94 protein-coding genes (1 of these 94 only partly in view) are annotated in these 115,343 nt (G+C 61.1%); 53 read left to right on the forward strand and 41 right to left on the reverse strand.

The genetic code is table 11. The annotated features are described in order from the left end of the window. Window positions 1-208: 208 nt before the first annotated feature. Genes BSY240_RS16375 through BSY240_RS16390 form a run of 4 tightly spaced genes read left to right on the forward strand, consistent with a single transcriptional unit; the run spans window position 209 to window position 5,767 of the window. Window positions 209-2,407, forward strand: coding sequence for a TonB-dependent hemoglobin/transferrin/lactoferrin family receptor (locus BSY240_RS16375; RefSeq protein WP_069042993.1), 2,199 nt, complete (start codon window positions 209-211; stop codon window positions 2,405-2,407). Between the two features lie 53 nt (window positions 2,408-2,460). Beyond that, window positions 2,461-4,167, forward strand: coding sequence for an ABC transporter ATP-binding protein/permease (locus tag BSY240_RS16380; protein WP_069042994.1), 1,707 nt, complete (start codon window positions 2,461-2,463; stop codon window positions 4,165-4,167). 35 nt (window positions 4,168-4,202) lie between these two features. Beyond that, window positions 4,203-4,925: a hypothetical protein gene (locus BSY240_RS16385; protein ID WP_069042995.1), complete on the forward strand. Its 723-nt coding sequence runs from the start codon at window positions 4,203-4,205 to the stop codon at window positions 4,923-4,925. Window positions 4,926-4,939: 14 nt separating this feature from the next. Beyond that, a complete protein-coding gene (locus BSY240_RS16390; RefSeq protein ID WP_069042996.1) occupies window positions 4,940-5,767 on the forward strand; it encodes a ChaN family lipoprotein in 828 nt (275 codons plus the stop codon). Window positions 5,768-6,228: 461 nt separating this feature from the next. Here the strand turns inward: BSY240_RS16390 and BSY240_RS16395 are convergent, their stop codons facing one another. The 4 genes from BSY240_RS16395 to BSY240_RS16410 form a co-directional block, all read right to left on the reverse strand. Beyond that, window positions 6,229-7,533: an HlyD family type I secretion periplasmic adaptor subunit gene (locus BSY240_RS16395; RefSeq protein WP_069042997.1), complete on the reverse strand. Its 1,305-nt coding sequence runs from the start codon at window positions 7,531-7,533 to the stop codon at window positions 6,229-6,231. Between the two features lie 62 nt (window positions 7,534-7,595). After that, complete coding sequence (locus BSY240_RS24525; RefSeq protein ID WP_069042998.1) at window positions 7,596-9,689, reverse strand: calcium-binding protein; 2,094 nt, start codon at window positions 9,687-9,689, stop codon at window positions 7,596-7,598. A 6-nt stretch (window positions 9,690-9,695) separates the two neighbouring features. Then, the gene (locus tag BSY240_RS16405; RefSeq protein WP_069042999.1) at window positions 9,696-11,414 is read right to left on the reverse strand and encodes a type I secretion system permease/ATPase; all 1,719 of its coding nucleotides are present in this window, start codon (window positions 11,412-11,414) and stop codon (window positions 9,696-9,698) included. Window positions 11,415-11,481: 67 nt separating this feature from the next. Continuing rightward, complete coding sequence (locus BSY240_RS16410; RefSeq protein WP_069043000.1) at window positions 11,482-20,775, reverse strand: peroxidase family protein; 9,294 nt, start codon at window positions 20,773-20,775, stop codon at window positions 11,482-11,484. A 317-nt stretch (window positions 20,776-21,092) separates the two neighbouring features. On the opposite strand from BSY240_RS16410, the gene BSY240_RS16415 reads away from it, so the two are divergent. Continuing rightward, complete coding sequence (locus tag BSY240_RS16415; protein ID WP_069043001.1) at window positions 21,093-22,529, forward strand: sensor histidine kinase; 1,437 nt, start codon at window positions 21,093-21,095, stop codon at window positions 22,527-22,529. Window positions 22,530-22,592: 63 nt separating this feature from the next. Here BSY240_RS16415 and BSY240_RS16420 read toward each other — a convergent pair whose 3' ends face one another. The 4 genes from BSY240_RS16420 to BSY240_RS16435 all read right to left on the reverse strand — a co-directional run bounded on the left by BSY240_RS16420 (window position 22,593) and on the right by BSY240_RS16435 (window position 25,729). After that, window positions 22,593-23,249, reverse strand: coding sequence for a response regulator (locus BSY240_RS16420; protein ID WP_069043002.1), 657 nt, complete (start codon window positions 23,247-23,249; stop codon window positions 22,593-22,595). A gap of 365 nt (window positions 23,250-23,614) precedes the next feature. Then, window positions 23,615-24,403 carry an ATP-binding cassette domain-containing protein gene (locus tag BSY240_RS16425; protein WP_069043003.1) on the reverse strand — a complete coding sequence of 263 codons (789 nt, stop codon included), beginning with the start codon at window positions 24,401-24,403 and terminating at the stop codon, window positions 23,615-23,617. A gap of 67 nt (window positions 24,404-24,470) precedes the next feature. Beyond that, window positions 24,471-25,079: a siderophore-iron reductase FhuF gene (fhuF, locus tag BSY240_RS16430; RefSeq protein ID WP_069043004.1), complete on the reverse strand. Its 609-nt coding sequence runs from the start codon at window positions 25,077-25,079 to the stop codon at window positions 24,471-24,473. After that, window positions 25,076-25,729 carry an iron chelate uptake ABC transporter family permease subunit gene (locus BSY240_RS16435; protein ID WP_236759267.1) on the reverse strand — a complete coding sequence of 218 codons (654 nt, stop codon included), beginning with the start codon at window positions 25,727-25,729 and terminating at the stop codon, window positions 25,076-25,078. The genes fhuF and BSY240_RS16435 overlap by 4 nt, the downstream gene beginning before the upstream one ends. A 306-nt stretch (window positions 25,730-26,035) precedes the next feature. On the opposite strand from BSY240_RS16435, the gene paoA reads away from it, so the two are divergent. From paoA to BSY240_RS16510, 15 genes are all read left to right on the forward strand, one after another. Next, window positions 26,036-26,554, forward strand: a complete 519-nt coding sequence (gene paoA, locus BSY240_RS16440; RefSeq protein WP_083229645.1) for an aldehyde dehydrogenase iron-sulfur subunit PaoA — start codon at window positions 26,036-26,038, stop codon at window positions 26,552-26,554. Continuing rightward, window positions 26,551-27,501, forward strand: a complete 951-nt coding sequence (locus tag BSY240_RS16445; RefSeq protein ID WP_069043006.1) for an FAD binding domain-containing protein — start codon at window positions 26,551-26,553, stop codon at window positions 27,499-27,501. Before paoA ends, BSY240_RS16445 begins: the two co-directional genes overlap by 4 nt. A 5-nt stretch (window positions 27,502-27,506) precedes the next feature. Beyond that, complete coding sequence (paoC, locus tag BSY240_RS16450; protein WP_069043007.1) at window positions 27,507-29,705, forward strand: aldehyde oxidoreductase molybdenum-binding subunit PaoC; 2,199 nt, start codon at window positions 27,507-27,509, stop codon at window positions 29,703-29,705. A gap of 309 nt (window positions 29,706-30,014) precedes the next feature. Then, window positions 30,015-31,295, forward strand: a complete 1,281-nt coding sequence (locus BSY240_RS16455; RefSeq protein ID WP_069043008.1) for a glycerate kinase type-2 family protein — start codon at window positions 30,015-30,017, stop codon at window positions 31,293-31,295. Window positions 31,296-31,470: 175 nt separating this feature from the next. Then, window positions 31,471-33,036, forward strand: coding sequence for an ABC transporter substrate-binding protein (locus BSY240_RS16460; RefSeq protein WP_069043009.1), 1,566 nt, complete (start codon window positions 31,471-31,473; stop codon window positions 33,034-33,036). A gap of 70 nt (window positions 33,037-33,106) precedes the next feature. Beyond that, window positions 33,107-34,054 (forward strand): ABC transporter permease, encoded by a 948-nt coding sequence (locus tag BSY240_RS16465; protein WP_069043010.1) that lies wholly within the window; start codon window positions 33,107-33,109, stop codon window positions 34,052-34,054. Next, window positions 34,051-35,850 (forward strand): dipeptide/oligopeptide/nickel ABC transporter permease/ATP-binding protein, encoded by a 1,800-nt coding sequence (locus BSY240_RS16470; protein WP_069043011.1) that lies wholly within the window; start codon window positions 34,051-34,053, stop codon window positions 35,848-35,850. The genes BSY240_RS16465 and BSY240_RS16470 overlap by 4 nt, the downstream gene beginning before the upstream one ends. Beyond that, on the forward strand, window positions 35,847-36,644 hold the full coding sequence (locus tag BSY240_RS16475; RefSeq protein WP_069043012.1) for an ATP-binding cassette domain-containing protein: 798 nt from the start codon (window positions 35,847-35,849) through the stop codon (window positions 36,642-36,644). Before BSY240_RS16470 ends, BSY240_RS16475 begins: the two co-directional genes overlap by 4 nt. Before the next feature lie 6 nt (window positions 36,645-36,650). Continuing rightward, window positions 36,651-37,433, forward strand: a complete 783-nt coding sequence (locus tag BSY240_RS16480) for a FadR/GntR family transcriptional regulator (RefSeq protein WP_069043013.1) — start codon at window positions 36,651-36,653, stop codon at window positions 37,431-37,433. A 155-nt stretch (window positions 37,434-37,588) separates the two neighbouring features. Continuing rightward, window positions 37,589-39,370, forward strand: coding sequence for an SLC13 family permease (locus tag BSY240_RS16485; RefSeq protein WP_069043014.1), 1,782 nt, complete (start codon window positions 37,589-37,591; stop codon window positions 39,368-39,370). An 11-nt stretch (window positions 39,371-39,381) separates the two neighbouring features. Then, complete coding sequence (locus tag BSY240_RS16490; protein WP_054149533.1) at window positions 39,382-40,845, forward strand: alanine/glycine:cation symporter family protein; 1,464 nt, start codon at window positions 39,382-39,384, stop codon at window positions 40,843-40,845. Window positions 40,846-41,054: 209 nt separating this feature from the next. Continuing rightward, a complete protein-coding gene (locus BSY240_RS16495) occupies window positions 41,055-41,879 on the forward strand; it encodes a class I fructose-bisphosphate aldolase (protein WP_069043015.1) in 825 nt (274 codons plus the stop codon). Window positions 41,880-41,904: 25 nt separating this feature from the next. After that, the gene (locus BSY240_RS16500; RefSeq protein WP_069043016.1) at window positions 41,905-43,044 is read left to right on the forward strand and encodes a Gfo/Idh/MocA family protein; all 1,140 of its coding nucleotides are present in this window, start codon (window positions 41,905-41,907) and stop codon (window positions 43,042-43,044) included. A 9-nt stretch (window positions 43,045-43,053) separates the two neighbouring features. Next, complete coding sequence (locus BSY240_RS16505; protein ID WP_069043017.1) at window positions 43,054-43,725, forward strand: D-lyxose/D-mannose family sugar isomerase; 672 nt, start codon at window positions 43,054-43,056, stop codon at window positions 43,723-43,725. Next, window positions 43,725-44,762, forward strand: coding sequence for a carbohydrate kinase family protein (locus tag BSY240_RS16510; RefSeq protein ID WP_069043018.1), 1,038 nt, complete (start codon window positions 43,725-43,727; stop codon window positions 44,760-44,762). The genes BSY240_RS16505 and BSY240_RS16510 overlap by 1 nt, the downstream gene beginning before the upstream one ends. Before the next feature lie 10 nt (window positions 44,763-44,772). Here BSY240_RS16510 and BSY240_RS16515 read toward each other — a convergent pair whose 3' ends face one another. Continuing rightward, window positions 44,773-45,798 (reverse strand): LacI family DNA-binding transcriptional regulator, encoded by a 1,026-nt coding sequence (locus BSY240_RS16515; RefSeq protein ID WP_069043019.1) that lies wholly within the window; start codon window positions 45,796-45,798, stop codon window positions 44,773-44,775. A gap of 323 nt (window positions 45,799-46,121) precedes the next feature. Between BSY240_RS16515 and BSY240_RS16520 the strand changes: the two genes are divergently transcribed. The 12 genes from BSY240_RS16520 to BSY240_RS16575 all read left to right on the forward strand — a co-directional run bounded on the left by BSY240_RS16520 (window position 46,122) and on the right by BSY240_RS16575 (window position 59,926). Further along, a complete protein-coding gene (locus BSY240_RS16520) occupies window positions 46,122-47,297 on the forward strand; it encodes a GNAT family N-acetyltransferase (protein WP_069043020.1) in 1,176 nt (391 codons plus the stop codon). Next, window positions 47,294-48,181, forward strand: coding sequence for a hypothetical protein (locus BSY240_RS16525; RefSeq protein WP_069043021.1), 888 nt, complete (start codon window positions 47,294-47,296; stop codon window positions 48,179-48,181). The genes BSY240_RS16520 and BSY240_RS16525 overlap by 4 nt, the downstream gene beginning before the upstream one ends. A gap of 80 nt (window positions 48,182-48,261) precedes the next feature. Continuing rightward, window positions 48,262-49,830, forward strand: coding sequence for an AMP-binding protein (locus BSY240_RS16530; RefSeq protein ID WP_069043022.1), 1,569 nt, complete (start codon window positions 48,262-48,264; stop codon window positions 49,828-49,830). Beyond that, window positions 49,827-51,311: a hypothetical protein gene (locus BSY240_RS16535; RefSeq protein ID WP_069043023.1), complete on the forward strand. Its 1,485-nt coding sequence runs from the start codon at window positions 49,827-49,829 to the stop codon at window positions 51,309-51,311. Before BSY240_RS16530 ends, BSY240_RS16535 begins: the two co-directional genes overlap by 4 nt. Window positions 51,312-51,317: 6 nt before the next feature. After that, entirely contained in the window at window positions 51,318-51,569 is a 252-nt protein-coding gene (locus BSY240_RS16540) for an acyl carrier protein (protein ID WP_054149523.1), read from the forward strand. Between the two features lie 183 nt (window positions 51,570-51,752). Further along, window positions 51,753-52,823 (forward strand): LacI family DNA-binding transcriptional regulator, encoded by a 1,071-nt coding sequence (locus BSY240_RS16545; protein ID WP_054149585.1) that lies wholly within the window; start codon window positions 51,753-51,755, stop codon window positions 52,821-52,823. A gap of 153 nt (window positions 52,824-52,976) precedes the next feature. Next, complete coding sequence (locus BSY240_RS16550; RefSeq protein ID WP_069044016.1) at window positions 52,977-54,245, forward strand: ABC transporter substrate-binding protein; 1,269 nt, start codon at window positions 52,977-52,979, stop codon at window positions 54,243-54,245. A gap of 131 nt (window positions 54,246-54,376) precedes the next feature. Beyond that, a complete protein-coding gene (locus BSY240_RS16555; protein ID WP_069043024.1) occupies window positions 54,377-55,273 on the forward strand; it encodes a carbohydrate ABC transporter permease in 897 nt (298 codons plus the stop codon). Then, window positions 55,270-56,091, forward strand: coding sequence for a carbohydrate ABC transporter permease (locus BSY240_RS16560; protein ID WP_082347585.1), 822 nt, complete (start codon window positions 55,270-55,272; stop codon window positions 56,089-56,091). The genes BSY240_RS16555 and BSY240_RS16560 overlap by 4 nt, the downstream gene beginning before the upstream one ends. A 9-nt stretch (window positions 56,092-56,100) precedes the next feature. Next, entirely contained in the window at window positions 56,101-58,344 is a 2,244-nt protein-coding gene (locus BSY240_RS16565; RefSeq protein WP_069043025.1) for a glycoside hydrolase family 2 protein, read from the forward strand. An 11-nt stretch (window positions 58,345-58,355) separates the two neighbouring features. Then, window positions 58,356-59,447 (forward strand): ABC transporter ATP-binding protein, encoded by a 1,092-nt coding sequence (locus tag BSY240_RS16570; RefSeq protein ID WP_069043026.1) that lies wholly within the window; start codon window positions 58,356-58,358, stop codon window positions 59,445-59,447. An 89-nt stretch (window positions 59,448-59,536) separates the two neighbouring features. After that, on the forward strand, window positions 59,537-59,926 hold the full coding sequence (locus BSY240_RS16575; RefSeq protein WP_069043027.1) for a RidA family protein: 390 nt from the start codon (window positions 59,537-59,539) through the stop codon (window positions 59,924-59,926). A 15-nt stretch (window positions 59,927-59,941) separates the two neighbouring features. Here BSY240_RS16575 and BSY240_RS16580 read toward each other — a convergent pair whose 3' ends face one another. The 6 genes from BSY240_RS16580 to BSY240_RS16605 form a co-directional block, all read right to left on the reverse strand. Next, on the reverse strand, window positions 59,942-60,523 hold the full coding sequence (locus tag BSY240_RS16580; protein WP_069043028.1) for an NAD(P)H-dependent oxidoreductase: 582 nt from the start codon (window positions 60,521-60,523) through the stop codon (window positions 59,942-59,944). A 237-nt stretch (window positions 60,524-60,760) separates the two neighbouring features. Next, window positions 60,761-62,170: an FAD-binding oxidoreductase gene (locus BSY240_RS16585; protein ID WP_069043029.1), complete on the reverse strand. Its 1,410-nt coding sequence runs from the start codon at window positions 62,168-62,170 to the stop codon at window positions 60,761-60,763. A gap of 2 nt (window positions 62,171-62,172) precedes the next feature. After that, window positions 62,173-63,486 (reverse strand): cytosine deaminase, encoded by a 1,314-nt coding sequence (locus BSY240_RS16590; RefSeq protein ID WP_069043030.1) that lies wholly within the window; start codon window positions 63,484-63,486, stop codon window positions 62,173-62,175. Next, window positions 63,486-64,280 carry an ABC transporter permease gene (locus BSY240_RS16595; RefSeq protein WP_069043031.1) on the reverse strand — a complete coding sequence of 265 codons (795 nt, stop codon included), beginning with the start codon at window positions 64,278-64,280 and terminating at the stop codon, window positions 63,486-63,488. Before BSY240_RS16595 ends, BSY240_RS16590 begins: the two co-directional genes overlap by 1 nt. Next, the gene (locus BSY240_RS16600; RefSeq protein WP_069043032.1) at window positions 64,280-65,110 is read right to left on the reverse strand and encodes an ABC transporter ATP-binding protein; all 831 of its coding nucleotides are present in this window, start codon (window positions 65,108-65,110) and stop codon (window positions 64,280-64,282) included. Before BSY240_RS16600 ends, BSY240_RS16595 begins: the two co-directional genes overlap by 1 nt. A 253-nt stretch (window positions 65,111-65,363) precedes the next feature. Then, entirely contained in the window at window positions 65,364-66,380 is a 1,017-nt protein-coding gene (locus BSY240_RS16605) for an ABC transporter substrate-binding protein (protein ID WP_069043033.1), read from the reverse strand. 178 nt (window positions 66,381-66,558) lie between these two features. On the opposite strand from BSY240_RS16605, the gene BSY240_RS16610 reads away from it, so the two are divergent. Continuing rightward, the gene (locus tag BSY240_RS16610; RefSeq protein ID WP_069043034.1) at window positions 66,559-67,512 is read left to right on the forward strand and encodes a LysR family transcriptional regulator; all 954 of its coding nucleotides are present in this window, start codon (window positions 66,559-66,561) and stop codon (window positions 67,510-67,512) included. 15 nt (window positions 67,513-67,527) lie between these two features. Here the strand turns inward: BSY240_RS16610 and BSY240_RS16615 are convergent, their stop codons facing one another. Further along, window positions 67,528-68,328: a creatininase family protein gene (locus BSY240_RS16615; RefSeq protein ID WP_069043035.1), complete on the reverse strand. Its 801-nt coding sequence runs from the start codon at window positions 68,326-68,328 to the stop codon at window positions 67,528-67,530. A 238-nt stretch (window positions 68,329-68,566) separates the two neighbouring features. On the opposite strand from BSY240_RS16615, the gene BSY240_RS16620 reads away from it, so the two are divergent. From BSY240_RS16620 to BSY240_RS24200, 10 genes are all read left to right on the forward strand, one after another. Next, entirely contained in the window at window positions 68,567-68,929 is a 363-nt protein-coding gene (locus BSY240_RS16620; RefSeq protein ID WP_069043036.1) for a thiol-disulfide oxidoreductase DCC family protein, read from the forward strand. Window positions 68,930-69,236: 307 nt separating this feature from the next. Then, entirely contained in the window at window positions 69,237-69,497 is a 261-nt protein-coding gene (locus tag BSY240_RS16625; RefSeq protein ID WP_054148556.1) for a DUF4212 domain-containing protein, read from the forward strand. Window positions 69,498-69,509: 12 nt separating this feature from the next. Beyond that, the gene (locus BSY240_RS16630; protein ID WP_054148557.1) at window positions 69,510-71,276 is read left to right on the forward strand and encodes a sodium:solute symporter family protein; all 1,767 of its coding nucleotides are present in this window, start codon (window positions 69,510-69,512) and stop codon (window positions 71,274-71,276) included. A gap of 90 nt (window positions 71,277-71,366) precedes the next feature. Continuing rightward, window positions 71,367-73,193, forward strand: a complete 1,827-nt coding sequence (locus BSY240_RS16635; RefSeq protein ID WP_069043037.1) for a DUF294 nucleotidyltransferase-like domain-containing protein — start codon at window positions 71,367-71,369, stop codon at window positions 73,191-73,193. Between the two features lie 11 nt (window positions 73,194-73,204). After that, entirely contained in the window at window positions 73,205-73,726 is a 522-nt protein-coding gene (locus BSY240_RS16640) for a hypothetical protein (protein WP_054148559.1), read from the forward strand. Window positions 73,727-73,733: 7 nt separating this feature from the next. Then, on the forward strand, window positions 73,734-75,806 hold the full coding sequence (locus BSY240_RS16645) for a 3'-5' exonuclease (protein ID WP_069043038.1): 2,073 nt from the start codon (window positions 73,734-73,736) through the stop codon (window positions 75,804-75,806). A 245-nt stretch (window positions 75,807-76,051) separates the two neighbouring features. Next, window positions 76,052-76,996 carry a Bug family tripartite tricarboxylate transporter substrate binding protein gene (locus BSY240_RS16650; RefSeq protein ID WP_054148561.1) on the forward strand — a complete coding sequence of 315 codons (945 nt, stop codon included), beginning with the start codon at window positions 76,052-76,054 and terminating at the stop codon, window positions 76,994-76,996. Next, the gene (locus BSY240_RS16655) at window positions 76,993-77,487 is read left to right on the forward strand and encodes a tripartite tricarboxylate transporter TctB family protein (RefSeq protein ID WP_054148562.1); all 495 of its coding nucleotides are present in this window, start codon (window positions 76,993-76,995) and stop codon (window positions 77,485-77,487) included. Before BSY240_RS16650 ends, BSY240_RS16655 begins: the two co-directional genes overlap by 4 nt. A gap of 10 nt (window positions 77,488-77,497) precedes the next feature. After that, the gene (locus BSY240_RS16660; RefSeq protein ID WP_054148563.1) at window positions 77,498-79,015 is read left to right on the forward strand and encodes a tripartite tricarboxylate transporter permease; all 1,518 of its coding nucleotides are present in this window, start codon (window positions 77,498-77,500) and stop codon (window positions 79,013-79,015) included. A 141-nt stretch (window positions 79,016-79,156) separates the two neighbouring features. Next, window positions 79,157-79,321 (forward strand): hypothetical protein, encoded by a 165-nt coding sequence (locus BSY240_RS24200; protein WP_166601365.1) that lies wholly within the window; start codon window positions 79,157-79,159, stop codon window positions 79,319-79,321. Window positions 79,322-79,438: 117 nt separating this feature from the next. On the opposite strand, the gene BSY240_RS16665 is transcribed toward BSY240_RS24200, so the two are convergent. The 5 genes from BSY240_RS16665 to denD all read right to left on the reverse strand — a co-directional run bounded on the left by BSY240_RS16665 (window position 79,439) and on the right by denD (window position 85,395). Further along, on the reverse strand, window positions 79,439-80,827 hold the full coding sequence (locus BSY240_RS16665; protein WP_236759269.1) for a sensor histidine kinase: 1,389 nt from the start codon (window positions 80,825-80,827) through the stop codon (window positions 79,439-79,441). A gap of 104 nt (window positions 80,828-80,931) precedes the next feature. After that, window positions 80,932-81,609 (reverse strand): BA14K family protein, encoded by a 678-nt coding sequence (locus BSY240_RS16670; protein ID WP_171901585.1) that lies wholly within the window; start codon window positions 81,607-81,609, stop codon window positions 80,932-80,934. A gap of 126 nt (window positions 81,610-81,735) precedes the next feature. Then, window positions 81,736-83,520, reverse strand: a complete 1,785-nt coding sequence (locus BSY240_RS16675; RefSeq protein ID WP_069043040.1) for an IlvD/Edd family dehydratase — start codon at window positions 83,518-83,520, stop codon at window positions 81,736-81,738. Beyond that, a complete protein-coding gene (locus tag BSY240_RS16680) occupies window positions 83,507-84,367 on the reverse strand; it encodes an NAD(P)-dependent oxidoreductase (protein WP_069043041.1) in 861 nt (286 codons plus the stop codon). The genes BSY240_RS16675 and BSY240_RS16680 overlap by 14 nt, the downstream gene beginning before the upstream one ends. A gap of 44 nt (window positions 84,368-84,411) precedes the next feature. After that, on the reverse strand, window positions 84,412-85,395 hold the full coding sequence (gene denD, locus BSY240_RS16685) for a D-erythronate dehydrogenase (protein ID WP_069043042.1): 984 nt from the start codon (window positions 85,393-85,395) through the stop codon (window positions 84,412-84,414). Window positions 85,396-85,642: 247 nt separating this feature from the next. Here denD and BSY240_RS16690 point away from each other — a divergent pair, with 247 nt between their 5' ends. The 6 genes from BSY240_RS16690 to BSY240_RS16715 all read left to right on the forward strand — a co-directional run bounded on the left by BSY240_RS16690 (window position 85,643) and on the right by BSY240_RS16715 (window position 91,973). Then, a complete protein-coding gene (locus BSY240_RS16690; protein ID WP_442856015.1) occupies window positions 85,643-87,016 on the forward strand; it encodes an FAD-binding oxidoreductase in 1,374 nt (457 codons plus the stop codon). A gap of 34 nt (window positions 87,017-87,050) precedes the next feature. Beyond that, the gene (locus BSY240_RS16695) at window positions 87,051-87,779 is read left to right on the forward strand and encodes a FadR/GntR family transcriptional regulator (protein WP_054148568.1); all 729 of its coding nucleotides are present in this window, start codon (window positions 87,051-87,053) and stop codon (window positions 87,777-87,779) included. A 156-nt stretch (window positions 87,780-87,935) separates the two neighbouring features. Further along, complete coding sequence (locus BSY240_RS16700) at window positions 87,936-89,105, forward strand: fumarylacetoacetate hydrolase family protein (protein WP_069043044.1); 1,170 nt, start codon at window positions 87,936-87,938, stop codon at window positions 89,103-89,105. Between the two features lie 6 nt (window positions 89,106-89,111). After that, entirely contained in the window at window positions 89,112-89,645 is a 534-nt protein-coding gene (locus BSY240_RS16705; RefSeq protein WP_054148570.1) for a TRAP transporter small permease, read from the forward strand. Then, on the forward strand, window positions 89,645-90,922 hold the full coding sequence (locus BSY240_RS16710; RefSeq protein ID WP_069043045.1) for a TRAP transporter large permease: 1,278 nt from the start codon (window positions 89,645-89,647) through the stop codon (window positions 90,920-90,922). The genes BSY240_RS16705 and BSY240_RS16710 overlap by 1 nt, the downstream gene beginning before the upstream one ends. Window positions 90,923-90,968: 46 nt before the next feature. Beyond that, a complete protein-coding gene (locus tag BSY240_RS16715) occupies window positions 90,969-91,973 on the forward strand; it encodes a TRAP transporter substrate-binding protein (RefSeq protein ID WP_054148572.1) in 1,005 nt (334 codons plus the stop codon). A 344-nt stretch (window positions 91,974-92,317) separates the two neighbouring features. Here the strand turns inward: BSY240_RS16715 and BSY240_RS16720 are convergent, their stop codons facing one another. From BSY240_RS16720 to BSY240_RS16755, 8 genes are all read right to left on the reverse strand, one after another. Next, complete coding sequence (locus BSY240_RS16720) at window positions 92,318-93,247, reverse strand: DMT family transporter (RefSeq protein ID WP_371418365.1); 930 nt, start codon at window positions 93,245-93,247, stop codon at window positions 92,318-92,320. Window positions 93,248-93,748: 501 nt separating this feature from the next. Beyond that, entirely contained in the window at window positions 93,749-95,122 is a 1,374-nt protein-coding gene (locus tag BSY240_RS16725) for an FGGY-family carbohydrate kinase (protein ID WP_069043046.1), read from the reverse strand. Then, complete coding sequence (locus BSY240_RS16730; protein ID WP_069043047.1) at window positions 95,119-95,442, reverse strand: L-rhamnose mutarotase; 324 nt, start codon at window positions 95,440-95,442, stop codon at window positions 95,119-95,121. The genes BSY240_RS16725 and BSY240_RS16730 overlap by 4 nt, the downstream gene beginning before the upstream one ends. Continuing rightward, a complete protein-coding gene (locus BSY240_RS16735; RefSeq protein WP_069043048.1) occupies window positions 95,439-96,449 on the reverse strand; it encodes an ABC transporter permease in 1,011 nt (336 codons plus the stop codon). Before BSY240_RS16735 ends, BSY240_RS16730 begins: the two co-directional genes overlap by 4 nt. Then, window positions 96,446-97,438 (reverse strand): ABC transporter permease, encoded by a 993-nt coding sequence (locus BSY240_RS16740; RefSeq protein ID WP_069043049.1) that lies wholly within the window; start codon window positions 97,436-97,438, stop codon window positions 96,446-96,448. Before BSY240_RS16740 ends, BSY240_RS16735 begins: the two co-directional genes overlap by 4 nt. Window positions 97,439-97,447: 9 nt before the next feature. Next, window positions 97,448-98,983, reverse strand: a complete 1,536-nt coding sequence (locus BSY240_RS16745; RefSeq protein WP_069043050.1) for a sugar ABC transporter ATP-binding protein — start codon at window positions 98,981-98,983, stop codon at window positions 97,448-97,450. Between the two features lie 59 nt (window positions 98,984-99,042). After that, window positions 99,043-100,038, reverse strand: a complete 996-nt coding sequence (rhaS, locus tag BSY240_RS16750) for a rhamnose ABC transporter substrate-binding protein (RefSeq protein WP_054148578.1) — start codon at window positions 100,036-100,038, stop codon at window positions 99,043-99,045. Window positions 100,039-100,090: 52 nt separating this feature from the next. Further along, entirely contained in the window at window positions 100,091-100,903 is an 813-nt protein-coding gene (locus BSY240_RS16755; protein ID WP_054148579.1) for a DeoR/GlpR family DNA-binding transcription regulator, read from the reverse strand. A gap of 200 nt (window positions 100,904-101,103) precedes the next feature. On the opposite strand from BSY240_RS16755, the gene BSY240_RS16760 reads away from it, so the two are divergent. Continuing rightward, window positions 101,104-103,200, forward strand: a complete 2,097-nt coding sequence (locus tag BSY240_RS16760) for a bifunctional rhamnulose-1-phosphate aldolase/short-chain dehydrogenase (protein WP_069043051.1) — start codon at window positions 101,104-101,106, stop codon at window positions 103,198-103,200. A gap of 39 nt (window positions 103,201-103,239) precedes the next feature. On the opposite strand, the gene BSY240_RS16765 is transcribed toward BSY240_RS16760, so the two are convergent. Then, window positions 103,240-103,398, reverse strand: a complete 159-nt coding sequence (locus BSY240_RS16765; RefSeq protein ID WP_069043052.1) for a YqaE/Pmp3 family membrane protein — start codon at window positions 103,396-103,398, stop codon at window positions 103,240-103,242. Window positions 103,399-103,474: 76 nt separating this feature from the next. Here BSY240_RS16765 and rhaI point away from each other — a divergent pair, with 76 nt between their 5' ends. Continuing rightward, entirely contained in the window at window positions 103,475-104,767 is a 1,293-nt protein-coding gene (gene rhaI, locus BSY240_RS16770) for an L-rhamnose catabolism isomerase (protein WP_069043053.1), read from the forward strand. 86 nt (window positions 104,768-104,853) lie between these two features. Here rhaI and BSY240_RS16775 read toward each other — a convergent pair whose 3' ends face one another. The 6 genes from BSY240_RS16775 to BSY240_RS24205 form a co-directional block, all read right to left on the reverse strand. Next, on the reverse strand, window positions 104,854-105,573 hold the full coding sequence (locus tag BSY240_RS16775) for a Bax inhibitor-1/YccA family protein (RefSeq protein ID WP_054148582.1): 720 nt from the start codon (window positions 105,571-105,573) through the stop codon (window positions 104,854-104,856). A 23-nt stretch (window positions 105,574-105,596) separates the two neighbouring features. Further along, a complete protein-coding gene (locus BSY240_RS16780; RefSeq protein WP_054148583.1) occupies window positions 105,597-106,370 on the reverse strand; it encodes an anti-sigma factor family protein in 774 nt (257 codons plus the stop codon). Beyond that, complete coding sequence (locus BSY240_RS16785) at window positions 106,357-106,902, reverse strand: sigma-70 family RNA polymerase sigma factor (RefSeq protein WP_054148584.1); 546 nt, start codon at window positions 106,900-106,902, stop codon at window positions 106,357-106,359. Before BSY240_RS16785 ends, BSY240_RS16780 begins: the two co-directional genes overlap by 14 nt. A 54-nt stretch (window positions 106,903-106,956) precedes the next feature. After that, complete coding sequence (locus tag BSY240_RS16790) at window positions 106,957-107,595, reverse strand: exopolysaccharide biosynthesis protein (RefSeq protein ID WP_069043054.1); 639 nt, start codon at window positions 107,593-107,595, stop codon at window positions 106,957-106,959. 78 nt (window positions 107,596-107,673) lie between these two features. Further along, window positions 107,674-107,943: a hypothetical protein gene (locus BSY240_RS16795; protein ID WP_069043055.1), complete on the reverse strand. Its 270-nt coding sequence runs from the start codon at window positions 107,941-107,943 to the stop codon at window positions 107,674-107,676. Between the two features lie 11 nt (window positions 107,944-107,954). Continuing rightward, on the reverse strand, window positions 107,955-108,122 hold the full coding sequence (locus tag BSY240_RS24205; RefSeq protein WP_171901586.1) for a hypothetical protein: 168 nt from the start codon (window positions 108,120-108,122) through the stop codon (window positions 107,955-107,957). A gap of 131 nt (window positions 108,123-108,253) precedes the next feature. Between BSY240_RS24205 and BSY240_RS16800 the strand changes: the two genes are divergently transcribed. Continuing rightward, window positions 108,254-108,433: a hypothetical protein gene (locus tag BSY240_RS16800; RefSeq protein ID WP_069043056.1), complete on the forward strand. Its 180-nt coding sequence runs from the start codon at window positions 108,254-108,256 to the stop codon at window positions 108,431-108,433. A 72-nt stretch (window positions 108,434-108,505) separates the two neighbouring features. Here the strand turns inward: BSY240_RS16800 and BSY240_RS16805 are convergent, their stop codons facing one another. After that, on the reverse strand, window positions 108,506-109,609 hold the full coding sequence (locus BSY240_RS16805; protein WP_069043057.1) for a DUF475 domain-containing protein: 1,104 nt from the start codon (window positions 109,607-109,609) through the stop codon (window positions 108,506-108,508). A 337-nt stretch (window positions 109,610-109,946) separates the two neighbouring features. Between BSY240_RS16805 and BSY240_RS16810 the strand changes: the two genes are divergently transcribed. After that, the gene (locus BSY240_RS16810; protein WP_069043058.1) at window positions 109,947-110,387 is read left to right on the forward strand and encodes a DUF1810 domain-containing protein; all 441 of its coding nucleotides are present in this window, start codon (window positions 109,947-109,949) and stop codon (window positions 110,385-110,387) included. Here the strand turns inward: BSY240_RS16810 and BSY240_RS16815 are convergent. From BSY240_RS16815 to BSY240_RS16830, 4 genes are all read right to left on the reverse strand, one after another. Continuing rightward, window positions 110,384-110,800 (reverse strand): OsmC family protein, encoded by a 417-nt coding sequence (locus tag BSY240_RS16815; protein WP_083229648.1) that lies wholly within the window; start codon window positions 110,798-110,800, stop codon window positions 110,384-110,386. The two genes, BSY240_RS16810 and BSY240_RS16815, sit on opposite strands and share 4 nt — an antisense overlap. A 62-nt stretch (window positions 110,801-110,862) precedes the next feature. Then, on the reverse strand, window positions 110,863-111,264 hold the full coding sequence (locus BSY240_RS16820) for a hypothetical protein (RefSeq protein ID WP_083229649.1): 402 nt from the start codon (window positions 111,262-111,264) through the stop codon (window positions 110,863-110,865). 87 nt (window positions 111,265-111,351) lie between these two features. Continuing rightward, on the reverse strand, window positions 111,352-113,439 hold the full coding sequence (pbpC, locus tag BSY240_RS16825; RefSeq protein ID WP_069043060.1) for a penicillin-binding protein 1C: 2,088 nt from the start codon (window positions 113,437-113,439) through the stop codon (window positions 111,352-111,354). Continuing rightward, window positions 113,439-115,343 carry the final stretch of an alpha-2-macroglobulin family protein gene (locus BSY240_RS16830; protein WP_069043061.1) on the reverse strand. 3,540 nt of this gene lie beyond the right edge of the window, so the window shows 1,905 of its 5,445 coding nt (coding positions 3,541-5,445); the start codon falls outside the window, past its right edge; it ends in the stop codon at window positions 113,439-113,441. Before BSY240_RS16830 ends, pbpC begins: the two co-directional genes overlap by 1 nt.

Below are 115,343 nucleotides of genomic sequence, written 5' to 3' on the forward strand. Positions count from 1 at the left end.
TAGCTCGTCATGGAATTTCATCGGCAAAAACATGATAATTGAACTCATGTTTAAACTTGACTCCTTTGGTATCCTTTAATACGACCCGCTCTGTCCACTAGTTCTGAGGGGTTGAACCATGAAATTCCAGGCCATAGCGACGCCTTGCGCGTCCACGCGTCACCGTGTCCAATTTCTTGCTGCAAGTGTTGCAGTGATAGGCATTTGCTTGCCGAGTGCCGGTCAGGCCGACGATACGATCCTTGATCAGATCGTGGTTTCGTCGCGATCGGACAAGAAGCTCCACGATGTGCCGCAAAACATCACGGTCGTGACCCAGGAGCAGTTGGACGATTACAACATCCGAGACATTCAGGATCTCGTGCGGCGGGAGCCCGGCGTGTCGGTCTCAAGACAGACTTCAAGCGTCAATCCCTGGGGGCAGCTGACTGGCTTTACGATCCGCGGCATGGGCGGTAACCGCGTGCTGACCATGGTCGACGGTTCGCGCGTTCAGGAACTCATCACCGACGGCAGCCGCGACTTCTTCGACATGAGCAATTTCAAGGCGGTCGAGATCGTCCGTGGGCCCAATTCGGTCCTGTGGGGTGCCGACGCACTCGGTGGGTCCGTCATGTTCCGCACGCTCGATCCCTCGGATCTCCTTGCAGATAGCGACAAGCCCTGGGCGTTGGAGATGAAGACCAGCTATGACAGCTTCGACGATAGCTGGAACAAGCAGGTGACCGGCGCCTATGATTTCGGAGACCTGCATATCCTCGGCAGCTACGGCCAGACATCTTCGCATGAGGCCGAGTTCAGCAATGCGCGTGCCGACGGCGGGATCTGGGGCTGCAGCCGGCTCTATCTGGGATGCAACGAGCTCTTCCCCGCGGACACAGATGTCGAAAACGCACTTCTCAAGATGGTCTGGACGCCGGATGCCCAGAACACGGTGAAGCTGACGGGAGAGCTCTTCGGTCGCGCGACGGAAGTTCTCCAGCTCTACGACATGAGCGCATCGGGCACGGGTATCCCGTCCACCAGCGCCTATAACAACGACCCCTATGTCCGCGATCTCGACATGAGCCGCAAGCGGTTCGCGCTTGAACACGAGTGGCTGGCGGATCTGCCCTGGCTCGACAGCCTGAATTGGCGTCTGTCTTATTCGCCCCAGGAGCGCGTAACCGACAGCGATCAGCGCCGCGTCTATTCGAACCGCGTCGAACTGCGCAATCAGTATCGTGACTACAGCGAAACTTTCCTGGAAGGCGACATTCAGCTGAAGTCGAGCTTTGATCTCGGGCCAACCCGTCACAGCCTTACCTACGGCTTCGATGGCGATCATACCAAGGGTGATTACGCGGGTATCAACACCACCTACAACTCCCTGACCGGGACGACGACGGTGGCCACCAACCAGGGTTTCAGCTTCCCCCGCGTCGAGACACAGCGCGCCGACTTCTACATCCAGGACGAAATCGCGCTTCTTGATGATCGCCTGACCCTGACGCCGGGCCTCAGGCTCGCCACCTATTCGATCGACCCGACAGGGGATGCGACATATCCCGGGCTGCCCGGCTATGCGCCCGCGAAAAAGGAAAGCACCGAGCTGTTGAAGGCCTTCAGCGCAACCTACAAGCTCGACGAGACCTACTCTGTCTATGCGTCCTACGGAGAGGGCTTCAAGATGCCGACCTCGGCGCAGCTCTTCCAGTCGAGCACGGACATCTTCAGCGGCTCCTCCATCATCCCCAATCCCGACCTGCGACCAGAATCGGTTCAAAGCTACGAGATTGGACTTCGTGGTGAGTATGAGCGTGGCTTCTTCAGCGTGAACGGCTTCTATGCCGACTACAAGGACTTCATCCGCAGCCTCCAGGCAACAACGATCCTCAATGGCAGCGGCACGCCCGTCACGGCCTATACCTCGAACAATGTCGAGGATGTCAGGCTCTGGGGCATCGAGTTCGGTGGCGAATACGAAGTTCTGGATTACACCACGCTCTCGGCCAATCTGAGCTGGAGCAAGGGGCGCCAGAAAGTCAGCGCATCCTCTGCCGAAACGGCCTTCGATGGTGCGGCACCGTTTACCGCGGTTCTCGGGGTGAAGCACGAACTGCCGGATTACCACCTGCAATTCGAGCTGTTCGGCACCTTCGCCGCCGGCCGAACCGAGGCAAGCAACACTGCCTATTACCTGCCCTCCGGCTACGCGGTCTTCGATGCCTATGCCAAGTGGACCCCGCGAGAAAACCTGGAAGTGACCTTCGGGATCGAGAACATCTTCGACCGCCGATACTTCCCGAACACGCTGACCGGCTACAACACCGTCGCCGGTTCGGCGGCGGTTGCCAATGTCAATCCGCTGGAACTGCAAACGGGGGCCGGTCGCACATTCAAGGTCGGCGCGACGGTCAAATTTTGAGCCATACCGGTGCCGGGCAAGCAACCGGCACCACCCTTTTCAGAGGGAGCATCATGTCGACCCTGTTTCAACAGTTCAAACGTCTGATCGTCATTTGCATCTCGGCTCCGGGAGGCAAGTTCAGCGTTGCGCTTTATGCCCTGGCCATCGCTCTCAACCTCGGCAGCGTCTACGCTGCAGTTCGTCTGGTCGAGTGGACGGGTCAATTCTATTCTGCCATCGAAAAGGTTGACGGACCCGAAGTGCTCCGGCAGATCGGTATCTTTGCCCTGATCATCGCTTTGAATTCCGTGCGCGGCTTGTCTTACGAATACCTGCGCAAGGTGCTGGAGATCCGCTGGCGGAAGGCACTGACAGACCATGCGATCGCATTGTGGACCCGCAACAAGGCCTTCTGGCACATGGCGGCTGACCCGGTCGATCGCATCGACAATCCGGACCAGCGAATTGCGGAAGACTGCCGGCTGTTTGCGCGCGGCCTGCTCGGCGAGACACTGGATTTGATCGGCGAGATCGTCGGCCTGTTTTCCTATCTGACAGTGCTCTGGGGACTGTCCAACTTTGCCCTGTCGCTGGCTCCCCTCGGGCTGGACCTCGAGATCCCGCGCTACATGGTCTGGGCGGCCTTCCTCTATGTGGCGATCAGCAGCCTGATTACCCATCAGCTGGGTAAGCCGCTTAAAGGTCTGCTTGCCGAGCAACAGCACAAGGAGGCGAGCTTTCGGTTCGGCCTCGCTCGCTGGCGGACGGCTTTCGACGAGGTCGCACTTTCAAATGGCGAGGCGGCCGAACGGCGAAGCTTTTCTGCCCGCTTCGACGCGCTGGCTGCCAACTGGCGGCGACTGATCCGCGCCGAGCTCGTTCTGGGCAGCTTTACCTTCCCGTTTCGGCATTCCGTGCTGCGGATCCCGCTCTTCGTGGCGCTGCCGGGCTATCTGGCCGGTCATGTTGCCTTCGGTGGTTTGATGCAGCTCAGCATGGCCTTCTCCCAGGTAGTCACCACACTGTCCTGGTTCATCTTCTCCTATCGGGATCTCGCCGAACTTGTGGCCACGGCATCGCGCCTCGACGGCTTCCTTCAAGCCGCCGAGCGCCACGGATCGCATCCTTCGCCACTATCCAGGATAAGCCAATCACAGTCTCTCACGCTGCAGGACATTAGGGTTTGCTCGGCCCAAGGTGAGCTTCTCCTGAAACTGCCTGATATCTCGCTTGATCCCGGCTCTACCTTGCTTCTTCGTGGGCGATCTGGAATCGGCAAGACGACGATGGTCAAGCTTCTCGCCGGTTTCTGGCAGCATGGCTCCGGTTCAATCACGCTTCCTTCGGACAAGGTGCTTTTCCTGCCGCAGAAGGCCTATATGCCGCTCGGCTCACTGGCCGATGCCGCCGCCTATCCCCGCGCAATCGGTGATTTTGGACAGGAGACTGTGGCATCGGCCCTGCACGCCGTTGGTCTCGAACGAATGCCGGAACGTGCCGCGATCGAAGCCGAACGCGACCTTGCCTCACTGTCGGGCGGTGAAATGCAGAGGCTCGCACTGGCCCGTATTCTGTTGCAACGACCGGATATTGCAATCCTCGACGAGGCAACCAGCGCGCTCGACCAGGCGGCCGAAACCGAGCTTCTGGCACGGATCCGCGAGCATTTGCCCGACATGATCCTGATCCTGATCTCGCATCGCGTCCCCCAGACGCCATCAGACATGCAGATCCACGATATCGACAACCATCCGAAAGTGCTGGCTGTCGCCAGCTGACGCCATCCTCCATCGAACCCATGACGGAAACAGACATGACCATCAACGAACCCGTAACCCGGCACCACCTGCAGGCAAAGGCAGAAGATATCATCCGGCGGCTCCCCGAAATGGGCAAGTTGATGATTATCGGAAAGGGCAAGGGCGCCACCCACGAACGCATCGGCAAGGTCGAGATGGTAGGGGAAGTCTCTGGCCGCTTCGTCTGCGGTGGCGCCCATCACAAGTCCCGTATCGATCCGACCCTGGTCTGCGAGATCGTCTTCGATATCTCCAGCATCATGCAGAACCAGGTTTATCCGCGTCTGGAATTCAACAAGGCTGACGGCGGCACGCTTTTCGCAGTGGTCGGCTTCGAAGGGCTCGAACCTTTCGCAAATGTCTTGTCGGATCTGCAGAGGACTGTCGATCCGAAGAAGCGGGACCTCACCCGGCCTGACAGACCGGATCTGGACCCTGCCGATCCGGGACGTCTGCCACTGGATCTAGCCTTGGCCGAGGGCTCTGCGATCACCATTCGTTATGACGAGCCCGGCTTCAGCCAGAGCTGGACGGGACCGGTTACCAAAGTCAGCCCCGGCATGGGCTTCATCAACATCATGACCGAGGATTTTCATCTGCATCTGCTCGGCGGCACTGTCGCACGCTGGGAAGAGACAGAGGTGGCCGAGGGACGGATGCAGCTTGCCGCCATAAACCACGAAGGGCAGCTGGTCGGCTTGACCCTACTGGTTCCAGCATTTGAAGATGCAGTTTGACGGTGGAGAAGGGCATGGTGGAACATCAGCCGGGCAGTTGGCGGGACGGTCATACGTGCGAGATCCTGCAGCATCAGGCGCTAATGCAGACGCTTGCTGAAAAGCAGGCGGTCTTGCTGGGCGAGACCCATGACCGATATGATATACATCGTTGGCAGTTGCATGTCCTTGCCGCGCTGCATGCTTACAAGGCTGATATCGTCGTCGGTTTCGAGATGTTTCCGAGACGCGTTCAGCCGGCGCTGGACCGCTGGGTTGCTGGTGCGCTCACCGTTGAGCAGTTTCTCGAGGAAGCGGAATGGGCAACGGTCTGGGGCTTCCAGGCCGAACTTTACCTGCCGATCTTCCACTATTGCCGGCAGTTCCGTCTGCCGATGAAAGCGCTCAATTGCCACCGACAACTGGTGACGGAGGTTGGCAAGCTCGGGTGGGAGGCGATCCCGGAGGCGGAGCGGGACGGGTTGACGCCGGCACGGCCGGCGACGGCAGCCTATCGTCGCTTTCTCTTCGAGTATACGGGAGGTTCAAGGCCGGAACGTGCGGCTCAACATGCGGACGATCCTCAGTTCGATCGATTTGTTCGGGCCCAGCAGACCTGGGACCGTGCGTTTGCCTGCAATATCGCAACTGCGCTTGAGGCAGACCCGTCGGCTCTGGTCGTCGGCATCATCGGACGTGGGCATCTGGAATATGGTCACGGCACTCCAGCGCAGCTTGCCGATCTGGGGATTGAGCACGTTGCGGTTCTGTTGCCCGAGGACAGCTTGGAATTCGAGATTGAAAGAAAGCCCGGCATGGCCGATGCCCTCTTCATGCTTGCTCGACTCGACGCACCTGAATGAATCGCCAGATTCCACGGTGCTTCTTTGCGCAGCACTCGTCTCTTGGCGATGCTCATCTCAACTGGCGCTCATCCTTTGGCTCTCTAGACAGAGATGGTCCGTAGAGGCGAGAGGTCGTTGTGGGGCCGAGCCGGCGACGTCTTATGTTGCTCAATCCTCAGTTGGACGACATGTCCCTGGGAACTGTCGATGGTGTCGACATGTTTCCGTCGGTGCCACTTGGCACTCCCACCCAAGCGAGGGGACGGCCCCAATTTTCCAAGCGCATCCTGCCCTTCGATCTAGCTACTTCTCAATTCCAATCCGAACTGATGGTTTGCTCGGGTATTTTGGAATGCTATTGGCACTGCTTGTGGCGATACTGCAGGCACCGCGACGGCAAACAGCCTCACAATCGCAAACCGCAACATAAGCCCTTTCGAGGCTGTTGCGCTGAAGGTGATCAATTCCTTGTCCGCATGTTACTCTTCTCTAAACGCCCTGGTGATCTGGTCGGTAAAGGGCTTCGCGAGGAACGAGATGACAGTCCTTTCCTCGGTCTCGATATAAACCTCGACGGGCATGCCGGGTGTGAGCTTGGCCGCGAGGTCGCCGAGGTCATTTGGGGAGAAGGTCACGCTGGTCTTGTAGAAGGGCAGGTTTGTTGCCTTGTCGACGATGGTTGCGCCTGGGATCATGTCGACGGCACCAACGATTTCCGGCGTGGTCTGCCGATTGAAGGCCGTGAAGCGCATGCGCGCGGTCTGGCCCACGAAGACACGATCGATGTCGGTGGGGGCGACCTTGACATGGACGTTGAGGGCACTGTCCCTCGGTACGATGGCCATGATCACCTGGCCCGGTGCCACAACGCCGCCGACGGTATGCGCCTGCAGGTCGTAGATCGTGCCGCTTTCCGGCGCCTTGACCACCGTGCGGTCGAGCCGGTGGGTGAGCTGAAGAGCACGTTGCTCCAGTTCTGAAAGCCGGGCTTCGACCGAGACGATCTCCTTTTGCAGTTCCGTCCGGCTGGTCTGGTCGACCGACATCAGTCGGACCTTGAGTTCGCTGATCTGGCCTTCGGCCTCGGCAACACGGGCGAGAAGATCGCCGATCGTGCCCTCGATGCGAACCATCTGGCGGCGCAACCCGCGCAGTTCAGCCGCCTTGGCGAGGCCCTTCTGCACAAGACCTTCCTGCATGGCGAGTTCTTCGGCGAGCAGTTCGCTCTCGGAGTGGTTCGCCTTTTCCTGTTCTCTCAAGCCGTCGATCTGGTTGCCCAGCTGCGAGATCTGCATTTCGATCTGCTGCTTCTGGTTTGCCCGCATGTCCCGGTTCTCGGCAAACAGCTTGCTCTCCTCCCGCGTGATGTCCGGGGAAAGATCGAGACCGTCAAAGGACAGGAGGTTTTTACCGTCGCGCTCGGCAACGAGGCGCGCGCGCATCGCCTTCAGCTGGGCGACCTGCGATGTGACTATACCGAGCTCGATGCGCAGCTGCGTGTCGTCGAGGCGCAAGACGACGTCGCCCTTGTCGACCAGAGAGCCTATCTTCACAGGGATCTCGACGATTGTACCACCATCGACATGCTGGACCTGTTTGGTCTCGCCGATGACGACGAGTTCGCCCTGCGAGATGACGGCGCCCGCGAGCTTCGCCTGGGCGGCCCAGCCGCCAATCCCGACCGTCAGGGCAAGACCGAGTACGGTCGCTGCGAGCATGCGTCCCTTCAGCCCCTTGCCGGAGAGCGAGACTTGCGTGTTCTTGTCATCAAGGCGCTGTGTCATGGTGTGTCCCCTTACGCAGTTTACAGTTTCGGCCCGAAGCGGTGCCGATGATGAGGTTCGGATCAGGCCACGAGGCCCTCGACCTGGCCCGGCAGATGGAATGCCGTTAGGATCAGGTCGTCTTCATCGAGGTCGTGCGCACTGATGATGACGATCTCGTAGTCCTGATCACCGTCGATGTCCGTCACGAGCTGCAGCACCTGATGGCCCGCATCGTCGTCGTCGATCATCTTCTTGTAGAGTTTGACCAGGGTCTTGTGGTCGTGGCGGTCGAGTTCCAGCGAGTTCTCGCCATCGTCGAAGTAGAGCCGGCCCAACTCCCGTTCGAGCTTCGACAGGTCGACCTTGTCGCCGACGTCGAAGTCGCGGATCTCGTCATGCCCTGCACCGTAATTGCTGATTGAGGCGACGGAGCCGAAGACGAAACTGTCCTGACCGCCCCTGCCATAGAGAATGTTGACGGCAGAACTCGCTGTGATCGTGTCATTTCCGGCCCCACCGACGGCATTCTCGATCGAGGCCAGGCGATCGCTGCCGATCTCCGCCCCCGCTGCGACGCCCGCCTCGAGATCGATCCCGACCGCCATGGTCGCGGAAGATGCATCATAGGTGTCCGCACCTTCACCACCATGGATGACGTCGTCGCCGTCATCGATGCCCGGTGTCGGCGCATCCAGCGGCATCTGGGCCGAAGTGCGCGCTTCAAGAACGGTCTGGACACCTGCGACGAACGCATCGTCGCCCTCATCACCGACCATGACGTCATCGCCAGCACCGCCGGCAAGCGTGTCGTGGCCCGTGCCGCCGTCCAGCACGTCATTCCCTGCGTCTCCCGTCAGGACATCATCTCCAGCCTCGCCGAACAGCCGGTCGTCGCCGTCACCACCGGACAGAATATCCTGCCCGTCGCCCCCCATCAGTGTGTCGCGTCCGGCCTCGCCGAACAGCATGTCGTTGCCGGCGTCGCCGAACAGGACATCGTCGCCCTCGCCGCCGAAGATGCGGTCATCGCCATCACCACCATGAATGACATCGCGGCCTTCGCCACCGATCAATACGTCGTCACCCAGGCCGCCGAGGATCAGGTCGTCGCCCTCGCGCCCATAGACCGTATCGTTGCCGGCTCCGGCGTCAATCAGATCCTTGCCCGGTGTGGCGAGGAGAATGTCGTCTCCATCGGTTCCGGTGATCTCGGTTTCGGCATGCGCACGCAGATCGAGAAAGCCCTGGCCCTGGACCGAGGCCTTGCCGTCGCTCAGCGTAAAGGTAAGGTTTACCAAGCCTTGGCTGTCGCGTTCGGGGACATAGATCCAGGCATCGTCGCCATAAGCGCGGATCTCGCCCGATGTCGCGCGGATGGCGGAGATCGTCAGCGGATCGCCGTCCGGATCTACGGCTGCGCGCGCAAGGTCGGCCCACATCAGGAGCATCGACAGGTTGACGAGGCCCGTTCCCAGATAGATCGGCCCACGGGACAAGGGGGCACGATTGGTCGGCGCCGGCGGGTTCCCGGAAGTGCCTCCACTCGAGGAGCCCCCGCCAGACGAGATATCGACCGGCAGACCGCCGTCATCAGGCGCATCGATGTTGCCGTCTCCCGCCTGACCAGCGGCCGGGGCATCGTTTGCAGCACGCGGAAGGCCGAAGGCTGCAAGCTTCGGCTTGGCCACGCTTGGCGTGACGAAGCGGAAGTCGTTGGCCGCGACATCAATCGATACCCCCTGGAACGGGCGTCCGGCATAGCCGCCTTCGAGCGTAAAATCCTGAGCGTTGAAGCGGATTGAGGAGTAGAGCCGGCGCGGTGGCTCGATCTGCTCGACCACGTCCTCATAAGCCCGCTGGATCTCCTGCCAGAAGGCGGCGATGTCCAGCCCGGCCTCGGGCGCATCCAAAACCGGTGCTGTCGTACCGTCGTCGAGAGCCACGGGCTTCTGTTCGTCCGGGGCTTGTGCATTGGGCGACGGATTGACGATCTCGCGCAGCCGCCCGAGATAGGCGCCGAGCCCCATGGAAAGCACGGCGAAGATGCCCGGCGACCAAAGCGTGCGATCAGGCGTATCGGGCAGAGCAAACCTGCGCGCCGGCGCCTTGGCCGATTGGGCATCGCCATGGCCGAGCTTCAGGGCCTCGTCATGATCGGTAATGGAGCTTGCCATGACCCCTTACTCCGCCGCGATCGGCATCAAGCGGGTCGGCCGCAGCGGCTTCTCCTGCGTGTTGGCCGGGACCTTGATGATCTCCTCCTTCGGACCGAAGGAGACGAGCTTGCCGCCCTGGACCACGCCGACCATGTCGACAGCCTGCAGCACGCTCGGGCGATGCGCAACGATGACGACGATGCCGCCGCGTTCGCGCACCTTGACGATCGCCTTCATTAGCGCCTCTTCGCCCTCGGCATCGAGATTGGAGTTCGGCTCGTCGAGCACCACCAGGAAGGGATCGCCATAAAGCGCGCGGGCAAGCGCCACGCGCTGCCGCTGGCCGGCCGAGAGCGACTGGCCACTCGGGCCGATCTGGGTCTGGTAGCCGTTCGGCAACCGCACGATCAGATCATGAATGCCGGCGGCGCGTGCGGCCCGGAAGATCATCTTGGAATCGGCATCCGGATCGAAACGGGCGATGTTGTCGGCGACCGTCCCGTCGAGAAGGGCCACTTCCTGGGGGAGATAGCCGACATTCTCGGCGAAGAAGCTGGTCGGCCACTGCTTGAGATCGGCGCCATCGACGCGAACCGAGCCGCGCAAAAGCGGCCAGATACCGAGGAGCGAGCGCGCGAGCGTGGTCTTGCCGCCGCCGGACGGACCGATCAGCGCCAAGGCCTGACCGGCCGAAAGCCTGAAGGAGACGTCGCTCAGAAGCACGGTGCCGGTCGTAGGGGCGACCGTCGTCATGCCTTCGACGACAAGGTCCTCGCTCGGCGCCGGCAGGTCGAACTGTGTCGGCGGACGGTCGAGCACGGCGAGGGTGTCCTTGATCCGCGACCAGGAGCGGCGTGCCGAGATCACGCCCTTCCACTGGGCGATCGCCTGGTCGACCGGGGCAAGGGCACGGCCCGTGACGATCGACGAGGCGATAATGGCGCCGGCTGACATCTCGCCCTGGATGGTGAGATAGGCGCCAAGGCCAAGTGTTGCCGACTGCAGCATCATGCGCAGGACCTTGGAAATGCCGGCAAAGGTGCCGGCGATGTCGGAGGTCGCCGTCTGGGTATCGAGGTGACGGCGGTTGGCGCTTTCAAAGCGGTCGATCGCGCGGTCCGTCATGCCCATCGAATGGAGGATGTCACCGTTGCGGACATGATTGTCCGAGACGTTGTTGCGCTGGATCGCGGCCCGCGTCATCTCCTTGGCGTGGCGGCGCGAGAGAAGCTCTGCCGCGATTGTCAGGCATGCGAGGAAGAGCGCGCCGCCGAGTGTCATCATTCCGAGCACCGGATGCAGCATCCAAACGAAGACCAGGTAGACCGGGATCCAGGGCAGGTCGAACAGAGCGACCGGGCCTGCACCCGACAGGAAGGAGCGGACCGTATCGACGTCGCGGCCGCGCTCAGACGCTTCCGCCGAGGAATAGCCGAAGCGCGGCATGTCGATCACCACCCGGTGGACGAGCGGCGCGATCTGGCGATCGACATTCGAGCCGAAACGCACCAGCATCTGCGATCGCAGGATGTCGAACATACCCTGGAACAGGTAAAGGCCGACGGCGATCACCGAGAGCCAGATCAGGGTCGGCACGCTGCCGCTGGTCAGCGCCCGGTCGTAGATTTGCAGCATGTAGAAGGCGCCGGTCAGCGCCAGAATGTTGATAATGCCCGAAAGGCCGAAGACGAAGCCCGTCACGAGGCCGATACCGGACAGTTTGTAGCTTGACTGCTTGTTCATGGCTTCCCCCACTCAACGTCTGTCTGTCTGCCGGCCCGGGCGGGCCGGCAGTGCTGCCATGTCGTCCTCAGGATACGCCGAGGAAGTCGTTGATCGTCAGGTTGTGGCGGCCTTGCAGCGAGAGTTCGAAGTCCGCCGCATTGTCCCCTTGCGTATTGCCCCTGATCACCGTGAACTCTTCGCCGTCGCGCATCTCATGCGTGATGGTCACGTCGCCGATCGCATCGATGGTCTGGCCTGCCTCGAGCTTCATCGCACCCATGCCGGAGAAGTCGATCCGGTCGCCGGTCTGGAAGCCGTAGATCGTGTCGCCATTCGCATTGGCTGCCGAGGTGAACTTGAAGATATCGTCGCCAAGCCCAGCATCGATGACGTTGACCGCCGAAGAGGCTGTGATCGTGTCGTGGCCGGAACCGCCGATGAAATTCTCGAAGCCGTAGAAGGTATCCGAGCCCGTTGTCCCGCCGCTCACCGAGCCACGCTGGTTGAAGCCATTGCCGAGATCAACCGTCAGGTTGGCGCTGGTCGCTGCATAGTCCAGCGTGTCGGTGCCGTCTTCGCCATAGTAGACGTCATTGCCGTCATTCAGCGTCGCAATCACCGTGTCGTCGCCGGCACCCGCCCAGACACGGTCGTCGCCTGCTCCACCCTCGATCACGTCATTGCCGGCATCGCCGAAGATGAGGTCTGCACCGGCCCCGCCGAAGACGATGTCGTTGCCACCGCCGGCATGCACCTCGTCATCGCCGAGCCCGGCATTGATGACGTCATTGCCGTCACCGCCCGACACCACGTCGTCGCCGTCCTCGCCACGCAGAATGTCCGAGCCGCCCTGACCGACCAGAACATCCGTCCCAGCACCACCCAGGATCGTGTCGTCACCACCGGCGCCAACAAGTGCATCCGCCGAGGCTGTGCCGATCAGCGTCAGTGCTGCAATCGGAACCGGCGTTGGCGTCGTTCCACCACCCGTGCCTGTGCCGCCGCCTGTGCTGCCACCAGAGCCACCACCTGTGCCAGAGCCGGCGCCATCGCCGTCCCCTTCGCCTTCCGAGGCGCCGTCGTCCTCATCTTCACCATCGTCGATGCCATCGTCGTCTTCATCGTCGTTGTCGGTCTGGCCGTCATCGCCGCCGTCATCGCCGCCATCACCGTTGTCTTCCCCGCCATCGGTGGGGCCATCCTCGAGATCCGACGAGAAGATGTCTTCCGGCAGGCCGGTGAGACCGGTGTTGCGGGTGACGATGTCAGAGAAGCCCTGGCCATCAATGAAGTTCTCATAGAGGTCGAAATTGTCGAAGCGCTCCAGATAGTAGAGGCGATCCGCTTCCTGCAGGCGATCGAACTGCTCATGCAGGACGACCCAGAAGGTGTCGCCGGCCATGCCGCCGTTGAAGTGCCTCTCGGCAAGACCACCGACCCAGAGATCGACGCGATCAATGCCCTTGACCAGACCGGTGCCATCGGGCTGGACCGCGACGACATTGCCGTTGATTGCCTTGAAGGCTGCGATCTGGTCGGCCTGCAACACGAGATCCGGATAAGCTGCGATGAACTGCGCAAGTACGACATCGCTGAGCCCGTTGCGCTGCTGGAAGTCCTGCCAGCTGGAGTAGGGGTTCATCGAACCGCCATTGGCTTCGAGGAACTCGACAGCGAACTTGATGTAGGGATCGGTCGAGGCCTGCAGATCGGCCTTGACCTGATTGAGCGTGCCGAGACCGACGTCGCGTCCACGCGCCACGTTGAAGGCGAAGAGATCGGCGCGGATACGCACGAGGTCGTTTCGAACCGCATCGACGATGTTGAAGTCTACGTCTTCCGCCGGTTGCTCGACGATGCCAGCAAGGATCGCACCGGTGCCGAGCTGCTCGTAGCCGGGCTTCGGATCGTAACCCATGGCCTGCAGCTGCGCGACCTGTTGCGGTGTGAACACATCGTTGGTCGGGTTCAAGAAGGCATCGAACAGATTGACCGAGACGTTTTGCCCATCCGGCCCCTTGACCGTGATCGTGTCGCCGATCAGCGAGTGGCCGATACGGTAGACCGCAGCCGCAAACTCGTGGCTGATGCCGGCGTTTGCCGTGTCGTTGTACCCTTCGAAGCCATGGCTGCCGTCGCCCTGGATGCCGCCGATGAGCGCATCGGCGAATTCCGTGAAGACGACGCGCTGATACTCGGCTTCATTGACCATCTTGGCCGCCTGGAAGAGTTCTTCCGGGGTGCCCTCAAAACCCGCAGCCTGCAGCTTCTCGACGTGGAAGTTGTGGTTGCGGGCCCAGATGGTGTGCATCGAGGTCAGCGTGAAGTTTTCGTTCGCACGACCGTCACCGCCGATATAGTGATCAAGCGGGCTGATCATCGGGTTGGCGTCGAGCAACAGGGCGTGGCTCGAGCCCATGAAGTCACCGGCGAGCTGCCGGACGACGGTCATGTTGTAGCCGTCCGCCTGCGTCCACAGGGTCGGATAGTACTCGAGCAGGGTCTTGCCAGTGCCGAGGCCCGGCCCTTCGAAGATGGTTCCGGCTGCCCGGTGATGATCGAGCAATTCGCGCAGCGTCGACATCAGGTGGAAGCCCTCCGCCGAGGGATCTTCCGGACCCATCAGGATCCGCGAACCGACACCGCCGGCGCCGTCGCTTTCCCGCAGGAACTGACCTACGATCACATTCGAACCATAGACCTGGTTCTGGTCGACGTAAGGCGAGGTCTTGTTGATATGCTGGGGCGTATCACTCGCCGATTGCAGCGGGCTCGCCAGCGAGCCACGGGTGAGATCGGTGAAGTTGGCCGCCGTCGGTCCGGGGATGTCGGCACCGTCGATGATCACCTTGCCGGCCCCACCCTTTGGCAGGAAGTCGAGACCGTGGTCGAAATACTGACCGAAGGCCATGAAGAAGATGTTGGCCTCGTTCGGCGCCTTCGGCAGGTTTGCCTCCTGCGCACCGATGGCATTGGAGATCGCCCGTGGATCGAGCCCGTCGAAGATCGGGTTGAGGGCCCGGTTGATGATGTTGCCCTGGGCATCCAGCTCGACACCGGCTCCATAGCGGGCTTCGGTCAGGCGGAGGAAGGGCTCGTCGGCGGACCCGAACGTCGGATTGTCGATGTTGTTGCCGTTGCCCGAGAGATCACGGACGCCGCCAGCACCTGCCGTATCATCATCTCCCTCGAAGGCGGGCAAGCCCTTGAGGAGGTTGGTGATGCCCTGGATATCGCGCGCTGTGTATTCGAAGGCGCCCGCCGGGCCGGGAACATCGTCGGGACTGTTTCCTTCACCCTCCGAATGCTCACCCGGCACGGCCAGTTGAGGGGTCTCGCCGGAGAAGGTTATCGAATGCGACCCATTCGAAAGGGTCTTGGTTCCATTGGCGTTGACCGTCAGGGTGTAGCTTGCCGGATCTGCTCCTTCTGGGATTTCGACCACGTCCTGGTCACGTAGTGTTCCGACGATTGTGTCTTCTCCGCCGCCCGACCGGAATAGAATACGATGAACCGAAGTAAGACCGGAGATGTCAACCGTATCATCACCTTCAGAGCCATTGATCGTGATTGTGTTGACGTTCAGGCTGGTCTGATTGAAGTTGCCGATCGGAATGACCTGATCGGCACCGGCACCCGTGTTGATGACGATCTCCTCGATGTTGTCGAGCTCGGCAATGATGTTGGCATTCGTCGTGCCACCGCGGGTGATGACGATTTCGGTCGCCCCGTTCAGTCCGGTGATGCCGGCGGCAAGCGCTGCGACACGGGAGTAGACGCGGAAGACTTCATTTGTACCGTCGCCGTTGACGATGATCGTATCGTTGCCGGTGCCGCCGTTGACGAAGTCACGGCCGTCGCCGACGTTCCAGACGATGATATCATTGCCCGTTCCGGCATCGACCGTGTCGTTGCCTGCGCCGGTGAAGATAATGTCGTTTCCGCCTTGAGCAGCAATCGTTGATCCGGTGGCGTCGCCGACGATGATGTTCCCGGCATTCGTCCCGTTGATGGTGCCGGCGTCAAAGGAGATGTTCACGGATGCCGTATCGGAGGCCACCCCGTCGCTGACGGTATAGGTTGCGGTCCGGTTCGCCTGGGTCGTGTAGGTAAAGGTGGTTGAAGCGCCCGTTCGCTGAACCCCAAACTGAGTCTGGTTTTCCGTCATGCCGGTAATCGACAGGACCCCGTCCGGATCGGTGTCGTTCTGCAGCAATACCCAATCGGGCAGTGTGAAGCTGCCCTGGACATTGGTGATGACACCGTCATTCCCAGCATTCGGCACGTCATTGACCGCGACCACGTTGATCGTCGTTGTCGCGGTGTTGCTGTTGAAGACACCGTCACTGACCGTAACTTCGATGATGCGGTCGACGATGCTGGGATTCTCAGAGTTGTTGCGGAACTCAATCGCCTGGATCGCGGCTTGCCAGAAGCCGATCTGCGGCTCGTTGCCGGTGAGGGTAACCGTGATGCGGCCGGCAACACTCGTGTCGACCGAGCTGTTGATGTTGCCCGGCAGGTTATTCGGGATGTCGAAACTATCTCCCTGCTGTGCATTCGTCAGAACGATGCGCGCCGAGACGATCCGATCATTTTCGATGATGACCGGACTTGCGGCCACGTTCTGGTCTGCACCGTCTTCCGTGAAGGTCGTCTCGTAATCGACCACGGGGGCGGTGGTGTAGGTAATCGCCAGGTTGTCGATGCGGACCTGGTCATTGTTGCCGAGTGACGTGGTTACGAACCGAACGCTCGCATTTTCAGTGAAAGGTCCGGTCAGCGTAATGCTGCGATTGGCATTGTTTGTGTTGCTGTTGATGACATCGACCTGAACGAAGTTTGCCTCGCTGCCGTCTCTGGAGAACCAAACACGGACGGACTCGTTGTCGTTTGCATCGAGGCCATCTTCCTGAATTGAATAGGCAAGTGTCGCGGTTGTCGCTCCGGCAAGGTTCACTGCTCTCTGGATCTGCGCACCATCACCGCCCACGAAGCGAAGCTGGTTCGTGCCATTGTCGAGCTGAATCTGGCCGCCGGTGACAACATTACCCGTGACGGTGTCGTTTGTTTCGCCCCAGGATGAAGCCCAGGCTGCGGTTCCGTTGGAATTGTTGTGCGCAGGCGTGTCGAAGTTGTCGCGATACTGGCTCGAGGGCGTCTGCAGATAGAGCTTCGGCGGTGTCAGCGAAACATCGCCATCGGCAAACCGCAGCACCTCGATGTTTTTCAAGCGGTCGACGCCGTCTGAATCGATCAACCCGAGCGCACCGGTCGGATCAACCTGCACATGGGTGACCGTAAAGCTGCCATCTGCATTCTGCTCGATCGAATAATTCGCCCGAACGTCGGAATAGACTGCGACATCGACATCGCCCGCTTTGCCGCCGTTTACGATTTCGCGAACGATCTCCATCTGGCCCGGTGTGATGGTCCGCGCCAGCAGGAGATCAGACAGCGCCTTGCCACCGAAAGACGGCGCTGCGTTGGCCGGGATTTCGCCATTGACCAGCTGCGACTGCAGATAGACAGGACCCGCCAGACTGTCGGCCGTATAGATAGTGTCGCCATCCTTGATGCGGATGCGCACGTTAAGCCAGGCATCGCCATCGATGACGTCGTCGCCACCGCGACCTTCGATGAGGTCGCTGCCGCCGCCGCCGAGCAGGATATTGCCGTCGTCGAAGGCGATTTCAGCCTCGCGGGCGGCTTCGCCTACAGTTGTGGAGTTCTGGACGAGGTTGCCCAGCAGTTCCCGCAGGCCGGCGATGCGATCGATGCCTGCCTGGCTGAGGTGGTGCTTGACCATGGTGTTTTCGGCGCCGGCAAGATTGGCGTCGGGCTCGGCTTCCGGATCAGGCTCTGCCGGGAAGGCTGTCGAGCGGTTGTCACCCTTCAGGACGTCGTTCAGGCGGTAGCCAGATAGTCCTTCCACGGCATCGAAACGATTGCGCAGGATATCCTGTTGATCGGTCGTGAAGATCGGCCGCAAAAGATCGGCATCAGCCGACTTGGTGCTGCCCTTGTGGATCGCCCAGTCATAGCCCCACATGCCTTCATTGCGCATGACGCTTTCGCCCTGCACCATGATGTCGTCGCCGGACTCGGCGTCAAAGTCATGTTCGTTCTCGCCGGCGAACATGACGTCGTGGCCGAGGATAGTCGAGTTGAAGAACAGTTCGGAATTGTCGCCGGCTGTCGTGTCGAAGCCGTTGCCGCCTTCGATCCAGTCGTCGCCTTCGTTGCCGAGCAGGAAGTCGCCGCCTTCGCCGCCGAGCATGAAGTCGTCGCCTTCGCCGCCGAACATCTCCTTGCCATCAGGGCCGGCGATCAACACGTCAGAGCCCTGGTTGCCAAAGACAAGCGCCAGGCCGGAGCCGCCATGGATGACGTCGTCTCCTTCCTCACCCATGAGGAAGTCGGTTTCGCCGATGTCGGTGCCGGAATTGGTGATGATATCGTCGCCTTCACCCCCGTGGATCTTGTCGACACCATAGCCGGCTTCGATCCGGTCATTGCCGCCACGGCCCCAGACGGTGTCGTCGCCGCCACCAGAAATGATGATGTCGTCACCGTCAGTGCCCTGGATCAAGGCGTGATCGAGACTGTTGAACTGGAGGAAATTGGTGCTCGCATCCCGCTTCACCATGGGCGACAGCGCGTTCTGGAAGAGATCGGTACCCGTCGGATCGTCGTACCCCCACTTCTCCTGCTCTTCGAGGTCGACGTAGAGCACATGATCCGGGACGGAGAAGATGTCGCCCGGCACGGCATATCCGGTCTCGCCGATATCGGTGTTGCGGATGACCATTTCGGCGAAGGAATTGGCTTCCAGTTCGTTGAGAAGGTTCAGACCCTGGGTGCGCGACAGATAGTAGAAACGGTCGCCGTTCTGCAGGTTTTCAAGCTGGAGTTCGAAGACGAAGGAGAAGGTCGAGCCCAGCATGCCGCCGAAGGCCATCTTCTTCTCGGCCAGACCGCCAATCCAGAGATCGACGTCGTTGAGGCCGCCAAGGCTCTGCGCATATTGCCCTGTGCCATTGAGGAAGGCCTGGCGATCCGTCTCAGTCAGCGTGCTGTCACCGAAGACGAGCTTCATCGCTGCATCACGTTTGGCCTCAGCAGTCGTGGCACCGGTAATCGTCGCATGCGTTCCATAGGCAGCGATAAAGTTAACGATCGAGGCCGGGTTCTTGAGGTTCATGCCGAAGTCGACCCAGTTCTTGTAGGGGTCGAGCTGTGTGTCGCCGTTGGCGATTTCCTTGAACTGGGCGCGCGCAGCATTGAGGCCCGGAAGACCGGTCTCGCGGCCGCGAGCGATGTTCAGCGCCGCAAGGTCGAGCGGAATGCCAACCAGATGGTTGCGCAGAACGTCCGTGACGAATTCGTCGATCTCGTTGCCGACCTGACCGGTCATGCCGCGAATGACGGCGCCGGCGCCCTGGTCGGCGGTGATCTGACCCGGTGCGTAAGCTGTCGGGTTCAGGAAGGCGGTGAACAGGTCCATCGACGACTTGGCACCTGAGGCGCTCACGCTGTCTACCGTCTCATTCAGCATCGAATGGCCGAAGCGATAGACGACATGGGCGAACTCGGCGAAGATCGCCGGATTGATATCCATCGACGGATTGAAGACGAAGGCGTCGACATCCGGCTGGACCTTGCGGGCGAACTCTTCGAAGACCAGATGCTGGTACTGCATTTCGGTGGTGAAGCGGGCTGCCTGGAACAGACGCTCGCCATCCCAGTTCAGCGTGGCAAGGTTGCCGGGCAGAGCCGTCACGTCCGTCGCGAGCCATTCGTTCAGGAAGGCCAAGTTGCCGCTTTGGGCCGCAGCGATCGCCTGTGCCTTCACCTGCTCGACAATGCGGTTGTGCTCGGAGTGGAAAATGTGGTGGACGGCGGTCAGGCCGATGTTTTCGTTGCCGCGACCGTCGCCCGTGACGAAATGCGCGTCGAGCAGTTCGTTGTCATAGGTGGTGGCCTGACCGAACTCATTGAGCGGGATGGCATTGTTTGCGACAGCATCGGTATCCGCCGTCTTCATGATGGCGGGGGTGGCCGGGTTGCGGTCGTTGTCGACCAGGCCGGGCACAGCATTATGCGCGATGTCGTCGAGGAAGGCATGGCTGGTCAGGACGGCATTTGCGAGATTGATCGGCGTGGTGAGATTACCTTCGACCCATACGATATTGTTGGGAGTACCGGTGGCGACCATCGGAAGGCCGCTCGGCCCGCGAACGAATTCGCCGTAGGCATCCATCTTGAACAACGGCACCGCCCCGACAAATTCGTCGGTCAGATTGATGCCGAGCATCTCACGCGCCTGTGCCTTGACTTCGCCCCAAGTGGCGATGCCCTTGGCCCCTTCGAGCAGGTGACCGGTCGATACGGGCTTGCCGTCGACCATCTTGTACTCGCGCAGAAAAAGCTGCTTTGACGCGACAGACGAATAGGTCTGGTTCTGATCGACGAACGGCGTGGTCAGGTTGAGCGGCTGTTGTGGCGCGCGTGTCAGCACCATGTAGTTGGTGAAACTGCCGGGCACGTATAGCGGGTCATCCTGTGCCAGCGGAATGTAGATCTTGTCGTTGCCGCCCTTCTGGACCAGATCGAGGCCGTGATCGAAGAACTGGCCGAACAGCGTGAACCAAGAATTGTAGGGCGCCGATAGGCCTTCGTCCGGCGCCACGTTCTCGATCAGTATGGAAGGGCCATCGAAGGTGATGCCGTAGGTCGTCTCAAGCGCAGGCGCCACCGTCTTCGTGACGTCAGCAATGAGCACTGCAACAGTCTTCTGTTCGGCTGCCGGAAGCAGACCGTTGGCCGTCTTGGCCGAAGCCAGAAGCCCATCGAACTGCGTCTTGATTGCCGTCACAGCGTTGAGGACATTGCCTGTGAAGCCGGCCTGCAGGAGGGCCGTGTAGATCGCAGCGGGGTTGGACAGCGTCTGATCGACGATGAGGTTAGAGATCAGTCGGGGATCCGCATCGGCCACGGCGCCGGTCGGGTTGTAGGCGCCGCCGATCGTTGTGAAACTGTTCTGCCCGGTCCGGATCTGAAACGTGTCCCCGTCGCTGACGCGCCACTCGTCGCCAAGCAGGTCGAGGAACGGCTGATCGACGGCGCCCCAATTCTCGCGACCGGCGCCCAGATTGTTGTAGCTGCCGTCGACGGTGCGCAGACCGTAGGGTACGTGCTCGGCGCTGATCGCGAGTGTTGCGCCGGCAGTGCCCGCCGGCACCAAGTTGCCGAGCTCATCGACCCAGATGTTCATCAGGGCCTTCGCATCGGCCCCAGAATGAGCGACCGAGTTCGCCTCGGCGATCTTGATCTGCCGCAGGATGAATTCGAGATCGTGCTGGTTGACCTGGACCATGCTTTTATCGGGGAAGCCCCCGCCTCCGATGTTCGCCCCTGTACGTCCTGTCAGGGTTTTGTCAGGAGAGCAGGGTCTCACAGCCACGCGGAATGGTAAGGGTACTTGGTCTCGCGAAATCATGGATCAAAGTCCAAACTTAGTTCAGACCTTGGTCTGAACTTCTGCAGAACGCAGTCGACAAGAAGACTTAAGCGTGCATCAATTCGAGCCCAAGTGTAGGCAGGGAAACTGCATCACTATACTGGGTGCCTCTGGAAGGCGCGGGGGAAGGGAAAACCGATGCTTATGCCCTGGGCAGAACTCGGCCCGGTGTGATGAACACCAAGTCGAAGAAGATTGCACATGAAATTGCGCCGCTATCCTTGGTCCAGAGCGCCTGGACAAGGCTGAAATGCCTGTCGCTGTCGGCACAGTTCCTGATTGCGGCATCCCTGATCGTCTTTGGCCTGATGACCGGCGTGAGCCTGTTTGTCGCCGCACAGGTCGAAAAGGCGGCCCGGAATGCGGCGGGCTCCGCAGGAGGCGTCAGACTGCAGACCCTCGTCGCCCCCCTGTTGGAGCGCGCCGAAGACGGGGAGTTTCGCTTCGATGAGAAATTTCAAACCAATGTTTCCAGCCTGATCGGGACCGGGCCTCCGGGACAGCGGATCATCAACATCAAGATCTGGTCTGCCGATGGCCGACAGGTCTATCCACCTGATGCCTCCGGAGAGCCCCTGCTGTTTGACGAGCTCGAACAAGCCCTCGCCGGAAGGACGATCGTCTCCCGTACCACGGTTGCCAAACACGCCTATACGGACGAAGAGGAAGCCCAGTCTCTTCTCGAGGTTTATAGTCCTCTCGTCAGGTCGTCCGAAGGTGTGGTTTTGCTGGCGGGTGAGATCTACGAAGAATCCGAAGTGCTCGAACGGCAGATTGCAGAGACCCGGCAAACGTCGATGGCTGGCGTCTTTCTTCTGTCTGTGCCGATGCTGTCAATGCTCTATCTTGTGGTCAGGCGAGGCGCGCAGCTTATCGAACAACAGCGCCGAACTCTGAAGGAAAGCCTCCGCAACGCCATCGAGCTGTCGGTTGAGAACAATCGCCTCCGCCTCCTCGCCGACAATGCGCGGACAGAAGCCGGCAAGCTGAATGAGCGCATCCTGGATCAGATCGGTGCGGACCTGCATGATGGTTCGGTTCAGCTTCTCACGCTCCTGAAGCTGCGTTTGAGCGATCTGGTCACGCCGCGGCCGGATGTCTCCCCAGAGATGCGGGATGCCCTCACCAAGATCCTGGATCTCGTGGGCAGTGTTCTCGATGAGGTACGTAACCTGTCGGCCGGGTTGGTGCTTCCCGAGCTTGAGCATGCCACCATTGACGAGGCTCTCCAGTTGGCAACCAAGCGTTACCTTGAGATCACGGGACGTGAAACGGTCTTGACTGGGGGCGCGGGCACGGATCTGCGCATTCCTGATCTGTCAATCTGCCTCTACCGGTTCGTTCTCGAAGGGCTGATGAACAGCTACCGTCACGCCCACGGTAATTCTCACATGGTGCGCTGCAGCTTCAAACGCGGACGTCTGTTCGTCGCGGTGGTGGATATTGGCCAACGCCCGGTCTTGTCGTCGAAACGTGAGGTGCAGAGGGCGCGATTGGGCAAGGTCAGCCAGAAGCGACGCGTTCGCACATTTGGTGGTCGGGTACGCTATTTCCCTCGCCGAAACGGTTCATTTGTGGTGGCGAGCTTGCCGATTGGAAACGTCGACTGATACCAAGTGTTGATGACAAGAAGCCACCCTATCGGTTCCTATCATCGACACTTGGTACGATCGTCAGCTTGCGATCCGGTCCCGCGGCGACGTCCGGTTCCTCACGGCAATCACGAGTTCGACGCGATTGCGGACGTTGAGTTTGCTCATCAGTGAAGTCATGTAGTGTTTGACCGTCTTTTCGCTGATGTTCAGGCCGACACCGATTTCCCTGTTCGTCATGCCCTTGAGCAGGCCGCTGACGATCTGCTCCTCGCGATGGTGTAGCTGCTCACGCGGCTGTGCCTTGCGCCGCAGCTCCGACGTCTTCATCGACACGATGACTTTGGTTGCAAAGCCGGGTGTGATGTAGGTCTCGCCGCTGTGAGCACTGATGATGGCGTGATGCAAATCCGAAGATGATGCGCCCTTGAGGACATAACCGCTGATACCAGCTTCGATGAGTTCGACGGCGGGCTGGATCGCGCTGGAAGCCGTGAAAACGATAACCTTGGTCGCGGGATAGGAGGCCAGCATAACGTCGATCGCTGCGAAGGCGTCTCCCGGCATGCTCAGATCCATGACGATTACGTCTGGATGATGGTTTTCCAGGATGTTCAGCGCATCCACGCTGGTATGGCCCATTGCCACGACATCAAGATCAGCCTTGGTCCTGTACAGGCTGACCAGTCCCTCCAACAGTATCGGATGATCGTCTACAAACGCGACACGTACAAGCATTACCCCTACCCCTCTAGGGATATATTTACCATGGCAAATACCTTTCAGGAAGCAGTTGTTTAAAGTTCAGTTAATACTGGCGCGGCCTTTTCTGGTAGAGTCGGCGAGCCGGCGCCCCGGCTGCAGTTGCTGGTCTGCGCTGGGCCACGACTACTGTGATACCAGTTTGACCCTCAAAGCGATTTACGGCGGGCCAGCTTATATTCTAAACTGTATATGTTTATTATCTAATATTGACTTCTTGGAAGCCGTTAGTTGGCGAGTGATGAGCTTGGCGTTTGCGCTTACTGTCGGGTTCGACCAGACAATCTGGAAAGCCCGTCATTGGGAATTGCGCGCTGTCGGTGGACGAGCTTCAACGCAGCCTAACTCGCAATCGCCAGAGGTTTCCGCGTTGGCTCGTGGATCATGACGTCCATCGGCAAACCATAGATGCGCTGGAGTGCTTCAGGCGTCATGATCGTCTCTGAGGCTCCCTGCATGATCACGCGGCCTGAATGGAGCGCCGTGATGGTATCGCAAAAGCGGGACGCCATGTCGATGTCGTGCAGCACGATGATGATGCCGAGACCCTTCTCCTGAGACAGTTTGCGGACCAGTGAGAGGACCTCGATCTGATGGGAAATGTCGAGGGCCGAGATCGGTTCGTCGAGCAACAGGTATTCCGTATCCTGAGCCACCAGCATGGCGAGCCAGGCGCGTTGTCTTTCACCGCCCGATAGCGTGTCGACGAGGCGGTCGGCGCGTGGGGCGACACCGGTCAATGCAATTGCTTCCTCTGTCTTTTGTCTGTCCACCTCGCCGAAACGACCGAAGGCGCCGTGCCAGGGATAGCGTCCAAGCGACACGAGTTCGCGGACGGTCATTCCGGCAGCCGAGGGCAGGTGCTGCGCCAGATAGGCGACCTTGCGCGCCAGCGCCCGGTCGCCCCAGGTGTCGAGCCGTCGTCCGTTCAGGGTGATGCTGCCGCTCGTGGGCATTTGCTGACGTGCCAACAGTTTCAGAAGCGTCGATTTGCCTGAGCCGTTGTGCCCTATCAGCCCGAGAACCTGGCCATCCATCGGGATATCGAGCGTCAGCGGTGCAAGAATGGGCCGCTCGGCCACATCGAAGGCGACGTCGCAAAGAGAGAAGGTCGATCTCTGTCTGTTCAAGATTTCATCCTTTTTACTCGATCTGGGCAGAGACTGCGGCAATCCTCGATGCCCGGAATGCGATCCCTCAGACAGCAGACTTCCGGCGACGCACGCGCAATCCGTCTTCCTCGAAGTAGCGGATGGCATCCGTCGTCGGGGCGGGTAGGTTGAAGGCTGGGTTTTTTCCGGGAAGCTGCCGGACAATCCACTCGAGATAATGCGCCGCATTGCCCCAGAATACTTTTCTCGACAGGCCGCTCTGCCTTGCCAAGGCATCAACGAGCGGGGTCAGGTGGGTGGACACCAGCAGGGAGGCTGCCTGGTCTGCCTCTTCTGTCGTGAAAGCGGTGGGCAGACGCAAGGCGACCGGCTCGCCGTCGTCATCGACGACGATCGCTGTGTTCTCGATGTCTGCATGAACGGCTTTTCCCCCGATCAGGGACAAGGCCATGACGGGGATGATCACGGTTGCCAGATATTTCTGCGACCATAGGGAAACCAGATAGCCATCTGGTTTGACGCCAAAGCGACGTGCGTAGCTTTGCATGAGACAAGCAAAGGCATCGGCTTCCAGCACCTGTGCGGATGGCTCCACCCTGCGGATTTCCGGTCCATCAGACAGTTTATCCCGGATCGGCGCCAGCGGGCCGCTCAATCGAGAGAGCCGATCCTGCGGACTGCTGATCCCGTTCATGGGTGCCTCCGGTAAAGGAGCCAAAGGAAGTAAGGTCTACCGACGAAGGCTGCGAGGACGCCTGCGGGGATTTCGTAGGGGAAGTGAATGCTGCGACCGAGCCAGTCAGCCGCGGTCATCAAGGTTGCCCCGATGGCTGCGGCGCAAAAGGCCCGGTTCAGCGGTTTCGGAGGCGTGGTCATCGCCGCGATATGAGGAGCGATCAGTCCGACAAAGCTCAAGGGACCGACGATCAAGGTAGCGGTAGCTGTGAGGACGGCTGACAGCGACAGGAGCCACGTTCGGCACCGTCGTGGGTGAAGCCCCAGTTCGCGCGCCGCCTGGTCTCCGAGTGGCAGGATTTGCAGCCAGCGTCGAATAAGCGGAAGCAGAGCAAGAGCGACCAGCAAGATCGCCAATCCCGCCAACCCGGTGATTGCCGTGGCGCGGTAGGTCGGCCCCATCGACCAGGCCAGCACATAGACCGCACGCGGATCGCCGCTTGCCAGCACAACAGTGATGAGCGTGGCGGCAAAGGTGTCGATGGCGGCACCTGTGAGCAAGACCGGTCCGGGCGCATGGGCGGATTTGGCGGTGATGGCCATCATCACCAGAAATGTCGCGAGCGCCCCGCCAATGCCGCCGAGCAACATGACCAGCGGAGAGGACAACACTCACGGCGGTGTGGATCACAAAGAAACATGCATTGAAAACTCATGTTAAACTTTTGTGGGCGCTGCGTGCAAGCACAAAGCCCAAGCCGCGAGCCGGTATCGCCCAAAGGGTTTGGCGTGCGCCACTGTCGATCCTCTCGCAAGCAGACAGCCAACGCCCAGCAGGACCTGATATCGGTTGGAACAAAGTCGGGTCGGGTGGCTTTTGCAAACTTGGCGCGGCTGTGGCTGGTCGAGTGTCGGTCGCATCCCGGCGAATAGGCCGGAACCGTTCCCGTGGGGACGCGATAACGAGGTGAGTTGATGAATGAGACTAGCAAGGTTCGCCTGACGGTGAACCGGATATCCCGCGAGATCGACCTCGACAACCGAACCACATTGCTCGACCTCTTGCGAGAAAACCTGCAGCTCACGGGCACCAAAAAAGGCTGCGATCATGGCCAGTGCGGCGCATGCACCGTCATCGTCGACGGACGTCGGATCAATTCGTGCCTGACACTCGCCGTCATGAACGAGGGCGCTGAGGTCACCACGATCGAGGGGCTGGGCGCGCCCGGCGATCTGCACCCGATGCAGGCCGCTTTCGTAAGGCATGACGGTTTCCAGTGTGGCTACTGCACGCCCGGTCAGATCTGTTCCTCCGTCGCGATGCTCGAAGAGATCGCGACCGACGTCCCCAGCCACGTTACCGATGATCTGATGAACAAGGCACGACCGACCGCCGAGGAGATCCGCGAGCGGATGAGCGGCAATATCTGTCGCTGCGGTGCCTATTCCAACATCGTCGATGCCATTACCGAGGTCGCGGAAACACGCTCATGAAAGCCTTCACCTATGAACGCGCGGCCTCGGCCGAAGCGGCAGCGCAAATTGCCGCATCAAATCCGCATGCCAAGTTTATCGCCGGCGGTACCAATCTTCTCGATTTGATGAAGCTCCAAATCGAGACGCCGACCCATCTGATCGATGTCAACGGGCTGGACCTCGACGAGATTGAACCGACGGCGGAAGGTGGCTTGCGGATCGGGGCCTTGGTGCGCAATACAGATCTGGCAGCCCATGAGATTGTCCGTCGAGACTACCCGCTGCTTGCGCGGGCGCTGCTTTCCGGTGCTTCCGGGCAATTGCGCAACCGCGCCACGACCGGCGGAAACCTTCTGCAGCGGACCCGCTGTCCTTACTTCTACGACACCAATCAACCCTGCAACAAGCGGCAGCCGGGCAGCGGCTGTTCGGCCATCGGTGGCTTCAGTCGGCAGCATGCGGTCCTCGGGGTAAGCGACGCCTGCATCGCGACCCATCCCAGCGACATGGCCGTTGCGATGCGCGCGCTCGATGCCGTCGTCGAGACTGTGAAGGCGGATGGCAGCCGGCGGGTCATTCCGCTTGCCGACTTTCACCGTCTGCCGGGAGACACGCCGCATATCGAAACGGTCCTGGAGCAGGGCGAGATCATCGCGGCAGTCTGTCTGCCGCCGCCGATCGGCGGCACCCAGATCTATCGCAAGGTTCGCGACCGCGCATCCTATGCCTTCGCGCTCGTGTCTGTCGCAGCCGTGATCCAGCCGGACGGGTCCGGGCGGATCACTCTCGGGGGCGTCGCGCACAAGCCGTGGCGGATCGAGGATGCGGAGGCACAACTGCCGAACGGTGCTCAAGCGACGGCGGCAGTCTTGCTCGCTGGCGCCCGACCCACGGACCAGAACCGTTTCAAGCTCGCTCTCGTGGAGCGCTTGCTGAGCGCCGTCATTGCGCAAGCCAAGGATTAAAGCTCATGAAGTTCGACAGGCCAGAAACGACCAATCCCATCGACAATCTGAAGGTGATCGGCCGGCCCACGCACCGGATCGACGGCGAGCTCAAGACGACGGGTCGCGCCACCTATGCCTATGAGCACTGGGATCTCGGTCTCAAGATTGCCTATGGCTATCCGGTGGCTGCCGGCATCGCCAAAGGGCGCATCATCAAGATCGACAGCGAGTGCGCCCGGCAGGCACCTGGCGTCATTGCCGTGGTCACCACACTTGACGTCGGAAAGCGCGAGAAGGGTGAGCACAATACGGCAACGCTCTTTGGCGGAGATGTCGTGCAGCATTATCATCAGGCAATCGCGCTTGTCGTTGCCGAGACATTCGAGCAGGCACGGGCGGCTGCTTCGCTGATCGACGTCTCCTACGAGCGCGAGGAGGGGTTTTTCGATCTGTCCGAGGCCATGAAAACGGCTGAAAAGCCTTCGGAAGATGAGGCGCCCGACACTGCCTTCGGCGACTTCGATGATGCCTATGCTCGCTCGTCTGTGACGCTCGATGCCGAGTACAGCACGCCGGACCAGTCGCATGCGGCGATGGAGCCGCATGCCTCGATGGCCGTCTGGGACGGTGATGAACTGAAGATCTGGACCTCGAGCCAGATGATCGACTGGTGGCGGACGGATCTTGCGACCTTCCTTGGCATGGACAAGGAGAAGATCCGGCTGATGTCACCCTTCATCGGCGGAGGCTTCGGCGGCAAGTTGTTTCTCAGGGCGGATGCGGTGCTTGCCGCGCTGGGTGCCAAGGCTGCTCGATGCGCGGTCAAGGTCTCCCTGCCGAGGCCGGTGATCATGAACAATACCACCCATCGGCCGGCGACGATCCAGCGTGTCCGGATCGGTGCCGATAGCCATGGAAAGATCGAGGCGATTGCACATGAGAGCTGGTCCGGCAACTTGCCGGAGGGAAGCCTCGAAACGGCGGTCAACCAGACGCGACTTCTCTATGCGGGCGAAAACCGCATGACCGCCATGCGCCTGGCCATGCTCGACCTGCCCGAGGGCAATGCGATGCGCGCGCCGGGCGAAGCGCCGGGTCTGATGGCACTCGAAATTGCCATGGACGAGATGGCAGAAAAGCTCGGCATCGATCCTGTCGACTTCAGGGTCATCAACGACACGCAGGTCGATCCGGAAAACCCGGATCGCCCCTTCTCGAAACGCGACCTGATCGGTTGTTTGCGCCTCGGTGCAGAACGCTTCGGCTGGAGCGACCGGGGAAAGCCTGGAGCGCGGCGCGACGGCAACTGGCTTGTCGGAACCGGGGTCGCCGCAGCCTATCGCGACAACTTGCTGGTTGAGTCCGGTGCCCGGGTCCGCCTCGAAAGCAATGGTCGGATTACCGTCGAGACTGACATGACCGATATCGGCACGGGCAGCTACACCATCATCGCGCAGACCGCTGCCGAAATGATGGGGGTGACGCTGGAGGAAGTCGATGTCCGGCTCGGCGATTCCAGCTTTCCGGTATCCGCCGGCTCCGGCGGTCAGTTCGGTGCCAATTGTTCGACGGCTGGCGTCTATGCAGCCTGCGTCAAGCTGCGCGAGGCCGTCGTCAAGAAACTCGGTCTCAATGCTCAGGACGTTCGATTCGAAGGCGGTCAGGTTCGCTCGGGCAATCATGCTATCCCGCTATCGGATGCTGTCGGTGCTGATGCCCTGGTCGGCGAGGACACGATCGAATGGGGTGATCTCTCCAAGACCCATCAGCAATCGACCTTCGGCGCGCACTTCGTCGAAGTGGGTGTGGATATCGTCACCGGAGAATGCCGAGTTCGCCGTATGTTGGCCGTTTGCGCCGCCGGCCGCATTCTCAACCCGATTACCGCGCGGAGCCAGGTGATCGGTGCGATGACCATGGGCATTGGGGCCGCGCTTTCGGAGGAGCTTATCGTCGACACGAGCCGAGGCTTTTTTGTCAACCACGATCTCGCCGGTTACGAGGTGCCCGTGCACGCGGACATTCCGAGCCAAGAGGTGATCTTCCTCGACGAAACCGATCCGATGTCGTCACCGATGAAGGCCAAGGGTGTCGGCGAACTGGGGCTGTGCGGCGTATCCGCGGCGATTGCGAATGCCATCTACAACGCCATAGGTGCTCGTGTCCGCGACTATCCGGTTACGCTGGACAAGCTGATCGGACATCTGCCCGCCGATTTTTGATCTCGGACCGCTAGAGGGCGCGCGCGGCATCGATGTCGGGCGCGTCTTTGCTCCCCGTGTGAGGGTGCCGCAGTTGGGGTGCCCAGAGGCTGAACAAAGCACCATCCTGCAGCACTGCGCCGCGCTGATCTCGGAAACTTCACCACGTTCGGGTGCCGCCTATGGAAGGCGGAGCGTTGCGATCCTGTCGAGTTTGAGGATAGCATCGCCGCCTCGGAACTGGCGTACTTTTCGCGGTGCGCCGGCAAACTACGATGGCGAGGTCACAGGGCCGCCTGTTCGCTAATGCCTTCTGGAGAGGCCAAGTGCATGATCGAAAGACCAGAATTTTTCCTGCGCCAGCTGTTCGACCGTGCCGTAGAGGTGGCGGATCCGATGCGGACGCTCAAGGATTTTCTGCCTGAAAAGCCGAAGGGTCGGGTGATCGTCGTCGGAGCTGGCAAGGCGAGTGCGCGGATGGCGGAAGCGGTCGAGGCGGTCTGGGGTCCCTGTGAAGGCCTCGTCATCACGCGTTATGGTTATGGCAGGCCCTGTCGTGGCATCGAGATCGTAGAGGCGGCCCATCCGGTCCCCGACGAGGCGGGCCTGAAGGCGACGGCGCGTCTGCTGGATCTGGTCGAAAGTGCCGGCGAAGGCGATTTCGTGCTGGCGCTGATCTCGGGCGGAGCCTCGGCGTTGCTGGTCCAGCCGGTGCCGGGCGTCTCGCTTGCCGAAAAGCAGGCGGTCAATCAGGCCCTGCTCGCGTCAGGCGCGCCGATCGACCGGATGAATACGGTTCGAAAACATCTCAGCCGAGTGAAGGGTGGGCAATTGGCCGCCGCAGCCTGGCCGGCTCAGCTCTTCGCCTTGATGATCTCGGATGTGCCGGGAGACGATCCGGCCTTCATCGGCTCCGGTCCGACCGTTGGCGATCCGTCGAGCCCCGACGACGCTCTGGCCGTGATCGATCAATGGAAGGTCGCACTTCCTGGCGGGGTTCGCGAGGCATTGGAGCGCGGCTCCGCGGTCGTCAGGCCCGACGATCCGCGCCTCGCCCGCGTGCGCAACGTTATCTATGCCGCGCCCCGGCAATCGCTGGAGGCGGCTGCGGAACTCGCCCGAGAGGCGGGTTGCGATGTTCGCATTGTCGGCGATGCCCTGGAAGGGGAGGCGAGGCTGGTGGCCGAGGCCCAGGCGAAAGAGGCTCTAACCTTGCAGCACTCCCTGCGTGCCGGGGATTCGCCGATCCTTCTCCTCTCCGGCGGCGAACTGACGGTCACCCGGCGCGGCGACGGCATTGGCGGGCCCAATGCCGAGTTCTGTCTGGCGCTTGCGCTGGCTCTGGATGGCGTTGCAGGTATCCATGCGCTCGCTTGCGATACGGATGGTGTTGATGGTGCCGCCGAAGTCGCCGGCGCCGTCATCGGTCCCGAACTTCTGAAGAAGGCTGCCGAACTGCGTTGCGACCCAGAGGTCGCTCTGCAACGAAATGACGCCCATTCGTTCTTCGCAGCGTTGGACGCGCAGGTTGTCACCGGCCCCACCCTGACCAACGTCAACGATTTCCGCGCGATCCTCGTGCAGCCGCGTCCGACCCCATCAAGGCTTTAGCCGAAACTTCCGTTCACTGACGAAACCTGACGCGTGATGGGGGCTGGTGCTCGCTGCATTGGTGTGCCTGCGAGAAATCCTGTGGTTGATATCTATCATGATAAATTATTGCATTCAAGTTATCTATGTGAATTAATAACGCACATAAAGGATGCCAAATCGAAAGGATTTCCCCATGAAGAGGCTGTTCCGGAGCGCATTTGCCGCTGCCGCCTTGAGTGCCGCCATGATCGCCGCCCAACCGGCGAGCGCGCAGACCCCGCCCAATGTCCTCGTCGTCGGGCAGATCGCCGAACCCAAGTCTCTCGATCCGCATACGGTGACCGCCACCAATGATTTCCGCATTCTGGTGAATGTTTATGAGGGCCTTGTGCGCTTCAAGGACGGGACGCTGGAGATCGAGCCGGCACTTGCGGAGAGCTGGGATATCTCGGAGGACGGCAAGACCTATACGTTCAAGCTGCGTCAGGGGGTGAAGTTTCACGACGGTTCGGACTTCACCGCCGAGGCCGTCAAGTTCAACTTCGACCGGATGCTGAAAGAGGACCATCCTTTCTACAATACCGGCCCCTTTCCCCTGTCGTTCAACTTCGCCTCTGTCGAGGCCGTCAACGTGATTGACAGCCAGACTGTCGAGTTCAAGCTGAGCGAGGCTTTTGCGCCCTTCCTGTCCAATCTCGCCTATCCCACGGGGCTGATCGTTTCTCCGGCTGCGGTGGAGCAGCATGGCGCCGACTATGGCCGGAACCCCTCTGGTACCGGACCCTTCAAGTTTGCCGAATGGCTGTCCAACCAACGTGTGGTCGTCGAGCGCAACCCGGACTACTGGGGTGAGGCTGCGGCCCTCGAAGCCGTCGTCTTTCGACCCGTGACAGATGCAAACACGCGTGTTGCCGAAATGCTTTCCGGAGGCATCGACGTGATGGTCGAGGTGCCGCCGGACAATCTCACGACCTTCCAGCAGGATGCCGCGTTCTCTGTCGCCGAGCAGGCGGGGCCGCATGTCTGGTTCGGCATCCTGAACACGAAGAGCGGTCCGTTCGCCGACAAGCGCGTTCGTCAGGCCGCCAACTACGCCGTCAACAAGGAGACGCTGGTCAACGATGTGCTCCAGGGCACGGCAACAGTGGCCGCTGGACCGATTCCGCCTGCCTTCAACTGGGTGGAAAGCTCGGTCGAGCCCTATGCCTACGATCCAGAGAAGGCCAAGGCCTTGCTTGCCGAGGCAGGTGTCGAGGCGCCGGAACTGACATTCTATGTCACTGAAGGCGGCTCGGGCATGCTCGATCCGGTGACGATGGGCGCAGCCATTCAGGCCGATCTGCAGGCTGTCGGCTTCAACGTCAAGATCGAGACCTATGAGTGGAATACCTTCCTCGGTCGCGTGAACCAAGGTCTCGACGGTCAGGCTGATATGGCCGAAATGGCCTGGATGACGAATGATCCCGACACCGTGCCCTATCTCACGCTGCGCAGCGATGCGATGCCGGATAAGGGAGGTTTCAACTCGGGCTACTATTCCAATCCTGAGGTCGACGCTTTGCTGGAGAAGGCGCGCACATCGACGGATCAGGCTGAACGCGGCAAGCTTTACGCCCAGGTCCAGCAAATCGTGCATGACGATGCGCCCTGGCTGTTTGTTGCCAACTGGAAGCAGAACGCGGTCACGACGGCAGCTGTCCAAGGCTTCAAGCTTCAGCCCTCCTTTCTTCTCAACCTGCACGGTGTGACGAAGCAGTAATCCTCCTGCGACTGACGCCAGCGGGTAATCCGCTCGCCGGCGTCAGCCTTGAACGTTCCCGGAGGTTGCGATGTCGGCCTATATTCTCAAACGTCTGATCGCGGTCGTGCCCGTGCTGTTCGGCCTGTCGATCATCGTCTTCCTGGTGATGGCCCTCATTCCCGGGGATACGGCGACCGCCATTCTTGGCGCCTATGCAACGCCTGAAAATGTCGAGCGGATCAATCGCGACCTCGGTCTCGACCAGCCTCTGTTTCAGCAATACCTGGTCTGGATCGGCAATGTGCTGCAGGGTGATTTCGGCCGCTCCTATGCCCTGAACCGACCCGTGCTGGACGAGGTCCTCGAGCGTTTCGGCGCGACCCTCATCCTTGCCGGCGTCTCTCTCGTCTTGTGCACGGTCATCGGCCTTCTCGCCGGTGTTGTCTCGGCTGTCCGGCAATTTGGATGGGCGGACCGCGCGATCACCTTCTTCGTGCTGGCCGGGATCTCCATGCCATCCTTCTGGCTGGGGCTCCTTCTCATCTACCTCTTCGCGGTCAAGTGGCGCATGCTGCCGGCCTCGGGCATGTATGCCGTCTATGGGGGAGGAGACATCAAGGACCTTCTGCTTCATCTGGTGCTGCCCGCCGTCACGCTGTCGGTCGTCGCGGCAGGCGTGATCGCGCGTCTGACGCGGGGCGCCATGCTGGAAGTGCTTCGGCAGGACTTTGTCCGCACAGCCCGCGCCAAGGGACTTTCGGAACGGCGGGTCATCTATGGTCACGCGTTTCGATCGGCACTGGTCAGCATCATTCCGGTGATCGGCATCCAGTCCGGCTTCGTGCTCGGCGGCGCCGTCTATATCGAGACCGTGTTCCAGTGGCCGGGTGTCGGGGCCATGCTGGTCAAGGCCATCTCCAGCCGCGACATCCTGCTGGTCCAGGGCGGTGTGCTGGTCGTTGCCGCGAGCTACGTGCTCTTCAACCTCGTCGCCGATGTTCTCCAATCCATGCTCGACCCGAGGATCCGCACGTGAGTACCGTATCCGAGGTTGCCCAGCCCAAAGTCGCTTCCAGCCGGATCACATCCTGGCGGCTGCTTCTCAACAACCGTCTCGCGGCGGCAGGTCTCGTGCTGATCGGGTTGATCGCTCTCCTGATCCTGCTTGTGCCGATCCTGCCTCTGCCCGATCCCGATGCCACCGCGCCGGCAGAACGGCTGAAGCCGGTTCTGACGGCCGGGCATCTTCTCGGCACCGATCAGCTTGGCCGCGATATCCTGAGCCGGCTTTTGTGGGGCGCGCGTCTGTCCGTCACGGTCGGCTTCACGGCGACGCTGATCGCCGCGCTGATCGGGTCGGTCATCGGCATTGTCGCTGGCTATGTCGGTGGACGCACGGACAATGCCATCATGCGTGGCATCGACATGCTGATGGCCTTTCCCTACATCCTGCTGGCGCTGGCGATCGTTGCCGCGCTCGGGCCGGGCCTGATGAACGCGCTCTATGCCATCGCCATCGTCAACATCCCCTTTTTCGCGCGCAATGTGCGCGGCGTGACGCTCGGATACGCCCATCGCGAATTCGTCGATGCTGCGCGCCTGTCCGGCAAGGGGCACCTGTCCGTCATGTTCACCGAGGTGTTGCCGAATGTGGCGCCGGTCATCGTCATCACGATGTCGACGACAGCCGGCTGGATGATCCTGGAAACGGCGGGGCTCAGCTTCCTCGGTCTTGGCGCGCAGCCGCCGCAAGCCGATCTCGGCTCGATGCTGGGTGAGGGGCGGGCGCAGCTCTTCACCGCTCCGCATGTTTCGATCGTGCCGGGCGTCATGATCTTCCTCATCGTCATCAGCCTCAATGTGCTGGGTGACGGCATTCGCGACGTTCTCGATCCACGTCTGCGCTCCGGGGCGCTTGCCCGCCCGGGACCTGTCACGGAAGTTGCGACCGATCGAAACGTTCCGGAGAACTCAGTCCGGGACGCTGCTCTTTCCATCGAAGGTCTGGAGACCGGTTTCCGCAGCGGAGACGACATTATTCCGGCCGTGCGTGGGGTTTCCCTGCATGTGAAGCGCGGCGAATGTCTCGGGTTGATCGGTGAAAGCGGGTCGGGGAAGAGCGTTACGGCACTATCTGTGATGGGGCTCGTTGCCTCCCCACCGGGCATCATCCAGAGTGGCGCCATTTATGTGGGCAATGAAGACGTGCTGGCGATGCCGCAGACACGACTGATCTCCCTGCGTGGTAGTCGCGTCGCCTATGTGTTTCAGGATCCCCTGACCACCCTGCACCCCATGTATCCCGTCGGACGGCAAGTCGAGGAAGCGATCGCCGCGCATCAGTCGCTCGGTGCACGTGAGCGACGTGAACGGGCGATTGCGCTGCTTGAAAAGGTTGGCATACCGGAGGCCCGGGAAAGGGCGAAACACTACCCACATCAGCTTTCGGGCGGTCAGCGCCAGCGTATCGGCATTGCCATGGCGCTTGCCAACGATCCTGATGTAATCATTGCCGACGAGCCGACGACCGCTCTCGACGTGACCGTGCAGGCCCGCATTCTGGAACTCTTGCGTGATCTGCAGCGAGAGCGCGGGATGGCGCTTCTCTTCATCACCCATGATTTCGGCGTCGTGTCGGATATTTGTGACCGCGTCGCCGTGATGAAGGACGGTCAGATCGTCGAGACCGGTGAAACGCGCGCGGTTCTCGCCAACCCGCAGCATGACTACACGAAGCGGCTGATCGCCTGCGTGCCCGAACTCGGGACCGGCGCGCAATTCCTGGAGCGTGTCGCCCGGCTCTTCCCTAAGCAGAAAGCGGAGGTGTCATGACGACGTCTGCGATCCAGGTCCGTGAGCTCACCAAGTCCTTCGGTGGCGGGCGCAGCCTGTTCGGCAAGGAACGGTACGAGGTCAAGGCCGTGAAATCCGTGTCGCTGGATCTGATGCGAGGTGAAACGCTTGCCGTCGTCGGGGAAAGCGGATCGGGAAAGAGCACACTTGCCCGCATGCTGGTCGGGCTCGAGACGCCGACCTCCGGCAGTATGCTGATCGGGGGCAAGGATGCGGAGGCGCTTCGGCGGGAAGGGCCGCGGGCCTTCGGCAAGACGATCCAGTATGTCTTTCAGGACCCGGTTGCTTCGCTGAACCCGCGCAAGACAATCAGCAACATCCTCGAGACCCCGCTCAAGCTGCTGTGCGGATACGAGGCGCCCAAGCGGCGCCAACGGATGAACGAGCTGCTGGACGCGGTGCAGATGCCGGAAAACACGCTCTCGCGCTATCCGCACGAATTTTCCGGCGGGCAAGCACAACGGATCGCGATCGCCCGGGCACTCGCTGCAGAAGCGGAGATCCTGGTGTTCGACGAGCCGGTGAGCGCACTCGACGTAGGTGTGCAGGCACAGGTGCTGTTGCTTCTCAGCGATCTGAAAACGCGTTTCGACTTGTCCTATCTGTTCATTAGTCACGACCTTGCCGTTGTCGAGGCAATCTGTGACCGCGTCGCTGTCATGTATTTCGGTGTGATTGTCGAGCTGGCACCCGCTGCAAGGCTTTTTGCCGATCCTGAACACGCCTATACAAGGCGGCTCGTGGCCAGTGCGCCTCGCATCAGGAGAGAATGACGCGCGATGACCGATACTGAGGAGAGGGCGAAGACAGGCAGCGAAGACGGTAAGCGCCTGTTTACCCCGGCGGGAAAGCCGAAGCGCCGACCTGACGCCATCGCCGATCTGATGAAGGACTTCATCCGTTTGCAAGGGCTTCAGCCCGGCGATCGTCTGCCGCAGGAGCGCGAGTTGATGGACCGCTTCAAGGCCGCCAAGGGTACGGTGCGCGAGGCGATGAAGGCGCTGGAAACCCAGGGCCTGATCTTTACACGCAGCGGCCCCGGCGGCGGTGCCTTCGTCGCCGCTCCCTCCGCCCGGCACGCCATGGAGCTCTTGTCCACGCACTTCTTCTTCAATACGCCGACCCTCTCCGACATCTATGCAATCCGCAAGGCGCTGGAGCCTGAGGTTGCCGCCTCGCTTGCGGGCCTGATTTCGGGCCAGCAACTGTCGCTGCTCGAACGGACGATCCGCCTCTACGATCACCCTCCGGTCGATCCTGACGATCAATATCGTCAACGCGTCGCTGAACTCGATTTCCACTCGCAACTGGCTCAGTTCTGTCCCAACCCGCTTCTCGGGTTTCTCTGCGGCCTGATGCACAATCTGTTGCGCGATCTGCCGCTAGCGAGGCAGATCTATGCCGACCCGGCGCCCAGCTCGCGGGAGGAGGGGCTCTCCTACCAGTACCGGCTCATGGCGGCCATGAAGGACGGACGGACGGAGGATGCGCGCGCGATCGCGGCCGAACACATGGCATTCGCCGAGGCCTATATGCTGGGGCGGGCAAAAACGATCGGATAGTGGCGGGGCAGGCGAGGAGATCGAGCTATGGATTGCACGTGGCACGTGCAAAGTGCAGTGGGTCACTTCGCCTTCGATATTTTTGCGAGCCGGTGGAGCCAGATCGCATGTCGCGCGTTTATTCACGCGGTCAGTCGGGGGCTTTTCGAAATAACATGATGCAATTCTTCTCGGGCTACGAGGCTCAGATCTCTCTGGGTCTGGTGATCTTGCTGTTTGGTCTGTTCGTCTGGGAGAAGTATCCCGCAGAGGTGACCGCATCCGCCGGTGCGGCAGTCTTCATCGTGCTCGGCTTCGTGCCGACCGACAAGGCGATGGCGGTGTTTTCGAATTCCGCGCCGCTGACGATTGGCGCGATGTTCGTTCTCACCGGGGCTCTGGTGCGCACGGGTGTCCTGGAACGGGTGGCGGCCGTGGTTCTCGAACGATCGAAGAAACGGCCACAGCTGGCGCTTGCCGTGTTCCTGCTGACTGCCCTTGTCGCGTCGGCCTTCATGAACAACACGCCGGTAGTCCTTGTCCTGATCCCGATCGTGATCCGGCTCGCCGCCTCGCTCGACATTGCCGCGACAAGGCTTCTCATTCCCGTGTCCTACGCCGCCATTCTGGGCGGAACCTTGACGCTGATCGGGACGTCGACCAACCTGCTCGTTGATGGCGTTGCGCGCGGGCAGGGCCTCGAGCCCTTTTCACTTTTCGAAATCACGCCGATCGGTCTCGTGGCAGTCGTAACGGGCATGCTCACCATGCTCGTGCTCGGAAAGTTTCTTTTGCCGGATCGCCGCGAGGAAGGTGGCGAGCTGGATGATCAGGACGACGCCGAATTTCTCTCGGAAATCACCGTGCTCGCAGATGGTCCCTTCACCGAAAAACCGATCGGCGAAATTGCGGAATTCAAGCAGCCGGGCCTGCGCATCGTCGGCCTGCATGCCAATGGCGAGGTGATCCGCAAGGATGTCGAGACCATGACCCTGAAGAAGGGCGATGGGCTGATCATTCTCGCCAGATCGACCGATCTCTTGACTCTGAACGATAAGGAAGGGTTGCGTGTCGGTCAAAGACGCGGAGCCGCGCCCAAGGGCGAGGTCATCGTCGTCGAGGCGGTCGTTGCCCCCGGCCGCTACGGCAATCGGACGCGTCTTTCCAGTCTGACCCTTGGCCGCCGTTTCGGCGTGCGCATCATCGGTGCCCACCGACACCGGCATGTGCCGGGTCCGGACCTTGCCAATGTCCGTCTTCGGCCGGCAGACAAGCTGCTCATCGAGGGTACCGCCGAAGCGCTGGACGAACTCTCGCAGCAGAATGAGCTGATATCCGTCACGCGTTCGTCCGCCCGTGCCTTCAGGCCGACCAAGGCGCCTTTGGCGTTGCTTGCTCTCGGTCTCGTGGTGCTGCTTGCTGCATTCAATGTCATGGACATCGGCATCCTGGCGATGATCGCCGTGCCGGCTATCCTGATCTTGCGCTGTATCGACGCCGATGAAGCCTGGGGCTCGATCGAAGGTGGTATTCTGATCCTGATCTTTGCGATGCTGATTGTGGGGCAGGGATTGCAGGAAACCGGAGCCGTTGCACTGGTTGTTGAAACGGCAATGCCGCTGATGTCGACCGTCTCTCCCTTTGTGCTGGTGCTTCTGGTCTACACGCTGTCGTCGACGCTCACCGAATGCGTGACCAACAACGCGGTGGCCGTCATCCTGACGCCAATCGTCATCGGTCTCGGTCAGCAATTGGGTATTGATCCCAGGGCCCTTGTGGTGGCGGTCATGTTTGGTGCAAGTGCAAGCTTCGCCACGCCGATCGGCTATCAGACGAACACACTGGTCTATGGCGCCGGGAACTACCGCTTCAGCGATTTCGTCAAGATCGGCTTGCCGATGAACATCATCGTGGGCTTGGCGTCCTGCTACGCCATCTATCTTTATTATGGTCTTTGAGGAGTAGACGCATGGATATCATCACCGGATTTTTCGGACTGGTCGAGGATCTCACATGGGGATGGGCTTTGATCCCCATGCTCGTTGTCTTCGGCGTGTTCATCACGGTGATGACCGGGTTCGTGCAGGTCAGGTTCTTCAAGCGAATGTTTCGCGTGCTGTTCGCCAAGAACCAGACCGGCGATCCGAATGCGATCAGCGCACGTGAGGCTCTGCTCGTGTCGGTCGGTGGACGCGTCGGTGGCGGTAACATTGCAGGTGTTGCGGTCGCGATCACGCTCGGAGGGCCGGGTGCGGTCTTCTGGATGTGGGCGATTGCGGTCATCGGCATGGCGACGAGCCTCGTCGAATCGACGCTTGCCCAGCTTTACAAGCGTTCCAACGGTGACGGCACCTATCAGGGCGGGCCTGCCGGCTACATCATCTATGGGCTCGGCGCGAAGCACAAATGGCTGGCCGTGGTCTATGCCGTGTGCCTGATGCTGGCCTTCGCCTTCGGTTTCAACGCCTTCCAGGGCAATACCTTTGCCGGTGCCGTCTATGACAGCCTCGGCGTCGAGCGTGTCTGGAGCGGCATTGGTCTTGCGATCATCACCGGCTTCATCGTCTATGGCGGCATCCGCCGTATCGCGAAGGTCGCTGATGTGATCATTCCGATCATGGCCTTCATCTATATCGGCCTGACACTGCTGGTCATCCTGTCCAACATCACGGAGATTCCGGGCGTCATCTGGTCGATCATTGCCAATGCCTTTGGCCTGGAAGAGGTCGTCGGCGGCGGCTTCGGCGCTGCCCTGGCGCAAGGACTTCGCCGTGGGCTGTTCTCCAACGAGGCCGGCCTCGGATCCACCCCGAACGTTGCGGCGACGGCCGATGTCCGCCATCCTATCAGCCAGGGTATCACCCAGTCCTTCTCGGTGTTCATCGACACCATCGTGATCTGCACCTGCACGGCCTTCATCATCCTGCTCAGCCCCGTCTATCAGCCGGGCGTGGAAGGCATCGACGGCATCGTGCTCACCCAGCAATCGCTGGTCAGCCAGGTCGGCGAGTGGTCGCAGTATTTCCTGACTTTCGCCATCCTGCTCTTTGCCTTCAGTTCGATCATCTACAACTACTATCTCGGTGAGACGGCCCTGAAGGTCATGACCGCACGGCCGGGCGCCTTGCATGTACTGAGGTTTGCCATCGTCATCGTCGTCTTCCTGGGGGCAACGGCTCCAGGCGCAACGGCGGTCTTCTTCTTCTCCGACCCGCTGATGGGCGTGCTCGCGGTGGTCAACCTCACCGTAATCCTGATGCTCTTCCCCGTCGCCTTGCGGATCCTCGACGATTTCCGCTCGCAGCTGAAGGCCGGTGTGGAGCGGCCGGTCTTTGAGCCGACGGCGTTTCCGGATCTCGATCTTGATCACTCCGCCTGGCCTCATGCGCAAAGAGTGGCGGGACCGAACGGGGGCGCTCTCGCCAAGGCTTGAGGATGTTTGTGGGGCGGCGGCAACGCGGCCCCCGCAAACGTCTCAAAGCGGTTGATGATATTGTCGGCTGATTGATGCCGCCTCGGTTTTCCGGGGCGGCATCTTTGTGCTTGCCTCGTTGATAGGGCCGTTCCCATCATTTCCGTTGACACGCTTTAGGCGCGCTACTAGCCTGTGTGGAAACGTTACCACATCGGGAGAAGATAACGATGAAACAGGCGCGGTTGAACCGCCTCTTCGGCACGTCTGGAAACTGCTTCGACGTGGCCATCGATCACGGCATGTTCAATGAACGCACGTTTCTCGCCGGTATCGAGAACATGCGCAAAGCCATCGAGGTCATCGCTGCGGCAGGCCCTGACGCGATCCAGCTGCCGCCGGGTACGGCGCCCATGCTGCAGTCGATCCCGGGCAAGGCTCGCCCAGCGCTCGTGCTGCGTACCGATATTGCCAACATCTATGGCAACCCGCTGCCGAGTGCTCTGTTCTCCGAGGTGATCGATCGTCCGGTCGAGCAGGCGATCGCGCTCGATGCCGCCTGTGTCGTGGTCAATCTGCTGATGCTGCCCAACCAGCCCGAGGTTTATCGGGCCTGCGTGCGCAACGTGAACAGCCTGAAGCGCGAATGCGAGATCTACGGCATGCCGCTGATGGTGGAGCCGCTGGTCATGCAGGACAATTCCAAGGGCGCCTACATGGTGGACGGCGCAATCGACAAGATCCTGCCGCTGGTCCGCCAGGCTGCCGAACTCGGCGCGGACATCATCAAGGCCGACCCCTGTGACGACGTGGCAGAATACCATCGGGTGATCGAGATCGCTCAGGGGCTGCCGGTGCTCGTGCGCGGCGGGGGCAGGGTCTCCGATGAGGAAATTCTATCGCGTACCAAGGTGCTGATGGATCAGGGAGCCCGCGGCATCGTCTACGGCCGCAATGTCATCCAGCATGCCAATCCGGGCGGCATGACGCGGGCGCTGATGGCGATCGTGCATGACGGCGTAACGGCAGAGGAAGCGTCGCGCCATCTCGCCTGAGATTGCGTGACGGGAGGAGGACCCCATGAAGACCTTTCGTTTCGGCGTCATCGGCTGCGGCCTGATGGGCCGCGAATTTGCCAGCGCCGCTGCGCGCTGGATGCATCTGACCGACGCCAAGGCGAGGCCAGAGATCGTCGCCGTCTGTGACACCAATACGGAGCTGATGGCGTGGTTCCAGACCCACGTTCCCTCCGTTCGACAGGCAACCACTGACTACCGCGAACTTCTCGCCAATCCGGAGGTCGACGCCATCTACTGCGCCGTTCCGCATGTCCTGCACGCCGAGTTTTACACCGACATCATCAAGGCAGGAAAACATCTGCTGGGTGAAAAGCCCTTCGGGATGGACCTGGCGCAGAACAGGGCGATCATGGCCGTTCTTGCCGAGCATCCGGAAAGCATCGTCCGCTGCTCATCGGAAATGCCTTTCTTCCCCGGCGCGCAGAAGGTCATTGCTATGGCGGCGAGTGGCGAGATGGGCGACATTCTCGAAGTCGAAGCCAGCTTTCTGCATTCTTCCGACATCGATCCCAACAAGCCGATCAACTGGAAGCGCATGGAGCATGTCAACGGCGCCTATGGCTGCATGGGGGATCTGGGCATGCATGTGCTGCATGTTCCCTTGAGGCTTGGCTGGCGGCCGGAAACGTTGCATGCCAACCTCGTCAAGCGGATCACCGAGCGGCCGGATGGCAAGGGCAACAGGGTACCCTGCACCACCTGGGACAATGCGACGATCAGCAGCCGCGTGCGCACCGCTGACCAGGATTTCCCTCTGGTTCTCAAGACATGGCGCATCGCACCGGGCGAATCCAACACCTGGTACATCCGCATCCTCGGCATGAAGAAGAGCGCCTTCTTCTCGACCAAGCAGCCGCGCCAGTGGCAGTGGATGGATTACCAGGGCAGCACCCAGTCCTGGAACACGGAAGACCTTGGCTATGGCTCTGTCTTCCCCGCCATCACAGGCAAGATCTTCGAATTCGGCTTCGCCGATGCGATCCAGCAAATGTGGGCGGCCTTCGTCGACGAATTGGCGGGTGGCACTGCGAATGGCTTCCCCTGTGCAAGCCCCGCGGAAGCGGCTGCCCATCACGCCGTGCTGACGGCCGCGCTGCAATCCGGTCTGGAAAACCGGGTCGTTTCTGTCGACTACGATTGAGGTGGGACCATGCGACGCTCCGAGATCAACGAAGCCCTGCGGTTTGCCATCGGGATGCTCGAGACCTGGCGCTGGTCCCTGCCTGTCTGGGGGCAATGGGGCGCTGCCGACTTTGCAGCCCATCCCGAGGCCTCGCGCTATCTGGCCAGCCGACAGCTCGGCTGGGACGTTACCGACTTTGGCTCCGGCCGCTTTGTCGAGCAGGGGCTCGTGCTCTTTTGCCTGCGCAACGGCATCCTCGGCATGGAGGGCGAGCGCAGCTATGCGGAGAAGCTGCTCTTCATCCAGGAAGGCCAGTTGACCCCGGCCCATCTGCACAAGGCGAAGCAGGAAGACATCATCAACCGGGCGGGTGGCGATCTCGTCATCGAATTCTGTGCGGCTGATGCGACGGGCAAGGTCACCGAATCCGAGGTCTCTGTCCTTGTCGACGGGATCGAGCAGCGTCTCCAGACCTGGGAGCCTCTTGTCCTGCATGCTGGCCAGAGCGTAACGATCCCTACGGGTCTCTATCACCGCTTCTATGGCGCGAAGGGCAAGGGCCCGGTGCTGGTCGGCGAAGTCAGTCAGGTTAACGACGACAGGACCGACAACTATTTCCTCGAACCCATCGGCCGTTTCGCCGAGATCGAGGAGGATGAGCCGCCGCTGAGACCCCTCTGGAACGAGGGGACTGTCTGATGAGAGCCGGGGAGGAGGTTCAAATCAGACAAGACACCGGAACGGCTGGTGGCATCGTCTGCGTCGGCAACTTTATCGTCGATCGCATCCACACTTTGTCCTACTGGCCGGAACAGGGCAGTCTCGCGCATATTTTGCACCAGGACATGGGCGTCGGCGGCGGTGCGGCCAATGTGGTGACCGACCTTGCTTCGCTTGGGTTCAAGGGACGACTTTCGGTGGCGGGTGCGGTGGGGAACGATCGGGACGGCGCCTATGTCCGGGATCGTCACGCGGCCCTCGGTATCGATGTTGCCGGTCTCCGTGTTCTTGATGGCCAGGCGACTGCACATACCCATGTCATGAACGTGCCCGGCCAAAGCCGCACCTTCTTCTATCACGGCGGCTCCAACGACCTGCTGACGGACGATCTCATCGACCCTGCCGCCTTTGCAGCCAGTGGGCACAGGATCTTCTATCTTGGCTATCTCATGCTCCTGCCGGCTCTCGACCGGAAGGATGCAAGCGGCTCTTCCGGGGCGGCGCGGCTTTTGAAGGCGGCACGCGAAGCGGGGCTGACGACTTGCGTCGATTTCGTCTCCAGCGAGGACCCTGCCTTTGCCGATCAGGTCGCCGTTGCACTACCCCATTGCGATTATGTGATCGTCAACGAGACCGAAGCCGGACGCGCAACGGGTGTGGCCGTCCGCGACAAGTCGGGCACTCTGCTGCTGTCAGCTGTGGAAGAGGCTGGTCAGCGGCTTCTGGACGGCGGGGTGGCGCAAGGCGTCGTCATTCATGCGCCGGAGCTCTCCATCTGGCTTTCACCCGACAAGGCCCCGGTTATCACGCCTGCACTTGCCGTCGATCCGGCCGCCATCGTCAGCCCCGTCGGGGCCGGAGATGCCTTCTGCGCGGCGGTGCTCTACGGTTTGCACGAGGGCTGGCCGATCGAGACCATTTCGGCTGTTGCCCATCGCGCGGCGGTCCATTGTCTCGGCGGCGCGACTGCTACCGACGGCATACCCGACATGTCGATCCTGCTCGCCGAAATCTGAACGACTGCAATCAGATGTCTGCAGGGGCCGGCCCGGTCGATTCCCGGATGACCAGATCAACGGGCATGCGCGTGAGCGAGGCGGGCCGGCGTTCCAGATCCTGCCTGTGGTCCTGCAGGCGCTCTTCGAGCCTGCGGGTCGCTTCGAGTGCGACCGCGCGGATCGGCTGGGCCACCGTTGTCAGCCGCGGCAGGACATAGGCTGCCTCCGGCAGGTCGTCGAAGCCGATGACAGAGCAATCGTCCGGCACGATGCGGCCGCTGTCGCGAACGGCGTGGATCGCTGCTATGGCCGCGATGTCCGTCGTTCCGATGATCGCGGTGATGTCGGTGTGATCTTGCAGAACGGACTGCGCCAGCGCGTAGGTGGCGGCGAAGCTGTGATCCTCGCCGATTGCTTCGATGGCCGGTGCAAGTCCATGTTCGCGCAGCACGGCCCGAATGCCTTCCATGCGAAGCCGGATCGGCTGGCTGTGTCCCGGCGCCCCGACGACCGCGATCTTCTGATGGCCGAGATCCACAAGGTGCCGGGTCATCATGCGTCCGCCTTCGACATGATCGGCCATCACGGTATCGTCCGATATGCCGACGAGTTCGCGGTCGATCGCGATCACCGGGATCCCGGAACCGACCAGCGGCTGGAGATGCGCCGTGCCGCCATAGGCGCTGGCGACAATGACACCTTCGACCCTTTGGGCCCGCAGCATCGCGACATAGCGGGCCTCGTGCTCTTCGTTTTCCGCTGAACTGCAAATCAGGGTGTGGTAGCCGCGTTCGAAGAGTTCGCGCTCGATGGTATTTGCAAGAATGCCGAAGAAGGGGACATCGATGGAGGGCAGCATCAGGCCGATCATCCGGCTCGCTTCGCCGCGCAGCATGCGAGCGCCCTTGCTGGGCGCATAGTTGAGGTCCCTGATCGCGGCTTCCACGCGCTGGCGCACCTCTGGCGAGACATAACCACTGTTGTTCAGGACGCGCGAGACTGATGATACCGACGTTTCGGCAACCTTCGCGATCGTCCTGATACTGGCAGCCATTCCGGTATTCCCGCATCCGTTATGGTGATCGGAGTACGCAGAATTGCGGGCCCCGGCAAGTCGCGATTGTATCGTCGGCCAAGACTACCAGAGAGGGGCGCTCGCCTCGTCTTCGAGTATGGTGTCTCTCCAGCTATTGCTTGGGGGCCGCACCGGTGTCTCAAAGAGCGTTTGCCTGATCATTCCCTTCCGGCCGTATCTGTCATGCTACGTCGTCCCTTTGCTTTGCAAAGAGAGGCGCATTTTACTTAAGATTCACGATAATTCCGAACGTTCGCTTGCCGTTAATCTGCCTTTCGTGGCTGTTTGGTAGGGATCGGTGCATGGTTATTGCAAGCGATCCACGTCTGACTGAGGCAGGCCACGCCGATGCGGGGGCAGAAACGTCGTTCGTCGTCGAGGCCGTGACGGAAGCCTTCTTCCAGTCCGCCGACTATGCGGCCCTGCATGCGCGCTCGAATGCGTCGGCTTTCCAGCATCCGCTCTGGCTCCAGGCTTTCCACCGTCATCTTGCCCCGTCGCGGGGCGCGCAAGGCGTGACGCTCGTGGGACGGCCGGGACCCGGCAAGCCTCCGTGTTTCGTTCTGCCGATGATAGCCCGGAAGCTCTCCGGCGTGACGATCCTTGAAAGTGCGGATCTCGGCGTCAGTGACTACGCGGCGCCGCTGGTTGATCCTGACTGGTGGGAGCGACAGCATGATCATGCTGCGGTTCGCGCCTGTGTTGCCGCTGCCTTTCCATCACATGACATCTTGCGGGTGAAGCCGATCCGCGATGAGCATCTGGCCCTCTGGCAGGCGTTCCTGCCGGGAAGCACGAAGACACTTGGATTTTCCGCCCATGCCACTTCGCTCGTAGCGTCGGTAGAGCATTGGCGAGAGCAGGCGCTGACCGACAGTTTCGCACGCTATCTTGCCCGCAAACGCAAGCGCTTCTTCAAGATGGAAGGGGCACGGCTTGTTGTCGTTCAGGGAGCGCAGGCGATCGCCCGCGCGATGGAGCGGCTGGCTCAGCTGCGCGAGGGCCGTTTCGAGCAGGACGTGATTGCCGCGCCCGCAGCGCGAGCCTTCTACAGCGCCGTTGCGCAATCCGGGGAGCAGGCAGGTTTTGCCCGCGTCTATGCGCTCGAACTGGGCGGCGAGGCGATCGGTTATACCTTCTGTCTCGCGTTTGGCGGACGGCTCCACTACCTGCTGATCGGCTGCGATTACCAGACCCATGGGCGCCATTCGCCGGGTTTGCTGCTCTATGATGGGATGATCGGCGACTGGATCGAGACCGGTGGCGAGATCTTCGACTTCACCATTGGCGATGAGCCCTTCAAGGCAGATTTCGGCACGGTGGCCACCCCCCTTCATGTGTTGACGCATACGCCGACCGTGCGCGGCGCATTGGCGCTGGCCGCGATGCGTTGGCGCGAGCGGTGGCGCGAGGCTTCGGCCGCCACAACCACGACACCGTTTGCCCGCCGCCAGACATCCGGGGAGGACAATGGATGAACGCGCGCCCAGCATTCCTCGAGAATTCGGTCATTGTTGCAGCGCATCCGGACGATGAACTGCTGTGGTTCAATGCGATTTTGCATGAGGTCGACGAGGTGATCGTCGTCTACAGGGATTTCTGGGCCCAGCCGGGGCTCGGCGAAAAGCGAGCTGCCGCTCTCGCCGATTTTCCCCGCGCGGGCGTCAGCTGTCTGAATATCGCGGAATCCGGTGCGGCTGGCTGCGCAAATTGGGATGACCCGCGAGAAAGCCCGGATGGTCTCGTCCTCAGCTTCGAAAGCCAGCGACGGGAACTGACGCGCATGTCGCGCCTCGCGCTTGGCAAGGTCGGCATGGGTGAGCGGCGCGTGGCCGAATATAGTGTTCTGACGGCCTATCAGAACAACTTCGTGAAGATACAAACCTTGCTGCGGGAGCGCCTGCGTCCGGGCATGAACGTCTTCACACACAATCCCTGGGGCGAATACGGACATGAGGAACATGTCCAGCTCTTCCGCGTGCTCCAAGGGCTGAGGGATGAGATTGGCTTCAATCTCTGGATGTCGAATTATTGCACCAATCGGTCACTGCCTCTGGCGATGCGATACTTCCAGACATCTCCCGGACAGCCGATCCGTCTGCCGACCAACAAGGCATTCGCGGAAGAGGTGGCCTCTGTCTACAAGAGGCATGATTGCTGGACCTGGGCGGACGATTGGCAATGGTTCGATGACGAGTGGTATCTGCCGGCACCCCGTCAGGGCGCGACGCCACAGCCACATCAGCACCTGTTTCCGCTCAATCTTTTCACCATCGATGTCGCGCAGAAGCGACCCTGGCTCTCGATGGCCGTCGGCTCGGCTGCGGCGGCCTCGGCGCTCATGGTTGCCGCCGACTTCTAGCTGTGCGCGGACGGGTAACGATCAACGCCGGCAGAACAACAAACGTCAGTGACACGGGCTTAATCTTGAACGGTGTTCCAGTGCAAACAACGCATGAAAACTTCAACATCGCCGCACCCTTCTGGCAAGGCGCGCATGCTCATCCCGGTGCGACTGCCCTGGTCGTTGCGCGGCGCGAGTTTACCTATGAGGCCCTCGCGCAAAAGGTTGCGCGCCTCGCCGGCCATCTGGCGCCGCGTTTGAAGCAACGGCGCGTCGGGATTTTCGCCACCCGAAGCCTCGAGGGTTATGTCGGCATACTCGGCGCCTGCATGGCGGGTGCGACCTATGTGCCGCTTAACCAGAAATGGCCGCCGGAGCGGCTGGTCACGCTGCTGGGGCTGCTCGAGCTCGATGCGCTGATCGTCGATCGCAATGGGATCGGCCTTCTGACGCCGGAGGTCCTGGCTGCCGCGCCCGCCATCATCATCGGACCGGAGCAGGCCGATATGCCGGCAACGGCGGATGCCGCGATCACGCCGCTCGACGCCCTGACTGACCCGCCGCTTGGCGAACCCGCGATAGTGGGGCCGGATCATGAGGCCTATATCATCTTCACCTCCGGCACGACCGGGCTTCCCAAGGGCGTGGTGATCTCGGCCGCTTCTCTTGCGTCCTATCTGGTGCAGGCGCGCCCATGGACGACGCTTGGGAAAGAAGACCGGGTCGCCGAAGCGCATGACCTTACCTTCGACCTCAGTGTCCACAATCTGTTCCTGACACTGGAATCGGGCGCCGCACTGCATGTGATGTCGGCGCTTGAGCTATCGGCACCGCAGCATTTCATTCGCAGCCATGGCATCACGGCCTGGATGTCGGTGCCGACGATCGTCAACATGATGCGTACGGCGGGTTCACTGAAGCCCGGACTGTTCGAGACGATTCGCCTGTCGGTCTTTTGCGGTGAGCCGCTGCCGGGCATGACGGTCGAGGCCTGGAAGGTTGCCGCGCCAAACAGCGCCGTCGAGAATATCTATGGGCCAACGGAATGCACCGTCGTCATGCTCAGGCAAAGCGTGGGTGCCGAGATGCCGCTGACGCCAGGGCGCGGGGTGGTGGCGATTGGAACCCCCTTCAGCGACGGCAAGATCGCCATCCTCGGTCCTGACCTGCAGCCGGTGGCCCCGGGTATGCCGGGAGAAATCGCGCTGGGCGGGCCGCAAGTCGGTATTGGTTATTTTGCGTCGCCGGAACAGACGGCGGACCGTTTCCGCGACATGAATGGTGAGCGCTGGTACCTGACGGGGGACCTCGGCCTGTGCGATGCCGAGGGCATCTACCACCATCTTGGCCGGACGGATAACCAGGTCAAGGTCAAGGGTAACCGGATCGAGCTGGAAGAGGTCGAGGCGCATCTGCGGCTGGCGGCGGACAGCACGGTCGTTGCGGTGGTGGCCTGGCCCCATGTCGATGGCGCTGCCACCGGGCTGGTCGGATTCGTCGCCGGCAGTGATGAAACGGCTGCATCGATCCAGGCGAAGATGTTGCGGTCGCTGCCGCGCTACATGGTTCCGGAAGCCATTCATCTCCAGGATACGCTACCCGTCAACATCAACGGCAAGGTGGATCGGCGCGCATTGCGTGACTTCCTCGAAGGGGGCGCGTCTTGAGCATCGTTTTCGAGCAAGAGCCGCTTCGCCCGCTCAGCCGCCTCATGCAGTGGCGGCGTGCCTGGTTGACGATCGACGCCAATCCAGCGGCGCGCAACTTTGCCGGGACCATCCGCGGGCTGCTTCTGATACACGGGCTTTTCCTCGCGGCTCTTGCCGTGAGCCTGCAGATCAGTCTGTCGGCACTTGCACTGATCGGATTGACCCTTCTTGCTGCCGCGCGCTGGCCAGAGCGCCGGCTCACCATTCTGATCACGTCGAGCCTGGTCTTCCTGTTGCTCCGGCCCTTCCGAACCGCTGACATGAACACGCTTGTCGTCGACTTGGCTGCGGCGGTCGGGAACGGCGTGTCCGTGCCTCCGCTCGCCCTCCAGGTGTTCGGTGTCGTCCTTTTCCTCGGTTTTGCGCAGCTCATGATCGCAGGCCAGCGCATGAGCAGCGGCATCTGGTCCCGCCGTCCTGTGTTGGTGCAGCTTGTCGGCTTCCTCGCGGTGCTTGCTGTTGCCGCCTTCGTGCCACCGGGGGACTACGGGCATGCCATGCTCTGGGCTTTCCTCGCTGTCTGGGCATCCTGCTTCTGGTTTCTCGCCTATGCGGCTGTCGACCTGAAGGCCAAGGCTGCAGCACCGGACGGTGTGCGGGCGCTCTACATGCGTCCGGTCTGGGGCGGTGACGTCGCGCCGTTCGGCAAGGGCCTGTCCTTCCTCAAGCGCTTCGAAGCAAAGGATGACGACGCCCTGGCGGTGACGCGTCTGAAGGCACTGAAACTCGCCGTCTGGACGGCCATTCTCAGCTGGACTGCGCTTGCGGCCACGACACTGTTTCATGAGATGCTGGGTGTGCCGAAACTCGGCTTCATGATCCTCAATCCGCAGGATACTGCGGCCATGCCCCTTGGCCTGCAATGGGCAGGTTTGATCGTCAACTACGGTGTGGATCTGCTGATCATTGCGGCCTGGGGCCATGCGATTGTCGCCGTGGCGCGGATGATGGGTTACAATATTCCGCGCAACACCGTGAACCCGCTGGCATCCCGCTCGATCGCCGAGTTCTGGAACCGCTACTACTATTACTTCAAAGAGGTTCTGGTCGATTTCTTCTTCTATCCGGCCTTCATGCGCTGGTTCAAGACATCGCCACGCCTGCGGATCGCGTTCGCGACCTTCTGTGCGGCCGGGTTCGGCAATTTCCTCTACCATCTGATCTTCGTCTCCCATGTCTTCGCAGATGGGACGCCGTTCGACGAACTCGATCGTTTTGCAACGCTGGCCTTTTATGTCGGTCTGCTCTCGGCGGGCCTGATCATCTCGCAGATCTGGGGCCGCAAGACCTCGTCGGCGGATGGCTTCTGGCGTCACGATGTTCTGCCCCGGATCAATGTGGCGCTGTTCTTCTGCTTTCTGAAAATCTTCGACAGTGTGTGGCTCGAAGGCCAGCTGTCGGATCGCTTCCACTTTCTGTTTGGCCTGTTTGGAGTTTGACCTGCCATGACCGTCGACAAGATTGCATCCATCCGTGCTCGTGTTCAGGGACTGCTCGAAGAGCGCGGCGACAGGCAGCCGCTTCTGGATACGGATTCGCTCTTCTTCAGCGGACGGCTGGATTCGCTCGCGGCCACGCATTTGATGATGCTGCTCGAGGAGACTTTCGGGATCGATCTGGCTGCTGCCGATTTCGACGTGACCCGTCTCGACAGTCTCGCCGAGATCGAAGCCTTTGTCAGCGAGACGCAAGGATAAGGCTTCACGGCGGATCAGATTTCCCGGCAATCCACGTCGTCGTGTTGCGTCAGGACGGCGCTCTGCATAGGTCCGTTCCGTCTTCAAGGAAGTGCTTGTATCGATCTCCGCAGTGGCCTAGTAAATATTTTCCTGAGGTTTACTGGTTTCCTTGGGAAACAGGTGGAGGAGGGACAGGCCGCCGTGGTGACGATCAAGGAAATCGCGAAGGCCGTCGGCGTTTCGTCGGGGACCGTCTCCCGTGTCTTGAACTACGACCAGACGCTGTCGGTCTCCGAGGCCAAGCGGCAGGCGATCATCGAAACGGCCGAAGCGCTGAACTATGCGACGCCACGCGCGCGCAAGAGCGCCCATCTTCCTCCGCTCAATATTCCGATGGCCAGCCATGCGGACGTGTCGGCGCATGTCGCCATCGTTCACTTCCTGGCGCCGCAGGAGGAGCTGGTCGATCCCTATTATGTCGGTGTGCGGCTCGGCATCGAGGCCCGCTGCCGCGAGTACAAGATCGAGATCGCACGGGTGTTCAATCCCGATGTGCCCGTCGATCTTGCGCTGTTGACGGGTATCTCCGCAGCGATCGTGGTCGGGCATCATCCCAAGGCAGAGATCGAGGCGATGGCCAAGGTCTGTCCGCATCTGATCATGGCCGACTACAATCCGCGCATGCCGCAATTCGACTGCGTTCGCGCTGATCTGGGCGAGGCGACGACAACTATCCTCGACAGTCTGGAACAGGCGGGATATCGCCGAATCGGCTTTGTCGGCGGCTACGAGCTGATGGACAATGATGCGCTGATGCATGGGGAGCAGCGCTGCAAGGCCTTCATCGAATGGCACGAGGCGCGCGGGAGCTACCAGCCCGAGCTCATGGCGCTTGGCCAGAGCGAGCGCTTCGGACAGAACCTCCGGCTGGAGACCGGTTACCAGCAGGCGAAATCGCTGCTCGCACTCGATACGCCCCCCGATGCCATCGTTGCGGCGAACGACAATATGGCGATCGGTACCTACAGGGCCATCCAGGAGGCCGGGATGTCCATACCTGATGATGTCGCGGTGGTGGCCTTCAACGACATTCCTGTTGCGCAATTTCTTAACCCGCCGCTGTCGACCATGCGCATTCCCGGCGAGCTGATCGGCGAAGTGGCTGTCGACCTGCTTGTCGAGCGGCTGAACGGGCGCGACTATTCCAAGCATGTTACCCTGCCGACCGAAATGGTCTGGCGCGGCAGTGCGAGAAAGCCTGTGCGCACTTAAGTCTTCGTGGAAAGGTTGTGAGATCCTCGTGACTTACCGCAGCGCACAAAATATTTAGTAAAAATTTTCTTGGCTGTCTTCCGATTTTGAGGAATAGTCACCGCGAGGCAGGGGATGGAGCTGCCGCGTTCAACGATACAGTGGGAGGAAGACATGGACTATTCTCGCGCCTTCAAGCGCTCGATTTCGGCCACCGTTGCTGGCGCCGCACTTCTCTGCAGCACCGCCGCCTTTGCCGGTGAAGTCACCATCTGGTGCTGGGACCCGAACTTCAACGTCGCCATCATGAAGGAAGCGGCGGCGCGCTATACCGCCAAGAACCCTGACACGACCTTCAACATCGTCGACTTCGCCAAGGCCGATGTCGAGCAGAAGCTGCAGACGGGTCTGGCCTCCGGCATGACTGACACGCTGCCGGATATCGTGCTGATTGAAGATTATGGCGCGCAGAAATATCTGCAGTCCTTCCCCGGCTCCTTTGCCGCGCTGACTGACAAGATCGACTATTCCGGCTTTGCCAAATACAAGGTCGACCTGATGACGCTCGAAGGCCAGGTCTATGGCGTTCCCTTCGATTCCGGCGTGACCGGCCTTTACTATCGCACTGATTATCTTGAGCAGGCCGGCTACAAGGCCTCCGATATGGAGAACCTGACCTGGGACCGCTTCATCGAGATCGGCAAGGACGTGAAGGCCAAGACCGGCCATGAGATGATGGCGCTCGACTCGAATGACGGCGGCCTGATCCGCATCATGATGCAGTCTGGCGGCCAGTGGTATTTCAACGAGGACGGCAGCCTCAACATCACCGGCAATGCTGCGCTGAAGGCCGCACTCGAAACCCAGGCCCGCATCGTCAACGAAGGCGTTGCCAAGCCAACCAGCGGCTGGAATGACGGCATCAGCGCTCTGACTTCGGGCGATGTGGCCTCGGTTCTGATGGGCGTCTGGATTACCGGCACCGTCAAGTCGCAGGCCGACCAGGCCGGCAAGTGGGCGCTGACCGCCATTCCGAAACTCAACATCGAGGGTGCGACGGCTGCGTCGAACCTTGGCGGTTCGAGCTGGTATGTGCTGGAAGCCTCCGCCGAGAAGGATGAGGCGATCGACTTCCTCAATGAGATCTATGCCAAGGACCTCGATTTCTACCAGAAGATCCTGACCGAACGTGGCGCCGTGGGCTCGCTGCTTGCTGCCCGCACCGGTGAAGCCTATCAAAAGCCCGACGAGTTCTTCGGCGGCCAGACGGTCTGGCAGAACTTTGCCGATTGGCTCGTGCAGGTACCTGCCGTCAACTACGGCATTTTCACCAACGAGCTCGATACGGCTGTCACGGCCAATTTCCCGGCGCTCTTGAAGGGCACACCGGTGGATGAGGTCTTGAAGGCGATCGAAGATCAGGCTGCCACTCAGATCCAGTAAACCCATCCCACAGGGGCGTCTTCCCAAGGATTACGCCCCTGTCCTCCCGGAGACGTGCGGCGGCAACGCCGCGCGCCTTCCCTTTGCATAACATGGTTCAGTGACCACTGATCGGGTTCGGGGATAACCGCATGGCGACCACATCCAGATCCAGTTTGAAGCGCTATTACGACGTCAACGGATGGCTGTTCGTGGCGCCCGCCATCGCGCTGATCTCGCTCTTCATGCTCTATCCGATTGCCCGCTCGCTCGTTCTCTCCCTGTATTCGGGACGCGGAATGATGCTGAAGTTCTCAGGCACGGGTAACCTCGTGCGTCTCTGGAACGATCCCGTCTTCTGGCAGGCGCTGCAAAACACCGTCATTTTCTTCATCATTCAGGTGCCGATCATGATCACCATGGCACTGATCCTGGCGGCCATGCTGAACAATCCGAAACTGCGCTTTTCCGGCCTCTTCCGGACGATGATCTTCCTGCCCTGTGTTGCCTCGCTGGTGGCCTATTCCATCCTGTTCAAGAGCATGTTTTCGCTCGACGGCGTGGTGAACAACACGCTGCTTACGATCGGCATCATCGGCGAGCCGATCGGCTGGCTGACCGATCCCTTCTGGGCCAAGGTGCTGATCATCATCGCCATTACCTGGCGCTGGACCGGCTACAACATGATTTTCTATCTGGCGGCGCTGCAGAATATCGATCGCTCGCTCTATGAGGCGGCGAAGATCGACGGCGTGCCGTCCTGGGGGCGTTTCGCCTTCCTGACCATTCCGATGTTGAAGCCGGTGATCCTGTTCACCACGATCACCTCGACGATTGGCACGCTACAGCTCTTCGACGAGGTCTATAACTTCACCGAAGGCACGGGCGGGCCGGCGAATTCGACGCTGACCTTGTCACTCTACATCTACAATCTGACCTTCCGCTTCATGCCGAGCTTCGGTTATGCGGCAACCGTCTCCTATGTCATCGTGCTGATGGTGGCGGTTCTCTCCTTCCTGCAATTCTATGCCGCGAGGGAACGTCGATGATGACAACGCTTCGCCGCCGCCTGCCTGATATCGTGCAGTATGCCGTGCTGTCGCTTGCCGCCTTCCTCTCGATCTTTCCGTTCATCTGGATGGTGATCGGCGCGACCAATACGACAAGCCAGATCATCCGCGGGAAGGTTACCTTCGGCACGGCGCTCTTCGACAACATCGCGTCCTTCTTCGCGCAGGTGGATGTGCCGCTGGTGTTCTGGAATTCGGTGAAGATCGCGCTTGTGGGAACGGCGCTCACGCTGCTCGTCTCTTCGCTTGCCGGCTATGGTTTCGAGATGTTCCGCTCGAAGCTCCGCGAGCGCGTCTATACCGTGATCCTGCTGACGCTGATGGTGCCGTTCGCGGCTCTGATGATCCCGCTCTTCATGCTGATGGGGCAGGCGGGGCTTCTGAATACCCATATCGCCATCATGCTGCCGATGATCGCGTCTGCCTTCATCATCTTCTATTTCCGCCAGGCCTCGAAGGCCTTCCCGACCGAGCTTCGCGATGCGGCCAAGGTCGACGGGCTGAAGGAGTGGCAGATCTTCTTCTACATCTATGTGCCGGTGATGCGCTCCACCTATGCGGCGGCCTTCGTCATCGTTTTCATGCTGAACTGGAACAATTATCTCTGGCCGCTGATCGTGCTGCAGTCGAACGATACCAAGACGATCACGCTTGTCGTGTCCTCGCTCGCTTCTGCCTATTCGCCCGAATACGGCACCGTGATGATCGGCACGATCCTCGCCACCCTTCCCACTCTTCTCGTTTTCTTCGCCATGCAACGCCAATTCGTGCAGGGCATGCTCGGCTCCGTGAAATAGGACTTTGAAATGCGCATTATCGAGAACTTCAACCGGGACTGGACCTTCCTGGCCGGCTTCGAACTCGCCTTCGCCTCGGCCCGCCAGTCGGGCGAAAACGTCCAGCTTCCCCATACGGCGGTCGAGCTGCCCTACAATTACTTCGACGAGAAGAGCTATCAGAAGGCTTTTACATACCAGAAGGTGATCGCCTGGGATCCGCGTTTTGAGGGCCGCGAAGTCTCGCTGGTTTTCGACGGGGCCATGGCTGATAGCGTGGTCTATCTGAATGGTATTGAGATCACTGCCCACAAGGATGGCTACACGCCGTTCGAGGCCCGGCTCACGCCGCATCTGAAGGCTGGTAACAATCTGCTGACAGTGAAGATCGACGGCTCGGAAAACCCCGAGATCCCGCCCTTCGGCGGCGTGATCGACTATCTCACCTATGCCGGCATCTATCGCGACGTCTGGCTCAAGATTACCGCGCCGGTTTCGATCAAGAACGTCAAGATCGAGACGCCGGATGTTCTGGCCGAAGCCAAGCAGGTGACGGCGAAGGTCTGGATTTCCAATCCAACCGATCAGGCGCTTTCGGGCAAGGTCACGGCTGTTCTGAAAGATGGTGCAGGTCAGGAGATCGCGCGGACCGAGGCGACCGTATCAGGCGCAGAGGTCTCGCTCGGCTTTTCCGGACTTCAGGGCATCACGCTCTGGGATATCGACAATCCGGCGCTCTACCGTCTGACCGTTATGCTGGAGACCGCTGCCGGTACCGATGAGACGACGAGCCGTTTCGGCTTCCGTTCTGCCGAATACACGATCGAGGGCTTCAAGTTGAATGGCCGTGTGGTCAAGCTGCGGGGCCTCAACCGCCATCAGGCCTGGCCGCATCTCGGCTATGCCATGGGCCGGCGCGGTCAGGAGAAGGATGCCGACATCCTGAAATACGACCTCGCTTGCAACATCGCCCGGACCTCCCACTACCCGCAGTCTAAATACTTCCTCGACCGCTGCGACGAGATCGGTCTGCTCGTCTTCGAAGAGATCCCCGGCTGGCAGCATATCGGCGGCGAGGCCTGGAAGGCGGAGAGCGTTCAGAACGTGCGCCGGATGATCGAGCGCGACTGGAACCATCCCTCTGTTATCATCTGGGGCGTGCGCATCAACGAAAGCCAGGATGCCCATGACTTCTATGTCGAGACGAATGCCATGGCGCGTTCGCTCGATACCACCCGCCAGACAGGCGGCGTGCGCTACATCACCGAGAGCGAGCTGCTCGAAGACGTCTACACAATGAACGACTTCATTCTCGGCATGGAGGAAATGCCGGGGCACAACCGGGAGCGCCTGGTGCTGCGTGACCAGCGCGAGGTCACGGGGCTCGACCGCAAGGTGCCCTACATGATCACCGAATATGGCGGTCACATGTATCCGACCAAGCGCTTCGATCAGGAGCAGCGGCAGGCGGAGCATGTCGGTCGTCACCTGGCGATCCTGAATGCGGCCGCAGGCGACCCCTCGATCTCAGGCTCCACCGGCTGGTGCATGTTCGACTACAACACCCACAAGGATTTCGGCTCGGGCGACCGCATCTGCTATCACGGCGTCACCGACATGTATCGCGAGCCGAAATTCGCCGGTTACGCCTATGCCTCGCAGGGCGATCCAAAGGATGGGATCGTGCTTCAGCCGGTCAGCTTCTGGGCACGCGGCGAGCGCAATATCGGCGGCGTGTTGCCGCTGATCGTGCTCACCAATTGCGACTATGTCGAAATCCGCATGGGGCATATCGTCAAGCGGATCGAACCCGATACCAAGACCTATCCGCATCTGCCGCATCCGCCCTGCATTCTCGACCACAGCATGGTGACGCCGGAAGAGTTTGGCGAATGGGGAATGACCTGGCGGGATGGCGAACTCGTCGGCTTTGTCAACGGCGAGGAAGTGGTTCGCCGCCATCTGCCGGCCGATCCGCTGCCGACGGCGCTCGACATCGCGGCCGATGACACAGAGCTCAGGTCTGGCGAGAAGGACACGGTTCGCGTCATCCTGCGTGCGCTCGATCAGGGCGGCAATGTCTTGGGCTTCTTCGACGATCCGGTCGAGGTCTCGCTTGAGGGCCCGGGCCGTATTATCGGCCCCTCGCTTCTGTCCTTCAAGGGTGGCGCGGTGGGCGTCTATGTCGAAGCCGGAAACGAAGCCGGTCACTTGACGCTATCTGCGACTTGCTGTCCCTTCGGGACCAAGCGCATCACCTTCAACGTCACCTGAGCGAGGCTTAAATGGCAGAGGTCCGGCTCACCGATATCCGCAAGTCCTATGGCTCGCTCGAGGTCATCAAGGGGGTAAACCTCGAGGTGCGTTCGGGGGAGTTTGTCGTCTTCGTCGGCCCTTCCGGCTGCGGCAAGTCCACGCTGCTCAGAATGATCGCGGGGCTTGAGGATATCTCCTCCGGGGAGCTGACGATCGGCGGCAGCGTGATGAACGATGTCGATCCATCGAAGCGTGGCATTGCCATGGTGTTCCAGACCTATGCGCTTTATCCGCACATGACCGTGCGCGAGAACATGGGCTTTGCGCTCCGCTTTGCCGGTATGGCGAAGGACGAGATCGAGCGCCGCGTCAATGCGGCGGCGAAGATCCTGGAACTCGACGCGCTGATGGATCGCAAGCCCAAGGCTCTGTCCGGTGGTCAGCGCCAGCGCGTCGCCATCGGTCGCGCCATCGTGCGTCAGCCTGACGTTTTCCTGTTCGATGAGCCGCTCTCCAACCTCGATGCGGAGCTGCGCGTGCATATGCGCGTCGAGATCGCCCGGCTGCACAAGGAGCTCAACGCCACGATCGTCTATGTCACGCATGACCAGGTCGAGGCGATGACGCTGGCCGACAAGATCGTCGTCATGCGTGGCGGCATTGTCGAGCAGGTCGGAGCGCCGCTTGTGCTCTATGACGATCCCGACAACATGTTCGTCGCCGGTTTCATCGGTTCGCCCCGGATGAACTTTTTGCCGGCGGTGGTGATCGGCCAAGCGGAGGGTGGACAGGTGACGGTGGCGCTCAAGGCGCGACCGGATACGCAGCTGACGGTTGCCTGCGCGACCCCGCCAAAGGTCGGTGATGCCGTGACCATCGGGGTGCGCCCCGAGCATTTCCTGCCTGATGGCAGCGGCGATACGCAGCTGACGGCGCATGTCGATGTGGTCGAGCATCTCGGCAATACCAGCTATGTCTATACGCACACAATGCCTGGCGAGCAGATCATCATCGAGCAGGAAGAGCGCCGTCACGGAGGCCGGCTGGGCGATGAAATCACGGTCGGGCTTTCGGCGAAGACCAGCTTTCTCTTCGATGCCTCGGGGCGGCGTATTCGCTAGACGAAAGGCCCGGATCGACAAGACCAAAAGGCGTGTGGAGGCACGCTTTTCCCTTTCGCACACGTGCTCGCCGCGCTAGGCTCAAGCCCATGAAAAAGGTCTTCAATCCCCCTTCCGTCCGCCGTCCCTTCGGGCATTACAATCACGGTCTGCTCGTGCCGCCGGGCGCGAGCCTTCTGGTCACCTCCGGCCAGCTCGGCATCCACCCCGATGACACGATACCACCTGATGTCACCGGCCAGGCCGAGCTGTGTTTCGAGGCGATCAAAGCGATTCTGGAAGAGGCCGAGATGACGTTCGCGGATGTGATCCGGATCTCCGGCTTTGTGACGAGACGCGAAGCTTTTCCTGACTATATGGCGGTGCGTGATCGCTACACGCTCGACCCCAAACCGGTCTCGACACTGCTGGTGGTGGGTGGCTTCACGCGGCCGGAGTTTCTGGTCGAAGTCGAGGTGACGGCGGCCAAGGTGGTCTGACCGCCAGCCTTTCTCTCAGAAATTTTCCATCTCGCGGCGCACCTTGGCCATGAAGGCGGCACGGGTTTCTTCCGTGCAGTTGTTCATGTCGTAATGGGCAAGATACTTCACCGGGGCACCGATCTTGATCTGGGCGCGGATGACGCGCTTGACGATCTTCTTCGGTGGATTGCCGGCGAGGAAGGCGCGCATTGGGGTGGCGCCATAGGTCATGACGGCGGCGAGTTTTTTGATGTGGCGGAGCGTCGGGGTGAGCTTGCCGTCCACCAGGTCGAAGGAGACGCCGGGCAGCCAGACGCGATCGAAATAGCCCTTCAGCATAGCCGGGAAGCCGAAGTTCCAGACTGGCGTCACGATAACAAGTGCTTCGGCTCTTTTCAGGCGGTCGACATAGGGTTGTACCAGCGAGAGGTTGTCCGGGATGTCGTGATAGACGCGGCGGTCATGGGCAGAAAGGACAGGGTCGAAACCCTCTTCGTAGAGATTGCAGCCGTCGACCTCGTGGCCGGCCTTTTCCAGGCTCTCGCAGGTGAGCTTATAAAGGGCTCGACCGAAGCTTTCATCGAGGGGGTGGGAGTGAAGGACGAGTACGCGCATTTCAAAAGCTCCAAGTCGTTGCCCGCCGCTTTCGCAGTCGGGGTCCAGTTGAAAACTTCCGCGCCGTTTGTCCCAGCATCCCTGTCCTTCGCCGCCTGATGCCGAGGGATGGGGGATGCCATGTCAGGTGTTGCATGGGCCGGACTGATCCGGCCGGGAGTACCTTCGGAATAAGTTCGTTCCGGCGGTTATCCGTTGCGGCTCCGGAACGGGAAGCCGCAACGCATCTGATGTGCCTTATGAGGCTTCGGAAAACACCTCCAGGCCCGGGAACAGGTAGTTCTTGCCGGCGGAGAAATCGAAATCAGGGTTCTCCCAGGCAATCATCTTGCCGGGGTTGAGCAGGCCCTTCGGATCCGTCTCCTTCTTGAAGGCGAGCTGGACCTGGTCGGTCTGCTTCATGCCGCCTTCTTCGAGCGTATAGCGGTGCGGGTTGAAGATAGGGCAGCCGTTTTCCTCGTGGATGCGGATGATCTCCTCCAACCTCTCCTTGGTGGTGTAGCGCACCAGCGGCAGGCCGGCGCACTGGATCTGGCCGTCGAACTTGATGAATTCTAGATGGCCGATGACCTCGTCGGGGAAGAGCTCGGTCATGATCCGAACCTTCTCGACATGGTCGGGGCCGGGATACTGGACCTGGAGATAGGTGATGTTGGTATCGAGCTTCAGCGCCCGCAGCGTCGTATGGTTCCAGGTCAGCTCATAGGCATGCGGGATGCCCTTCATGCTTTCGACCGTGTCGGAGCGGAAGCGCACATCGCCCTTCATCCGCTCGACGAGCGCGAGGAAAGGCTCCATCGAATGCGGCGCGACCATCAGCACGACCACTGACTGGCCTTCCTTCAGCCAGGGCTTATGGCGGGTGAAGTAGTCGAATGGAATGGGAGCTGCGATCGGGGCGACTTCCTTCAGGAGAATGCCGTTCTTGTGGGAGAGCGCATCGGCGAATTTTACCGCGTCCATGAACTCGCCATAGCCGACGATCACATCGATCCAGTCATAAGCCGGTGCCAGCGGCATCTCGACTTCGGTGATGATGCCGTTCGTGCCATAGGCATGTGAGACCTTCTGCAGATCCCAGGCGGAGAGTTCGAGCACGCGGGGCTCGGCTTCCATGGTGACGACGCGCAGGCGCAGGATATTGCCGAGGTCGCGCAAGCCGCCCCAGGTGATCGAGCCGACGCCGCCGGAGCCACCAGCGATGAAGCCGGCGACGCTCGCGGTCTGCTTGGTCGAGGGATGGAAGCGCAGTTCCTGGCCGGAGTGTTCCTTGGTCTGGCGGTCGAGTTCGGCGATGATGATGCCGGGCTCGCAGATGACGCGACCGGGCAGGATCTCCTTCACCTTGTTCATGTTGATGAGGTTCAACACGATGCCGCCCGAGAGCGGCATGGCCTGGCCATAATTGCCAGTGCCGCCGCCGCGCGGCGTGACCGGCACGCCGTGGGCATAGGCCACTTTCAGCGTGCGGATGACCTCTTCTTCCGTCGTCGGCGAGACGACGAGGTCACCGACGACATTGTCGAGTTCTTCCTTCAGGATCGGCGAATACCAGTAGAAATCGCGGCTCTTCTGTTTGACCAGCGCCGGATTGTCCTCGACGGCGATGCCTTCCAGCTCTTCGATGATTTTGGCGTAGTCGGCCATGTCTATGCTCCAAGCAACGGGTCAAGTTCGCGGTAATCCGGCAGGCTGCGGTCGATGCCCATGCCATTCCGCATCACGATGCGGTCGGCCTGCGGACGGGAAAGGTATTCGCTCCAGCGGCGGGCACTGAAGAGGACGAGATCCGCCTTGCCGCCGACTGTGATGCGGCCGTGGTCGGGGCGCTTGAGGATATCGGCGGGGGTGCGGGTGACGACGCGGGCTGCGGTGTCCAGCGGATGGTCGAGATGGATGATGCGCACTGCCTCGCGGAAGACTTCGACGGGGTCGAGATCGCCATAGGCATAGAAGGGGTCGCGGGTGTTGTCGGAGGAGACGGCGGTGGCGACGCCGGCTGCTGACAGTTCGTGGAAGAGGGTGACGCCGCGCTGGCGGGGCGTGCGGCCCGGGTGACGGTCCTGCAGATACATGTTGCACATCGGCAGCGAGACAACCGAGAGGCCGGCCTCCGCCACCAGATCGATGGTGCGTTTCGCCATGTCCTCGTCCTGCCGGGCAAGCGAGCAGCAGTGGCCGACGGTGATAGAACCCTCGAAGCCATTGCGTATCTTCGCCTCCGCGATGGTCTTCAGCGTCAGGGTTTCCTTGTCCTGCGTCTCGTCGACATGCAGATCGATGTCGAGGCCATTCTCGGAGGCGGTGCGGAACAGGATGTCGAGCTTCTGGTCAAGCTCCGGCATCAGATAGGTGACGCCGCCGAGCAGGCCTTTGTTGGCGACTATGACCTCGACCAGATCCTTGAAGAAGGCCTCGTCGGTGATCTGGTCGAAGGGGAAGAGGGCGGCGGCCTGCAGGTCGATCTTGCCGGCCCAGGCTTCGCGAACTTCGGCAAAGACTTCGAAAGAGATGCGGTGCTGGGGCGCCAGACTGTCGAGATGGGTGCGGATCAGGCTGGTCCCATGGGCATAGGCCGTACGCAGCGAGAATTCCATGCGGGCCTTGACGTCTTCAGCCGACCAGCGGGCTTCGCGATCGGTTTTCACGGCTTCGAGCGCGCCTACGAAGTCGCCCGAGGGGTTGGGCCGGCGGTCCCAGATATGGCCCTTGTCGAGATGGGTGTGCATGTCGACGAAAGTCGGCCAGACCATGCCATTGCGGAGATCCGTCGACGGCAGGCCTGATGGAGCCTCGCCGGGCTTCAGGATCGCCTCGACCTTGCCGTCTGCGACGACAATGTCGGCGCTGATCAGGCCTTCACAGGCGGGCGCTTCGACGCCGTCGACGCAGACTTCCGGCAGCGTCGCATTGGCAAGGACGAAGCGCTTGGCGGCGGGCAGGTTGGTAATCGGGCTCGACATCAGTTTTCTCGTTTCAGGCTGCTCTCGTGCCAGCGATGCAGCGCCAGCCAGGAAATGAACGAGGTAATGGCGAAGATCACCACACCGAGGCAGGAAAGCAGGAAGAGGGCGGCAAACAGGCGCGGAATGTTCAGACGGAACTGGGCCTCGAGCAGGCGGAAGGCAAGGCCCGATCCGGCGCCCGCCGATCCGGCGGCAAATTCTGCGACGACGGCAGCAATCAGGGCGAGGCCGCCACCGATGCGCAGGCCCGTCATGAAATAGGGAAGCGAGGCTGGGAGCTTCAGATAGAGGAGGGTCTGCCAGCGCGAGGCGCCGTAGAGGTCGAAGAGATTGAGCAGGTTATGATCGACGCTCTTCAGGCCCTGGACCATGTTCGACAGGATCGGGAAGAAGGCGACGAGGAAGGCGCAGATCAGCAGCGCCACTTGCGTCGAGGGGGAATAGATCAGGATCAGCGGGGCGATCGCGACGATCGGGGTCACCTGCAGGATGACGGTGATCGGGTAGAAGGCGATCTCGATCCATTTCGACTGGACGAGGGCAACGGCGATGCCGACGCCGCCCAACAGCGCTAGCCCAAGCGACATCAGGGTGATCTTGGTGGTGACCCAGAGGGCTGGCGACAGCGTGCCCCAGTCCTTGAACAGGGCGCCGGCAACCGCGATCGGGCCGGGCAGGATGTATTGCGGAACGCCCGAGACCCAAACGCCGACCTGCCAGACGATAATCAGCAGACAGACAACGAGGATGGGAACGAGGATTTTCAACAGCGTTTCGGCCGGTCCGGTCATCAGTGATGCTCCCCGCCCATGGCTTCGATCAGGGTCTTCGAAACGGTTTCACAGGCCTGACGGTATTCCTCGGAGGTGCGGTAAAATGCGTCCCGTTCCAGGCTGGTCTGCAGCGGGAAGTCGGCATGCACGCGGCCTGGCCTTGCCTTCATCACCACAATGCGGCTCGAGAGGTAAGCGCTTTCGAAGACGGAGTGGGTGACGAAGATTACCGTGATGCCGGTCTCCTTCCAGAGGGCCAGCACATCGTCGTTCAGCTTCTGCCGGGTGATTTCGTCGAGGGCGGCGAAGGGTTCGTCCATCAAAAGCAGTTTCGGCTTGGTGACGAGGGCGCGGGCGATCGAGACGCGCATCTTCATGCCGCCGGAAAGTTCGCGCGGATAGGCGTCCGTGAAATCCTTGAGGCCGACCCGATCGAGGGCAGCCAGGATATCAGCCCTGGCGGCAGACTTGGAGATGCCGCGCAGCTTGAGCGGCAGGTAGACATTGCCGAAGACGGTCGCCCAGGGCATCAGCGTCGGTTCCTGGAAGACGAAGGAAATGTCGCCTTCGGGCAGGCCTTTGGAGTTGATGCGGGAGCTTGGCCAGTCAATGGTGCCGGTTGTGACGTCACCGAGGCCGGCGATGATGCGCAGTGCCGTCGACTTGCCGCAGCCGGAGGGGCCGAGCAGCGAGACGAACTCGCCGCCGTTGACGGTGAGCGACATGTCCGTGAGTGCGACCGTGCCGCTGGAAAAGACCTTGGACACGTCCTTCATCACCACGAGCGCCCGGCGCTGTTCGGGAGGGGGCGAGGTGATGGGGTCTTCGGTGGCTGGCAAACTGGTCATTCTGTCTCGCGTTACATCCGCGTTGCATTCTGGTGTTGCGGCAGTGGTGGTGTTGCGAGGTGGGTTACCCCCCTCTGTCCTGCCGGACATCTCCCCCTCAAGGGGGGAGATCGGATTGCGGCTTATGCTTTACCCTCCCCTCGAGGGGGAGGGTCGGCACGCAGTGCCGGGGTGGGGTGATGTCAGCGGATACGGCCGATCACACCCACCCGCAGCTTCGCTGCGACCTCCCCCCTCAAGGGGGAGGTGGAGATTACTTCTTCAGCCCCATGCCCACGCCCTTGCAGACGAACTGGGTGGTGTAGGCCTTCTTGTAGTCGAGGTCTGCCGGCTGGACGCCGATCTGGACCATGGCGTCGAAGAAGGCCTTGTACTTCTCGTCGGTCATGCAGCCGATGCCCTTTTCCAGCGCTTCGGCGGATTCGACGATGCCATATTCCTTCATCTTGGCGATCGAATACTCGATCTGACCATCCGTCATTTCCGGATTGTCCTTCTTGATGAGGTCGTTGGCGGCCTTGTTGTCGCCGTAGAGGTAGTTGTACCAGCCTTCAGCCGAGGCATCGACGAAGCGCTGGACGAGATCGGGCTTGCTTTCGACCATGGTCGTCGTGGTCGTGATCATCGTCGAATAGGGATTGTAGCCGTTGTCGGCGAGAAGGAAGACCTTCGGTGCCCAGCCGGCCTGCTTCTCGATCTCATAGGGTTCCGACGTCAGGTAACCCTGCTGCGCGGACTTCGGGTCGGCGATGAAGGGGGCGGGGTTGAAGGTATAGGGCTTGTACTTCTCGTCGGTGAAGCCCTCGAAGTTCTTCTTCATCCACTCATAATAGGTGACGTAGCCGTCCTTGCCCATGAAGATGCTATCGAGCTTGGCGAGGTCGGCAAACTTCTCGATGCCCTGATCGGGATGGGCGAGCAGGACCTGTGGGTCCTTCTGGAAGATGGCTGCGACGTCGATGAGCGGGATGCCTTCCTTGACGGCATCCATTTCGCCGAGCGGGCTGCCCATGTAGAAATCAACCTTGCCGGCGATCAGCAGTGCGCGGTTCGCAGCCTGCGGGCCGCCCTGGATCACGGTGACCTTCAGGCCGTATTTTTCATAGGTGCCGTCGGCCACGGCCTGGTAGAAGCCGCCATGTTCAGCCTGGGCCAGCCAGTTGGTGCCGTAGGTGACCTCGTCGAGGGCGAGAGCGGCGGAAGTTGAACACAGCGAAGCTGCAAGGCCCATCAGGGCAAAGAGGCTGGTCTTGGTGAGCGTGTCGCGCATTGATCGTTCCCCTGTTCGTTGCAGGACCCGTTTTCGGGCTCCCTTTTCAGTCATTTGATCGGTCCGATTGCGTCTTGAAAAGCATCAAATTTCGCCCGCATCGATGCTTTTTTTGCACTGCTCACGAGATTGATGCATAGTGATGCGGCATGACTAATTTTTACGCAGCGGAGGCCTCGTGCTGCACTCCAGAAAGCTCATCTACATCAACGAAATCGTCCGTTGTGGCTCTATCCGGAAGGCGGCCCAGCGCCTCAATGTCGCATCATCTGCGGTCAACCGCCAGATCCTGGCGCTGGAGGAAGAACTCGGGGCGCCACTCTTCGAGCGTTTGCCGAAAGGGCTCAGGCTGACGGCCGCCGGTGAGCTCTGTGTCGAGCACATCCGCGATGTGCTGAAGAACTACGAGCGGCTTGAGGGTCGGATCCGCGGCTTGAAGACGCCGCATGCCGGCAAGGTGTCGCTTGTCACGACGGTCGGGCTTGCCTCCGGGCCGCTGCCGGAAATCCTTGCCGGTTTCGTCGCCGAGCATCCCCGCATCCAGATCAAGCTGCGCAATGATGGGGGCTCAACGACGATCAATCCCGTGCTGACCGGCGAGGTCGATCTCGGTCTCGGCTTCAACATCCCGGCGACCCCCGGTATCCGCACGCTTGCGAATGTCGATGTGCCCGTGGGCGTCGTGTTGCCGCCCGGGCATCGGCTGGCGCGGGAGGAGGGGCCGATAGACCTCGTCGAGGTGGTTCAGGAGCCCTTGATCCTGGCGCAGTCAGGCACCAGCCTGCGCAACATCATCGATCTGGCGCTGGCGCCGCTGCCGCTGCTTGTCGAGCCTGTTGTCGAGACCAACTCCTCGGAATTGATGAAGCAGCTGGTCAAGGCCGGTACGGGGCTCACCATGCTCAACCCGCTCGATGCCGTCGCCGAATGCCGACGCGGCGAGCTGATCTTCCGGCCCTTGACCGAGGCGCATGTCCGTCATCAGCCGATGAAGCTTTTTGCCCGTGCAAGGGCGCCGCTCGACTCCGCGACCAGCCTCTTCGTCGAATATCTGATGCAGGAGCTTCTGGCGCTTGTTCAGGATCTCAAGGCGCGGGGACATATTCCTGAGACCATTCGCGGTCAGAGCTGAGGGGCGAGTGTTCGGTCAGCCGGGCGTGTAGAGGTTCGAGAGCGGATAAGCCATGACGTCGCGCAAGAGTTCGATGAAGCCCGCGACCTGATGGCGGCAGATCGCGGCACCCTTTTCGGCAGTGCCCTTCGAGGCGTCGCCGACCACGCCATGCGGGTTGAGGTCATGGGCGATCCAGGCGAGCGAATGCGGCGGCAGGGGTGTCAGATAATTCGAGCTGGCGCGCATCTCCTCGGCTTTCGAGATAAAGTTCTGGGCCTTGTCCATTCGGACGAGCTCGGGGCGAAAGTGCAGCATCAGCGATGTCTCGACTTCACCGCCATGGATGCCGTAGCGGCTCTCATGCTCGGAGATCATGCCCTCCGGGTTTCCGAAGCGGCCCCATTGGGTCGAGACGACGACCATCTGGTGTCGGACCCGCAGTTCGCGGCCGACAATGCTCATGACGTCGACATTGCCGCCATGGGAATTGACGATGACGAGCTTGCGAATGCCGGCTTCTGCCACCTTCGCGCCGATGGCCGTCCAGGCCGGGATCAGGATCTCCGGGCCGAAGGACAGGCTGCCGGGCCCGTACACATGCTCGTTGGCCTTGCCGATTTCCTGGGTGGGAAGAACGAGGAAGTCGAGATCATCGGGGCGCTGGGTCTGCAATTCCGCCAGCATGCCGTTTGCGATGGCCACGTCGGTGGCAATGGGCAGGTGGGGTCCGTGCTGCTCGGTCGAGGCGATCGGCAGGATGGCGATCGTCGTATCCGGCGAAAGCCCTGCAAAATCCGTCGTCGTCAGTTCGTTCCAGAAAAATGGTCTGGTCATTGCCGTCTGCCTCTGCGTCTCTGTTCACCTCGTTCGATAAGGCAAAATCGTGGGGTCAGAAAAGCATCATATTCCGCTCGCGCCGATGCCAAATTGCGCTCGCGCGGCTTGCTGCTTTCAAGTTCCGGGTCAAAGGCGACCGGCGACAGCAGTGAGGCAGCGGCGTGACGCCGCATTGCCGGAAGGCAGCTTTGACCCCAGTTATGGAAGACGAAAACTCTCCCCGTGAAAGGCGACCATGTCCGCGCAGGTGACCGTCTGGTTCGACAGCAGTTGTCCTCTCTGCCAGCGAGAGATCGCCTTGATGCGCCGTCTCGACAGTCGCGGTGCGATCAACTTTATCGATGCGTTTGACCCTCAAGGCAGTTGTCCGATCGATCGAGCCGAGCTTCTGGCCCGGTTCCATGCAGAAGAAGGGGGAAAACTCCTGTCGGGTGCAGCGGCTTTCGCGGCGATGTGGCGGGCCATTCCCGTGTTGCGACCGCTCGGTCTCCTGGCCGGATGGAAACCGTTGACGCCTGTTTTCGAAGCCGCCTATTGGGGTTTTCTGCGCATCCGCCCGCGCCTGCAGCGTCTGGTCCGTTCCTCCTCAACTTCATGATTCCGTTGCGGTAAGTTGTTCCTTGAGGCTTTCTCTTCGTGAGGTTGGCCAGCCTTGTCTGGGCGAATGACGCAAAGGCTCTGGATCGCCGATCTATTGATGTGTTTCCGTCTCAATTCTTGCTGCAATGCAGCAAGCGCTCCGGCAATACAGTGACTCCTGCGACTAACGGAGAATGTACGATCTCCGGGGGATTCGTTACTCCTAAACAATTGTCTATTCCGCCTTGGGACAAGGATTGGCGGAATCGACGTGGAGGCAAGGGGCGTCCTGGGGGACGTCTCATCGAGGAAAGGGAGGAGTACTCGTGACGGATAAATCTTCGTCTAACGCTTACTGGTCAGCAAACGTTCGCATTATCTACATCTGCCTGGCGATCTGGGCCATCGTATCCTATGGGTTCGGTATCCTGCTTCGTCCGGCTCTGTCCGGCATCGCCGTCGGTGGAACCGATCTCGGCTTCTGGTTCGCCCAGCAAGGCTCGATCATCGTCTTCATCGCGCTGATTTTCGGCTACTCGGCGTACATGAACAAGATCGACCGCGAATTCGGCGTCGACGAGCAGTAAGGCGGACCAACAATGGATCAGTATACACTTAATCTGCTGATCGTAGGCGCGTCCTTTGCGCTCTACATCGGCATTGCCATCTGGGCTCGCGCCGGGACCACGGCCGAGTTTTACGCTGCAAACCGCGGCGTCAACCCGGTCATGAACGGCATGGCCACTGCAGCCGACTGGATGTCGGCGGCTTCCTTTATCTCGATGGCTGGCCTGATCGCCACTGTCGGCTACGGCAACTCCACCTTCCTCATGGGCTGGACCGGCGGTTATGTTCTGCTCGCGCTCCTGCTTGCTCCCTACCTGCGTAAGTTCGGCAAATACACCGTTCCGCAGTTCATCGGTGACCGCTTCTACAGCCAGGGCGCGCGCCTTACGGCTGTCGTCTGCCTGATCATCATCTCGGTGACCTACGTTATCGGTCAGATGACCGGTGCCGGCGTCGCCTTCTCGCGCTTCCTGGAAGTCAACGTCTCGACCGGTCTGTGGATCGCGTCTGCCGTTGTTTTCTGCTACGCCGTTCTCGGTGGGATGAAGGGCATCACCTATACGCAGGTCGCCCAGTACATCGTTCTGATCATCGCCTATACCATTCCGGCGATCTTCATTTCGCTGCAGCTGACCGGCAACCCGATCCCGTGGTTCGGCCTCTTTGGCACGCATACGGAATCGGCACTGCCGCTCTTGCAGAAGCTTGACCAGGTCGTCACCGACCTCGGCTTCAACGCCTACACTGCTCAGGGCTCCATGCTGAACATGACCCTGTTCACGCTGTCGTTGATGATCGGCACCGCCGGTCTGCCGCACGTCATCATCCGCTTCTTCACCGTTCCGAAGGTCTCGGATGCCCGTTGGTCTGCCGGTTGGGCGCTCGTCTTCATCGCCCTTCTCTATCTGACGGCTCCGGCTGTTGGCGCCATGGCACGCCTGAACATCATCGACACGATCTTCCCCGGCGGCACGCAGCAGGAGGCTGTCCTTTACGACGAGCGTCCGGACTGGATGCGCAACTGGGAAGTCACGGGTCTTCTGAAGTTCGAAGATAAGAATGGCGACGGCCGTATCCAGTACTACAACGACAAGTCCGAAGGCTTTGCCGCCACGGCTGCCGAGCGTGGCTGGACGGGCAACGAGCTGACGATCAACAACGACATCCTCGTTCTCGCCAATCCGGAAATCGCACAGCTGCCGGGCTGGGTTATCGCTCTCATCGCTGCCGGCGGTCTTGCAGCCGCTCTGTCGACTGCGGCCGGTCTGCTTCTCGCCATCTCGTCTGCGATCAGCCACGACCTGATCAAGGACTTCCTGAAGCCTGATATCTCCGAAAAGGGCGAGCTTCTGGCTGCCCGTATCGCGATGGCTGGTGCAATTCTGGTCGCAACGCTTCTGGGTCTCAACCCACCGGGCTTCGCGGCACAAACGGTTGCTCTCGCCTTCGGTCTGGCGGCTGCAACGATCTTCCCGGCTCTGATGATGGGCATCTTCTCGAAGCGCATCAACTCGGTCGGCGCCACGCTCGGCATGATCGTCGGCCTCGTGGTCACCTGCTTGTACCTGTTCACCTATCTGGGCTGGTTCTTCATTGCAGGCACCAACATGATGGAGAACGTTCCGGCCAACTACATCTTCGGCATCCCGCCGACGGCGTTCGGCCCGATCGGTGCACTGCTCAACTTCGCCACGGCCTATATCGTGTCGATGATGACCCAGGCTCCGCCGAAGCATGTACAGGATCTCGTCGAATCCATCCGCGTTCCGCGCGGTGCGGGTCAGGCGACTGGTCACTGATACCGATGATCAACCGGGAGGGGCGAGTATATCGCCCCTCCTGTCCCTCAAACAGCCAGGGCACGGTCGTGCCGCATGAGGGCAAATCCGATGATCCAGGCACAATCCGACGTGCTGGCATTTCTCGAGACGGTCCATCCTTACGACAGTCTCCCGAGAGACGAGATCGAACGGGTCTCGATCCGCTTCCAAGAGTTTTCCTTTTCGGCCGGTGCCGAAATCTATCACCGCGGCTCTCCGCTGCCCGGCATATTCCTCATCATGGACGGGGCCGCGGAAATCATGGATGCCACCAATACGGTGGTCTCCGAGCTCGCGCCTCGCAACTCCTTCGGCGAACGCGGCCTGTTGGCCGACGGCTTTGCGGCGACGACGGCAACGGCCCGCGGCGACTGCACGCTGCTGATGCTGCCGAAGGACGAGTTCCGCCGCCTGATGCAGGAACAGCCGGTATTCGCCCGCTTCTTCACGCGCGGCCGGTTTGCCGATAGCCGGCGCGGCGACATGGCCATCCAGAAGGTCAGCGAGTTGATGTCGCGACCCCCTATCGTCTGTGCGCCGACCGATACGGTGCGCTCGGCTGCCGCCCTCATGCGGGAGCGGCATGTCTCGAGCCTCGGCGTCGTCGATGGCGGGCGCTTTCTCGGTATCCTCACCACCCGAGACCTGGCGGGGCGCGTGCTCGCTGAAGGGCTCGACCCTGACGCGACCCCGGTATCTGACGTGATGACCGCCGACCCGGTCGGATTGCCCGGAGAGGCTCTGGGCTCCGACATCCTGCATCTGATGCTCGAGCGGCGAGTCGGACATCTTCCGGTCGTCGAGGGTGAGCGGCTGGTGGGAATGATCACACAGACCGATCTCATTCGCTTCCATGCGATCAGTTCGGCGCAGCTGATCCGGGACATCGCAACGTCAGAAACGCCGGAGGCGATGCGTGCGATCACGACACGCATCCCGCAGCTGCTCGTTCAGCTCGTCGGCAGCAACAACGCCCATGAGGTGGTGACTCGGCTGATTACCGATATCGCCGATAGCGTCACTCGCCGGCTGATCATGCTGGCGGAGCGGGAGCTTGGACCGCCTCCTGTTCCCTATGTCTGGCTTGCCTGCGGCAGTCAGGGGCGGCAGGAGCAGAGTGGCGTCAGCGACCAGGATAATTGCATCTTCATCGAAGACGGCGTCGAGCCCGAGGAAATGCCCTGGTTCCAGCAACTGGCCGCCAAAGTCAGCCGTGGTCTCGACATCTGCGGATACTTCTATTGTCCGGGCGACATGATGGCGACCAATCCGCGCTGGTGCCAGCCGGTTTCGGTCTGGCGAAACTATTTCCGCGACTGGATCTACAAGCCCGATCCGACCGCGCAGATGCTGGCCAGCGTGATGTTCGATCTGCGGCCCATCTGTGGTGCGTCGTCACTCTTTCAGGATCTGCAGGCGGAAACTCTCGAAGAGGCGAGCCGCAACTCGATCTTCACCGCCCACATGATCAGCAACTCGTTGAAGCACGCGCCGCCGCTTGGACTTCTCAGGGGGTTTGCCACGATCCGCAGCGGCGAGCATCGCAACCAGATCGACATGAAGCACAATGGTGTGGTTCCAGTTGTCGATCTCGGACGCGTCTATTCGCTGATCGGCAAACTTGCCCCGGTGAATACGCGAGCGCGGCTGCTTGCGGCGGAAGAAGCGGGTATCATCTCCGGTGCCGGAGCCCGGGATCTCGTTGCAGCCTACGATCTCATCGCGGACATGCGCCTGCGCAACCAGGTTCGGCAGGTGCGCGACGGTCGCAAGCCGGATAACTTTCTGGCACCCTACGATTTCGGTGATTTCGAGCGCTCGCATCTTCGCGATGCCTTCGTCGTCGTCAGAACCATGCAATCGGCGCTCGCCAATGGCGGACGGGCGCCCGTCTGAAGGAATGAAGAATGCTGTTTGAGTTGATCGCCGCGGTGGTGACAGGTGTTGCTCTGGCCGGTGTGGCGATGCTGCTGCGCTGGATAAGCCGGGGTTTGCTGCCTAAGTGGATCGTCCCGGCCATGGCTGGCCTCGGCATGTTGAGCTATTCGATCTGGAGCGAGTACAGCTGGTTCGATCGCATGAACATCGCCTTGCCCGGTCTCGCGGTCTCCTGGAAAAACGAGCAGACGGCGTTCTGGCGCCCCTGGTCCTATATCGAGCCTGTGACCACGCGTTTCACAGCCGTTGATCTGAAGTCTGCCAAGCGGAATCCGAACCAGCCGGGTCTGGTCATGATTGACATTCTGCTGTTGGCCCGTTGGCAGCCGGTTACGCCGGTCAGAGTGGTTTTTGACTGCCAGAATGCGCGGCGCGCCGATCTGGTCGATGGGAATGTCAGCATTGCGGATGATGGGAGTCTCGTGGGGGCAGAGTGGATCAAGCTGGAACCTGACGATGCGGCCTTGAAAATTGCATGTTCGGCCGGATGAGGGGATCATGGTGACCAGGATCAGCCTGCGCGGACGTATCCTGCTCTTCTTCGTGGGGCTGGCTGTCGGTGCTGTTGCGGCTTTGGCCGTCGGTCTGTGGTTCGGCTACCACCGCGAAGCCAGCCCGGACATGCTGAACGCCTTCGTGCAGAGTGCTATCGCTGCCGGCTTTCTGATCCTCGCTCTGATCACCTGGGTCTGGTTCCTCTTCGACACCCATCTCGCACGTCCCATCGACAAGGTGGCATCGGCCATGCGTGCCCGGGCGCATGCCGATGTGGGCAATGACTTTCAGGCAGAGGAAGCGCGCTATCTTGGCGATCTTGCCGATGCCGCCTCCGCAACCGCAGCGACCCTTGCGCAGACGCGGGGCGCCCTGGCGGAACAGGTGCAGCGGGAGACCACGCGTCTGTCGTCCGACAAGAACAAGCTCGAACAGCTGCTCGCCGACGTGCCGCCTGCCGTTCTTCTCTGTACGGGCCGACATCATCTCGTCTTCTACAACGGGGTGGCGCAGCAGATGCTGACGGGCTCGCAGCGCCCGGTCTGTCTTGATCGCAATATCTTTGACTATCTGAGCGAAGGGCCGATCCGTGACGCGCATCACCGGCTTCTAGAAAGCTCGGATCCGGACACGGTGGTCGAGTTCATCTGTCTCAGCCCCTGCGGTCGGCGCAGGCTCGCCGGGCGCATGAGGCTTGCCAGCGACAACGGTGGCGATCAGGCGGCCTATGTCATGACCCTTCGCGATGTGACGACGGAGGTTGCGGCCTATGCCCGGCGTGACGCTCTTCTCGGTGACGTGTTCCTGCAGGTCCGGCCCATCGTCTCTGACCTGCGCCATGCACTTGTTTCGCATGGGCCCGGCACAGGAGGCGATGCCCCTGTTTCGGTGCAGCTTCAGGCGCTGGATGCGACGCTAGCGGATCTCGAAGCCCGCTTTGAAAGCTGTCGATCGGATGGTTGGCCAATGGCGCCGACGGATGTGAGGGAGCTCGCCGGCCAACTCCGCCGTGACCTTGAGGGGCAGAAGCTCACGCTCGACGCCGAGGTCGCCGAAATTGCCGTCCGCTGCAATGCCTTCGATATCGTCAGTCTCCTGGGACACCTTGTCTCCCGGGTCAGCAAGGCGACTGCTGCTGCTCATTTTCATCTCGCGGTTAGCGAGGCCCAGGGGGCTGCCGATCTTACCTTGTCCTGGAAGGGCGGCGCCGTGTCGCCCGAAAGCGTGGATGAATGGCTGGGAGAGCCGGTCTTCGACGGTGGGGTGACCTGTGAGACGATACTCAGGACCCACGGCATCGTTCTGGTCGTTGGGGCCGATGATGACGCGCCGTCGATCTCGACCCGGCTGCGGCCGATCGAGCGGCTGCGACCGGTCGGGGCGGACGTGTCGCGGCATGTCGTCTACGATTTCGATCTGCTCTCGCGCCTGCACTACGAGAAACTGTCCGACGCGCGGCTCGATAGCCTGACCTATGTGGTCTTCGATACGGAAACAACGGGGTTGCTGCCGGAACAGGGCGATGAAATCGTCCAGATCGCGGCCGTCCGCATCGTCAATGGAAAGCGCGTCAAGAACGAGGTTTTCGACCTGCTCGTCAATCCGGGGCGGCCGATACCGCCGTCCGCATCCGCAATCCATGGTGTGACCGAGGCGATGGTCGCAGATGCCGTCAATGTGCAGGAGGCCGTGCGCCAGTTTCACCGCTTCGCCGAAGGTGCTGTGCTCGTGGCACACAATGCGCCATTCGACATGGAGTTCCTCACGCGGCGGGAGAAGGAAGTCGGGCTGCGCTTCACGAACCCGATCCTGGATACGGTGCTGGTGTCAGCCACCGCCTTCGGCCGCGCCGAAACACATACGCTCGATGCTCTCGCCGACAGACTGGGCGTGCACATCGATGAAGAAGACCGACACACTGCGCTGGGCGATGCGATTGCGACCGCCGACGTCTTCATCAAGCTGAAGGACATGCTGGCCGGCCGCGGCCTGGTGCGGTTTGGAGAGGTCCTGACAGAGTTGCGCACTCATCAGAGGCTCGTTCGCGATCTCAATGATCAGGCACGCGTGTCCTGAGCGTAAGTCAGCCCTGACGCTATCCCCGCCAACGACCGCTTTCAGTCAAGGTCCGTGGCGATGACAGGTGGGTGACAGGTTTCGCTGCTAGGTCTATGGTTACATCTTCCCGTGGAGGCGGGACAGGTGGGACTGGGAGGAGCAGGTCACGGCCTGAAGCGGCGTCGTCCGCATGCTGCGCATCTGCGCTCTCCCCACAGATCATTCGTAAGCGGCAATGACCGCATTGATGGTGGAGGACTATCTTGAAACACTTTTTCCTGGCTTCGTTCCTTGCAGGCGCTCTCGCCCTTCCGGCTGCGGCTGCGGACTATACGATCATGGCTCCTGCAGCGCCTGGCGGCGGCTGGGACCAGACGGCCCGCTCGCTGCAGCAGGTCATGCAGGCTGAAGGCATTTCCGGCAATGTTCAGGTCGTGAACGTTCCCGGCGCCGGCGGCACCATCGGTCTCGCCCAGTTCGCCAGCCAGCAGAAGGGCAATGCAAACGCCCTGATCGTCGGTGGTTACGTCATGGTCGGTGCGATCCTGACCAACCAGTCGCCGGTTACTCTGGCGGACGTTACCCCGATTGCGCGCCTGACCGGCGAGTATGAGGCCATCGTCGTTCCCGCCAATTCCGAGATCCAGAACATCGGCCAGCTCGTCGAAAAGCTGAAGGCCGATCCCGGCGCCGTATCCTGGGCTGGCGGTTCGGCTGGCGGCGTTGACCACATTGGTGCCGGCCTGATCGCCAAGGCTGCCGGCGTGGACCCGACCAAGATCAACTACATCGCCTATTCCGGCGGTGGTGAAGCGCTTGCTGCCATCCTCGGTGGTCAGGTCACCGTTGGCATCTCCAGCTACGGCGAGTTCCAGGCACAGGTCGCTGCAGGCACGCTTCGTCTGCTGGCCGTCTCCAGCGCCGAGCGCATCGAAGGTGCGGACGCTCCGACACTGAAGGAAAGCGGCCTTGATGTGGTTCTGCAGAACTGGCGCATGGTTGCTGCCGCTCCGGGCCTGACCGACGAGCAGAAGGCGGCCGTCTCGGCAGACGTCGAAAAGCTCGCAAAGTCGGCCGGCTGGCAGGAAACGCTGAAGACCAAGAACTGGCAGGACACCTACCTTGCTGGCGCTGCCTTCGAAGAGCAGCTCGCCAAGGACATCGCTGCCACCGAGACCATTCTCAAAGACATCGGTCTGGTGAAATGAGCACGGAAGATCGTTCTTCCGGACATCGTACGCGTCGCCCAGATTGGGCGGCGCTGGCCATTGCCGCGGTGCTTGTCGCCGTGGCGGGCCTTATCTTCTACGATGTCGCCCGTCTGCAAGGCGGAAACATCTATTCCGGGATTGGTCCAGCGACGGTGCCAAAGGGCATTGCCATCGGTCTGATCGGCCTTGGCATCTGGACTGTGTTCGCTGCCATACGCCGTGATTTTCCCGAGCGCGAGCACCAGGAGCTACCGCCTGTGCTTTTCATCGTGGCCGGGCTCGCAGCGCAGATGCTGCTCCTGAAAACGCTGGGCTTCTCGCTTGCAACAGGTGTGCTGTTCGCTCTTACCGCGGCCGGCTTCGGCAAAAAGCAGTTCTGGATCTCGCTGCCCGCAGGCATAGCTCTCTCGTTCGTCGTGTGGATCCTCTTCGCGCGCTTCCTGCAACTGTCCTTGCCGGCGGGTCCACTCGAACGGCTGTTCTTCTGAGGGGAACCCCGTGAATACGTTTGATTTCCTTCTCCAGGGGCTGGCGATCGCCGCTCAGCCGATCAACCTGTTCTACGCGCTCATCGGTGTTACGCTTGGCACGCTCGTCGGCGTCCTGCCGGGCATCGGTCCTGCGCTCACCGTCGCGCTCCTGCTGCCGGTGACCTACCAGCTCGATCCGGCCGGATCGCTGATCATGTTCGCCGGCATCTATTACGGCGGCATGTATGGCGGCTCGACGACGTCGATCCTGCTCAACACGCCAGGCGAGAGCGCATCAATCGTGACAGCGCTCGAAGGCAACAAGATGGCCCGCGCGGGCCGCGGCGGGCCGGCCCTTGCCACGGCCGCGATCGGCTCCTTCGTTGCCGGCCTTCTGGCAACCATCGCGCTTGCTTTCATTGCGCCCTATGTCGTGAAATTCGCCCTGTCCTTCGGTCCGCGGGAATACTTCGCACTGATGATGCTCGCCTTCGTCACCGTCTCGGCAGCATTCGGGGATTCGACTTTGCGTGGTCTCACCGCGCTCTTTGTCGGCCTCGCCTTCTCGATCGTCGGTATCGATCAGCTGACTGGCCAGACGCGACTGAGTTTCGGCGTGCCGGATCTGCTCGACGGCCTCGAGGTCACCACGCTTGCGGTTGCGATGTTCGCCATCGGCGAGACGCTCTACGTGGCCGCGCAAGGTGCGCGGGCGCCTGAGAAGGTCGAGGCGGTGCGTGGTTCGCTCTGGATGAACAAGTCCGATTGGAGCCGCTCCTGGAAGCCCTGGCTTCGCGGTACGGCGATCGGTTTCCCGATTGGCGCCATGCCTGCCGGTGGTGCTGACGTGTCGAGTTTTCTCTCCTATTCGACGGAGAAGCAGTTCTCCAAGCATCCGGAAGAGTTCGGCAAAGGTGCGATCGAGGGCGTCGCCGGGCCAGAAGCGGCCAACAATGCCTCGGCTGCCGGAACACTGGTTCCGCTGTTGACGCTCGGCCTGCCGACCACGGCTACTGCTGCGATCATGCTTGCAGGTTTCCAGCAGTTTGGCCTGCAGCCGGGCCCGCTGTTGTTTGCGACCAATCCGCAGCTCGTCTGGGGTCTGATCGCCTCGCTGTTGATCGCCAACTTCATGCTGCTTGTGTTGAACCTGCCGCTGATCGGCCTCTGGGTGCGGCTCCTGACCATTCCAAAGCCCTGGCTCTATTCCGGCATTCTCGTATTTGCCACGCTTGGCACGATTGGCGCCAATCCGTCGGTGTTCGAACTCGGTCTGCTTTTGACCTTCGGTGTGCTCGGCTATGTCATGCGTGTCTTCGGTTATCCGATCGCGCCTGTGATCGTCGGTCTGATCCTGGGTCCGATGGCCGAGCAGCAGCTGCGCCGGGCCTTGTCGATCAGCCAGGGCGATCCGACCGTGCTGGTCACGTCTCCGATCGCAGCGATCCTGCTGGCGCTCGCCGCCATTGCGCTGGTTGTCCCGATGATCCTTCGGGCGCGGGGTAGGGGCCAGGTGCTGGCACAGGTTGCCGCCAGCGAAGACTGATGCCTCAATTGCCATGTGCCGATGCAGGATCCGATTAACTCGGCCTGCATCGGTTGCATGGCTGTCGTGACTTTCCGTCCATTGTAATCTGGCCTTCGGAGTATCATCTTCTGCTTGCAAACGAAGAAAGCGAGTAAAGAAATGTCTAGCCTCCGCAAGTCCATCCAGCAGGGTTTCCTCGGTCGTGCCATCGCCGTTCTCGGTGCAGCAAGCTCCGCAGCGGCTGCTGTCGAAGGGCATCGTCGTCCGAAGGATCACCACCTGAAGACACTCGGCATCAACCCTGCCGATTTCCCGCGCTACTGATTGGCCGCGAGACAAAGGGTGCCGATAAGGCGCTCGGGTGAGGGCGAATAGCCCAGATGCATGTTTCTGAGCGCCCCATCGTGGGCGCTCTTTTTGTTTGAACGATCTCGAAGCGCGCTATCTGCCGAGCCGTTCCCCTGCTGCAGTGAGGGCAATGTTCACGCCAGCCGGCAGCCACTCAAAATCGATGCTTCCGCCGAGTTGATGGATAGCACTGGTTCGTGCCAGCTTGCTGCCGAAGCCTTCCTGGCTGGGAGCCTTGATCTCGGGCAGAGCGACATTCTCCTGCCATTCCAGATGCAGCGCATCCTTGTCCATCCGCCATCGCACATCCAGTCGTCCCTCCGCGTCGCGGAAGGGGCCATACTTTGCCGCATTGGTCGCTAGCTCGTGAAAGATCAGGGCAAAGCTCGTTGACGCATGTGGCCCGAGGAGTATTTCCGGACCTTTCAGGGTGACTTGTCTGTCGCGATCCGCCAGGTGCGGGGACAGGATTTCTTCCAGAAGTGTATGGAATGCAACGGTTTCCGCAACTGATGATCCGGCAATGATGGCCGGCTGGATCAGGTGATGCGCCTTCGCCAGGGCCTGCAGGCGACCGTGCAGTGATTTTGCCATCTCGCCGACCGACGGCGATGAGCGCGCGGTCATGTTGATCATGCCTGCAGTTATAGCGAAGAGGTTCTTGACGCGATGGTTGAGCTCCCGCAGCAGAAGCTGACGTGCTTCTTCGGCCACCTTGAGATCGTGAATATCCGTGCAGGTGCCATACCAGCGGCTGATCTCGCCGTTCTTGTCGCGCACACATTGAGCGCGCCCGATGACCCAGCGATAGACACCGCTGCGATGCCGAAGACGGTACTCCACGTGATAGGGTTCACCTGTCTCGAGGCTATGGAGCCACTTCGCGCGGGTTTCTGTCCGGTCATCGGGGTGAAAGACATTCTCCCATTCCGAGCCGTCGGTGAAGCCCTCGCTGACGCCTGTGTATTCGTACCAACGCTGGTTGAAGTAGTCGTGGTAACCGTCCGGTCGTGTCGACCAGATCATCTGGTCGATCGAGTTCACGATGGCTTCGAAACGCTGTTCACTGTCCCGGAGAGCGGCCATGGCCGTTGCTGCTTCGGTGACATCAGACGCTTGGACGAAGATGCCAACTGACTGGCCAGTGGCATCAATGACAGGCTGATAGACAAAGTCGAGATAGCGGGCCTGTCTTTCGCCCTCAGGCGATACCAACTCGATCGGGGCGGACTTGCCCTGATAGGGCTTTTGCGTCGTGTACACCGTATCGAGCAAGCTGATGAAGCCTTGATCCCGGACTTCCGGCAGTGCATCCGCGACCGGGCGGCCGACGAGATCTGAACGCTGAACCAGCGCTTCGTATGCAGGGTTTACCAGCTTGAAGGTATGCGAAGGCCCTTCCAAGATGGCGATCGCAGCCGGTGCCTGAGCAAAGAGGCGACCTAGCCGGACAATCTCTTCTTGCGCCTGCCGACGTGCCAACACTGCAGCCGTCGTTTCGTTGCCCTGGTTGAAGATGAGCAGGTGGTCGGCGGGCAGGTGGCTAACCCGCCGCCGGGCTTGATCCTCGCCAAGGGTCAGGTGGTTCAGAACGACGCCACCAGCTGACAGGGCTGGCGCGGACCGCCGCCATAAGGCTGGTAGGTGTTGTCGCTCGGACGATAGGAGCGATAGCGTTCCATGCAGGCCATGACGTGGCCTTCGTCTTCCATGCCAGCACCAGAATTGCTCCCGTCGGCACTAACGGTCATGACCCTTGCGTTGCCTTCTTCCAGCTCCGCCATGACCTCGACCTGATAGGGTGAATCACAAGCGCGAATGTCGCCGCTGAAGCTGCGATAGGCATTGCGGACGGGATCGTAGGAACGATAGCGCGCTTCACACCAGGAGAAATGCTCCGGAGGCAGCGTGTCGGCGCCGAAACCGGACGTCGCTTCGTCGATCGCTGCAGTGACGAGAGTGTCGATGTCACCGACCTCGGAACCCTGTTCTGCGGTCGCGGCCTGCACGCTCTGATCCGATGCCCCCACGTCGGGTTCGACCATCACCACATGGCTTGCATAGCGGGGCGGTAGACGCTCCAGGTTCTGTGCGGACCTGTCGATGCGGACGGGCTCCATCGTCCAGAGGTCCCTGATATCAAGGCCGGTGAAGTTGTGGGGGGCTTCTTCCGGTGCGAGCGCCGCTGACGTGAGGACGACGCCACCAATCACCATCCCGGCGGCGAGCGCTGACGTTGACAGCAGTTTTATCAAGGGTTTCATCGGGATCTCCATTCATCGTCTGTGACAGAAGAATGAAGTTCCCGTCGGAGGGTTCCCGATGAAACGTGTCTTGCCCTTGATTATTCGACTGTTTCTCCGAAAGGAGGTTAACAATCGAAATGCTTCTCAATGGTTGTGACGCGGAGGCGTCTTGGAAATCTGGCGGAATTCCTCTGCGTTTTTGATCGTCGCGCCATCGGCCAACTGGGTGACTGTCTGACGATAGAGCCGCTGCCAGGGTGTCGCGTCTTTCGGCACGGGCGGAATGCCCTCGGCCTTGCGCCTTTCGATTTCCTCGTCGCCCACCAGCATGTCGCAACACCCCTCATTCAGGTCGATGCGGATGGTATCGCCGGTCCTGACCCAGGCCAGACCGCCGCCGGCTGCACTTTCAGGCGATGCATTGAGGATCGAGGGGCTGTCGGCCGTGCCGGACTGGCGGCCGTCGCCGATCGTCGGAAGGCTGAGGATGCCCCGCTTGATGAGGTGATCCGGCGGCTGCATGTTGACCACTTCGGCCGAACCCGGCCAGCCAAGCGGGCCTGCGCCGCGAATAACGAGAACGCAGTCCTCGTCGATCTCGAGAGCGGGGTCGTTGATGCGCTTGTGGTAGTCCTCCGAGCCGTCGAAGACGATGGCGCGGCCCTCGAAGATGCCTTCGCGGCCCTTTTCCTGCAGGTAACGCAAGCGGAAACCCTCGGAGATGACGCTCGTCTTCATGATCGCAAAGTCGAAGAGGTTGCCCTTCAGCACCACGAAGCCGGCGCGTTCACGCATCGGTTCGTGGTAGGGCTTGATCACCTCCCGATCCGTCGCCTCCCTGCCTTGCAGGTTCTCAGCCATGGTGCGGCCGGTCACCGTGCGACAGGTCGTGTCGATCTTTCCGGCCTGCATGAGTTCCCACATGATCGCCGGTACACCGCCGGCGCGGTGGAACCGCTCGCCGAGATAGGCGCCGGCCGGCTGTACGTTGGCGAGCAGCGGAATGTCGTAGCCGTGAACCTGCCAGTCCTCAGGCAGGAGTTCGACGCCAGCATGTTTGGCCATGGCCATCAGATGCGGCTGGGCATTGGTCGATCCGCCGATCGCCGAGTTGACCCTGATGGCATTGAGAAAGGCTTCACGGGTGAGAATGTCCGAGGGGCGGACATCCTCCAGAACGAGTTCTACCGCCCGCTTGCCGGTGCGATACGCCATCTGGCCGCGTTCGCGGTAAGCGGCGGGAATTGCGGCGCAGCCGGTGAGCGACATGCCGAGTGCCTCGGCAATCGCGTTCATGGTCGAAGCGGTGCCCATGGTGTTGCAATGGCCGGGAGAGGGGGCCGAATCGAGGGCGCGTTCGAGGAATTCCTCGCGGCTGATCTCACCGGCCGCATATTTGCGACGCGAGCGCCAGATTACCGTGCCGGAACCCACCAGTTCGCCATCATGCCAGCCGTCAAGCATCGGGCCGCCGGAGAGCACGATCGCCGGGATGTCTACCGTCGATGCAGCCATTAGGGCAGAGGGCGTGGTCTTGTCGCAGCCGGTGGTCAGCACGACGCCGTCGAAGGGATAGCCGTAGAGCAACTCGACCAGGCCGAGATAGGCAAGGTTGCGGTCAAGGGCGGCCGTCGGTCGCTTGCAGTTCTCGAACAGCGGATGCGACGGGAATTCGATCGGAATGCCGCCAGCGTCGCGGATGCCGTCGCGTACGCGTTTGGCAAGATCCAGGTGATGACGGTTGCAGGGATTGATGTCGGAGCCCGATTGGGCGATCCCGATGATCGGCTTGCCGGAGCGCAGCTCCTCCGGCGTCGTGCCATAGTTCATGAAGCGCTCCAGATAGAGCGCGGTCATGTCGAGGTGATCTGGATTGTCGAACCAGTCCTGGGAACGGAGACGGCGTTTCGGTGTTTCAGATTCGGTCATCGGCGGCACCTTTGCGGTGGTTGATCTTTTCCAGGTGAAGCAGAAGAGCACTGTGGTCGAGTTCGCCATTGCCGTCTGCAACAAAGGCTTCGAAGGCCTGGCGAACGTCCGCTGTCAGCGGAAGCTCAAGGCCAAAGGTCTCGGCCATGGCGGCGACGGCGTTCAGATCCTTCAACTGCAAGCGCGAGGGGCCACCCGGCTCGAAGCGCCGCTCGACCATGCGCTGGCCGTGCAATTCCAGTATGCGGCTTTCGGCGAAGCCGCCGCGGATTGCTTCGCGGAACTTCTCCCGCGACGCGCCGCCGGCTTCGACGAGCATCAGCGCCTCTGCAACGGCGCCGATGGTGATCGCGACGATCTGCTGGTTGGCGAGCTTGCAGATCTGGCCAGCACCTGATGGGCCGACATGCGTGACCCGGCCCAGCGGGGCGAAGATTTCCGCAAGGCCCTCGATGATCTCGGCATCGCCGCCCGCCATGATCGCAAGCGTGCCGGCTTCCGCCCCGACGACGCCACCTGACACGGGTGCATCGACATGGGCGACGCCGCGATCAGCGAGGCGTTTAGCGTGATCTTTTGCAATGGGCGGTGCGATCGATGATGTGTCGATGACGACCGTGCCCTTTTCCAGCGCTTCGGCCGTACCCTTGGTGAAAAGCACGTCCTCGACTGCGGAGCCATCCGACAGCATGGTGAAGACCACGTGGGCGCCGGCGACGGCGTCTGCCGGGCTCTCTGCAAGCCTGGCACCGGCTGCGGCCAGAGGCTCTGCCTTGCCGCTATCGCGATTCCACACCGTGACGAGGAAACCTGCCGCAAGCAGGCGCCTGGCCATGGGCGCGCCCATCAGCCCGGTCCCTAGAAAGGCGATCTGCCTGTTTTCAGTTCCCGTCAAAGCTTGCCTCCCAGTTCATCCTCGATATGCACCCGAATGATTTCATCGAAAGAGTTTTCGGCGGTAAAGCCGAGTGCGCGGGCTCGGGTTGCTTCGAAGCCCGGCGCCCAGCCGGCGCAGATGCGCATGATCATCTCGTCGGGCTCGTGGCGGATGAGCTTGACCGCTTTCTCCCCTGCCACGCGGCGCAGCGCTTCGATCTGCTCGCCAACGGTTGCGCTGAGGCCCGGCATCGACAGGTTGCGGCGTGGGCCGACCGTTTCCAGGTCGATGTTTGCGCCGTGGATGAGGAAGCCGACCGCAGATCTGGACGAGGCGTGCCAGTGGCGGACATCCTCGCCCACCGGCAAGACGGCCTCCTGGCCGACCAGCGGTTCGCGCAGGATGTTGGAGAAGAAGCCCGAGGCTGCCTTGTTCGGCTTGCCGGGGCGAATGCAGATTGTTGGCAGGCGGATGCCGATGCCGTCGAAATACCCCTTTCGGGAATAGTCCGAGAGCAGCAGTTCGCAAATCGCCTTCTGCGTGCCGTAGCTGGTAAGCGGCGTGGTGTGGAACTCGTCCGGGATCGGGTAAGGCAACGGCGCACCGACGACCGCGATCGATGAGGTGAATACCACTCGGGGGCAATAGCCGTCAGCCATGTGGGCAAGCCGGATTGCCTCGAACAGGTAGCGGGTGCCGTCGAGGTTGATCTTGTAACCCTTTTCGAAGTCGAGTTCCGCTTCCCCTGAGACGATCGCAGCGAGATGGAAGATGACATCGGGGCGCGATGCGATCAGGCGCTCGGCAGATGCGGACTCAGACAGATCAACGGTCTCGATCGTCACCCTGCCGTCGAAGCCTGCGGGAGCATCTGCAGCCACGAGATCGGCGAGCGTCATCGCCTTGATCTGCCGTCCCTGCAGCTCTCCATCGCGTGTGAGCCGTTGCGCCAGCTTGCGTCCGACCATGCCGGCCGCGCCAATCACCAGAATATGCATGTGACAAAGTCCTCCCATGTCATTCTTCGACCCTGCGCGCATCTGCACAAGGGCCTTCTTTAAAAACTATTTGTAAGGTTGTCTGATAACCTTATATCACTCTCATGGAAACCGAATTTTTGGCCCAGCTTGCGATGGGCCGACTGGGAGACTGATGATGGCCATTGAAAGCGCGATCGAGGGCAAGGATTTGTGGAGCGGGGCGGGCAACCCGGTTCCCAGCCTCATCGAGGTGCTCGGACCTGACATGGTCGTCGTCGGCGCCGAGGTCGAGCGCTACTGCCGGGATTGGCATGGGGATGTCACGACCGGCGCTGTGGCGGTTGTCCGTCCGCGAACGACTGAGGAGGTCTCGCTTGTCGTTCGAACCATCCGCTCTCTGGGGTTAGCGATCGTGCCGCAAGGCGGCAATACGGGGCTGGTTCTCGGGGGCATTCCCGATGCACCGGCGAGCCAGGTTGTCGTCAGTCTCGAGCGCATGACGGCGATCCGCCGCATCGATGCGGATGATTTCTCGGCCGTCGTTGAGGCGGGTGTCATCCTGCAGGATTTCAAGGACAAGGTAGAGGATGCAGGGCTCTACTTCCCGCTTGCGCTCGGTGCGCAGGGTTCCTGCCGGATCGGCGGCAATGTCTCGACGAATGCGGGCGGCATCAACGTGTTGCGCTACGGTATGACGCGCGAACTCGTGCTTGGTCTCGAAGTCGTCCTGCCCGATGGCTCGATTTTCGAAGGTTTGTCCACGCTGCGCAAAGACAATCGCGGGGTCGATCTAAAGCAGTTGTTCATCGGGGCGGAGGGCACGCTTGGTATCGTCACCGCCGCTGCCTTCAAGCTTGCTCCGCCGGCTGAGAAGGTTGCGACGGCTTTGCTGGGTCTCGGAGCATTGTCGGATGCGATCACGCTCTACCGGCGTGCGCGACGAGACTGCTGCGACCTAATGTCGGCCTTCGAGTTCATGCCGCCGATCGCCTTCACCCTCGCGCAAGAAGCAATTCCTGATCTCGCCATGCCGATGAGCGCCGATTATCCGGCCTATGTGCTGCTTGAGATCTCGGGTTCCGGCCTTGTCGATATCGAAGACCTGATGCACCGCTTTCTTGAAGGCGTGCTGGAGGACGGCCTGGTGCTGGACGGCGTCGTCGCAACGTCGCGGAGCCAGGCCCGCTCTCTCTGGCTCTTCCGCGAGGGGATGAATGAGGGGCAGGCCAAACGTGGGCCGCATCTGCGAACGGATGTGTCCGTGCCCCTGTCGCGACTTCCGGAGTTCGTTGAGCAGGCTGAAGCGGCCATCGCAGCGCGCTTGCCGGATTGCACCTGCGTTTCCTACGGTCATGTCGGTGACGGCAATGTCCATCTCAACGTGTTGCCGCCCTCGGGTCTTTCCCGCGACGAGGTGGCCGCGAGGATCTACACGGCGAAAAATGTCGTGAATGATGTTCTGGATGGTTTCCAAGGTTCGATCAGCGCCGAGCACGGCATCGGTCGCCTGAAGAAGCCGGACTTTCTCTCGCGTGTGCCGGCCACGCAGCTGAAACTCCTGACTGCGATCAAGCAGACCATCGATCCCTCCGGGGTCATGAACCCCGGTTGCCAATTGAATTCGAGTGCGGATTCGTGAAATACCGGAGCAGGTGGCAAGGAGAACAGCGGGCATGTCGATCGATCTCGGGCAGTTGAATTTCGGACAGATCAGGCGCAGTGAGCACCTGCCCGCCCGAATTGCCGCGCAATTGGCCGACGAGATCAGCCAGGGACGTCTGAAGCCAGGTGAGCGATTGCCGACCGAGCATGTGCTGGCCAAGACGCTCGGCGTCAGCCGGTCTGTCGTGCGCGAGGCCATCGCGCAGTTGCGGAACGAAGGCCTGGTGGAGACCCGGCAGGGTGTCGGTGCCTTCGTCAGCGAACCTTCGGCCAGACCGATCCGTATCAAGGATGGCGAACTCTCCGAGCCTCAGAGCTTTCGCGCGCTGTTCCAGCTGCGTGTGCCACTCGAAATCGAAGCGGCGGGGCTCGCCGCCGTGCACCACACCTCGGAGGATCTTGCGAAGATCGACGAGGCGCTGTCGCGCATGACGGGGGCCGAGAAGTGGACGGAGCAGGGCATCGTCGCCGATCTCGCCTTCCACCGGGCCGTCGCCGAGGCGACACACAACGAGTATTTCGCGCTGTTCATCGGCTTCATCGCCGAGCGCATCAGCCTGGCGATCGATGCGGCACGCTCCCGCGCCGTGCTTGAGGAAATCGTTGAAGTGACCATCGCCGAACATGTCCGGCTGAGAGACGCGATCGCCAGGCGCGACGGTGCGGGCGCACGCGAGGCCATGCGCGCCCATCTGCACGGTGCTGCAAGCCGGATCGATCTCAGCCTCGAGCAATTCTGACGCGGTTCGCGCGGCGGCTTTGTCCACAAGTCTGCCGTCCGGGGTAGACAGGCGTCAAATCTGACCCTATGAATTTGCATCAAGAGTTGTCAGACATCCTGACAATATGGCAGGCGACAGGGTCGTTCATGCCGGAGGACAAGGAGGAGGTCCGTCTTGCAGCGCCGTCAAAGTCTCGAATCCGTCTATATTCTGCCGGAAGATTCCTCCCAGGCTGTGCTGGTCGGCAGGGTTTGGTCTAAGGCCGCCGCGGGTCCTTGCCCGGTAATCGTGCGCCACGGCACCCTCTACGACCTGACTGGTCTTGCCTCTACGGTTTCCGCACTGTTCGAGTTTGAAGATCTCGCCGAGCGCTTGATGGCTGAGGAGAGCCTGCCTGCTCTGGGCACGCTCAACCAGTTCCTGTCCGGCGACGCCGGTCATCTGCTCGCCCCCATTGATCTTCAAGCCGTCAAGGCCGCCGGTGTCACCTTCGCAGATAGCATGCTGGAGCGGGTGATCGAGGAGCAGGCGAAGGGCGATGCCGGGCGTGCCCAGGCCATCCGCGAGAAGCTTGCACCCGTTTTGGGCGACAGCTTGCGGGGACTGGTCGCCGGCTCCGAGCAGGCGGCGAAGGTGAAAACACTGCTGCAGGACATGGGCCTCTGGTCGCAATATCTGGAGGTCGGGATCGGCCCCGACGCGGAGATCTTCACCAAGGCTCAGCCGATGTCGTCGGTCACCTGTGGCGATACTGTCGGCATTCATCCGATTTCCCAATGGAACAATCCGGAGCCCGAAATCGTTCTTGCCGTTCGTTCCGATGGCAAGATCATCGGCGCGACGCTCGGCAACGATGTGAATCTGCGAGATGTCGAGGGCCGGTCGGCGCTGCTCTTGGGGAAGGCGAAGGACAATAATGCATCGTGCTCGATAGGGCCCTTCGTCCGGCTTTTCCATGGCAGCTTCACGATGGACGTGCTGCGCAAGGTTCGCGTCTCGCTGCTCGTGCGCGGCGAGGACGGCTTTGAAATGACGGGGGAAAGTCCGATGGAAGCGATCAGCCGGGCGCCTGAGAACCTTGTTGCCCAATTGCGCAACCGAAACCACCAATACCCCGATGGTGCTGTGCTGTTCCTCGGCACCATGTTCGCGCCGGTCAAGGATCGCCGTGGTGCTGGCCAAGGCTTCACGCATGAGGTTGGCGATCGCGTCGAGATTGCGACACCAACGCTTGGTCGTCTGGTCAACTGGGTCGATCGCACGGATGCCTGCCCGGAATGGACCTTCGGAACACGTGCTCTTTTCCGCAACCTGGCCCAACGCGGCCTGCTCGACAAGGCGTGAGGGCGTATGACCAGAATTGTCGATCTCTTCTACAAATTCCTCGAATTGCTTCTGATCCTGCTCTTGTCGGGCATGGCGATCATGGTCTTCGTCAATGTCATTTTGCGTTACGGCTTCAACTCCGGCCTGACTGTCTCGGATGAAATGGCCCGCTATTTCTTCGTATGGTTGACCTTTGTCGGCGCGGTCGTCGGCTTTCGCGAATACGGACACATGGGCGTGGAAAGTCTGGTGGCCCTATTCGGTCGGCGCGGCCGGGTCATCTGCATGATCTTGTCCAATCTCCTCATTTTCGGCGTTTCTGCCATCTTCTTCTGGGGAACCTGGAAGCAGTTGCCGATCAATGCCAGCATGAGCGCACCCGTTACGGGACTTTCCATGGGCTGGGTGTACGGTATCGGCTTCTTCACCGGCGCCGGCTGTAGTCTGATCGCGCTCGAACGCCTTTTCCGTCTGGTCACCGGGCGTGTCACCGAAAGTGAAATCGCAGCCTTTGCAGGCGAACACCACGGCATTGAGAAGCTGGTGGAGCGCGCCTGATGACCCTTCTTGTCTTTATCACCTCGCTCCTCGGCGCCATGGCCATTGGCGTTCCGGTCGCCTTCGCTCTGATGTTCTGCGGCGTGACGCTCATGTGGTACATGGGCATGTTCAACAGCCAGATCATCGCGCAGAACATGATCGGGGGCGCCGACACGTTCACGCTGCTCGCCATCCCGTTCTTCGTGCTGGCCGGCGAGTTGATGAATTCCGGCGGCCTGTCGCGGCGCATCATCGAGTTTGCGATTGCCTGCGTTGGCCACATCCGTGGCGGCCTCGGTATCGTTGCCATCATGGCCGCCGTGATCATGGCCAGCATCTCAGGCTCGGCCGCTGCCGATACGGCAGCTCTGGCCGCAATCCTGATCCCGATGATGGCAAAGGCGGGATACAACGTGCCGCGCTCTGCCGGCCTCATTGCGTCCGGTGGTATCATCGCACCCGTCATCCCGCCGTCGATGGCGTTCATCGTTTTCGGTGTTGCCGCGAATGTGTCGATCACACAGCTCTTCATGGCGGGGATCGTGCCGGGCATGTTGATGGGGATCGCGCTTGTCATTGCCTGGCAGATCGTGGTTCGCAAGGACAACGTGAAGCCCTTGCCGAAAGCGCCGGCGAAAGAGCGCTTGCGAGCCACAGGGCGTGCGGCCTGGGCGCTCGGCATGCCGGTTATCATCCTGGGAGGGATCAAGGCCGGGGTGGTGACGCCTACGGAGGCGGCTGTCATTGCGGCTGCCTATGCCATGTTCGTCGGCATGGTGATCTATCGGGAACTGAAACCGAGGGATCTGCCGCGGGTCATCCTGCAGGCGGCCAAGACAACCTCGATCATCATGTTCCTGGTGTGCGCGGCCCTGGTCTCCGCCTGGTTGATCACTGCGGCCAATATTCCCGGCGAGATCACGCGCTACATCGAACCTCTGATCGATCGGCCGATGCTGCTGATGTTCGTCATCATGGCACTGGTTCTCGTCGTCGGAACCGCATTGGACCTGACACCGACCATCCTGATCCTGACACCCGTGCTGATGCCGATCATCAAGCAGGCGGGCATCGATCCGGTCTATTTCGGCGTCATGTTCATCATGAACTGCTGCATCGGCTTGATCACGCCGCCCGTTGGCGTGGTGCTCAACGTGGTCAGCGGGGTCGGGCGCGTACCGCTCGGCAAAGTCGTGACGGGCATTGTTCCGTTCCTGCTCGCGCAGGTGCTCGTTCTCGTATTGCTCGTCATATTTCCCGAGATCGTCATCGTGCCGGCGCAGTGGCTACGGTGAGGAACGAAGTTCAACCAACTCATTAAAATCCAAGGGAGGATACACCATGAGGAAGATACTACTCGCAACGACAGCACTGGCATTCGCCGTTTCCGGAGCCGTTCCAGCTTTTGCGGAATTCAACGACCGCACCATCCGCGTATCGAACGGCATCAATGCCGATCACCCTGTCGGGAACGGCATCGAGGCCATGCAGAAGTGCCTGGATGACAAGTCCGGTGGCAAGCTGAAGCTGCAGGCGTTCTGGGGCGGTGCCCTCGGTGGCGACCTCCAGGCGACCCAGGCTCTGCGTTCGGGCGTCCAGGAAGCCGTGGTGACGTCTTCGTCGCCTCTCGTCGGCATCGAGCCGGCGCTTGGTGTCTTCGACCTGCCGTTCCTGTTCGGCTCCGCTGACGAGGCCTACAAGGTACTCGACGGCGAGTTCGGCGACATGATGAACCAGAAGCTCGAAGCCGTTGGCCTCGTGAACCTCGGCTATTGGGAGAACGGTTTCCGCAACCTGTCCAACTCGGTTCGTCCGGTGACGAAGTGGGAAGACTTCGAAGGGATGAAGGTTCGCGTCATGCAGAACAACATCTTCCTCGATACCTTCCAGAACCTCGGCGCAAACGCTACCCCGATGGCATTCGGCGAAGTTTTCTCGGCACTCGAGACCAAGACCATCGACGCCCAGGAAAACCCCTATGTGACGATCGACACCTCTAAGTTCTTCGAGGTGCAGAAATATATCACTGAGACGAACCACGCCTATACGCCGTTCCTCTTCCTGTTCTCCAAGGCGATCTTCGATACCTATACGCCGGAAGAACAGGCGGCCTTGCGCGAATGCGCAACGGTTGGCCGTGATGTCGAGCGATCGGTTATCGCCGACCTCAACAAGCAGTCGCTGGAGAAGATCAAGGCAGCCGGCCTTGAGGTGAACACGCTTTCGCCTGAAGAGCAGCAGCGCATCCGCGAAAAGTCCATGATCGTCTATGAAAAGCACAAGGAGACGATCGGTGCCGAGGTGGTGGACGACATTCTCGCCAAGCTCGCCGAACTCCGTAAGTGACCTCCCTGGTCGTGGCGCTCTTGAGCGCCGCACCAGAAGAAGCCCGCAGCGGGAAACCGCTGCGGGCTTTTTATACCAAGTGTCGATGATAGGAACCCATAGGATGGCTTATTTCGAGTTCCTGGCTAGGCGCGGCGCGCCGGGCGATGCCTCCCGCATCGGCCAAGCGGCGCAACAACGCCAGGGGCCTGCAATAAGCCACCCTTGGTCGGCTTCCCGCCCATTCTGGCGTCGTCGAGTTCCTTGACCGATGCTTCAGCATCGCTCTTCGGACCTCTCCTAGTCAGAAAGTGCGGTCGAGCTGATCCTATAGCTCCCTATCATCGACATTTGGTATTAGTCTGTCATTCGGGGACAGATGGCAGGACCTTGTCTCGCTTCTTCAATTGCTGCTCACGGAAGAAGATGAACAGGCCCGATCCGACGATGAGGGTCGCACCGACGATCATTGTCAGTCGAGGCACTTCGCCGAAGAAGAAATAGCCGAAGACAACAGCCCATAGCAGCAGTGTGTATTGGAGCGGCGCGACGGTCGCGGCGTCCGAAATTTTCAAGGCGCGGTTGACCAGCATGTGCGCGCTCATGGCAACGATGCCGAGAAGCCCCAGCAACAGGATTTCATTCACCGACGTGATCGGTGTCCAGCCGAAGGGGGCGGCAATCAGGCCGACCACTGCGGCTCCACCCGTCTGGAACAGTACAAGCGTCTTGTCCGGCGTGCCGCGCAGGCTGCGGCCCGAGAGCATCATGAAAGCGAAGGCGGCAGTGCCGATGATCGAGATCAGAGCGGGTGTGGTGAACATGGCGCTCGACGGCTCGAGCGTGATCACGACCCCGATGAAGCCGATAGCAATTGCGGACCAGCGCCGCCAGCCGACCTTTTCTCCCAGCAGGAAAGGCGCTGCCGCCGCCACATAGATCGGCGCTGCGAGCCAGTAGGTCATGACATCGGCCAGCGGCAGATACATGACCGCGTAGTAGAAACAGAAGAGTTCCAGCGTCGAAAGCACGACGCGCGTGAACTGCAGCCAGGGTCGCTCTGCCTCGACGATCGGCTTCAGGCCGGCCATCCAGAGGAAGGGCGCAAGGATCAGAAGTGCTGCAATGCTGCGGATCAGGATGACCTGGCCGAGGCCATAGCTCGCAACCAGCCATTTGCCCATGGCATCGTTCATCGCAAAGAGCAGCATTCCGAGCAGCATGACTGCAGGGCCTGCCATCCCGGCCAGTCCGAGTGCCCTTCGCGAAGCCTCATCTGTCGTGTGCGTTGTCATGGCTCCTCCTTACAAGCGTCCGATTCTCGTCTGTCATGTTGTCTGACAATTCAACAGTTGTATTGGCTGATGGGCCGTCGGTTGACAAGACCACAAGGGTGGCGTTTCGCCTTGGACCTGCTGATCGCACGGGCTGGGCGAACTCCGTTGACGTCCCGGCTCACCCGAGAGAGGAATTTTCCCAACACGCATATCTTTAGAATACCAATCTAGTCGTGATTGTTGACGTGGCGCTGATTATGACGAAAATGTGTCAATATCAGCCGGAGCCAATGAGTGGCTCCGTTCGTGGGAGACTGCCATGTCACATGCGATCGCGAAGCTTTTCGGTGACCCCAAATCCAGGCGTTCTGTCGAGGTTTGCCGGCAGCGGGCCGCGGTTGCCGCCGCGACTGTTTCGATCGGCTTTATAGCGGTGCTGATCGTCACGCTTTAAGTTTCTGAGCATCCGGATCAGCGGGTAAACGTTGATTGTCCGTGCCGGACGATCTTCGTCACGGCCTAGGTTTTACCGGCCCTTGAGCGCCACTCCCGGGCATAATCGTCCAGTCCGTCTAGCGTGTCGACGATGCTCCGCATTTTAACATCAATCGTGATCCCCGTCAGCAAGGCCGCGCCGATTGCCGTGCCGGTGGTCGCTTCCGATGCGTGGACTGGACGCTTCATTAGCGTGTGGAGCGCGCGAAGATAGAGTTGATTGGCGGCAAATGGACCCTCGACGATGATCGGCCCCTCTGCCTCGATGAGGTCGAGACAGGTTTGGGTCATCAGGGCCTGGTAGAGGCTGGCCGCGGCCAGTCGTTCGCTCACAGAGCTCGTCTCGTTCATCCAACGGAAATGCGAATCCGGGAATGGGCCGGTACCCATCACCACGCTCGGCAGGATCATCGAACCTGCGTCGATCACCGCTGTCGCGGCAATCAGTTCCTCCTCCATGGGGACGACCGCCATGTCGCGGGTCAGAAGGTCCCATTCGCGTCCGCCCATGAAGCGGGCCGAAGGAACCGCCTGACCGTTGGCGTCGACATTGACCAGCGTATCGCGCGAGGGATCCAATCTTTGCGGCTTGGCGCCGACGCCGAAGCAGATCACCCAAGTTCCCGTGGACACGACAGTGCAAGGGCTGCCGAAGCCGACGAGATGCGGCAATAGCGACGCGTTGGAATCGTGAAGTCCGCAATAGACGGGTACCGGGATCTGCAGGCCGATCGCGTGGGCCACCTCCGGTCTGATGGGCCCGAGGGCATCGAAAGCGGAGCGCAAGGGGGCCATCCGCTCGCGGATACCAAGGGTGTCAACCAGCTTCGAATAACGCCCTTCAAACGGGTGCCAGAGATCGGTGTGGCAACCAAGCGAGGTCCGCTCGTTGGCGACAACACCCGTCAGGCGGTAAGCCCAGTACTGCGGATAAGTGAGGATCGTTGCGACCTTGTCGAACTTGTCCGGGAAAGTTGTCTTCTGATAGTGTAACTGCGCCCCGACGTTCAGGCCCCCTGTGAGAGCTGGCGAGAAGGTTTCCGAAAAATGCGGCCGCAGCTTGCCATAGGCCTCAGTTGTCTCGTGTGGGTAGAGATGTTCGTAGTCCAGCACCGGCATCGCAAGGCTGCCCTCGTCGTCCAGCAGGGCTGCCGATGCGCCATGCGTGGTGATCGACAAGGCGTCGAAGCCAGGTCCGGCGGCGAATTCCCTCAGAGACCCCAGCAGGAACGCCCAAAGCGCCTCGACATCGAAGTGCGGGTAGGGGGGAGCGGGGATGACCGTATTCGCGGTTTTTCGGATTGCCAGTTCGGTGCCGGTCGTCCCATCAACCAGCACCACCTTGGCATTGGTCTTGCCGATGTCGATGACGGCGATGCGTTGGAAAGACTGGCTCATGGCATGTGAAAGACGGGTTTTAGATCGACGGCCCAGGGCGAATTGTCGGGGTTGGTGGCCATGATGTCGGACATGTGGCCCCACCAGCGTATCATCACCGGGTGAGATGGCAGCGCCGCCATGCCGTGGTTCCGGGTGCGGGTCAGGACGCCGATCAGCAGGTTCGTCTCCGGATCGAGATGGATCGTGTAGTCGCTGATACAGGCATCATGCAGCAAGTCGACGAGATCAGGCCAGATCTCGTCATGGCGCTTTTTATACTCCGCCTCCATGCCCGGATTGAGCTTCATCTTGAAGACGTGGCGTTCGGTCTCGCTCATTGCGCGTTCCTCGCATGCTTGATCCGCCGCGCGACGATGGGGAGCGCGATGGTGATGATCAGGAGTAGGCCGATGAAGATCGACATGACGATGCCGGGTACGTTGAGGAGACCGAGGCCGAAGGTGACGAGGCCCATGACGAAGGCTGCGATGACCACGCCGACGATGGTGCCCGAACCGCCGAGGATGGAGACGCCGCCGAGCACGACCATGGTGACGACTTCAAGCTCCCAGCCTTGAGCGATCGAGGGGCGGGTCGAGCCGAGGCGCGATGTCAGGCAGACGGCGGCGATGCCGCTCATCAGGCCGGTCAGCAGGAAGAGGATGAATTTGACCCGCTCGACCGGGATGCCGGAGAAGCGTGCGGCGAGCGGATTGTTGCCGATGACATAGACATGGCGGCCGAAATTAGTCCGGTGCAGGAGGATGGCGAAGAGCAATGCCATCACCAGGAAGAGGACGAATTCGAAGGAGATGACCCAGAAGACGTAACCCTGGCCGAAGAAGGCAAATTCCGGCGGGTATTTGCCGAAGGCCTGGTCGCCCAGAACCAGATAGGAGATGCCGCGGAAGAGGCTCATCGTGCCAATCGTCACGACGATTGAGGGCAGCTTCAGGCCGGCGACGAGCAGTCCGTTGAAGGCGCCACAGGCAAGGCCGGTGGTGATCCCGATCGCGACCAGGCCGGGTGCCCCGACGCCAAGCTGTGCTGCATAGCCCATCGCGGTCGAGGCGAGCGCGATGATCGCGGCAACCGAGAGGTCGATCTCACCAGCGATGATCAGCAGCGCCATGGCAAAGGCGATCAGCGCCTTTTCGGTGAAATTGAAGGTGGCGTCCGACAGGTTCCAGGCGTTCAGGAAGTAAGGTGAGGCAAACGAATTGGCGATGAAGATCAGCACCGCCACGCAGAAGAGCAGCACTTCCCAGCTGCCGAGCAGTCGGCGCAACGGTGTTTCGAGACGGTCGGGGATGACGCGCTTTGTGTGTTCATGTGCGGTGCTCATGCCGTTGCCTCCTTTCCGGCTGCGCGGTCACGCAGGATGATGCGGCCCTTCTTGGCCTCGGCGCGGGCGTTGAAGACGACGGCGAGCACGATGACGATGCCCGAGATCGCCATCTGGGCGAAGGGCGAAATGCCGATGACGGGCAGGGCGTTCTTGATGACGCCGAGGAAGAGGGCGCCCAAGACCGTGCCGATCACGGTGCCGATGCCACCTGCAATCGAGATGCCGCCGATGACGCAGGCCGCGACACTGTCGAGTTCGAAGCCGGCGGCGATATCGACATAGGCGACGGCATAACGCGAGACCCAAAGGTAACCGGAGAGGCCAGCAAGCGCCCCGGAGAGCACGAAGGCGAGGAAGCGGGCGCGACCGACGTCGATGCCGGCATAGATGGCAGCCACTGGGTTGCCGCCTGCTGCATAGGTCGAGCGGCCGAAGGGGGTGCGGGCGAGGATGAAGCCGACCAGCAGGATGACTGCAATCGCCACCCAGGAGAGGATCGGCAAGCCCAGCACCGGCAGACGCGGGACGCCGAGAAAATCCGGCTGCATCTGGTGGGCGTTGACCCAGGCGCCGCCTGAAAGGACGAAGCTCATGCCGCGATAGATGGTCAGCGTGCCGAGCGTCACGACGATCGGTGGGATCTGCAGGGCCCAGACGAGGAAGCCGTTGATTGCGCCGAGGGCTGCACCAATGCCGATTGCGATGAGAACGAGGAGCGCCAGCGGCAGGCCCGGATAGGTGCTGTCGAGCATGGCGACCGCCATGCCGGTAAAGGCGAGATTGGCGGCAACCGAGAGGTCGATCGACTTGGTCAGGATCACGACCATCTGGCCGAGCGCCAGGATGATCAGGATCGAGGTGTCGTTGAAGATCGTCACCAGGTTTTCAGGTGTCGCGAAATTGGGTGCCCGCGTGGTGAAGCTCATGATCATGCCGATGATGATCATGCCAAGCAGCATTTCGCGGTTTTTCAAAAGGTTCTGCATTGTCATTCCTCACGCATTGCCGGTGGCGGCGCGCACAAGCGTCTCTGCGGTCAGGCCTTCGCGCTCGAAAATGCCGGCTTGCAGGCCCTCGCGCATGACCATGACGCGATCCGACATGCCGAGGATCTCCGGCAGTTCGGACGAGATCATGATGATCGACAGGCCTTCGCCGGCGAGTTCCGAGATGAAGGCATGAACGGCAGCCTTCGAGCCGATGTCGATGCCCTTGGTCGGTTCATCGAGAATGATGACCTTGGGCGAGGTGGCGAGCCACTTGCCGATCACCACCTTCTGCTGGTTGCCGCCCGAGAGCGTGCCGACGGGAACGGAGAGGGCGGCCGCGCGCAGGTCGAGCCGTTCGGCAAAGCGGCGGGCGAGCTTCAGCTCATTGGTCGCCTTCAGGAAGCCTGCAACCGAGGTGCGGATCAGTGAGGGTAGCGACATGTTCTGATAGATCGGCAGTTCCAGCGCCAGGCCATGTCGGCCCCGTTCCTCGGGCACATAGACAATGCCGGCTGTGATCGCATCCGAGGTGTTGCGAATGGTGATCTCGCGACCTTCGAGTTCCAACCTGCCGGATTTTGGCCTGTTGATGCCGAAAATCGACTGGCAGAGTTCGGAGCGGCCGGCACCGATCAGGCCGTAGACGCCGAGGATCTCTCCCTTGTTGAGGGTGAAGCTGATGTCGCGGAATTCGGTTTCGTGGCTGTAGCCCACGACACTCAGGACTGGCGCGCCGATCACGGCCTCGGTTTTCGGGAAGACGTCGTGCACGTCGCGTCCCACCATCATACGCACGATCTCGTTCTGGGGTGTGTCCCTGAGCACGCCTGCGCCGACCATGCGACCATCGCGGAAGACGGCGTAGTTGTCGGCGATTTCGTAGAGTTCGTCGAACTTGTGGCTGATGAAGAGGATCGCCTTGCCCTGGCGCTTCAAACCCTCGACGATGCGGAAGAGATCGTCGATTTCCTTGCGCGAGAGGGCGGCCGTCGGTTCGTCCATGATGACGATACGGGCATCGACGGAGAGTGCGCGGGCAATCGCGACCAGATGGCGCTGGGCAATCGAGAAATCCTTGAGCTTGGTGGTCGGGTCGATGTCGCTTTCCAGCGCCTTCATCAGGTCCCGGGAGCGATCGTTGATGGTGCGCCAGTCAATCAGGCCAAAGCGCGTGCGCGGCGCGTGGCCGAGGAAGATGTTTTCGCCGACAGTCAGTTCGTCGAACAGCACCGTCTCCTGATGGATGGCTGTCACACCTGCGTCGATCGCCTCCTGGGCGTTGGAGAAGGTGGTCGGCTTTCCGTCGATCAGGATCTCGCCTTCGTTCGGGCGATAGATGCCGGTCAGGATCTTGACGAGCGTTGACTTGCCGGCGCCGTTCTCGCCGATCAGCGCGGTCACCTTGCCCGGATAGAGGGCGATATCGACCCGATCCAGGGCCTTTACGCCCGGGAAGATCTGGGAAATGCCCCGCATTTCGAGAATGGGCTCGCCAGCCGGGATCGCGCCCGCCGCGAGCTTGGCAGATTGAACGGTCATCATGTGCTTACCGAATGAGTGAAATCCCGGCGGCTTGAGCCGCCGGGTCTGGTCCGCCGAGATCAGAAGATCTTGGAGAATTCCTCGATGTTCGAGGCGTTGTAGACGAAGGGGTCTGCCATGGCGGCTTCGCCACCGTCACCGACCTTGATCTTGCCCATGCGGCCGGCTTCGATTTCCGAGCCAGGAGCCGCATCGGTTTCGCCCTTGGCGAGACGATAAGCGATCTGGGTGGCGGAGTAGCCGAGATCGATCGGGTTCCAGATGGCGAATTCCTTCGTTGCACCCGACTGGATGGCGCCCGCCATTTCGGAGGGGAGGCCGAGGCCGGTGACGTAGACGTCGCCGATCTTGCCGGCATCCTTGACGGCCTGGGAGGCGGCGAGAACGCCGACGGTCGTCGGGGCCACAATGACCTTGACGTTCGGCTGCGAGGTCAGGAGGCCGTTCGCTTCGCGGTAGCTCTTGTCGGCGAGGTCATCACCATAAACTGTCGTGACGAGGTTGAGGCCGGGGAAGTCCTTCAGCTGTGCCTTCATCTCCTCGATCCAGATGTTCTGGTTGGTCGAGGTGGTGGTGGCAGACAGGATGGCGAAGTCACCCTTGCCGTCGGGCAGATGGTTGGCGGCGAGCTGCAGGCACATCTTGCCGATCAGCGCGTTGGACGACGGGTTGAGGTGCATGATGCGGCCTTCTGGGGCGACACCGCTATCCCACGAGATGACCTTGATGCCGCGGTCCATGGCCTTCTTGAGGGCGGGGACAACTGCGTCCGGGTCGTTTGCCGAGATCGCGATGGCATCGACGCCCTGCGCGATCAGCGAGTTGATGACTTCGATCTGGCCTTCGGCCGTGGTCGAGGTCGGGCCGGTGTAGATCACTTCTACGCCGCCGAGTTCCGCAGCTGCTTCCTGAGCGCCCTTGTTGGCGGCTTCGAAGAAGCCAATACCAAGTGACTTCACCACGAGTGCGATTTTCATGTCAGCTGCCTGTGCGGCAGAGCCCATGGTGGCGAGTGCAATGGCGGCACTGGCCAGCAAGATTTTCGTCAGTTTCATGTTTTCCTCCCAGGTTGATGAACTGCTTTACTCTCCCTCCCGGCGCCTCCTCTTAAGCGACCGACGAGGTATCCTCCCTTGCCGATGAAGCCATGGGCTTCACGGTTATGAGCTTCACGCCGGCGTCGGTGACCATGGCGGCCGCCTCGTCGGAAATTCCGTCATCGGTGATGATCGTCGACACCTTGTCGAGCGCACACAGGATCAGGCTTGAGCGCTTGGCGAACTTGCTGGAATCGACCATGACGATCAGCTCTTCGGCCTGACGCACCAGCTTCTGTTCGCTCTGGATGACCAGTGCATCCGATTCCATCACGCCGTGGGCGTTGATGCCCTGGGCCCCGATGAAGATGCGGCGGGCATAGAAGTTGCGGATCGCATCATTCTCGAAGGGCGACAGGATCAGGCTCTGGTCGCGATAGATCGCGCCGCCGGGAACCGAAACCGTGCATTTCGAGTGCTTCACCAGGTGCTCGGCAATGGCGAAGGAATTGGTCATCACCTGCAGGCGGCGGGCCGACATGAAATGCACCATCTGGAAGGTGGTGGTGCCGCCATTGATGATGATCGAATCACCTTCTTCGCAGAGATCGACCGCTGCGCGCGCAATTGCGCGTTTCTTGTCGATGTTGACCGATTCGGAGACGCGGAAGGGGCGTGCTGCAAGATTGCCAAGCTGTGGCGGGTGAACCGCTTCTGCGCCGCCACGGACGCGTCTCAGCTTTCCCTGCACATGGAGAGACGCGATATCCCTGCGGATCGTGGCTTCTGAAGCCTCGGTCAGCTCGGCAATATCCTGCACCGTGATCACAGGCTTTTCCTGGATCGCGCTCAGAATGATGCGATGGCGTTCGCGTTCGTGCATGGGGTCCTCCTGACGGTGATTTATTCGCAATGTTTTTACGCTGTCAATCAGAAACGATCAAAAATAATAATACTGCAGCGCACAATGAAAAGAAATGATCGAAATTGATTGACAATCAGGTGAGGGCTGCGCGATATCTGCCAACAAGATGGAGATGAGCCGGCACTGTCGGTTCATGAAATAATTGCAGGGAGGATGTCATGACGGGCCAAACCCGCCTTCTCGAAAATCGTTGGGATGATGCTTATGCCGCCACGCTTGATGAGCCCGGCAAGCTTCTGTATCGATCCAACCTGCTGGGTGCCGACAAGCGCATCACCAATTATGGGGGCGGCAACACCTCCGCCAAGGTGATGGAGATCGATCCGCTGACGGGGCAGGCGGTCAAGGTTCTCTGGGTCAAGGGGTCTGGCGGTGACGTCGGAACGATCAAGCTCGATGGTTTCGCGACTCTCTATCAGGACAAGCTCGAAGCACTGAAGGGCATCTACAAGGGGGTGCATGACGAAGACCGCATGGTCGGTTTCCTGCCGCATTGTACTTTCAACCTGAACCCGCGCGCGGCGTCCATCGATACCCCGCTGCATGGTTTCGTATCCTTCACGCATGTCGATCACATGCATCCTGACGCGATCATTGCGATTGCGGCCTCGAAGAATTCCAGGGAATTGACGCAGAAGATCTTCGGCTCCGAGATCGGATGGCTGCCCTGGCGCCGCCCGGGTTTCCAGCTCGGTCTCGACCTCGAAGCCTTTGTGAAGGCCAATCCGACTGCAAAGGGCGTCGTGCTCGAAAGCCATGGTCTGTTCACCTGGGCCGATGACGCCAAGGACTGCTATCTCCTGACGCTCGAGATCATCAACAAGGCGATCGAGTGGTTTGCCAAGGAGACCGAGGGCAAGACGGTCTTCGGCGGTGCGGTATCGAAGAGCCTGCCGGCAGACGAGCGTCGTACGATTGCTGCCCGTCTGATGCCCGAGATCCGCGGACGGATCGGCAAGGGCGAGCGCAAGCTCGGGCATTTCGACGACCAGGATGCCGTGCTGGAATTCGTCAATTCGAAGAACCTGCAGCCGCTGGGGAGCCTCGGGACGTCCTGCCCTGACCATTTCCTGCGCACCAAGATCCGACCGCTGATCGTCGATTTCGATCCGGCAAAGCCCGATGTGGACGCGGTTCTTGCCGGTCTGGACAAGGCTCTCGAAGCCTATCGGGCCGACTACACCCGCTATTACGAGACCTGCAAACACGACAATTCGCCCGCCATCCGTGATCCGAACCCGGTGATCTTCCTGGTTCCTGGCGTTGGCATGCTGTCCTTTGCCAAGGACAAGGCGACGGCCCGCATTGCCGGTGAGTTCTATGTCAATGCGATCAACGTCATGCGCGGCGCCTCGACGGTTTCCGAATATCAGGGACTGCCGGAGCAGGAAGCTTTCGATATCGAATACTGGCTGCTCGAAGAGGCAAAGCTGCAGCGCATGCCGAAGCCGAAGAGCCTCGCAGGACGCGTAGCCTTCGTCACCGGCGGCGCCGGCGGCATTGGCCGGGCGACCGCCGACCGGCTGATGGCGGAAGGTGCCTGCGTGGTGCTGGCCGATATCGATGCTGCAGCACTGGAGCAGACGGTCGCCGACTTCTCGAAGCGCCATGGCGCGGATGTGGTCCGCTCCGTTCAGCTCGACGTGACGCGCGAGGATGCGGTTATACGCTCCTTCTCCGAAGCCTGCGTGGAGTTCGGTGGCGTGGATATCCTTGTCTCGAATGCCGGGATTGCCTCTTCGGCGCCTGTCGAGGACACGACGCTTGCGATGTGGGACAAGAATATCAGCATCCTGGCAACCGGCTATTTCCTCGTCTCGCGTGAGGCTTTCCGTCTGTTCCGGCGTCAGAAGCTCGGCGGCAACGTCGTCTTCGTTGCCTCGAAGAACGGTCTTGCCTCTTCGCCCAATGCCTCCGCCTATTGTACTGCGAAGGCTGCCGAGATCCATCTCGCCCGCTGCCTGGCGCTCGAAGGTGCAGACGCCGGCATCCGGGTGAACACGGTCAATCCGGACGCGGTGCTGCGTGGGTCGAAGATCTGGAACGGCGAATGGCGCGAGCAGCGGGCGGCCTCCTCGAAGATCGAAGTCACCGATCTCGAGGAGCATTACCGCAACCGCTCGATGTTGAAGCTGAATGTTTTCCCGGAAGACATCGCCGAAGCCATCTACTTCCTGGCGTCGGACCTGTCCGCGAAATCGACCGGCAACATCATCAATGTCGATGCCGGCAATGCGCAGAGCTTCCCGCGCTGATCTCCCAAGCCGTCGCGGCGCATGCGCCGCGGCGGGATCCTACTTGCGGATGATCACCCAGATGGCATGGATGATGCCCGGGATATAGCCGAAGAGCGTGAGCAGGATGTTCAGCCAGAAATGCAGGCCGATGCCCACCTGGAGGAAAACGCCGACCGGCGGCAGGAGGATGGCAAGCAGAATGCGAAGAACGTCCATGATGGCTCCGATTTTCAATTCAGACAGCAGATAAACGCGCTTCGATGGTAATCGTTCGCGCGAGGTGGAGGAAAGAATGAGCGAGATCCGAATTCCCGTCGATATCGTTGCGGCTGACAATGACAAGCGCGAGGCGGCTCACCGCAGCGATTTCCAGGCGCTGGGCGAGAAGCTGGCGCGGAGCTCGATCGATATCGAGAGCGTGACCGCGAAGGTCGCGGACTTTTTTGTCGCCGTTCCTTCCTGGGGCGTGGGCACCGGCGGCACGCGCTTTGCCCGATTTCCGGGGCAAGGAGAGCCGCGGCACATCTTCGACAAGCTCGACGATTGCGGCGTCATCCAGCAGCTGACCCGCGCCACGCCGACAGTCTCTCTGCATATCCCCTGGGACAAGGCGGATCCGAAGGAGCTGAAGGCCAAGGCGGATGCTTTGGGGCTGGGCTTCGACGCGATGAATTCGAACACTTTCTCTGATAGCGCCGACCAGCCGCATTCCTACAAATATGGGTCGCTCAGCCATGTGGATGCAGCGACCCGCCGGCAGGCCGTCGAGCACAATATCGAGTGCATCGAACTCGGTGCAGCCCTCGGCTCCAAGGCACTGACCGTCTGGATCGGTGATGGATCCAACTTCCCCGGTCAGAGCAACTTCACCCGCCAGTTCGAGCGTTATCTCGACGCGATGCGCGAGATCTACAAGGCGCTGCCGCACGACTGGCGACTGTTCTCCGAACACAAGATGTACGAACCGGCCTTCTATTCCACCGTCGTGCAGGACTGGGGCACGAATTATCTCATCGCGCAGACGCTGGGAGAAAAGGCCTATTGCCTCGTCGACCTCGGGCATCATGGGCCGAACACCAATATCGAAATGATCGTTGCGCGGCTCATTCAGTTCGGAAAGCTCGGCGGCTTCCACTTCAACGATAGCAAATATGGCGATGACGATCTGGATGCCGGATCGGTCGAACCCTACCGGCTGTTCCTGGTGTTCAACGAGCTCGTTGACGCAGAGCATCGGGGTGTGAAGGGCTTCCATCCGGCGCATATGATCGACCAGAGCCATAACGTGACAGATCCGATCGAAAGCCTGATTTCGAGCGCCAACGAGATCCGCCGTGCCTATGCCCAGGCGCTGCTTGTGGATCGTGCGGCTCTCGAAGGGTACCAGAGCGGCAATGACGCGCTGATGGCATCCGAAACGCTGAAGCGTGCCTATCGGACCGATGTCGAGCCGATTCTTGCAGAAGCGCGGCTGCGGGCTGGTGGTGCGATCGATCCGGTGGCGACCTATCGTGCCAGTGGCTACCGGTTCCGCGTTGCGGCCGAGCGTCCTGCGGTCAAGGGTGGCTCCGGCGGGATTGTCTGAGCCAGGCTTGCTTCTCATCTCGTGAAAACGCCCGGGCGATACCCGGGCGTTTCCTTGTCAAAGCGTTCTCCCGACGCGTTTTTATCTTATTCTTCGCGCTGGCCGGTCAGGCTCAGCAGCAGCTGGAACAGGTTGACGAAGTTCAGGTAGAGCGACAGCGCGCCGAAGACGGCGAGCTTCTGCTGGCTCTCCTGGTCGAAGTTTTCGGCATACTGCTGCTTGATGTTCTGGGTATCCCAGGCGGTCAGGCCGACGAAGACGACGACGCCGATCACCGAGATCGCGAACTGCAGGGCGCTCGAGCCGAGGAAGATGTTGACGATCGAGGCGATGACGACACCGATCAGACCCATCATCAGGAACGAGCCGAACTGCGACAGGTCACGCTTGGTGGTGTAGCCGTAGAGGCTCATTGCGCCAAACATGGTCGCGGTGATGAAGAACGTGCGGGCGATCGAGGTTCCGGTGAAGACCAGGAAGACCGACGACAGCGACAGACCCATCACGGCCGCGAAGGCCCAGAAGGCCATCTGCGCGGTCGCGGCCGACATCGCGTGGATGCGGAACGAGAAGAAGAAGACGAAGGCGAGCGGGGCCAGCATCACGACCCACTTCAAGGGGGTCGAGAAGATCGGCACGTAGAGCGCCGGGGTCTGGCTCACGACGAAGGCGACGATGCCGGTGATGACCAGCCCGAGGCCCATGTAGTTGTAGACGCGCAGCATGTGCTTGCGCAGGCCTTCGTCGAAAAGTGCTGCGGACTGGGCCTGAGCGCCGTAGCCGAAGCGGTTCTGGATGGGATCCATAGTCAGTTACCTCCTTGAATGGATCAGTAAAGGGTCCGGGCAAGCTTGCGGGCCTGTTCGGCCAGCCTGTCCGGGTTTTGGGTTTCGGAGATCAGCGCGTAAGCAACCTCGCCGATCTGCCAATAGGCTGCGTTGGTCTGACCCTCCTGCTTCAGCAGCACCTGCTGAACGGCAAAATTGCCAGGCCTGACGGCGAAGAGGGACAACCTCTCGCCGAATTGGGGCTCGACCTCGAGCTCGACGCTCGGTCCGTAGGTCGAGGGGAAAATCTGGGCGTCCCGCACGGTCCAGTCATCCGGCATGGCCGGCAGAACGATGGCCGTGGCGGAACGGATCTCGGCCGGATCGAAGCGGCTCGTTTCGGACTGCGAGCTCATCTTTTCCCGCAGCTCCGCCGTCTGATGCGCGCGCACGGCCTCCTCGACGAACTGCGGCGGCGGCACTGAGGCCACAACTTCGCCGATGCTGCCGGGGGCGATCCAACCATGGGCGATCCAGCCGGCGCCCACGAGAAGCACGACTGCCGCCGCACGCCGAATGACGTCGATCGTGCGCGGACGGTTGAAGGCGCTTTCCAGCACCCGTGCCGCATCACGCGTTTCCTGACGCACGACTGCTGGCATGCCCGCAAGCGCCAGCCGCAATTCGTCGCGCACACGCAGATCGGCCATGACCTTGGCGGCGATCGCAGGATTTTCCGACAGATAGGCCTCGACCTCGATACGGCGACCAACATCCAGCTGGTCGTCGACATAGGCGTGCAGGTCGGCCTCGATTACAGGATCATTGCTGGTCATCGGGGTTTCCTCCAACGATTCTGAGGTGGGGCACGAGGTTCGCGTCCTCGCCGCTTTCCATCGCCCTTAGCCGGGCGCGGGCGCGGGAAACGCGGGACATCAGCGTGCCCACGGGGATATTCAGGACATCGGCCGCTTCCTGATAGGAAAGCTCCTCGATGGCCACGAGATGGAGCGCTTCGCGCTGGTCTTCCGGAAGAGACAGGAAGGCGTCGCGTACCTGCGCCAGCCGTACCGAATGCTCCTGACCCGCAGGCGCCACCATATCGGTCAGCTCCAGTGTCGCATCCTGGCGCCGACTGGCGGCGCGGTCCCGGCGAAGGCGGTCGATATGCGTATTGTGCAGGATGGACATCAGCCAGTTGCGGATGCTGCCCCCGCTCTTGAAGGTCGACCTGCGCTCCAGGGCCCGGATAAGTGCATCATGAACGAGGTCTTCCGCCTCGTCCGGATTTCTGACGAGCGAACGGGCGTAGCGTCGCAGGGCTGCGAGCTGGCCAATCACATTGAACGGGTTCGAGTTCGTCGTCATGCCCCAGTATACGGAGCCGACAGCGATCCTATTCCATCGCCAAAAAGATTTTTTTCACGGGCCGACAATCGAGCCCAGTCCCCAGGCCGCAGCATACACGAGGCCGCCGGTCGCCCCAAGTGCGATCACGCCCATGCCCAAACCCAGGATCGTCACCAGACCGTCCCGCTCCATGAGGCCAAGCGCGATCATCACGAGGGCCGCCACGGGAAGCATGTTGCCGAAAGGGATCGGTAGCGCGACGGCGATGGCAAGCAAAAGAACGGGTAGGCCAAGAAATGCCTGAGCACGTGGTCCGGCGAAGCGCCGCAGGCGGTTTTTGCGCAGGAGAGTTTCCACGCGCGCCACGAGGGGCGCCGTGTAGCGAACCATGAGTTCGATCGTTCCGCCGGAAACCTGCCGTCGTCCCAGAAATTGAGGCAACCAGATGCGTCTGAAACCCGCGATGATCTGGAGCGAGATGATCGCGAGGCAACTCCCGAAGACGAGGCCAAACGGACCGGGGATGGGAGTGAGCGCCGGAAGAGAGAGGATCAGGATTGCAAAGGCGATGCTGCTGCGGCCCATGGCCGACATCAACTCATCCAGGGTTACTGAACCCGCTTCGGCGACATGGGCTCGAAGCCTGGCCAATCGTCTGGATGCCACCCCGCCCTCAGCAGTGGTGCTGTCTAGCGGCGCGATTATGGTCATGGGTTTGGCTCTCCTGTAACCGCCAAGATGTAGGAGAGCTTTTGGTCGACGCAAGATCGCCTGCCCGCGTTTGGTCGGCTACTGGCGCGCCGCGATTAGCCGGACCAGAGCGCGGAAGCTTTCGACGTCGCCGTCCGCCTTGTCGAGGAGGTCGATCGGAAAGAGGACTGCCTTCCGGTTGGCGTCGGAGAGCGAGGACGTTTGCAGATCCTGTTCCGCCGCTTGCCGGGCCTCCGCCATCGCTTGATGAAGGTCATCCGGGTCGAGCAGGCCCTTGTCGATCATGCGGCGGACAAGAGCAGAAATCGCGAGATAGAGACCTTCAAGCTGAGGATTGGCTGTGTTCATGGTGATTGCCTTCAATCTATCCGACGCTTGGAATCGAGATCTACGCCCTGTTCGGTTGGTTCGTCCTCAAGGTCGACCTTTTCGTCTCGTTCGGACAGTTCCAGGCGATCGCTCCTGGTGTCGTGCTCCTCGCGTGGCGTCTGATGGCCGTGCGCTTCGGTGGTCTTTGCGGTGGTCATGCGGGCTCTCCTCCACTTCACATGCATATCGAACGTCGTCGTCCATCGTCGGTTCCGGCGCGGTCGTGTCGAATGGGCGGAACCTCGGCGCTTGTTTGCAGGTTTCCAATGTCCCAGCAAAGGAGACATCCATGACTGAAGAGATCGAACATTCGCGCAAGCGGCAGGTCGAAGAGGACAAGTCTCACGCGGAAGACATGCCGGCGGCCGGTCCTCACGACAAGAAGGAGCTGCAGGATCCGATGAAGACGCCGGGCACGGGATCGCTGCCGGAGATCGGATCGCAAAAGACGGATCTCGGCCCGGAGTGACACTTCGCGCATCCGAAACGACAAAGGCCGGCGCGAAGGCCGGCCTTTCTCACTTTTCTCAAACGCTCTCAGTCAGATATTCTCGGCTACGCTTTCGCCGGCGAGACGTTCTTCTTCTTCCCGCTCTTCCCGATTGTACTTGATCGAGGACCACAGCGAGATGCCGATGAGTGCCGCACCGCCAAGACCGGTGATCACTTCCGGGATGTGGAACAGTGTCTGCACATACATGATCACCGACAGGATCAGGATGGCGTAGAAGGCGCCGTGTTCGAGGTATCGATATTCGGCGAGCGTGCCCTTTTCGACGAGCATGATGGTCATCGAGCGCACATACATGGCGCCGATGCCAAGGCCGATCGCGATAATGAAGAGGTTCTGCGTCAGTGCAAAGGCGCCGATGACGCCGTCGAAAGAGAAGCTGGCGTCCAGCACTTCAAGATAGATGAAGGCGCCGAGGCCACCCTTTGCCGCTTCGCTCATGGCACGCTGCGAGGCGTCGAGCAGACCGCCGAGAACTTCGACGGCGAGGAAGGTCACGAGACCATAGATCGCCGAATAGACGAAGGTCGTCGCCTCTTCGCCGTCAAGAAGATTGGAGAACAGCAGGATCAGGAGCAGCACGAGCGCAATCTCGATACCCTTGATCGAGGCGGAGCGCGCCATATGACTTTCGAGCCACTCGATCCAGTGGATGTCCTTCTCCTGGTTGAAGAAGTAGGTGAGGCCGACCATCATCAGGAAGGTACCGCCGAAGGCCGCGATCGGCAGATGCGCATCGTTCATGATGCGCGCATATTCCGCGGGCTCGCGGGCGGCGAGGATCACGGCTTCGATCGGGCCGATCTGCGCCGCGATCACCACGATCAACAGCGGGAAGATGATGCGCATACCGAAGACGGCGATGAGGATACCCCAGGTCAGGAAGCGCCGTTGCCAGACGGGCGTCATGTCCTTGAGCTTGTTGGCGTTGACGATGGCGTTGTCGAAGGACAGGGAGATTTCAAGCACGGCCAGGACCGAGCAGATGAAGAAGATGGTCGCCATGCCGGAGATTGTGCCGCTCATCTGCCATCCGAGAACGGCGCCGAGAAGCAGGCCGATCGCCGTGACGATGAAGGCCCAGCGGAAGTAACCGAGAGTGGAATTGCCACCCGTTGCTGCTGCGGTGCTCATGTGCGGTCCTCCAGGCTGGAGGAGACGAAATTAGGGGAGATGCGAAGCGTCCTGCACGCCTTCGCATGAAGCATGATCCAAGTGTTCATTTTTCTAGAATCCGCCGGCTGAAATTTGCTGGCGGTACCGACATCACGAGAGCGCCGTAAACTCTCGCCAGAGGGGCCCGGCACCAGGTTTGGGCGCGGTGATGCTGAAATCACGGCGCCTCACATTCTTGTTAACGAACATTGGTCCGACGTCAAGAATTAAGGCGGATAGGGCGGATTAGTTGATCGTATCAGGCATTGGCGATGGCCTGCCCGACCAGCGTTGAGGCAAGAGGAGCAAGGCTCAAATGGCTGAAGATCATTCTCTCGTCGACCTCGAGCGCTTCGTCGAAGCGCAGCGGGAAACTTACGCACAGGCGCTTCGGGAATTGCAGGGCGGCCTGAAGCGCAGTCACTGGATGTGGTTCATCTTTCCGCAACTGGAGGGGTTGGGCCGATCGCCCACTGCCCAGCGATTTGCCTTGAGGTCGCTTGATGAGGCGCGTGCGTATCTGGCGCATGCTATCCTCGGAGAGCGCCTGCGTACGGTCACCCGGGCCGTATTGGCGCATCAGGACCGAAGCCTTGTGGAGATTTTCGGTCAACCCGACGACATGAAGTTCCGATCATCCATGACGCTGTTTGCGGCCGCTGCCGATCCCGACGACGCTGCGATCTTCCGCGAGGCTCTCGACGTGTTCTGTGGCGGAGAGCCTGACGCAATCACGTTGCAGCGTCTCGCCGGTTAGGCGGAGCTGATCAGTAATATGGGGCGAAGCGAGAGGCTGTTGCTGACGGTGCAGATTTCCTCGGCGCGGTGCGCAATCCTCGACTGATCATGCGGATCGAGAGTGCCCTCGAAAGCCAGTGTCACGGTGATCGAGGCGAAACGCGAGGGCTCGTCCGAGGCCTTTTCTCCAGTCACCCCGACCTGCAGCCCCTCGAATTCATCGCTGAGGCCCAGTTCGCGGGCGGCTATCCGCGCGCTCATGCTCATACAGGCGGCAAGCGAGGCCAATAGCAGGTCGAGGGGATTGAAGCCTGCCTGGGTCGGCCCGGTAACGATTTCGAGCTCACCGCCGGTTGCGGATTCAATGATGGGGTAACCCCTTCGCCCAAGTGTCGCCGTTGCGCCGATCGGGCGGCTTCTCAGATCTGCCATTCCAGTCCCCATGCTGCTTGATGGTTCAGAATAGGGATCGAGGGATGGCGCGACCAGCTGTGTCAGATGCTGTTGCCTATGCGCGCCGTGCCGGTTTCGCCGTTGTCGCGGATCCATTTCAGGCGCTTGTCACCGGTGCGGATCAGTTCGAAGCACATCGGCGCCCCCTTGTACCAGCTGGTAAATTGCTGACAGAGGCGGTCACCGTTGATCCACCATTTGCCTTTGTCATTCGGCTTGGCGAAGCGGCCGAGACCTAGGGCTTCGCCCGACCCATCCACCTGACCGTTCGGACGATAGTTCAGCGGAAATTCGCCACCGAAGGGCACGGCGAGGTAGATGCGCTTGCCGATGATTTCTTCCTTGATGGTGGAGGCGGTAAAGCGCTCGTTCGCCATCGCTGCCGGGGCGATGAACGCGATCGTCAGGAGCGTGATCAGTCCGGCACGCATGCTGCTGGTCATAACGAAGATCTCCCGTTCAAAATGGGTTAACGGGATCGTCTACGCGAGCCGTCCTGCGGTGGATCACGGCTGCCAGCAACAGGCGTGTCAATTCCGGACGAAGACATTGACTGAAGCGGCTCGCCCTTCCGCATCGATCACGGTCAGGGTCGATTGCCCTATGCCTTCGGGATGCCATTCGCCGGTTCTGCGGCGCGTGGATTCACGCATCGGTTTGCCATCGACGAGCCACCGAAAGGGCGCGCGTCCGGCTTGCATCTTCATGACGACCGGCAAAGCCTCGCCATCCGCGCCCTTGCCGCGTTCGAGAACCGAACCTTCCAGGGGATAAACAATCCGTGGTGGCCGCTCGCGCGCGGAAACCGCGACCAGGCCATTGGATTCCAAGGAAAAGCGGCGAAGCGATTGCGGCAGGTCCGATGCGGCGATTCGGTTTGCCCCTGTCGGTGCGCGGGGCAGGGGCGTTCCGGCAAGGCCGGATTTGGCAAAGGCTTCGAAGAGGATCGGGGCTGCCGTCTGATAGCCCGATATGCCGGGGACGGCGGCATTGTCTGGGCGACCGATCCAGACGCCGAGCACATAACGACCGTCATAGCCGACCGACCATGCGTCGCGGTACCCGTAGCTGGTGCCGGTCTTGTAGGCGATGCCGGCGGGCGGGCTGCCGCTTGGAGGCAGGACGTCGCCGAGGACGTCTGCCACCGTCCAGGCGGCTGCGGGTTCGAAAAGCGACTCTTCGTCAACAAGTTCGGCCTTGTCGCGGATGCCGTCGCCGAGCCGGACCGGCTGTTCGCGGTTTGCGAGACCGGCATAAAGCTGCACAAGGTCTTTCAGCGTGATGCCGGCACCGCCAAGCGCAATCGCGAGGCCTGGCGCTTCGTTGGGGGGCAGTTTCAGGGTGACCCCGCCGCGTCGGAGGCGAACCATCAGGCGAGACGGACCGACGGCATCAAGAAGACGCACGGCCGGCACGTTGAGCGACAGCTGCAGAGCCTGTCGGATGCTGACATCGCCCTGATACTGCATGTCGAAATTCTTCGGGCGGTAGCCGAAGAAGTCGGCCGGGCGATCCTCGACAATGGTTTCCTGAGCCACCAGACCCTGCTCGAAGGCGAGGCCGTAAATGAAGGGTTTCAGCGCCGAGCCCGGCGAACGCTCGGCGCGCGTCATGTCGATCCAGCCGGAGCGGGAGGCATCGAAGTAATCGGCAGCTCCAACTTCTGCGACAATCTCGCCGGTGGTGGCATCGGCCATCAGCAAGGCGAGCGAGACCTTGGGATCGAGCTTGCGGCCCGCTTCGAGCGCCACTTTTTCCAGGGTCTCCTGTACAGGCCGCAGGATGGTGGTCTGGTGGGTGCTGATCTCGGGTGCCTTGCGCCGTGCGGCTTCGGCGAGATGTGGGGCAAGCGCCGGCAACTGCCTGCGCATAGGGGGGAGGGATGCGTTCAGCGCGAGCTCGACCTCCGTCTTGTCGACGACTTCGGCTTCGCGAGCGCGTTCCAGAACCCGCTTGCGCGCTTCGTGTGCGTTGTGGCGGTAGCGGTCGGGGCGGCGCTTTTCCGGCAGTTGCGGCAGGGCGACCAACAGAGCGGCCTCGGCAGTCGACAGCCGCTTCGGCTCCTTGCCAAACCAGGCGAGGCTTGCTGCGCGCACGCCTTCCAGGTTTCCGCCATAGGGGGCGTGGGTGAGATAGAGATTGAGGATCTCTGTCTTCGTCAGCCGCCGCTCCAACTGGATCGCGCGGGCGATCTGGATGAGTTTGGCGGTCAGCGATCGCTCGCGACGAGGCTCGATCAGGCGGGCGACCTGCATGGAGAGGGTGGATGCGCCCGAAACGATGCGGCCGTTGGCGGCCAGTTGCCAGGCGGCACGTCCCAGCGCCATGAGGTCAACGCCGTGATGGTCCGCGTAGCGCTTATCCTCATAGGCGATCAGCATGCGGATGAGAGCAGGGTCGACGTCATTGACTGTTGTTTCTAAGCGCCAAAGGCCTTCTTTCGTGGCAAAGGCACGCAAAAGCTGGCCGTCGCGATCGAGAATTTCGGTCGAGACTGCGCGCGCTTCCTCCAGCGGGGGAGGGTAGTTTGTGTCCGCCCAATCCAGCGCAGCGAGCGAGGCAGTGGCCGTGATGACAGCCACCCCCAAGCTTATACCGATGCGCCTCAGGCGGCCCATCAGGGTGCCGTCGAGACCGTCATCGCACCGGCTGCCGTGCGCGCCGACAGCTGCGGACGATACATGTCTTCGACGTTCGCGGCCGGCAGGTCGTAGGTGCCCGGCGTGACGGCGCGGACGACGTAAGCCAGCGTGATGGTCCCGTTTTCGCCCTCGCCGCGATTGACGGCAGCCACGAAGCGATCGCTGCGGAATTCGAGATGCGCGGTCTCCGTCTGGCCGATCCAGTCGAAGTTGGCGAGCGCTGCGCTGTCGACCAGGCTCGGATTGTCGATCTCGAAGCCCGCCGGAAGCAGATCGGTCACGAGAAGCTGGGCCGGCCAGTCATCCGCTTCCGTCACTTCCAAGACCACGACATAGCGTTCGTTCTGGATGACCTCTGTGATGTTGGCCTCTTCGCCGGTCAGGCTGTAGTAGGTCTTGTTGATCTCGAAGCCTTCCCCGCCGGCTGCCGGTGGCAGGGCCGGAGCCGCGACCGTGGTAACCGCAGCGCTCACGGCATCAAGGCCGGTGTTGGTCAGCGTCAGCGGCGCCTCTAGGAGTGCGTCGCCCGGGATCGTGGCCGCATAGGCGCCGGTCTTTTCGGCACCATTGACCTCAAGCTTCAGCCCCTCGTCATCCTGCTGGAGTGCGCGGGCGGCTAGCAGCATCCAGGTCTGTTCCTGGGTGCTGAGTGTCTGCTTCGCCTTCCACTCGTCGGCCACGACCTTTGCCAGGATCGGAACGACGGGCGGAACCGGGCGGCTTTCGGCGGCAAGCGCCAGAACGCCGGCAGCATCGCGAAGCGCCGAGCCATAGTCGGAACGGGAGAAGCTGACCGGCGTCATACGGGCCTGTTCGCTCATTCCGGCTGCATCGAGGAAAACGGCGTTGGCTCGCTCGCTATCACCGTAGAGCGACAATGCCGCTGCCAGATGCGCTTTCGACAGGGGCGTCGGGAAGTCGCCTAGCATCGTGTCCGCGTAGTAGCGAAGGTCACTCAGCGAGGCCTTGCGGCTGCGTGACAGCACGTAGAGAGCATAGGCGATCTCGTTGCCGCGCGTGCGGATGTCGTTGTCATAGGCGATGCGGTTCTGCAGGTTCTGCAAGGCCTGGACGAGAGCTTCCTCCGGCACGTCGAAGGTCTGTTCGCGGGCGCGGGTCAGGAAGTCGGTGACATAGGCGTCGAGCCAGAGGCTTTCGGAACCCGGTGCCCAGAGGCCAAAGGAGCCACTCGACGATTGATAGGCCAGCACGCGTAGGATGCCGTCCTGGACGCGCTTGTTGATTGACTCGTCCTCCGGCAGGCCGGAAAGCTTGGCCAGTTCATCAAAGTATAGAAGCGGCAGCGCGCGGCTGGTCGTCTGTTCGGCGCAGCCATAGGGATAGCGGTCAAGGGCCATCAACAGGCCCGGAATGTCCAAGCCATCGGCGCGAGCAACATTGAGGCTGACGGAGGCTCCCTGCAAGAGGCTGTCTGCGAGCAGGTCACTATCCACGGTCAGGCTCTTGCCCGGTGCCAGCGCAATGACCTGCCGCTCGGTGATCGGCAGTGTTGCTGGGCGTACGGGAAGATCGAGAGACTGGGAAATGGCTATGCCGTCTGTACCTGTGAGCGCGATGTCAATCGCGCCGTCGCCGGGTGTGTTGGCAGTGAGCGGCAGGGTTACGGTGGTGGTTTCACCCGCCGTCAGCGTGACCTCCTGGCTTTCCGATCCTCCGATACTGACGGGACCGTTGCCGGTGACGGCCAGCGTGTAGGTGCCGGATGGAGCGTCCGTCGCGGCGATGTCCAGACGAAGACTGCTTTCGTCCTCAGGGGCGAGGAATTTGGGCAAACTCGACGTCACGACGATCGGATCTCGTATGATCACGTCCGCCTCGCTGTGACCGACCCCGGTCTTCGACCAGGCCCAGGCCATGAT

Origin of the sequence: Agrobacterium sp. RAC06 (assembly GCF_001713475.1) — a bacterium.
Lineage (GTDB): Bacteria > Pseudomonadota > Alphaproteobacteria > Rhizobiales > Rhizobiaceae > Allorhizobium.

Bases quoted from the DNA above. Each gene is read 5' to 3' on its own strand.
- BSY240_RS24200 (WP_166601365.1), top strand. From the start codon at position 79,157: ATGTCTAGCCTCCGCAAGTCCATCCAGCAGGGTTTCCTCGGTCGTGCC.
- BSY240_RS16420 (WP_069043002.1), bottom strand. From the start codon at position 23,249: ATGCTTGTACGTGTCGCGTTTGTAGACGATCATCCGATACTGTTGGAG.
- BSY240_RS16690 (WP_442856015.1), top strand. From the start codon at position 85,643: ATGGTCGTCGTCGGCGCCGAGGTCGAGCGCTACTGCCGGGATTGGCAT.
- BSY240_RS16585 (WP_069043029.1), bottom strand. From the start codon at position 62,170: ATGGCCGACTACGCCAAAATCATCGAAGAGCTGGAAGGCATCGCCGTC.
- BSY240_RS16670 (WP_171901585.1), bottom strand. From the start codon at position 81,609: ATGAAACCCTTGATAAAACTGCTGTCAACGTCAGCGCTCGCCGCCGGG.
- BSY240_RS16485 (WP_069043014.1), top strand. From the start codon at position 37,589: ATGATGCAATTCTTCTCGGGCTACGAGGCTCAGATCTCTCTGGGTCTG.
- BSY240_RS16695 (WP_054148568.1), top strand. From the start codon at position 87,051: ATGTCGATCGATCTCGGGCAGTTGAATTTCGGACAGATCAGGCGCAGT.
- BSY240_RS16755 (WP_054148579.1), bottom strand. From the start codon at position 100,903: ATGCACGAACGCGAACGCCATCGCATCATTCTGAGCGCGATCCAGGAA.
- BSY240_RS16645 (WP_069043038.1), top strand. From the start codon at position 73,734: ATGGTGACCAGGATCAGCCTGCGCGGACGTATCCTGCTCTTCTTCGTG.
- BSY240_RS16780 (WP_054148583.1), bottom strand. From the start codon at position 106,370: ATGACCAGCAATGATCCTGTAATCGAGGCCGACCTGCACGCCTATGTC.
- BSY240_RS16560 (WP_082347585.1), top strand. From the start codon at position 55,270: ATGATGACAACGCTTCGCCGCCGCCTGCCTGATATCGTGCAGTATGCC.
- BSY240_RS16385 (WP_069042995.1), top strand. From the start codon at position 4,203: ATGACCATCAACGAACCCGTAACCCGGCACCACCTGCAGGCAAAGGCA.
- BSY240_RS16495 (WP_069043015.1), top strand. From the start codon at position 41,055: ATGAAACAGGCGCGGTTGAACCGCCTCTTCGGCACGTCTGGAAACTGC.
- BSY240_RS16515 (WP_069043019.1), bottom strand. From the start codon at position 45,798: ATGGCTGCCAGTATCAGGACGATCGCGAAGGTTGCCGAAACGTCGGTA.
- denD (WP_069043042.1), bottom strand. From the start codon at position 85,395: ATGCATATTCTGGTGATTGGCGCGGCCGGCATGGTCGGACGCAAGCTG.
- BSY240_RS16745 (WP_069043050.1), bottom strand. From the start codon at position 98,983: ATGATGACCGTTCAATCTGCCAAGCTCGCGGCGGGCGCGATCCCGGCT.
- BSY240_RS16730 (WP_069043047.1), bottom strand. From the start codon at position 95,442: ATGAGCGAGACCGAACGCCACGTCTTCAAGATGAAGCTCAATCCGGGC.
- BSY240_RS16800 (WP_069043056.1), top strand. From the start codon at position 108,254: ATGACTGAAGAGATCGAACATTCGCGCAAGCGGCAGGTCGAAGAGGAC.
- BSY240_RS16570 (WP_069043026.1), top strand. From the start codon at position 58,356: ATGGCAGAGGTCCGGCTCACCGATATCCGCAAGTCCTATGGCTCGCTC.
- BSY240_RS16415 (WP_069043001.1), top strand. From the start codon at position 21,093: ATGAACACCAAGTCGAAGAAGATTGCACATGAAATTGCGCCGCTATCC.
- BSY240_RS16630 (WP_054148557.1), top strand. From the start codon at position 69,510: ATGGATCAGTATACACTTAATCTGCTGATCGTAGGCGCGTCCTTTGCG.
- BSY240_RS16775 (WP_054148582.1), bottom strand. From the start codon at position 105,573: ATGGATCCCATCCAGAACCGCTTCGGCTACGGCGCTCAGGCCCAGTCC.
- BSY240_RS16520 (WP_069043020.1), top strand. From the start codon at position 46,122: ATGGTTATTGCAAGCGATCCACGTCTGACTGAGGCAGGCCACGCCGAT.
- BSY240_RS16655 (WP_054148562.1), top strand. From the start codon at position 76,993: ATGAGCACGGAAGATCGTTCTTCCGGACATCGTACGCGTCGCCCAGAT.
- BSY240_RS16525 (WP_069043021.1), top strand. From the start codon at position 47,294: ATGAACGCGCGCCCAGCATTCCTCGAGAATTCGGTCATTGTTGCAGCG.
- BSY240_RS16580 (WP_069043028.1), bottom strand. From the start codon at position 60,523: ATGCGCGTACTCGTCCTTCACTCCCACCCCCTCGATGAAAGCTTCGGT.
- BSY240_RS16640 (WP_054148559.1), top strand. From the start codon at position 73,205: ATGCTGTTTGAGTTGATCGCCGCGGTGGTGACAGGTGTTGCTCTGGCC.
- BSY240_RS16805 (WP_069043057.1), bottom strand. From the start codon at position 109,609: ATGAGCACCGCAGCAGCAACGGGTGGCAATTCCACTCTCGGTTACTTC.
- BSY240_RS16815 (WP_083229648.1), bottom strand. From the start codon at position 110,800: ATGGCAGATCTGAGAAGCCGCCCGATCGGCGCAACGGCGACACTTGGG.
- BSY240_RS16465 (WP_069043010.1), top strand. From the start codon at position 33,107: ATGTCGGCCTATATTCTCAAACGTCTGATCGCGGTCGTGCCCGTGCTG.
- BSY240_RS16795 (WP_069043055.1), bottom strand. From the start codon at position 107,943: ATGAACACAGCCAATCCTCAGCTTGAAGGTCTCTATCTCGCGATTTCT.
- BSY240_RS16620 (WP_069043036.1), top strand. From the start codon at position 68,567: ATGTCCGCGCAGGTGACCGTCTGGTTCGACAGCAGTTGTCCTCTCTGC.
- BSY240_RS16410 (WP_069043000.1), bottom strand. From the start codon at position 20,775: ATGGTCCAGGTCAACCAGCACGATCTCGAATTCATCCTGCGGCAGATC.
- BSY240_RS16600 (WP_069043032.1), bottom strand. From the start codon at position 65,110: ATGACCAGTTTGCCAGCCACCGAAGACCCCATCACCTCGCCCCCTCCC.
- BSY240_RS16790 (WP_069043054.1), bottom strand. From the start codon at position 107,595: ATGACCATAATCGCGCCGCTAGACAGCACCACTGCTGAGGGCGGGGTG.
- BSY240_RS16680 (WP_069043041.1), bottom strand. From the start codon at position 84,367: ATGGGCGCGCCCATGGCCAGGCGCCTGCTTGCGGCAGGTTTCCTCGTC.
- BSY240_RS16765 (WP_069043052.1), bottom strand. From the start codon at position 103,398: ATGGACGTTCTTCGCATTCTGCTTGCCATCCTCCTGCCGCCGGTCGGC.
- BSY240_RS16540 (WP_054149523.1), top strand. From the start codon at position 51,318: ATGACCGTCGACAAGATTGCATCCATCCGTGCTCGTGTTCAGGGACTG.
- BSY240_RS16595 (WP_069043031.1), bottom strand. From the start codon at position 64,280: ATGACCGGACCGGCCGAAACGCTGTTGAAAATCCTCGTTCCCATCCTC.
- BSY240_RS16510 (WP_069043018.1), top strand. From the start codon at position 43,725: ATGAGAGCCGGGGAGGAGGTTCAAATCAGACAAGACACCGGAACGGCT.
- BSY240_RS16475 (WP_069043012.1), top strand. From the start codon at position 35,847: ATGACGACGTCTGCGATCCAGGTCCGTGAGCTCACCAAGTCCTTCGGT.
- BSY240_RS16500 (WP_069043016.1), top strand. From the start codon at position 41,905: ATGAAGACCTTTCGTTTCGGCGTCATCGGCTGCGGCCTGATGGGCCGC.
- BSY240_RS16565 (WP_069043025.1), top strand. From the start codon at position 56,101: ATGCGCATTATCGAGAACTTCAACCGGGACTGGACCTTCCTGGCCGGC.
- BSY240_RS16615 (WP_069043035.1), bottom strand. From the start codon at position 68,328: ATGACCAGACCATTTTTCTGGAACGAACTGACGACGACGGATTTTGCA.
- BSY240_RS16505 (WP_069043017.1), top strand. From the start codon at position 43,054: ATGCGACGCTCCGAGATCAACGAAGCCCTGCGGTTTGCCATCGGGATG.
- paoA (WP_083229645.1), top strand. From the start codon at position 26,036: ATGAATGAGACTAGCAAGGTTCGCCTGACGGTGAACCGGATATCCCGC.
- BSY240_RS16605 (WP_069043033.1), bottom strand. From the start codon at position 66,380: ATGCGCGACACGCTCACCAAGACCAGCCTCTTTGCCCTGATGGGCCTT.
- BSY240_RS16735 (WP_069043048.1), bottom strand. From the start codon at position 96,449: ATGAGCACCGCACATGAACACACAAAGCGCGTCATCCCCGACCGTCTC.
- BSY240_RS16810 (WP_069043058.1), top strand. From the start codon at position 109,947: ATGGCTGAAGATCATTCTCTCGTCGACCTCGAGCGCTTCGTCGAAGCG.
- BSY240_RS16480 (WP_069043013.1), top strand. From the start codon at position 36,651: ATGACCGATACTGAGGAGAGGGCGAAGACAGGCAGCGAAGACGGTAAG.
- BSY240_RS16445 (WP_069043006.1), top strand. From the start codon at position 26,551: ATGAAAGCCTTCACCTATGAACGCGCGGCCTCGGCCGAAGCGGCAGCG.
- BSY240_RS16550 (WP_069044016.1), top strand. From the start codon at position 52,977: ATGGACTATTCTCGCGCCTTCAAGCGCTCGATTTCGGCCACCGTTGCT.
- BSY240_RS16635 (WP_069043037.1), top strand. From the start codon at position 71,367: ATGATCCAGGCACAATCCGACGTGCTGGCATTTCTCGAGACGGTCCAT.
- fhuF (WP_069043004.1), bottom strand. From the start codon at position 25,079: ATGAACGGGATCAGCAGTCCGCAGGATCGGCTCTCTCGATTGAGCGGC.
- BSY240_RS16575 (WP_069043027.1), top strand. From the start codon at position 59,537: ATGAAAAAGGTCTTCAATCCCCCTTCCGTCCGCCGTCCCTTCGGGCAT.
- pbpC (WP_069043060.1), bottom strand. From the start codon at position 113,439: ATGGGCCGCCTGAGGCGCATCGGTATAAGCTTGGGGGTGGCTGTCATC.
- BSY240_RS16820 (WP_083229649.1), bottom strand. From the start codon at position 111,264: ATGACCAGCAGCATGCGTGCCGGACTGATCACGCTCCTGACGATCGCG.
- BSY240_RS16390 (WP_069042996.1), top strand. From the start codon at position 4,940: ATGGTGGAACATCAGCCGGGCAGTTGGCGGGACGGTCATACGTGCGAG.
- rhaS (WP_054148578.1), bottom strand. From the start codon at position 100,038: ATGAAACTGACGAAAATCTTGCTGGCCAGTGCCGCCATTGCACTCGCC.
- BSY240_RS16675 (WP_069043040.1), bottom strand. From the start codon at position 83,520: ATGACCGAATCTGAAACACCGAAACGCCGTCTCCGTTCCCAGGACTGG.
- BSY240_RS16455 (WP_069043008.1), top strand. From the start codon at position 30,015: ATGATCGAAAGACCAGAATTTTTCCTGCGCCAGCTGTTCGACCGTGCC.
- rhaI (WP_069043053.1), top strand. From the start codon at position 103,475: ATGAGCGAGATCCGAATTCCCGTCGATATCGTTGCGGCTGACAATGAC.
- BSY240_RS16740 (WP_069043049.1), bottom strand. From the start codon at position 97,438: ATGCAGAACCTTTTGAAAAACCGCGAAATGCTGCTTGGCATGATCATC.
- BSY240_RS16380 (WP_069042994.1), top strand. From the start codon at position 2,461: ATGTCGACCCTGTTTCAACAGTTCAAACGTCTGATCGTCATTTGCATC.
- BSY240_RS16395 (WP_069042997.1), bottom strand. From the start codon at position 7,533: ATGACACAGCGCCTTGATGACAAGAACACGCAAGTCTCGCTCTCCGGC.
- BSY240_RS24525 (WP_069042998.1), bottom strand. From the start codon at position 9,689: ATGGCAAGCTCCATTACCGATCATGACGAGGCCCTGAAGCTCGGCCAT.
- BSY240_RS16705 (WP_054148570.1), top strand. From the start codon at position 89,112: ATGACCAGAATTGTCGATCTCTTCTACAAATTCCTCGAATTGCTTCTG.
- BSY240_RS16490 (WP_054149533.1), top strand. From the start codon at position 39,382: ATGGATATCATCACCGGATTTTTCGGACTGGTCGAGGATCTCACATGG.
- BSY240_RS16720 (WP_371418365.1), bottom strand. From the start codon at position 93,247: ATGACAACGCACACGACAGATGAGGCTTCGCGAAGGGCACTCGGACTG.
- BSY240_RS16725 (WP_069043046.1), bottom strand. From the start codon at position 95,122: ATGAGCCAGTCTTTCCAACGCATCGCCGTCATCGACATCGGCAAGACC.
- BSY240_RS16405 (WP_069042999.1), bottom strand. From the start codon at position 11,414: ATGAACAAGCAGTCAAGCTACAAACTGTCCGGTATCGGCCTCGTGACG.
- BSY240_RS16760 (WP_069043051.1), top strand. From the start codon at position 101,104: ATGACGGGCCAAACCCGCCTTCTCGAAAATCGTTGGGATGATGCTTAT.
- BSY240_RS16785 (WP_054148584.1), bottom strand. From the start codon at position 106,902: ATGACGACGAACTCGAACCCGTTCAATGTGATTGGCCAGCTCGCAGCC.
- BSY240_RS16460 (WP_069043009.1), top strand. From the start codon at position 31,471: ATGAAGAGGCTGTTCCGGAGCGCATTTGCCGCTGCCGCCTTGAGTGCC.
- BSY240_RS24205 (WP_171901586.1), bottom strand. From the start codon at position 108,122: ATGACCACCGCAAAGACCACCGAAGCGCACGGCCATCAGACGCCACGC.
- BSY240_RS16590 (WP_069043030.1), bottom strand. From the start codon at position 63,486: ATGTCGAGCCCGATTACCAACCTGCCCGCCGCCAAGCGCTTCGTCCTT.
- BSY240_RS16555 (WP_069043024.1), top strand. From the start codon at position 54,377: ATGGCGACCACATCCAGATCCAGTTTGAAGCGCTATTACGACGTCAAC.
- BSY240_RS16710 (WP_069043045.1), top strand. From the start codon at position 89,645: ATGACCCTTCTTGTCTTTATCACCTCGCTCCTCGGCGCCATGGCCATT.
- paoC (WP_069043007.1), top strand. From the start codon at position 27,507: ATGAAGTTCGACAGGCCAGAAACGACCAATCCCATCGACAATCTGAAG.
- BSY240_RS16715 (WP_054148572.1), top strand. From the start codon at position 90,969: ATGAGGAAGATACTACTCGCAACGACAGCACTGGCATTCGCCGTTTCC.